95 protein-coding genes, 1 tRNA gene and 3 pseudogenes (1 of these 99 running past the window's edge) are annotated in these 115,343 nt (G+C 46.4%); 40 read left to right on the top strand and 59 right to left on the bottom strand.

Translation table 11 applies throughout. The features are described 5' to 3' along the window. The 5 genes from lepA to rpoE all read right to left on the bottom strand — a co-directional run. Positions 1 to 1,628: the 5' portion of a translation elongation factor 4 gene (gene lepA / locus SHD_RS08890; protein WP_023266798.1), read on the bottom strand. It extends 163 nt beyond the left edge of the window; only the first 1,628 of its 1,791 coding nucleotides appear in the window; the start codon lies at positions 1,626 to 1,628; its stop codon lies beyond the left edge, outside the window. Between the two features lie 167 nt (positions 1,629 to 1,795). After that, a complete protein-coding gene (locus SHD_RS08885; RefSeq protein ID WP_023266797.1) occupies positions 1,796 to 2,269 on the bottom strand; it encodes a SoxR reducing system RseC family protein in 474 nt (157 codons plus the stop codon). Positions 2,270 to 2,280: 11 nt separating this feature from the next. Beyond that, positions 2,281 to 3,213: a MucB/RseB C-terminal domain-containing protein gene (locus tag SHD_RS08880; protein ID WP_039977946.1), complete on the bottom strand. Its 933-nt coding sequence runs from the start codon at positions 3,211 to 3,213 to the stop codon at positions 2,281 to 2,283. A gap of 12 nt (positions 3,214 to 3,225) precedes the next feature. Continuing rightward, positions 3,226 to 3,849, bottom strand: a complete 624-nt coding sequence (locus tag SHD_RS08875) for a sigma-E factor negative regulatory protein (protein WP_023266795.1) — start codon at positions 3,847 to 3,849, stop codon at positions 3,226 to 3,228. Between the two features lie 26 nt (positions 3,850 to 3,875). Further along, positions 3,876 to 4,454, bottom strand: coding sequence for an RNA polymerase sigma factor RpoE (rpoE, locus tag SHD_RS08870; protein WP_011623604.1), 579 nt, complete (start codon positions 4,452 to 4,454; stop codon positions 3,876 to 3,878). A gap of 189 nt (positions 4,455 to 4,643) precedes the next feature. Here rpoE and nadB point away from each other — a divergent pair, with 189 nt between their 5' ends. Continuing rightward, a complete protein-coding gene (gene nadB, locus SHD_RS08865) occupies positions 4,644 to 6,257 on the top strand; it encodes an L-aspartate oxidase (protein ID WP_023266794.1) in 1,614 nt (537 codons plus the stop codon). Positions 6,258 to 6,347: 90 nt separating this feature from the next. On the opposite strand, the gene SHD_RS08860 is transcribed toward nadB, so the two are convergent. The 17 genes and pseudogenes from SHD_RS08860 to rppH all read right to left on the bottom strand — a co-directional run bounded on the left by SHD_RS08860 (position 6,348) and on the right by rppH (position 24,008). Then, a complete protein-coding gene (locus SHD_RS08860; protein ID WP_039977944.1) occupies positions 6,348 to 6,788 on the bottom strand; it encodes a protein YgfX in 441 nt (146 codons plus the stop codon). Next, positions 6,769 to 7,017: an FAD assembly factor SdhE gene (locus tag SHD_RS08855; RefSeq protein ID WP_084294861.1), complete on the bottom strand. Its 249-nt coding sequence runs from the start codon at positions 7,015 to 7,017 to the stop codon at positions 6,769 to 6,771. Before SHD_RS08855 ends, SHD_RS08860 begins: the two co-directional genes overlap by 20 nt. A gap of 82 nt (positions 7,018 to 7,099) precedes the next feature. Further along, positions 7,100 to 8,008, bottom strand: a complete 909-nt coding sequence (gene nhaR, locus SHD_RS08850; RefSeq protein ID WP_023266793.1) for a transcriptional activator NhaR — start codon at positions 8,006 to 8,008, stop codon at positions 7,100 to 7,102. Between the two features lie 95 nt (positions 8,009 to 8,103). After that, positions 8,104 to 8,490, bottom strand: a complete 387-nt coding sequence (locus SHD_RS08845) for a hypothetical protein (RefSeq protein ID WP_023266792.1) — start codon at positions 8,488 to 8,490, stop codon at positions 8,104 to 8,106. A 2-nt stretch (positions 8,491 to 8,492) separates the two neighbouring features. Then, positions 8,493 to 9,661, bottom strand: a pseudogene (gene nhaA / locus SHD_RS08840) (Na+/H+ antiporter NhaA). A gap of 117 nt (positions 9,662 to 9,778) precedes the next feature. Next, positions 9,779 to 10,108: a thymidylate synthase gene (gene thyA / locus SHD_RS08835; protein WP_412084819.1), complete on the bottom strand. Its 330-nt coding sequence runs from the start codon at positions 10,106 to 10,108 to the stop codon at positions 9,779 to 9,781. 212 nt (positions 10,109 to 10,320) lie between these two features. After that, on the bottom strand, positions 10,321 to 11,832 hold the full coding sequence (locus SHD_RS08830; RefSeq protein ID WP_023266789.1) for a hypothetical protein: 1,512 nt from the start codon (positions 11,830 to 11,832) through the stop codon (positions 10,321 to 10,323). A gap of 305 nt (positions 11,833 to 12,137) precedes the next feature. Then, positions 12,138 to 12,989 (bottom strand): thymidylate synthase, encoded by an 852-nt coding sequence (locus SHD_RS08825; protein ID WP_039977939.1) that lies wholly within the window; start codon positions 12,987 to 12,989, stop codon positions 12,138 to 12,140. 66 nt (positions 12,990 to 13,055) lie between these two features. Further along, positions 13,056 to 13,526, bottom strand: a complete 471-nt coding sequence (locus tag SHD_RS21435; protein WP_023266787.1) for a hypothetical protein — start codon at positions 13,524 to 13,526, stop codon at positions 13,056 to 13,058. After that, the gene (locus tag SHD_RS08815; protein ID WP_023266786.1) at positions 13,523 to 15,586 is read right to left on the bottom strand and encodes a hypothetical protein; all 2,064 of its coding nucleotides are present in this window, start codon (positions 15,584 to 15,586) and stop codon (positions 13,523 to 13,525) included. The genes SHD_RS21435 and SHD_RS08815 overlap by 4 nt, the downstream gene beginning before the upstream one ends. Continuing rightward, positions 15,583 to 17,652: a site-specific integrase gene (locus SHD_RS08810; protein ID WP_023266785.1), complete on the bottom strand. Its 2,070-nt coding sequence runs from the start codon at positions 17,650 to 17,652 to the stop codon at positions 15,583 to 15,585. The genes SHD_RS08815 and SHD_RS08810 overlap by 4 nt, the downstream gene beginning before the upstream one ends. Beyond that, a complete protein-coding gene (locus SHD_RS08805; protein ID WP_023266784.1) occupies positions 17,649 to 18,863 on the bottom strand; it encodes a tyrosine-type recombinase/integrase in 1,215 nt (404 codons plus the stop codon). The genes SHD_RS08810 and SHD_RS08805 overlap by 4 nt, the downstream gene beginning before the upstream one ends. A 100-nt stretch (positions 18,864 to 18,963) precedes the next feature. Then, positions 18,964 to 19,515: pseudogene (locus SHD_RS08800) on the bottom strand (thymidylate synthase); the annotation flags it as partial. Continuing rightward, positions 19,515 to 20,321 carry a prolipoprotein diacylglyceryl transferase gene (gene lgt / locus SHD_RS08795; RefSeq protein ID WP_011717885.1) on the bottom strand — a complete coding sequence of 269 codons (807 nt, stop codon included), beginning with the start codon at positions 20,319 to 20,321 and terminating at the stop codon, positions 19,515 to 19,517. The pseudogene SHD_RS08800 and the gene lgt, both read right to left, overlap by 1 nt. 45 nt (positions 20,322 to 20,366) lie before the next feature. Beyond that, positions 20,367 to 21,167, bottom strand: coding sequence for a sulfite exporter TauE/SafE family protein (locus SHD_RS08790; protein WP_023266782.1), 801 nt, complete (start codon positions 21,165 to 21,167; stop codon positions 20,367 to 20,369). Between the two features lie 58 nt (positions 21,168 to 21,225). Continuing rightward, positions 21,226 to 23,460 (bottom strand): phosphoenolpyruvate--protein phosphotransferase, encoded by a 2,235-nt coding sequence (gene ptsP, locus SHD_RS08785; protein WP_023266781.1) that lies wholly within the window; start codon positions 23,458 to 23,460, stop codon positions 21,226 to 21,228. A gap of 23 nt (positions 23,461 to 23,483) precedes the next feature. Beyond that, the gene (gene rppH / locus SHD_RS08780; protein ID WP_039977936.1) at positions 23,484 to 24,008 is read right to left on the bottom strand and encodes an RNA pyrophosphohydrolase; all 525 of its coding nucleotides are present in this window, start codon (positions 24,006 to 24,008) and stop codon (positions 23,484 to 23,486) included. Between the two features lie 690 nt (positions 24,009 to 24,698). Between rppH and mutH the strand changes: the two genes are divergently transcribed. Together mutH and SHD_RS08770 are read left to right on the top strand one after the other, a co-directional pair. Beyond that, on the top strand, positions 24,699 to 25,370 hold the full coding sequence (gene mutH, locus SHD_RS08775) for a DNA mismatch repair endonuclease MutH (protein ID WP_023266779.1): 672 nt from the start codon (positions 24,699 to 24,701) through the stop codon (positions 25,368 to 25,370). A gap of 123 nt (positions 25,371 to 25,493) precedes the next feature. Further along, positions 25,494 to 26,561 (top strand): adenylate/guanylate cyclase domain-containing protein, encoded by a 1,068-nt coding sequence (locus SHD_RS08770; RefSeq protein ID WP_023266778.1) that lies wholly within the window; start codon positions 25,494 to 25,496, stop codon positions 26,559 to 26,561. Positions 26,562 to 26,616: 55 nt separating this feature from the next. Here SHD_RS08770 and oxyR read toward each other — a convergent pair whose 3' ends face one another. From oxyR to SHD_RS08755, 3 genes are all read right to left on the bottom strand, one after another. Beyond that, entirely contained in the window at positions 26,617 to 27,528 is a 912-nt protein-coding gene (gene oxyR / locus SHD_RS08765; RefSeq protein ID WP_023266777.1) for a hydrogen peroxide-inducible genes transcriptional activator OxyR, read from the bottom strand. A gap of 218 nt (positions 27,529 to 27,746) precedes the next feature. Continuing rightward, positions 27,747 to 28,112, bottom strand: a complete 366-nt coding sequence (locus SHD_RS08760; RefSeq protein WP_023266776.1) for an Hpt domain-containing protein — start codon at positions 28,110 to 28,112, stop codon at positions 27,747 to 27,749. A 185-nt stretch (positions 28,113 to 28,297) separates the two neighbouring features. Continuing rightward, on the bottom strand, positions 28,298 to 29,227 hold the full coding sequence (locus tag SHD_RS08755) for a TIGR01212 family radical SAM protein (protein ID WP_023266775.1): 930 nt from the start codon (positions 29,225 to 29,227) through the stop codon (positions 28,298 to 28,300). Between the two features lie 587 nt (positions 29,228 to 29,814). On the opposite strand from SHD_RS08755, the gene gltB reads away from it, so the two are divergent. The 8 genes from gltB to SHD_RS08710 all read left to right on the top strand — a co-directional run bounded on the left by gltB (position 29,815) and on the right by SHD_RS08710 (position 39,769). After that, a complete protein-coding gene (gltB, locus tag SHD_RS08750) occupies positions 29,815 to 34,263 on the top strand; it encodes a glutamate synthase large subunit (RefSeq protein WP_023266774.1) in 4,449 nt (1,482 codons plus the stop codon). Between the two features lie 6 nt (positions 34,264 to 34,269). Continuing rightward, on the top strand, positions 34,270 to 35,676 hold the full coding sequence (locus SHD_RS08745; protein ID WP_023266773.1) for an FAD-dependent oxidoreductase: 1,407 nt from the start codon (positions 34,270 to 34,272) through the stop codon (positions 35,674 to 35,676). A 260-nt stretch (positions 35,677 to 35,936) separates the two neighbouring features. Then, the gene (locus SHD_RS08735) at positions 35,937 to 36,647 is read left to right on the top strand and encodes a 5'-methylthioadenosine/adenosylhomocysteine nucleosidase (RefSeq protein WP_023266772.1); all 711 of its coding nucleotides are present in this window, start codon (positions 35,937 to 35,939) and stop codon (positions 36,645 to 36,647) included. A gap of 31 nt (positions 36,648 to 36,678) precedes the next feature. Beyond that, the gene (locus tag SHD_RS08730; RefSeq protein ID WP_023266771.1) at positions 36,679 to 37,668 is read left to right on the top strand and encodes a cobalamin biosynthesis protein CobD/CbiB; all 990 of its coding nucleotides are present in this window, start codon (positions 36,679 to 36,681) and stop codon (positions 37,666 to 37,668) included. Between the two features lie 56 nt (positions 37,669 to 37,724). Beyond that, a complete protein-coding gene (locus tag SHD_RS08725) occupies positions 37,725 to 38,102 on the top strand; it encodes a DUF2721 domain-containing protein (protein WP_011623626.1) in 378 nt (125 codons plus the stop codon). Continuing rightward, the gene (locus SHD_RS08720) at positions 38,099 to 38,725 is read left to right on the top strand and encodes a trimeric intracellular cation channel family protein (RefSeq protein ID WP_023266770.1); all 627 of its coding nucleotides are present in this window, start codon (positions 38,099 to 38,101) and stop codon (positions 38,723 to 38,725) included. The genes SHD_RS08725 and SHD_RS08720 overlap by 4 nt, the downstream gene beginning before the upstream one ends. Before the next feature lies 1 nt (position 38,726). Next, entirely contained in the window at positions 38,727 to 39,218 is a 492-nt protein-coding gene (locus tag SHD_RS08715) for a nuclear transport factor 2 family protein (protein ID WP_039977932.1), read from the top strand. Positions 39,219 to 39,340: 122 nt separating this feature from the next. Then, a complete protein-coding gene (locus SHD_RS08710) occupies positions 39,341 to 39,769 on the top strand; it encodes a hypothetical protein (protein ID WP_023266768.1) in 429 nt (142 codons plus the stop codon). Positions 39,770 to 39,887: 118 nt separating this feature from the next. Here SHD_RS08710 and tyrS read toward each other — a convergent pair whose 3' ends face one another. Then, positions 39,888 to 41,084: a tyrosine--tRNA ligase gene (gene tyrS / locus SHD_RS08705; protein ID WP_011626902.1), complete on the bottom strand. Its 1,197-nt coding sequence runs from the start codon at positions 41,082 to 41,084 to the stop codon at positions 39,888 to 39,890. Between the two features lie 126 nt (positions 41,085 to 41,210). On the opposite strand from tyrS, the gene SHD_RS08700 reads away from it, so the two are divergent. Continuing rightward, entirely contained in the window at positions 41,211 to 42,611 is a 1,401-nt protein-coding gene (locus SHD_RS08700; protein WP_023266766.1) for a peptidoglycan DD-metalloendopeptidase family protein, read from the top strand. Positions 42,612 to 42,631: 20 nt separating this feature from the next. Further along, on the top strand, positions 42,632 to 43,741 hold the full coding sequence (locus SHD_RS08695) for an anhydro-N-acetylmuramic acid kinase (protein ID WP_023266765.1): 1,110 nt from the start codon (positions 42,632 to 42,634) through the stop codon (positions 43,739 to 43,741). A gap of 9 nt (positions 43,742 to 43,750) precedes the next feature. Here SHD_RS08695 and SHD_RS08690 read toward each other — a convergent pair whose 3' ends face one another. Further along, positions 43,751 to 45,901 (bottom strand): winged helix-turn-helix domain-containing protein, encoded by a 2,151-nt coding sequence (locus SHD_RS08690; protein WP_023266764.1) that lies wholly within the window; start codon positions 45,899 to 45,901, stop codon positions 43,751 to 43,753. A 308-nt stretch (positions 45,902 to 46,209) separates the two neighbouring features. Here SHD_RS08690 and SHD_RS08685 point away from each other — a divergent pair, with 308 nt between their 5' ends. Next, positions 46,210 to 48,615, top strand: coding sequence for a S9 family peptidase (locus SHD_RS08685; protein ID WP_023266763.1), 2,406 nt, complete (start codon positions 46,210 to 46,212; stop codon positions 48,613 to 48,615). A gap of 454 nt (positions 48,616 to 49,069) precedes the next feature. Here the strand turns inward: SHD_RS08685 and SHD_RS08680 are convergent, their stop codons facing one another. Next, a complete protein-coding gene (locus SHD_RS08680; protein WP_039977930.1) occupies positions 49,070 to 52,093 on the bottom strand; it encodes a TonB-dependent receptor domain-containing protein in 3,024 nt (1,007 codons plus the stop codon). Positions 52,094 to 52,773: 680 nt separating this feature from the next. Here SHD_RS08680 and aqpZ point away from each other — a divergent pair. The 3 genes from aqpZ (at position 52,774) to SHD_RS08665 (ending at position 54,480) form a co-directional block, all read left to right on the top strand. Continuing rightward, the gene (aqpZ, locus tag SHD_RS08675) at positions 52,774 to 53,469 is read left to right on the top strand and encodes an aquaporin Z (protein WP_023266760.1); all 696 of its coding nucleotides are present in this window, start codon (positions 52,774 to 52,776) and stop codon (positions 53,467 to 53,469) included. 155 nt (positions 53,470 to 53,624) lie between these two features. Then, complete coding sequence (locus tag SHD_RS08670; RefSeq protein ID WP_011717908.1) at positions 53,625 to 54,005, top strand: DUF2750 domain-containing protein; 381 nt, start codon at positions 53,625 to 53,627, stop codon at positions 54,003 to 54,005. Positions 54,006 to 54,024: 19 nt separating this feature from the next. Then, on the top strand, positions 54,025 to 54,480 hold the full coding sequence (locus SHD_RS08665) for a hypothetical protein (protein ID WP_023266758.1): 456 nt from the start codon (positions 54,025 to 54,027) through the stop codon (positions 54,478 to 54,480). Positions 54,481 to 54,606: 126 nt separating this feature from the next. Here the strand turns inward: SHD_RS08665 and erpA are convergent, their stop codons facing one another. Beyond that, positions 54,607 to 54,957 (bottom strand): iron-sulfur cluster insertion protein ErpA, encoded by a 351-nt coding sequence (gene erpA, locus SHD_RS08660; protein WP_011623639.1) that lies wholly within the window; start codon positions 54,955 to 54,957, stop codon positions 54,607 to 54,609. Next, positions 54,950 to 55,756: a DUF6776 family protein gene (locus SHD_RS08655; protein WP_023266757.1), complete on the bottom strand. Its 807-nt coding sequence runs from the start codon at positions 55,754 to 55,756 to the stop codon at positions 54,950 to 54,952. Before SHD_RS08655 ends, erpA begins: the two co-directional genes overlap by 8 nt. Before the next feature lie 74 nt (positions 55,757 to 55,830). Here SHD_RS08655 and SHD_RS08650 point away from each other — a divergent pair, with 74 nt between their 5' ends. From SHD_RS08650 to nhaD, 4 genes are all read left to right on the top strand, one after another. Then, on the top strand, positions 55,831 to 57,555 hold the full coding sequence (locus SHD_RS08650) for a chloride channel protein (RefSeq protein ID WP_011626912.1): 1,725 nt from the start codon (positions 55,831 to 55,833) through the stop codon (positions 57,553 to 57,555). 191 nt (positions 57,556 to 57,746) lie between these two features. Beyond that, entirely contained in the window at positions 57,747 to 58,766 is a 1,020-nt protein-coding gene (locus SHD_RS08645) for an aspartate carbamoyltransferase (RefSeq protein ID WP_011717911.1), read from the top strand. Between the two features lie 26 nt (positions 58,767 to 58,792). Continuing rightward, complete coding sequence (hemL, locus tag SHD_RS08640; protein ID WP_023266755.1) at positions 58,793 to 60,085, top strand: glutamate-1-semialdehyde 2,1-aminomutase; 1,293 nt, start codon at positions 58,793 to 58,795, stop codon at positions 60,083 to 60,085. 831 nt (positions 60,086 to 60,916) lie between these two features. After that, positions 60,917 to 62,164, top strand: coding sequence for a sodium:proton antiporter NhaD (nhaD, locus tag SHD_RS08630; RefSeq protein WP_039977926.1), 1,248 nt, complete (start codon positions 60,917 to 60,919; stop codon positions 62,162 to 62,164). A 65-nt stretch (positions 62,165 to 62,229) separates the two neighbouring features. Here the strand turns inward: nhaD and SHD_RS08625 are convergent, their stop codons facing one another. Both SHD_RS08625 and SHD_RS08620 read right to left on the bottom strand, forming a co-directional pair. Further along, a complete protein-coding gene (locus tag SHD_RS08625; protein ID WP_023266753.1) occupies positions 62,230 to 63,330 on the bottom strand; it encodes a general secretion pathway protein GspB in 1,101 nt (366 codons plus the stop codon). Further along, positions 63,330 to 65,018 carry an ExeA family protein gene (locus tag SHD_RS08620; protein ID WP_039977924.1) on the bottom strand — a complete coding sequence of 563 codons (1,689 nt, stop codon included), beginning with the start codon at positions 65,016 to 65,018 and terminating at the stop codon, positions 63,330 to 63,332. The genes SHD_RS08625 and SHD_RS08620 overlap by 1 nt, the downstream gene beginning before the upstream one ends. A gap of 174 nt (positions 65,019 to 65,192) precedes the next feature. On the opposite strand from SHD_RS08620, the gene SHD_RS08615 reads away from it, so the two are divergent. Further along, the gene (locus SHD_RS08615) at positions 65,193 to 66,443 is read left to right on the top strand and encodes a multifunctional CCA addition/repair protein (RefSeq protein ID WP_023266751.1); all 1,251 of its coding nucleotides are present in this window, start codon (positions 65,193 to 65,195) and stop codon (positions 66,441 to 66,443) included. 234 nt (positions 66,444 to 66,677) lie between these two features. Continuing rightward, complete coding sequence (locus SHD_RS08610) at positions 66,678 to 66,944, top strand: Lpp/OprI family alanine-zipper lipoprotein (RefSeq protein WP_011623648.1); 267 nt, start codon at positions 66,678 to 66,680, stop codon at positions 66,942 to 66,944. A gap of 623 nt (positions 66,945 to 67,567) precedes the next feature. Here SHD_RS08610 and SHD_RS08605 read toward each other — a convergent pair. The 4 genes from SHD_RS08605 to folB form a co-directional block, all read right to left on the bottom strand. After that, positions 67,568 to 68,407 (bottom strand): putative RNA methyltransferase, encoded by an 840-nt coding sequence (locus SHD_RS08605; RefSeq protein ID WP_023266750.1) that lies wholly within the window; start codon positions 68,405 to 68,407, stop codon positions 67,568 to 67,570. A gap of 85 nt (positions 68,408 to 68,492) precedes the next feature. Then, entirely contained in the window at positions 68,493 to 69,293 is an 801-nt protein-coding gene (locus SHD_RS08600; RefSeq protein WP_011717919.1) for an undecaprenyl-diphosphate phosphatase, read from the bottom strand. A 14-nt stretch (positions 69,294 to 69,307) separates the two neighbouring features. Next, positions 69,308 to 69,811, bottom strand: a complete 504-nt coding sequence (gene folK, locus SHD_RS08595) for a 2-amino-4-hydroxy-6-hydroxymethyldihydropteridine diphosphokinase (RefSeq protein ID WP_039977968.1) — start codon at positions 69,809 to 69,811, stop codon at positions 69,308 to 69,310. A gap of 55 nt (positions 69,812 to 69,866) precedes the next feature. Next, the gene (gene folB / locus SHD_RS08590) at positions 69,867 to 70,217 is read right to left on the bottom strand and encodes a dihydroneopterin aldolase (RefSeq protein ID WP_023266748.1); all 351 of its coding nucleotides are present in this window, start codon (positions 70,215 to 70,217) and stop codon (positions 69,867 to 69,869) included. A 261-nt stretch (positions 70,218 to 70,478) separates the two neighbouring features. On the opposite strand from folB, the gene plsY reads away from it, so the two are divergent. After that, a complete protein-coding gene (gene plsY, locus SHD_RS08585) occupies positions 70,479 to 71,090 on the top strand; it encodes a glycerol-3-phosphate 1-O-acyltransferase PlsY (RefSeq protein WP_011626921.1) in 612 nt (203 codons plus the stop codon). Positions 71,091 to 71,184: 94 nt separating this feature from the next. Here the strand turns inward: plsY and tsaD are convergent, their stop codons facing one another. Next, complete coding sequence (tsaD, locus tag SHD_RS08580; protein WP_023266746.1) at positions 71,185 to 72,201, bottom strand: tRNA (adenosine(37)-N6)-threonylcarbamoyltransferase complex transferase subunit TsaD; 1,017 nt, start codon at positions 72,199 to 72,201, stop codon at positions 71,185 to 71,187. A 214-nt stretch (positions 72,202 to 72,415) separates the two neighbouring features. Between tsaD and rpsU the strand changes: the two genes are divergently transcribed. The 5 genes from rpsU to SHD_RS08555 all read left to right on the top strand — a co-directional run bounded on the left by rpsU (position 72,416) and on the right by SHD_RS08555 (position 77,242). Next, positions 72,416 to 72,631 (top strand): 30S ribosomal protein S21, encoded by a 216-nt coding sequence (rpsU, locus tag SHD_RS08575; RefSeq protein ID WP_023266745.1) that lies wholly within the window; start codon positions 72,416 to 72,418, stop codon positions 72,629 to 72,631. A 6-nt stretch (positions 72,632 to 72,637) separates the two neighbouring features. Continuing rightward, positions 72,638 to 73,081 carry a GatB/YqeY domain-containing protein gene (locus tag SHD_RS08570; protein ID WP_011717923.1) on the top strand — a complete coding sequence of 148 codons (444 nt, stop codon included), beginning with the start codon at positions 72,638 to 72,640 and terminating at the stop codon, positions 73,079 to 73,081. Between the two features lie 83 nt (positions 73,082 to 73,164). Beyond that, positions 73,165 to 74,889: a DNA primase gene (gene dnaG / locus SHD_RS08565; protein WP_023266744.1), complete on the top strand. Its 1,725-nt coding sequence runs from the start codon at positions 73,165 to 73,167 to the stop codon at positions 74,887 to 74,889. A 135-nt stretch (positions 74,890 to 75,024) separates the two neighbouring features. Beyond that, positions 75,025 to 76,875 (top strand): RNA polymerase sigma factor RpoD, encoded by a 1,851-nt coding sequence (gene rpoD, locus SHD_RS08560; protein WP_023266743.1) that lies wholly within the window; start codon positions 75,025 to 75,027, stop codon positions 76,873 to 76,875. 290 nt (positions 76,876 to 77,165) lie between these two features. After that, positions 77,166 to 77,242 (top strand) — tRNA-Ile (locus tag SHD_RS08555). Between the two features lie 337 nt (positions 77,243 to 77,579). Here SHD_RS08555 and SHD_RS08550 read toward each other — a convergent pair. Further along, positions 77,580 to 79,700, bottom strand: coding sequence for a methyl-accepting chemotaxis protein (locus SHD_RS08550; protein ID WP_023266741.1), 2,121 nt, complete (start codon positions 79,698 to 79,700; stop codon positions 77,580 to 77,582). 415 nt (positions 79,701 to 80,115) lie between these two features. Here SHD_RS08550 and SHD_RS08545 point away from each other — a divergent pair, with 415 nt between their 5' ends. Both SHD_RS08545 and SHD_RS08540 read left to right on the top strand, forming a co-directional pair. Beyond that, positions 80,116 to 81,666: a peptide MFS transporter gene (locus SHD_RS08545; RefSeq protein WP_023266740.1), complete on the top strand. Its 1,551-nt coding sequence runs from the start codon at positions 80,116 to 80,118 to the stop codon at positions 81,664 to 81,666. A 364-nt stretch (positions 81,667 to 82,030) separates the two neighbouring features. After that, complete coding sequence (locus SHD_RS08540) at positions 82,031 to 83,080, top strand: LLM class flavin-dependent oxidoreductase (RefSeq protein WP_023266739.1); 1,050 nt, start codon at positions 82,031 to 82,033, stop codon at positions 83,078 to 83,080. Positions 83,081 to 83,132: 52 nt separating this feature from the next. Here SHD_RS08540 and gabT read toward each other — a convergent pair whose 3' ends face one another. The 10 genes from gabT to SHD_RS08490 form a co-directional block, all read right to left on the bottom strand. Next, positions 83,133 to 84,410, bottom strand: a complete 1,278-nt coding sequence (gabT, locus tag SHD_RS08535; protein WP_023266738.1) for a 4-aminobutyrate--2-oxoglutarate transaminase — start codon at positions 84,408 to 84,410, stop codon at positions 83,133 to 83,135. A gap of 101 nt (positions 84,411 to 84,511) precedes the next feature. Beyond that, positions 84,512 to 85,960, bottom strand: coding sequence for an NADP-dependent succinate-semialdehyde dehydrogenase (gene gabD, locus SHD_RS08530; RefSeq protein WP_023266737.1), 1,449 nt, complete (start codon positions 85,958 to 85,960; stop codon positions 84,512 to 84,514). 56 nt (positions 85,961 to 86,016) lie between these two features. Further along, the gene (locus SHD_RS08525; RefSeq protein WP_023266736.1) at positions 86,017 to 87,303 is read right to left on the bottom strand and encodes an NAD(P)/FAD-dependent oxidoreductase; all 1,287 of its coding nucleotides are present in this window, start codon (positions 87,301 to 87,303) and stop codon (positions 86,017 to 86,019) included. Between the two features lie 280 nt (positions 87,304 to 87,583). Beyond that, entirely contained in the window at positions 87,584 to 88,399 is an 816-nt protein-coding gene (locus SHD_RS08520) for an ABC transporter permease subunit (RefSeq protein ID WP_011623664.1), read from the bottom strand. Next, the gene (locus SHD_RS08515) at positions 88,396 to 89,301 is read right to left on the bottom strand and encodes an ABC transporter permease subunit (protein ID WP_023266735.1); all 906 of its coding nucleotides are present in this window, start codon (positions 89,299 to 89,301) and stop codon (positions 88,396 to 88,398) included. The genes SHD_RS08520 and SHD_RS08515 overlap by 4 nt, the downstream gene beginning before the upstream one ends. Beyond that, positions 89,298 to 90,434 (bottom strand): polyamine ABC transporter ATP-binding protein, encoded by a 1,137-nt coding sequence (gene potA / locus SHD_RS08510; protein ID WP_023266734.1) that lies wholly within the window; start codon positions 90,432 to 90,434, stop codon positions 89,298 to 89,300. Before potA ends, SHD_RS08515 begins: the two co-directional genes overlap by 4 nt. Positions 90,435 to 90,595: 161 nt before the next feature. Further along, positions 90,596 to 91,696, bottom strand: coding sequence for a polyamine ABC transporter substrate-binding protein (locus tag SHD_RS08505; protein WP_039977920.1), 1,101 nt, complete (start codon positions 91,694 to 91,696; stop codon positions 90,596 to 90,598). 616 nt (positions 91,697 to 92,312) lie between these two features. Further along, positions 92,313 to 93,668: a glutamine synthetase family protein gene (locus SHD_RS08500; protein WP_023266732.1), complete on the bottom strand. Its 1,356-nt coding sequence runs from the start codon at positions 93,666 to 93,668 to the stop codon at positions 92,313 to 92,315. A gap of 1 nt (position 93,669) precedes the next feature. After that, positions 93,670 to 94,431 (bottom strand): gamma-glutamyl-gamma-aminobutyrate hydrolase family protein, encoded by a 762-nt coding sequence (locus SHD_RS08495; RefSeq protein WP_023266731.1) that lies wholly within the window; start codon positions 94,429 to 94,431, stop codon positions 93,670 to 93,672. A gap of 376 nt (positions 94,432 to 94,807) precedes the next feature. Beyond that, entirely contained in the window at positions 94,808 to 95,356 is a 549-nt protein-coding gene (locus SHD_RS08490) for a cupin domain-containing protein (protein WP_039977919.1), read from the bottom strand. 233 nt (positions 95,357 to 95,589) lie between these two features. Here SHD_RS08490 and SHD_RS08485 point away from each other — a divergent pair, with 233 nt between their 5' ends. Then, entirely contained in the window at positions 95,590 to 96,897 is a 1,308-nt protein-coding gene (locus SHD_RS08485; RefSeq protein WP_023266729.1) for an NAD(P)/FAD-dependent oxidoreductase, read from the top strand. A gap of 44 nt (positions 96,898 to 96,941) precedes the next feature. Here SHD_RS08485 and SHD_RS08480 read toward each other — a convergent pair whose 3' ends face one another. Together SHD_RS08480 and SHD_RS08475 are read right to left on the bottom strand one after the other, a co-directional pair. Further along, positions 96,942 to 97,445: a DUF2937 family protein gene (locus SHD_RS08480; protein WP_023266728.1), complete on the bottom strand. Its 504-nt coding sequence runs from the start codon at positions 97,443 to 97,445 to the stop codon at positions 96,942 to 96,944. Between the two features lie 127 nt (positions 97,446 to 97,572). Continuing rightward, positions 97,573 to 98,430 (bottom strand): sulfurtransferase, encoded by an 858-nt coding sequence (locus tag SHD_RS08475; RefSeq protein ID WP_023266727.1) that lies wholly within the window; start codon positions 98,428 to 98,430, stop codon positions 97,573 to 97,575. 301 nt (positions 98,431 to 98,731) lie between these two features. Between SHD_RS08475 and SHD_RS08470 the strand changes: the two genes are divergently transcribed. Further along, the gene (locus tag SHD_RS08470) at positions 98,732 to 99,553 is read left to right on the top strand and encodes a substrate-binding periplasmic protein (protein ID WP_023266726.1); all 822 of its coding nucleotides are present in this window, start codon (positions 98,732 to 98,734) and stop codon (positions 99,551 to 99,553) included. A gap of 88 nt (positions 99,554 to 99,641) precedes the next feature. Here SHD_RS08470 and SHD_RS08465 read toward each other — a convergent pair whose 3' ends face one another. Beyond that, a complete protein-coding gene (locus SHD_RS08465; RefSeq protein ID WP_039977964.1) occupies positions 99,642 to 100,535 on the bottom strand; it encodes a LysR family transcriptional regulator in 894 nt (297 codons plus the stop codon). A 135-nt stretch (positions 100,536 to 100,670) separates the two neighbouring features. Here SHD_RS08465 and SHD_RS08460 point away from each other — a divergent pair, with 135 nt between their 5' ends. Then, on the top strand, positions 100,671 to 101,927 hold the full coding sequence (locus SHD_RS08460) for an adenylosuccinate synthase (protein ID WP_023266724.1): 1,257 nt from the start codon (positions 100,671 to 100,673) through the stop codon (positions 101,925 to 101,927). 174 nt (positions 101,928 to 102,101) lie between these two features. After that, on the top strand, positions 102,102 to 102,515 hold the full coding sequence (locus tag SHD_RS08455; protein WP_023266723.1) for a thioesterase family protein: 414 nt from the start codon (positions 102,102 to 102,104) through the stop codon (positions 102,513 to 102,515). Positions 102,516 to 102,523: 8 nt separating this feature from the next. Here the strand turns inward: SHD_RS08455 and SHD_RS08450 are convergent, their stop codons facing one another. Both SHD_RS08450 and SHD_RS08445 read right to left on the bottom strand, forming a co-directional pair. Beyond that, entirely contained in the window at positions 102,524 to 104,050 is a 1,527-nt protein-coding gene (locus SHD_RS08450; RefSeq protein WP_023266722.1) for a putative bifunctional diguanylate cyclase/phosphodiesterase, read from the bottom strand. 83 nt (positions 104,051 to 104,133) lie between these two features. Then, positions 104,134 to 104,973 (bottom strand): HDOD domain-containing protein, encoded by an 840-nt coding sequence (locus SHD_RS08445; RefSeq protein WP_039977917.1) that lies wholly within the window; start codon positions 104,971 to 104,973, stop codon positions 104,134 to 104,136. A 384-nt stretch (positions 104,974 to 105,357) separates the two neighbouring features. On the opposite strand from SHD_RS08445, the gene trhP reads away from it, so the two are divergent. Further along, the gene (gene trhP / locus SHD_RS08440; RefSeq protein WP_023266720.1) at positions 105,358 to 106,722 is read left to right on the top strand and encodes a prephenate-dependent tRNA uridine(34) hydroxylase TrhP; all 1,365 of its coding nucleotides are present in this window, start codon (positions 105,358 to 105,360) and stop codon (positions 106,720 to 106,722) included. 3 nt (positions 106,723 to 106,725) lie between these two features. Then, positions 106,726 to 106,977: a YfhL family 4Fe-4S dicluster ferredoxin gene (locus SHD_RS08435; protein ID WP_011621854.1), complete on the top strand. Its 252-nt coding sequence runs from the start codon at positions 106,726 to 106,728 to the stop codon at positions 106,975 to 106,977. A gap of 85 nt (positions 106,978 to 107,062) precedes the next feature. Here the strand turns inward: SHD_RS08435 and ubiT are convergent, their stop codons facing one another. Then, positions 107,063 to 107,599: a ubiquinone anaerobic biosynthesis accessory factor UbiT gene (gene ubiT, locus SHD_RS08430; protein WP_023266719.1), complete on the bottom strand. Its 537-nt coding sequence runs from the start codon at positions 107,597 to 107,599 to the stop codon at positions 107,063 to 107,065. Positions 107,600 to 107,737: 138 nt separating this feature from the next. Between ubiT and ubiU the strand changes: the two genes are divergently transcribed. After that, entirely contained in the window at positions 107,738 to 108,739 is a 1,002-nt protein-coding gene (gene ubiU / locus SHD_RS08425) for a ubiquinone anaerobic biosynthesis protein UbiU (RefSeq protein ID WP_023266718.1), read from the top strand. A gap of 31 nt (positions 108,740 to 108,770) precedes the next feature. Continuing rightward, entirely contained in the window at positions 108,771 to 109,643 is an 873-nt protein-coding gene (locus SHD_RS08420; RefSeq protein WP_039977962.1) for a U32 family peptidase, read from the top strand. A gap of 42 nt (positions 109,644 to 109,685) precedes the next feature. Here SHD_RS08420 and SHD_RS08415 read toward each other — a convergent pair whose 3' ends face one another. Then, on the bottom strand, positions 109,686 to 110,393 hold the full coding sequence (locus SHD_RS08415; RefSeq protein ID WP_023266716.1) for a DUF998 domain-containing protein: 708 nt from the start codon (positions 110,391 to 110,393) through the stop codon (positions 109,686 to 109,688). A gap of 702 nt (positions 110,394 to 111,095) precedes the next feature. Between SHD_RS08415 and SHD_RS08410 the strand changes: the two genes are divergently transcribed. Then, complete coding sequence (locus SHD_RS08410) at positions 111,096 to 112,454, top strand: YjiH family protein (protein WP_023266715.1); 1,359 nt, start codon at positions 111,096 to 111,098, stop codon at positions 112,452 to 112,454. 550 nt (positions 112,455 to 113,004) lie between these two features. Here the strand turns inward: SHD_RS08410 and SHD_RS08405 are convergent. The 4 genes and pseudogenes from SHD_RS08405 to SHD_RS08390 form a co-directional block, all read right to left on the bottom strand. Then, positions 113,005 to 114,063 (bottom strand): LPO_1073/Vpar_1526 family protein, encoded by a 1,059-nt coding sequence (locus SHD_RS08405; RefSeq protein WP_023266714.1) that lies wholly within the window; start codon positions 114,061 to 114,063, stop codon positions 113,005 to 113,007. Then, positions 114,056 to 114,238 carry a hypothetical protein gene (locus tag SHD_RS08400; protein WP_023266713.1) on the bottom strand — a complete coding sequence of 61 codons (183 nt, stop codon included), beginning with the start codon at positions 114,236 to 114,238 and terminating at the stop codon, positions 114,056 to 114,058. The genes SHD_RS08405 and SHD_RS08400 overlap by 8 nt, the downstream gene beginning before the upstream one ends. A gap of 68 nt (positions 114,239 to 114,306) precedes the next feature. Continuing rightward, complete coding sequence (locus tag SHD_RS08395; protein ID WP_023266712.1) at positions 114,307 to 114,618, bottom strand: hypothetical protein; 312 nt, start codon at positions 114,616 to 114,618, stop codon at positions 114,307 to 114,309. 233 nt (positions 114,619 to 114,851) lie between these two features. Then, positions 114,852 to 115,343 (bottom strand): annotated as a pseudogene (locus SHD_RS08390) (transposase); the annotation flags it as partial.

Below are 115,343 nucleotides of genomic sequence, written 5' to 3'. Positions count from 1 at the left end.
TTTACGGTAGAACGGGCAATAATTTGGCTGCCAACAGCGGCTTGAATCGCGATATCAAACATCTGACGTGGGATCAGCTCTTTCATCTTCTCAACCAGCGCCAAACCACGGTGACGAATGTTTGAACGGTGAATAATCATCGCCAATGCGTCTACGCGATCGCCGTTGATTAAGATGTCTAAGCGCACCATGTCAGCAGGATCGAAGCGGATGAAGTTATATTCTAACGATGCATAACCACGGCTGGTTGATTTTAAGCGGTCGAAGAAGTCCATCACCACTTCAGCCATTGGCAGGTGGTAAGTTACGGCCACTTGATTGCCGTGGTAAACCATGTTCACTTGGGTACCGCGTTTTTCGATACACAGGGTAATCACGTTACCTAAGTATTCTTTTGGCACCAGGATGTTAGCTTCAACGATTGGCTCACGCATCTCTTCGATGTTGTTAATCGCCGGCAAGTCTGCAGGGTTATCAACATAGATGGTTTCACCACTGGTCAACAGCACCTCATACACTACGGTAGGCGCCGTCGTGATAAGGTCAAGATCGTATTCACGCTCTAAACGCTCTTGAATGATTTCCATGTGGAGCAAGCCTAAATAGCCAATACGGAAACCAAAACCTAGCGCTGATGAACTTTCAGGTTCGAAGAATAATGACGCATCGTTGAGGCTGAGTTTGTTCAGCGCATCGCGGAAATTTTCATATTCATCGGTAGAAATCGGGAACACACCAGCGTATACCTGAGGCTTCACTTTCTTAAAGCCAGGTAATGGCTTATCTGCTCCATTTTTCGCCAGCGTCAAGGTATCACCCACAGGTGCACCATGAATTTCTTTAATACCCGCGATAACAAAACCTACTTCACCGGTTTTCAACTCGGTTTTATCAGTTTGTTTAGGCGTGAAAATACCTACGCGATCTGCGGTGTGGTTTTGTCCAGTAGACATCACCTTAAACTTATCGCCTTTCTTCAGCACGCCGTTTTTAATACGTACGAGAGAAACAACGCCTAAGTAACTATCAAACCAAGAGTCAATGATCAGCGCTTGTAGCGGCGCCTCTGGGTCGCCTTCTGGCGGTGGAATTTGATCAACGATGACTTCTAATACTTCGTCAATACCCACGCCGGTTTTGGCCGAGCAACGCACAGCGTTCATCGCATCGATACCCACGATGTCTTCAATCTCAGCGGCTACGCGCTCAGGATCGGCTTGGGGTAAGTCGATTTTGTTCAGGATAGGTACCACGTCCAGATTCATATCCAGCGCGGTGTAACAGTTAGCGAGCGTCTGAGCTTCAACGCCTTGACCCGCATCCACCACGAGCAGCGCACCCTCACAGGCGGCTAATGAACGAGATACTTCATAGGAAAAGTCAACGTGGCCAGGGGTATCAATAAAGTTAAGTTGGTAAGTTTCGCCATTTTTGGCTTTGTATTCCAACGTGACGCTCTGGGCCTTAATCGTGATACCGCGCTCACGTTCTAGATCCATAGAATCAAGAACTTGCGCATCCATTTCACGGTCGCTTAACCCGCCACAAACCTGAATAAGACGATCTGATAGCGTCGATTTACCATGGTCGATATGGGCAATAATTGAGAAGTTTCTAATGTGTTTCATTATGCTGCTATGACTAATACTGAAAAATGGATACGGTTCAAAGGTGCGAAATTGTACCTGATTGCGGTTTCAATACCAATCAGATTCACTCATCCTTCTCTTTAAGTAGGGAAATGTGGCTCTCAGCTGGAGTTTATTGCCAGATTAAAATCAATAACAACATGAAATTAAACGGGTAATTTTTCTAAACTGATCTCTGAGCCTAAATAAGCCAAAATGACAGGTTGCGAATCGACTTCGAGTTGTTTTGCCTTGTGCTTTCCAAAGAACCAAGCGGTTATAGCACCTAAGGCAGCAAAAGCTATCGCAATGAGATCCGAATTGATTTCCAACAAACCTGCGAAAAACTGGCCAAATACGGCGCCAGTAAATAATCCGAGCAGCGGCATCAAATAAACTAAGGCCGCCGCTTTCAGGATCACGCTCTCTGGTAAACCGAGTTTTAGCAGTTCACCAACCTCGCAAGTTCGTTCACTTTGAATGGAGAATTGTTGTGTCTTTGCTGAAAAAGCCTGAGCCACCGCCGACGTACCACAAGACTCGCTACTGCTGCAGCTCTTACAGGTACTTTTAAGCTCTACCTCGACGGTCAGCCAACCTTGATTATCGCAGGCGACAACCCGCGCCACTTCTTCCATCATGATAAGGGGCCTTATTCTAACATCAGACTTTTCGCGATACGGGCCAAGGTTTCGGTCGGCACTTTACCCACGGCAACTACTTCGGCATTACCCACTTTTTCAGACACCAAAGACAAACCATTACGAGTGATCAACTCTTCGGGTAATGGCGTCGAGCCAGCCCGTGCAACATAGACAGAAATATTGGCTAAACCGTCTGTTAACGCAATATATTCAACCGCCTCGTGACTGCCAATTAAACGGTGATGATCACGCACTACCACGCTAAATCCTGCTGGTAACCAAGAAAACTGCCAATTTTGCCCATCTTGGCGCTCAGCCTGATCAATAACCGCTGGCCATTCTTGCTTATAAGCTTCCTGCAGAATCGATGGCGGCTCTTTTAACTCAATTAGCTCAATCACCATCAGCTGTTCAAGTAATTGTTTATCTTGAGTCAGCATGTCATATCTAAGAGGCAAATAGGTGTCCATATCAAGCCAAATTTGGAAACCGTAACGGTACTCATCATTTGGTAATAAACGGATCATTTGACCGGGACGTCCCGCAATACGGCTTCGACCACCGAGTACAAACTGATACCCCACTTCTAAATCACTCATCTTTGAAGAGAAAGCCGCAGGCCATACGCCCTGAATATGATTAGAAAGGATACTATAGGCGGGTTGATCGTGTTCGATAAAGGTGACTCGATTGCCCACTCTGACCGCATTTTTTGGTGGGCCATTGAGGTACTCAAGAAACGCAACTTCTTGATTATTCACCTTACCGTGAAGATAAACCAAAGGCCGAATATGATCGGCCTGAAGTTGTATAATCGATGCTTTAAACTCTTTCTCTTTTAAAGCCTGGCTCATTTTCTCAAGCCAGACTTTGGCTGGCATATCTTCCTGCGCCACTGCAGGGAATACCAAGGCTAACAAAGCCAACAGGATTAGACGCAAGCTAACTCCTTACTACTGATTGACAGGAACGGGAATAACCTCGCTATTGTCTTCTACAACGGCACCCGTATTCAATCGTTGTTGCAACATATGGTCCTGAATATACGTATTAATTCGGCGACGTTGCTCGTTCATTTGGTCGTTAGTGTAGCTCTGATTTTGCTGCACTGGACCTGTCTGTAAGCTCACTGGCGACGCACTACCGACCAGAGGACGGGTGATGAGCACAGGCGATGGCGACGCGGCATCATCGGCGGTTTGGTTAAAGTTCTGTACGCCTACGATGGCGAACATAGCCACAGTTGCGGCAATCGCATACTGACCAAACTGCTTGAATAAGGGCATAACACGGCTTTGGCCTGCATTCACAGCCACTTGCTGTGGAGCCACTGTGACTTCAGGCGCGCTCACTTGAGGCGAGACAATGGCAGGCTCAAGTTCGATTGCAGCTGCAATACTGGCGGAAAGGTCTAACGCCATAGTCTGAGGCAATTCGCCCCGCATAGCATCACCTATCACATGATAGTTACGCCATTTATTGTGTGAATGCGTATCGGCAGCAAGTTCTGCCATAGTCTGCAGATCCGTCTCTCCATCGACAGCGGCAGATACCCATTCTTGACCTAATTTATCCATTGTTCACCTGTCTAAATTTAAGGGTGTTACTCTTCCAGTAATGGCTGGAGTTTTTTATCGATTGCTTCACGGGCGCGGAAGATACGAGATCTTACGGTACCCACAGGGCAATCCATGATGATGGCAATATCCTCGTAACTCATCCCATCGAGTTCACGCAGCGAAATCGCCATACGTAATTCTTCAGGCAAGGTTTCTAATGTCTCGAAAACCACTTTTTTGATTTCGTCCGATAACATTAGTCGCTCCGGGGAGGCAAACTCCTTTAGCGCATCACTGCCTTCGTAGTATTCGGCATCCTCTGCATCTACATCATTTGCAGGCGCTCTGCGCCCCTGTGACACGAGGTAATTCTTAGCCGTGTTTACGGCTATACGGTACAACCAGGTATAAAACGCACTTTCTCCGCGAAAGTTTGGCAAAGCTCGATAAGCTTTGATAAACGCTTCCTGTGCCACATCAGTAACGTCGGCTTGGTTACGCACATAGCGTGAAATCAAGCTCACTACTTTACTCTGATATTTAAGCACCAACAGGTTAAAAGCGTTTTTATCTCCCCGTTGTACGCGCTCAACTAATTGTTGATCACTTATTTGTCCACTCATCCGAGCCGACTTCTCCCAAATCTAAAATGCTGATTTCTCAGTCGCTCGAATCATATTCACTTATGTAGACTAGCGTGCTTTGAAAAAGTTCTAAGAATTATACAAAAAAAGTAAGGTTAAAAGGAAAGTACCCATAATCGGTGAGTTGGTTTACCATAGATGGCACTCTCAGTCATAGCATGATACCCGATGAAACAAGTAGTTGAACACCAATCTGACATATTAGTCATAGGTAGCGGTGCCGCAGGTCTGACACTAGCTTTGCATCTTGCTGAAAAAGCAAACGTAATTCTGCTCTCAAAAGGCCCACTCTCGGAAGGGTCAACATACTACGCCCAAGGCGGTATCGCCTCAGTTTTCGATGAAAGTGACACCATCGAATCCCATGTGGCCGATACGTTAGTGGCTGGCGCCGGTTTGTGCGATAAGGAAGTAGTAACTTTTACCGCTGAAAACGCCAAAAGCGCCATGCAATGGTTAATTGAATGTGGTGTGGCATTTGATAAAGAAGAAACTGCTGGCGATAATACAAAAGACGCGCCTTATCATTTGACCCGCGAAGGCGGCCACAGCCATAGACGCATTCTGCATGCCGCCGATGCGACGGGCAAAGAAGTGCAAACCACACTACAAGAGCGCGCCCTCGCCCACCCCAATATTCAAGTTTTAGAACGTTACAACGCCATCGACCTCATCACCACCCGTAAATTAAATCGCCCTGGCAATCGCGTGTTAGGCGCCTATGTGTGGAACCGTAATGCCGAGCAGGTCGAAACCATTAAGGCAAAATTTGTCGCATTAGCAACGGGCGGTAGCTCTAAGGTCTACCAATACACCTCAAACCCCGATGTGGCGAGTGGTGATGGCATTGCCATGGCGTGGCGTGCAGGTTGCCGCGTAGCCAACATGGAATTTAATCAATTCCATCCAACTTGTCTTTACCATGCCGATGCGCGTAACTTCCTACTGACAGAAGCCCTGCGCGGTGAAGGCGCTTATTTACGCCGCCCAGATGGCAGCCGCTTTATGCCTGACTTTGACGAGCGCGCAGAACTCGCGCCCCGCGACATCGTTGCCCGCGCCATCGACTATGAGATGAAACGTCTCGGTGCCGATTGTGTCTACTTAGACATCAGCCATAAAGACAGCGACTTTATCATCAAGCACTTCCCAACGATCTATAGTCGCTGCTTGGAACTGGGTATTGATATCACCAAGGATGCCATTCCTGTGGTGCCTGCCGCCCACTATACCTGTGGTGGTGTAATGACGGACTTGCACGGTCAAACCGACCTCAACGGCCTCTATGCCATCGGCGAAGTCGCCTATACCGGCTTACATGGTGCGAACCGTTTGGCGAGTAACTCACTGCTCGAATGTTTGGTATTTGCCCGCGCTGCGTCGCAGGATATTGAGAGCCAAATGCACAAAATTCCATTACCAGGGCAAATTCCGGCGTGGGACGAGAGTAAAGTTTCCAACTCCGATGAAGAAGTGGTGATTGCCCACAACTGGCACGAACTGCGCCTCTTTATGTGGGACTATGTGGGGATCGTCCGCTCAGATAAACGTTTGGAGCGCGCATTGCGCCGCTGCCTGATGTTACAGCAGGAAATCCAAGAGTATTACAGCAACTTTAGGGTCAGCAATAACCTGCTGGAACTGCGTAACTTAGTGCAAGTGGCGGAGCTGATTATCCGCTGCGCTATGGATCGTAAAGAGAGCCGTGGTCTGCACTATAATATCGACCATCCAGAGAAAGTTGACTCTCCACAACCAACGATTCTGCAACCTGAAAAATAACCGCGTTGCTTAAGGGACACTTTTAACGGGCTAAATCGACTCAGATTTAGCCCGTTTTATTTAGGCTGAAGGAAGCATTTTAGATATAAATTACAAGGACTCGCGTTGGCTCGTCGTCTGAGTTTTAACTTTAAGTAATAGCCGGCATAAATGGCGGTAATCAGTATCGCTAAACATATCGGCCCACAGGGGCAAGAGATACAACTTATCGGCAGACTGATAGTACATTAAGCAGACAAAGGGCGTTACCCAAGTTTTCGGGAGCACATGAAACGCCTCCCCCGTCGAGAGCCAGCCTTCCCCCTTTCCATTAAGCTCAAAACGGCAATGCCAAGTTCTCAGTCGCCATAACTGATAGCCCAAGAATCCGAGGATTAAAACGGCGAACACCAACTTAAGCATAAGCCAAAATACGACGTCCGTTTCAGGCCAGATAAGTAAAGAGGTACTGCAGACACAAACAAAAACGACCAACGAGAGTCGCTGGTCGCGAGAGGCTTTTACGCTAAAACTATGGCGCCGCTCTGCCACGGACTTGCACTACCATGCGGGCAAGCTCTGCATCGGGACAGGCTTCATGACCCATAAACCAGGCAAATAATTCAGGGTCTTCACACTCGAGTAAACGAATAAACAGGGCCTTGTCGTCATCCGACAAATCCTGATAAACATTTTCGACGAAAGGCTGGAACAAGACGTCCAATTCGAGCATTCCGCGGCGACATGCCCAGCGGACCCGTGCAATGTTCATTAACTCCAAGTTACTTCTCCCAAAACAAATTTCGCCCTAGTTTACCAGTTCACTCCGTTGAGTGTCGATGCAAGCCGTGTTGAAACTCGGTTTAACACCGCTGAACTTGGCTGTCTAATCCGGCAAATAAATCACTGAAATCCGTCTCTAATAAACGTTTCACCGCGGGATGTTGGATCATCCGCTCGGCAAACATCACATGGTATTCTTCCTTCACATCTAAGGTTTCACCGAGCAAATGCATGCCGTGGGAAATGACTTCTTGCGGATAGACCGACGGCGTGACGAAGATCCCGCGTTTAAGGTAGCCAAAGGCCTTCATCATCGCCGCATCATCAAACTCACCTAAGATGCTGACCTTAAGATTTTGCTCGTCGAACCAACGGTATAATTGTTGCCCAAGCGATGTTCTACGACCAGGGATCAGCAATTGTCCTTGCTCTAAACAAGCGGGAAAATCGGCACTATAGGTTTCGGCGGAGAAAAAGCTTACGCCACACTCACCCAGTTTTTTCGATAAAATCTCAGGGTATTTCAATGACTCACCCGCACAGTCCGAGAGGATCATATCCAGTTTATGCTCGCGTAAACGAGTCATTAAACTTTCGTGGGTCGCTTCATAACAAGCAAGGTGCATGGAGCCGTCATTCGGCACAACAGAAAGTAGTACGCGACTCGCCAAAGCCTTAGACAAGGCATCGGCAATACCGACTTCAAATAAAAGGGCATCATCTTTTTGATAGTTGAGTAAATCGAGCATCTCATAACTGAGGGAAAACATCTTATCGGCATAGCGAAATACCAGCTCACCGAGTTCTGTCGCCTCTAAATTACGTCCAACACGTTTGAATAGACTGCCATTAAGACGATCTTCGAGGGCACGAATTTGCCCCGTGATGGTTTGGGGCGTCAGACAAAGGGCTTCGGCCGCCTTAGCCACAGAGCCCTTCTTTTTGATCATCCAGAAATAATAAAGATGGTTGTAATTAAGATGCAGCATCGCCAGTGAGCTTCCTCTAATGGATACCGCAGCCTCAAGGGCTGCGGCATGTCGGATCGCAGTGACTCAGCTTAACAAATGATGAGTCGATCGCGCTATTTTAAACGCTGACAATCCAATAAGTTAACAACTATTCCCTGCAGCTGTTCTAAATCGGCTGCCGTCCCAGTGCTAACCGCTTCCGTTACGCCGGAGACTAAACTGTCTCTATCCGGAATACGGTTGGCGCAATACATGCGATTCGCCTCTTGGAAACGTTTACCACCGCGGTACTTAAGCGCCCTAGACTCATAGCCATTGGTTTCAAGCCGCGCGCCTAATGCCTCAGATTTAAACATTAACGCGCCATCGACTATGCCCTCAAGGTAGCTTTGACAGGTTTGTGATGCGACATCCTTGTTACAGGCATCAATCTGCGAAGCCATTGCACTTGAAGAAAGTGTTAACAGTGCTGCCATTCCTACTAATTTCATATTTATCATAGTTATACTCCTTTTTTAGGTAACACTTTTGATAACCAGAAATACCCGATCAAGGCCGCCAGAATTGAGCCTATCAAGGTGCCAAGGCGTGCTAAGTCGCCGTACATAGGGTCTGCTTGCTCAAATGCCAGTGAAGCAATAAACATCGACATCGTAAAACCAATACCACACATTGCCGCGACAGGTGCAATCTGCTTCCAACCGATCCCATCCGGTAATTTCGCCAACTTCAGTTTGACGGCCACATAACTAAACAACATCACACCAATCGGCTTGCCTAGCATGAGCCCCAATGCAATCCCAACGGGTACTGGGGAAATTAGGGTATCTAGACTCATATTACCTATGGCCACCCCCGCATTGGCAAAGGCAAAGACAGGCAGGATAAGGAAAGTGCTCCAAGGGTGCAGGCTATGCTCTAAATGCTCAGAGGGTGAACTACCATCCTTTGCCCGCAGTGGGATACAGAAGGCAATAATCACCCCAGCCAAAGTAGCGTGGACGCCTGACTTCAATACCGCGACCCACAGGACGAGTCCCAACACGCCATAGGGTGCTAATGCGGTCACGCCTTTACGGTTTAAGGCAACTAAACCGACAATCGCAATACTGGCAATAATTAAGCTAATGGTTGAGAGATCGCTGCTGTAGAAGAGCGCAATAATCACAATCACGCCTAAGTCATCAATGATGGCAAGCGCCAACAGGAAGACCTTCAATGCCACTGGCACGCGGCTACCCAACAAAGCCATGATGCCGAGTGCAAACGCAATATCGGTGGCCGCAGGAATAGCCCAGCCCGCTTGGGTCACAGGATCGCCGTAGTTAAATAGCAGATAGATGCCAGCCGGCACTAACATACCACCAATCGCGGCGAAGGTTGGCAGTGAAGCCTGGGCCACACTGGATAAGGCGCCTTCTAACAGTTCACGCTTCACCTCTAAGCCAATCAGTAAGAAAAACAATGCCATCAGGCCATCGTTAATCCACAGTAACAGTGGCTTATGCAGATCGAGCGCGCCGACACGCACTTGTACTTCAGTACCGAGAAAACCTTGATAGAGCCCGCTAGAGGAGAATTGGCCATCAGCATGGCTAAGACAACTGCAACCAATAACAGGATGCCGCCAGCCGATTCCTGGCTCAGAAAATTTCTAATTGCTTTTTCCATCTTGCACTCCAAAAAATCATAATTGACTGAGTGTAGACGAAGAAAAAAAACAAGTATAATCGATAGTTTCGACAAAACACCTCGGTAATTCCGAGGTGTTAGTCGATTAATTCGCCATTAGACGGCGACAGGGGCTTTGATATGCGGGTGTGGATCGTAGTGAGTTAGCTCGAAATCTTCGAATTGATAATCGAAAATAGAAGCAGGTTTCCGCAGGATAGTCATGGTGGGTAACGGTCTTGGCTCGCGGCTTAACTGCAACGTCGTTTGTTCCATATGGTTGGAGTACAAGTGGGTATCGCCGCCCGTCCACACAAAGTCACCTAAAGCTAAATCACATTGCTGTGCCACCATCATGGTCAGCAGCGCATAACTGGCGATGTTGAAAGGTAAGCCTAAGAAATTTATCAGACAGAATTTTTGCACAACCAGACATTTATCAAGCATTTGAAAGCAATGGTTACGTACTGTGCATAAAAAATGCACACACCATATTGTTAAATAAGCAGTTAAACTATCTATAGCACCGACCATTTTTCGACTAACCAAAAATGCCACTTCGTAACGTTCCAAGCAAGTTAAAATGCCACTCTGCGGCTTTAGTTAAACTCTGGTTTCCTTGGAGATATTTGTGCAGATTTGCATTGTTTAAACTTCGACTACAGGATATCTTCAATCTTTCTAATATTCTTGTATAATGGACTTAAGTCATTCACTTCAAACTTCAATCTACGTCTACGAAAAACAAGTCCTGTTGGGCGAAGGCGTTTATCAAACCAGTAGTAAATATCTTTTGAACGCTGTACAGATGAACGTTCATCATTGGGTAAATCCAAAAGAGCACTAAACCAACAATTTTCAGCTATAGAAGATGTAGTTATATCATTGTGCTTACAGATAAAGTATAAGTAAACCAAAGCCTTCCATACATATTCACAAGTATTCCAATGAGGTTGAAATACAGAATATCTACCTGATATTATTGGTGAAGGTACACCAATTTTATGACACAACTTATTTATGCGTTGCTGATCACTTATATTCTTAAATGCTTCAATATAGCTGTTATTGTTACTTATAATAGAGTTTAACTCTCGCCGCGCCCTTCTCTTTAATTCAATTGTCCACTTCTCTATTGATTTTGCTTCACAAAAAAACATATAATCATTAAAATCATCTTTTAATATTTCAGAAATAACATAAGGGCGTTTAATATCAAGAGTATAAAAATCGGCCTTTTTACCGATTATAAATACAATATCAAACCAACTTTTTTTATTAATTTGAATCTTAGCTACTAAATAATCATCATGCTTAATTGGGTATTGAATCTCGGATATGTCTGTTATTTTAAATTCTTGACAAATTGGATAAGAAATACTTTTTCCAGTAATATCAATACCACGTTCTACATGACGCAAATCGGTTAATTTCAATTTACTAAGTATGCCGTTAAGATCTTGCTCTCTAAACCATTTAATAAAGTCGCTATAAGACCTTGAGTTACATTGATTCACAATACTATCAAGCTCATTTTTTGTCGCTGATATCAAACTTTTTTGTTTAGTATTATTTAGCCATCGTCTAGGTGCATTTACGAGAACCTGTGAGACTAATTCCTCTCTAGAAATATCCAGTCGCAAATCACTTAGGTCTAGCTCGACCGCCATCAACCCTTGGGTTTTAAAACTTTTAATTGATTTATCATCTTTCTTATGAGTTCGATAAATTTCCACAGCATACTGTTCATTATTATCAACATCGATACAAAGGACATCTGTGATTAAATCACCTAAACGAACCTCTTGCTGCGCTTTGTAATTACTTAGGTACTTTTTCCCATAATTCCACTCCAAAGAATGAATTTCATCTAGGTCACAAAGAGATTCCACGACTCCTTTCATTTCTGGTAGATAAAATCTATCACCATTATTTGCAGCATCTTCTATGATCTTCTTAGCTAGTACATGAATAATACTTTCACCAACACAATTACAATCAACTTGATGAGAAAAGTGTGCTGTTACTTTCTGTACTTTATTTTTAGCACATAACGCACCTCCACATTGGATACAATAACACAAACAGTCATTTCCATTAGGAACCTCAGATACATGCTTGAACTGTCCAACAGAGTTAATACCCCATGCAAACTTAACACTATCAACCATGATAACCTCTGAATTAAAAGTTTCCCACACGAATTTTACTGATAACGTTAGGATTGGACTTGAAGTATTTATATACTCCATTACTTATTGATAAGCCAGAGTATAATCCTCCAGCAAATATTATTGACCAACCTTTAAATTGTGTAGAGAATGGATTCTGCCTTTGATGCCTTAATATTACTAAACAGTCCTCAATAGACCATTTTAAAAGCTCAAAGCCAGTCATGCTCTCTACCCAACTTCGAAAGTTCATGACATTTATCCCTGATTTCTGCTGTTCGTTGAGCATGACAATTTCTATATGTTTAAACTGAGAAAGGATATTGAATAGGATCGTGATGTTGATAGCCTGTAACTTCAAAATCTTCTATTGTCACCCATGTCTCCAAATCTTCAAGAGTTTTAATATTTGGATTGATATGAAGTTGTGCAGACTCAAAAGGTTCTCTTTTTAACTGTACATCACGCATTAATTCTAGCTGGTCTTCATATATGTGTGCATTAACAATTTTATGGTATGCTTTACCGCATTTTAAATTGGAGATCTGTGCCATCAATTTTAGCAGCGTGAATACTTGTATAGCGTTGAAATTCCCCCCGAGTGGAACGTCCTGACTGCGTTGATAACTATTTAAATAAAGTGTTCCATCTAGAATCGAAAATTGATGCTGGAACATGCAAGGGCGCAAGCAACCTAAATGAAATGCAGCAGGATGATAGAAAGTTAAGATTTCTCCACGATTATCAATTCCTTGGGAAAGGTCATCTACAATTTGACGCAATAAATCAACACTTCCACCATCTGGCTTTGGAAAATTTCGGCCAACTTTACCATAAACGAACCCCATATCATCCTCACCTTTACGGTGAGGATTGTTTAACCATGATTCATTTTCGTTTGCATTGGCATTCCAAGTGTTACAACCAATGGCACGAAAATCAGCAGCATTATCGTAGCCACGTAAATAACCAAGCAGTTCAGCAATAGCTGCTTTCCAGTAACTTTTTCTTGTTGTCACCAATGGAAATTCATTTTTATCAACATTATAAGTTAAGTCAGCATTAATTACAGTAAGGCATCTCTTTCCTGTACGTTCATTTTCTACCCACACGCCTTCATCAATAATTCGCTGGGCTAAATCTAGATATTGTTTCAATTTAATTTCTCCTTTTAAACTTACCCACATTATATCATATTAATGTTAAAGTTAATATGATATAACTTAATTCTCTTCTAAAAGCTTTATTTTTAACTGTAAATCTTTAATAATAATTTTCGACTTATTATATTCAGCCTCATAATACTCTCTTGAACTGGATATTCTGTCCAATTTAATAAACAATTGAGCATTTTGCTTTTCCAAATCTTTTGCCAGATTAAACCAATAAGTCAACTCATTCTTCGCATTATCCAAAACATCTTCCAAAGATGCTACTTTTGATCTATCTTTTGTAACTTCTAAAACAATATTCTTATTCCGCTCAGACTTAATTTTATCCAATTGTTCAATCGGCCATTTCCGATTTCTCAAGCTGTTTCTATGCATCCCTGATAATTCAGACAAAAACTTAACAGTGGGTTTTAAAGTGTAATCATCTCGAATTCTCTGTAATGCCTGATGTATAGCAACAGTATTTTTGTCATGTCGCTCTTGGTTAACTGAATCAAAGTATTTGCTTTTGTCATCTTTCATATCGTCAGATTTTCCCCTAAAAGTTGAAGTACAGCTTCCGCTTCGATCATTGCTTCACGAATTTGGTCATGATTATCTTCGTAATCTGGGTTTGAAAGATTAGTTTTGTTCGTTAGATATACTTCACGCCATTTAGCTGCATGAGCCTTTGTAACAATGGCATTACTGCACCGTACAGGGTTACACCTAAGAGTCCCAATACAAGGCAAATTGCTATCAAAGTCCTCACGCTCACCGCCATAGCAAAATCCAGTACCTACGTTGACAATGCCTATCCCCTGCTCAAGCATGGCGTCATAAACATCTTCCTTTGTGTAACCTTCCGCTGAATACCCTTCAAACACCCTTTGTAGCTTCTTCTTATGTTCTTTTCCTTGAATTCCAGCGTAATTACCATCAGGATTCATCAATGAAACTATGCTTTCTCGCTCTGCCCTTTTTCTCAGAGATTTATTTTGATTCCCGCGCTCCCCTTTCATCAGCATATCGCCAATATCACCATATCCTAATGTGACATCGCTTGTTTTTGAAACTGACGTATATCTTTCTATACCGTCAACTAAGTGTTTTAATTGATGAGAAATAACGGCTAGACCAACATCAGCTTTAAATAATTGGTAGGCCAATGTGTGTCTGGTCATATATTGATTAAATGAAAATCCTGCAAGCTCTTCCTCGGTAAATAATTTGGATATAAAGCTATTCATTTGATTCCTAAAACCAGAAGACATACTTTGAGGCTCTTCCCCGTATGCAACAGTGTCAACGTTAGAATTTAAATAAAAATTATTTCTTATATTAGATATATATGAAGCAGCTCTAATTGCATCTACAACAATTGGAATTGCAACCCAAGCATCATCGAATAGAGCATGTTCCGCTAATTCTTGCTTTCTAACTTCGCTGAATATTACATTAAGACCATTTTCATAAGATAAGCAAACCGAATCTGTTACCACGATTTCAGACAATTCAGAAGGTCGCATACCCGTATATTGCGCCACGATATATGAACAACAATATGAAACTTCATTGATATATTTTCTTATTTCCTCAAGTGTTATAAAAGGATAATTATCATAGAACAACTCCACTAAGCGTTGTCCGCCATATAGATTATCATAATCCTTATAACAAAAAACAGGTAAGTTTTGGGTTCTTAATATAACCTCTTCAGATGGAAATCCTTTTTTAAGTAATCGTATTGCCTTATATACTTCTAAAATTTCTCTTGTCAGCTTTAACTGACTGTACCTCTTGAGCATGAACTTATGGGAATAAAGATCATCAGATTCCTCACCAATTAACTCTAAAAACTCTACGATCATTCTGCTTGAATGAAATGAAAGTCTTTCAAATATAAAATCAGGTAGAACTTGTTTTTTGCTATCTTCATCATTCTTTTTATTGACTAAGTTCCACTTTAATTCTACAAAGTTTGCGTTTATAGAATCAGAAAGTATATTGTTTCTGACGAAAATAGAAGATATATCTCTTAAGAATAATGATAATGAATTATCATATATCTCATTATGACTTAATGCAGCAGATTTAAAGTCATCATGAGAAATCTCAGATAGGCTTCTAACTTCAGACATAATATAATCATGTCCAAATTTTTCAATTATTAATCTAAAAGTATGATCAATAAAAGAAAGCCCTTTCTTAGCGTGTGTAAAAACAGTATTTACTTTTAACTTATTAGATTTAGCTCTAATCAAGCTAGGTGTATTAACCAGAGTATAAATAATACATTTTAATTCAAATAGTACATACTTAGGTATGTTTGGATATTTTTCAAAATCAATAATTAGCTTAGAGCCTTCAATCAATCTTGCTACTTTACCTTTTAGGTCTTGATTGAAACACCATTTTTGATCTGAGAATATTGATGTTGAGGATATATGTAAGGAGTTTATAGAGTTAAAAACTGTTAGGGCATCATTTTTGTGTTCTCTATTATCTGTTGTATTTAGTTCTCCTTTCATAACAAAAAGCATCAACACATTTTTCATCATTGAAACTTTCGATATATACTGGATATTCTGGAAGTCTGTCATAGTGTAATCCCTAAACTATCTGACACATCGATATAAATACTCTTAGACTTAGCTCTTTCTAATTCTTCACTAGAAAACTCAGACTTTCCTGAATCAAGAATCGAGCTTAGAATTGAAAGATTTTCATTTACCACACTATAGTAAGGACTGTTTGCAATATTATTTTGGACGAGCATACTTTCAAAATCTCTTTGCATAGCAAATAGTTCAGGCAGATGAGATTTCGTAATAATTAGATTGCTACATGATAAGCATTTATTGAATTGCCCACATGGTGTTCCTTCTTTATAAGTCTCAGTTCTTACATTCGAAGGAGGATTTAAAATATTCCTACAACCTCCAAGCGCAGTTCGAAATATTACTTCATTTTCTTGTGCATTATTTAATTCACTATCGTCACTCACTGCTACCAGATGTTCATTAGTGATAGTTTTCTCGTGAATGGATTTAAGTGCTTTGTTTAGCTCTTTCCTTGCAGTAACGTTAAAATCAAGTTTATCTAAATAATGCATTGTAACATTAACTGAAGCATGACCCAGTAGCAATTGAATCTCTCTAATTGACGCTCCATGCTCTAATAGTTCTGATACAACTGTTGCTCTTAATTGTGTTATATAAAAATCAAGGTTGCAATTTTTAAGATAAATTTTCTTAAATACTCTGAAAGCCGCTCTAGAGCGTTTTCCATTAAATTGCAAAATTGAATCTGAAATATTCCTTCCATCTGATTCATAAATAAATAGCTTATTGCCAATCGTAGATTTAGAGTTAAACCGTATATCTTCAGTTAACTTTATTACATTTGAGAATACATCTCTTACTGTTTGTTTTTGCTTTGTAGACAACCATTGTAATTTAGCTTTAAAAATATCAAGATGAAGTTCTTTTGCACCTGTAGAGCGCTCTTTCCAGTACCTCAAACATGGTTTATTTGTCAGTCTATGACATTCCTCAAAATCATCAACTTCCAGCTCTAAAGCAACTTCTTTGTTGATAGCTGTAACTCTCATTAATTTTAAGAAGTATGGAAATATTCGAGCAGAGCCAGAAGCAGACTCACTCTCAGATATCGCTTTATCTATAGCTTCATCAAGAACATCTCTAAATTCTCTTGGTAAAGGCTTATATGAATCCGTTGTTCTTTTATCTGAACCTAAACTTGGGGCGGTGTGAATACTCCCAATCCCCAATCCGTCTATGTTTTTCAGCTTTTGTAACGTTAACCTTACAGAGCTTAAAATCGTATTTTTTGATGTATAATCTGTTTCATAAAGAAAGTTTCTAAAATGCAAAAGAGTAAACTCATTTAAACAATCCTTTAGGTTAACGTGCTTGTCAAATCCTTCATTTTTTAAAAAGAGTATAAAGAATTTGCAAGCTTGTCGATAGTTTGCTTTACTCGAAGAAGTGTTTACATCACGACATTTCCAACTGAATGCTTGTTCAATCTGAATGAATGGGTTTTCGTCTGTAGGTGAAACTAAATCACTTACGCTATTGATTTGAATATCACCTAGTTCAAACCATTCTGTTTTTGCTTTGTTAGCTCTACTATGAAAATCTTTATCTCTATTATTTTCTCGTTCTTTAACACTTATATATAGAGCTGAAAACAACCCCAAATTATCTAATTCTACATTGAATTGCTCCAATGTCTTTTTTACAATCTCATATTGTTTAACTTTTTTCACAGCTAAAAACTTGTACAGAGATGCCTGCAAATTTAGTTTATTTCCAAATATTGGTAAATTCATCTTGTCATTAATATTTAATGAATTCCACCAAACTAACATCTGTCTTCTAATTTCAGCGCCACCATCTGTAATTCCATAGAGTGCAACACCTTCCTCCAACAGCATATCGTTGATAGGATTTATAATATTTACTTTTCTTTCTTTCTTGTGTTCAAAGATTGCACCATTAGGAAGTCCAAAACGTTTGGCAAATGCAGTTTTACTTACTCGTCCTTTATTTAATTGAAGTTCCCATAGCTTGTTCGGATATTGCCTCAAGTATTCTACATACTCTAACATTTCAATTTCAATGGAATCATAATCTGCTTTCATTTCTTATCTCCCAATTTAATTTTCAACTGGGTTTTATCAGTAAGAGATTTCATTAACTCGCTCCTTGTCGATATAGTTCCATCTTCTAAAGAAATATACTCGTCTAAAGCTTCGAAAGGAATTTGGCTATAACGTTCTGTAGTTTTAATATGGTTGTGACCTAACCATTTTTGAAGCATGACAAGCCGATCTAAATAGCTATTTCCCATATCTTCTGAACGAAGTACAGAGTATGCAAAACCGTGTCTCAATTTATGTGCGCTTTTGCCAATTCCAGACGATAATGCAAGTCGCTCAATCATTTTACCAAGTGAAACTTCTGTCCATTGATCGCCATTTGAGTTTAGGAAAGCAGGTTTTTCATTCGTAAACTTTCTAGCTTTTGCCTTATACAAGGGGGATGAGTGATACTTTCTTATACGCTCTAATGTTGATTTTGAAACTAGCGTATATCGCTCTTTATATTCACGAGTACGACTTTTTGAACCTTTAACAAATACTGGTGCATACTCCTTCGGAACCCTGATTATTGAGCCATCTACAAAAACTTCTTTACGTGTGCTTTCATAAGCTTCATCAATTTCGTGTTTAGAGACTCTGCCTACTTCAGATACACGCAATCCAGAATCATACATAAACTGAATGATTAGCCTTTCTCTCTCGTAATTAGATGATTCAATCAGTCTGTTCACTTCTTCAAGGTTGTACGCAATGATTTGCTTAGAGTGGGCAGCAGGAGACATTAAACCATCTTCGTAAGGATTATCTATGCGATAAGCTTCAAATGTACCCCGCTCAATACATAGAAAATCATTGAAAAACGACATCAATGTTGCGTCACGGTTTCGAATAGTCTTTCCTGACAATCCAACTTCATCTCGTAGATGGTTTAGGTAAGCTTGTATGTCAGTTTTAGTAACGTGCAATACAGCTTCATCAAGCTTGTCATGAGCGTATTGTGGAAGAGATTTGATGTAAGTAATGAAGTTTATGAGGTTAGTTGAATAGGTCTTAACAGTTGGCTTTGAATGCGTTCCATTTTTGAGATTGTAAGACAAAAAATCAGAAATTATAGGGAAAAGCCGAAATTGTTCGTCAAGAACGACTGAACCAGTAGCCTCGACAATCCTTGTCAACGGCTTCCGCAGGTCTTCGTTTAGCAAAGACTTACTTAAATCAATGGTTTGTTGTTTGATTGTCGCTCTGTACATTTTGCAGCCTCCAAGGATTCGGAATCCATAGTAGTGCAGAATGTGCAATTGTCAAATGTATGAAAAATATCCGAGAGGAATTGCTATCTTGATCTTAATGTAGTGCGTACTGTGCAGTTTCTTCTGTGTCTGATAAAAAGAACACATCACAGCTGCGCTGGTACAGCTGACAGGATAATTTGCCATCGGCAACATAGAATTGGAAAAAGGCATGGCAAGGTGCCAGCGCCATTTTATCCAGTTCACCCACGTTCCATGCCGACACAATTAAACGACGTGAATCGGGTTGAGATTTGATTTGTGCGATCACCTGAGCGATTTGATCAATAGCATCGCCACTTTGGGTCGGCCAGCTGCGCCACTGCGCGCCATAAACTGGGCCTAAATCGCCGTTTTCATCGGCCCATTCGTCCCAAATACTGACTTTATTATCACGCAGATAAGCAATATTGGTGTCGCCCTTTAGGAACCACAATAGCTCATGAATAATCGAGCGCATATGGCACTTTTTGGTGGTCACTAAGGGGAAGCCCTTACTCAAATCAAAACGCATTTGATAACCAAACACCGAGCGAGTGCCGGTGCCGGTGCGGTCTGATTTATCCACACCTTCGGCTAAGATGTGCTTCATCAAGTCTAAATACTGTTGCATTACTGCTTACCCTCTGGACGAAGAATTAAATATAAACCGAAGAGGATCATCGGCACAGAGAGGATCTGCCCCATCGTCATAAAGCCCCAGTAGAGGCCTAACTGCGCATCGGGTTGTCTTACGGTTTCAACTATCACACGGAAAATCCCGTATCCGAGTAAGAACATGCCAGATACTGCGCCGACTTTCTTCGTTCGTTTACTAAACCAATAGAGGAGCAGGAATAATGCCACCCCTTCAAGGGCGAATTGATAGAGTTGAGATGGGTGACGAGGTTCTGGTCCACCACTTGGGAACACCATGGCCCAAGGGACATCGGTGACACGGCCCCACAACTCACCATTGATAAAGTTACCTATACGACCCGCCCCTAAGCCAATGGGCACCACGGGCGCCACCATATCTGCGACCGCAAAGAAGGTACGCTTTTGCTTCCAGGCGATATAAATCATGGCGGTAATCACCCCCATGAGACCACCGTGGAAAGACATGCCACCTTCTGAAATCTTAAACAAATACATTGGGCTAGCGAGGAAGTAATCGAAATGATAGAAGAGCACGTAGCCGATACGGCCACCTAAAATCACCCCTAAAAAGCCGTAAAACAGCAGATCGGAAACCTGTTCCCTCGACCATAAACCATTGGAGCGGTCCGCCTGACGATTGAGTAACCACATGGCGGCGACAAAACCAACTAAGTAAGTAAATCCATACCAACGCAGGGCGGGTTCAAAGGTTTGTCCAAAAATATCAAAGGGACCAAACTTCACGATCACGGGATCGATATTGGGAAAATTCAATGCCATAACTTATCCATCAACAGCCTCAAACCGAGGGCTAAACACTAAACATCAGCTCAGAATTAATTTGAGACCGACACACAGAAGTAAAAGTGCAAATATTTTTTTAAGGACTGAGGTAGGCCAAGTGCTTGCCGCCTTAACGCCTACTGGAGCCATTAAAATTGAGGTTATTATTAAGCCAAACAGCGCAGGTAAATAGATATACCCTAAGGTACCTTCAGGGAGATCCGGCGCGTTAAAGCCCGCGATTATATACCCTAAGCTGCCCGACAAGGAGATTAATAATCCGGTCGCAGCTGAAAATCCCACCGCTAGGCGCATCTGTAAACCAAAATAGGTTAAAAAAGGCACTAACAAGACGCCGCCGCCAATCCCCATTAATCCTGCAATCGCAGCAACAATCACAGCCACCACAAACAAAATCATCGAGTTTGGCAGTTCTCGGTTCGATTCAGTTTTAAAGGGATATGCCATTTGAATCGCCATTAACATCACAAATATCGCAAACCCTTGTCTGAGGGTCGCCGCAGGGATTTGTTCGGCAATAAAGCCTGACATTAAGGCGCCGAGAATAATCCCCGGAAACATGGTTCGAAACAATCCCCAGGGCACATTACCGCGTTTATGGTGCGCTCTGGCAGAAGAAATCGAGGTTAAAATAATCGCCGCAAGAGATGTGGCAATCGCAATATGGGGTAACTGAGCCGAAGTGATGCCAACCGAAGGTAAGATATAAAGCAGTGCGGGCACGACAATTAAGCCACCACCAATGCCCAATAACCCCGCCATAAAACCGACAAACGCGCCTAAAGCCAAGCAAATAAAGAACACCGACAGCAAACTATCCACACGGGTACCTACAGCGTGATTAAGTGAAGCCTTAGCTTAAAGCAAAAGGCGCGATTAGTTAATTAAGAATTGTGGCTAATCCCTGCTGCGTTAAATATTCTTTAACCAACTCACGCACTTGGAAACCGTTCGACAGACTTAAGGCCTGCGATAAGAGCTGCGTCAAATCGGCGCGGGACACTCGGCGAAGCAGGTAATTAATCCGCGCTAAGCTGCCTTGGTTCATACTCAATTGATCGTATCCCATCGCCACCAGCAGAATAGCCCCCATGGGCTCGCCAGCTAATTCACCGCAAATACTGATATCGAGTTGATGATAATCGCAATCGAGCCGAGCCTGGTGCAGTGCCCGAAGAATGCCAGGATGATAACTATCAAACAAGGAACTTACCCGTGGATTGTTCCGATCAACCGCGAGTAAATATTGGGTCAAATCGTTACTACCGACCGACACAAAATCGACGCGTTTTGCCACTTCATCTAACTGATATAAGAGCGCTGGAACTTCGAGCATAATGCCAATGCGCGGCATTTCAATCAGATTGTTTACATCGTTTTTAAGTTCAACATAGGCCTGCTCTAGATAGGCTAAAGCTTGGTCAATTTCATCTAAGTTACTGACCATAGGCAGTAAAACACTGAGCTGCTTACCCTCTGCGCCCGCTTGTAACATTGCTCTTAACTGCACGAGGAATAGCTCCGGATGATCCAATGATAAACGGATACCACGCCAGCCTAAGAAGGGGTTATCTTCTTTGATCGGGAAATAAGGCAGCGGCTTATCACCCCCCACATCTAAGGTACGCATCACCACAGGGCGTCCCGATGCCGCCGATAACACCTGCTGATAGACTTTTACCTGCTCGGACTCACTCGGAAAACGCTGCTGCAACATAAAAGGAATTTCAGTGCGATACAGCCCGATACCATCGGCACCTTCGGCAATTTCAGAGGCGACACCGCTCAGTAACCCAGCGTTAAGGCACAAACGAATACGCACACCATCCAGCATAACCGAGGGCAGGGCTAACTCCTGCGCATATTGGCGTTGCAATGCCTTTTGCGCCGAAATCAAACTGCGGTATTCGCTAACAATTGCAGGCGATGGCGACACCATTAATTGCCCACGGCTGGCATTGACCACTAACAGCTTCTGGTCAATATCGGCCGACAACAACTGCTCGACGCCAGTAATCGCAGGAACGCCCAGTGCGCGCGCTAAAATGGCCGCATGGGAGTTAACGCCCCCCAGTTCAGTGACAATCCCGGCTAATTTTTGTCGAGGGAATTCGGCGAGCATGGTGGCATCCGCTTCCCGGGTCACTAGAATCACCGGCTTATCGGGTTCAAGCTCTAAACGCTCGGGTTCGATTAACTGCCTTAATACCTTTTGCCCAAGGTCACGAATATCACTCGCCCGCTCCTTGAGGTACGGATCTTCCATCGCTAAAAACTGTTGAATATAACGCAGCGAAACCCGGCTGACCGCCGATTCGGCTTCCCAGCCCTGCTGCACCTCACGGGCATATTCGCCACCTAGGCTGGCATCATCAAGCAGCAGCTGCAAAGCGTTGAATATTGAGGCAACTTCCTCATCCTGCTCACGGTCGAAACGTTGGGATAAGGCACCAATAGCCTCTTTACAACGTCCCATCGCCGCCACTAAGCGGTTGGATTCGAGGGCAATATCCTCACAGCGTACATCGGGCTGCTCTAGGGAGATCTCGCCACCGAGTACCAAAGCGTGGGCAATAGCGATACCGCTGGATGCAGAGGTGCCTTGAAATAAAATCTGTTGATGCAGCGAGCTGACCTGTGCCTTTTGCTTTAACCCTCGAATCGCCATAGCGAGCTGCGCGGCCAAGGTCATTAAAAAGGCTTCTTCGCCTTCGCTAAATTGTCGCGCGCTGGCCTGCTGTACCACAATTACGCCGACGACGGCTTTTTGGTAAATTATGGGCACAGCTAAAAAGGCACGGTATTCTTCTTCAGCGACTTCGGGGAAGAGTTTAAAGCGTGGGTGCAAACGGGCATCGGCAAGATTTACTGCTTCTTCACGTTCGGCGGCCAAGCCAACCAAACCTTGAGTTAGCGGCATACGTACACGGCCAACGGCAGACTTTTCAAGTCCATCGGTTGCGGATAAAACGAGTTCTTGCTGCTCTAGGATATAGACTGAGCAACATTGAGTTTCCATCGCCGCCTTGGTCGATGAAACTAGGACTTCTAATGCGGTCTCTAAGCTGTGGGCGGATGCCACAGCTTGTGTAATATCCCTTAGCGTATTTAACACTGTTTTCAATCCTCTTTTGAAAATCAGCCCGTTGCCTTTTGTCTTACCCGCTTCCTTGGAATTTCCTGGGTCTGGAATGACAATGCCGTTACCGCAAACTCTTTCATGACCTTACGGTAAACATCACGCTTAAATGAGACAACCTGCCTCACGGGATACCAATAACTTACCCAACGCCAATCGTCAAACTCTGGGTGGCCTGAAGAACTTAAATTAATCGCACTATCTTGGCTTTTGAGTTGTAACAGAAACCACTTTTGCTTTTGACCAATACACACAGGCTTACTGTCCTGCCTCACTAAGCGTTTGGGCAAGCGATACCTCAACCAAGAACGGGTCGAAGTTAATATAGTGACGTTCTCGGGTCTTAAGCCAACTTCCTCATACAATTCACGGTACATCGCCTCTTCGGCCGACTCACCATCATCTACACCGCCCTGAGGAAATTGCCATGAATGTTGTCCGAATCGTCTGGCCCACATCACTTGACCGTATCTGTTACAAATTATTATGCCCACATTTGCGCGAAAGCCGTCGCTATCAATCACATGGACTCCAAATAAGGATAACTTTTAATAAACTGATTGTTTCACAAAGCCAGTCTCTCAGCAAACCTCTATTTACAGCTATTTTTTGGATAAATTCCCCCTACTTATTCTTTTATCAACAATCCAAGTGCTTTTTACTTGGGGATATCCACATTTTCTGTGGATATCTCTGTTTGAAACCCGAGTAAACTGGGTATATCGTTTAAAAAGTAGCAAGTATCCCTCTCCCTCCAATTAACCTAAAAACAAATTAAAAATAAAAATATCATATAGTTGAAATTATTTTTATTTAAGGAAAACTATCAAAAACCACAAAAGATTACTTTTTAACCAAAAATAAAATCTGTCATTCCCTCTTAGTAACACTAAAATGTTATACACAGAGCACCCCCTAAATTACCCACATTACCGTGGAAAAATGCCACATTTCACCATTGACTCACGATTTTTAATCGGTTAAAGCCCACAGAATTGCAAGTTATCCATAATATCTGTGGATAAATATGTGAGAAACGCAAGGGAAAGCCGAGAGTAACTTTGGACACTTTAAGGTTAATTTGGCCAAAATCCATTAACCAACTTAAAAATCAATAACTTAAACTAAACCATCTCTGAATAAATTTATCCATTTTTAACTGCCCAATTTTTAACCTTATTTGCTAAGCACCTATTTTCCAGTAAAATTCGCCTATGAAACCGATAATCCCCCCTCAAAATTTGAGCGAACTGCTCGAGCGCGCCAATATGATGGCCGGCACCTCTTTGGCTCAAATTGCTGCTCACCGTGGGATTGCTGTGCCTAAGGATCTGAAGCGAGATAAGGGTTGGGTCGGACAACTCATTGAAATGGAGTTGGGTGCGACTGCTGGTTCAAAACCCGAGCAGGATTTTCTCCACCTCGGTGTTGAGCTAAAAACCATTCCCATCGATAGCAAAGGCAAGCCACTAGAAACAACCTATGTGTGTGTGGCGCCGCTAACTAATATCGAAGGCTTAACCTGGCAAGACAGCTTAGTGTGTCACAAGTTGCAGCGTGTACTCTGGGTACCCGTTGAGGGTGAGCGGCATATTCCTGTGGGAGATCGTAGAGTGGGCACCCCCATATTGTGGGAACCCGATCTCCAAGAACAAAGATTACTGCAGCAGGATTGGGAGGAGATAATGGAACTTATCGCCTTAGGTAAAGTGGAAAAACTCACCGCAAGGCATGGCGAAGTGTTGCAACTGCGCCCTAAAGCCGCCAACAGTAAGGCGTTAACTCAAAGTATTACCGAAGACGGCAGCTTAAAAATGACCAATCCACGGGGTTTCTATTTAAAGACCGCTTTTACCGCCATGCTATTAAATAAGGTATTTGGTTAAATTTTCGTAGCTATATAACGTTGGATTGATCCAGATCACAAATATCACTGGCACTCTAGTGATGATTTTCTATAAACTACGGCATCCTGAATTATACCGTCGTATTCGGATACAAAACCCGTTGTGAGAGCACGTAGACAAGCGAAAAAACTTCTTTTTGCGATATTAGCTTGGGCGATAGCCATGGCTGCATTCGTGTTTTTCCGATATGCACAGTCGCCAGAGTTACCACAATGGGCTGTTGGTTCGGCCGATCTCGCGACGCTTGCAGTCTACATGGGCATCATCTTTGGCAGCTTACATTGGATGTCTAACCTAATCACAGACTTTAGCGCCATTAATCGCCTCCCTTATATTTTTTCAGTCATTTTTAAAGGCTTATTTCTATTGCTTGGCGCAACAACCTTAGCCTATATGACACAGTTCCTGAATATGTGGGCCATTGAAAACCATATGTCAACCCTAAGACAAATGCTCACGGCGCATATTCTCTATAGTCCTTCCTTCCAAGCACTTATCGTCTATTTAGTCGTCGTGCGCGTCAGCTTAGCCTTTGTCGAACAAATGGCACTCTTGGTTGGGCCACGTATTTTGCTCAACATTGGTTTAGGTAAGTACCATAAACCGCGATACGAACAACGTTTATTCCTTTATTTAGACATGGTTGCCTCGACAACCCACGCTGAGTCCCTCGGAGATTACCGTTTTAGCCGTCTGATTCAAGACAGCTTTAGCCTGCTATCCGATACTGTGACCAATAATGAAGCCGAAATTTACCGTTATATGGGCGATGCCGTATTGATCCACTGGCCGTTAGAAGAAGGCGTGGTGCACGACCGCTGCATGAATATCTATTTTGAATTTAGCCAGCAGTTAAATTGGCAGCGACGTTACTTTGAAGAGCACTATGGGTTTGTTCCTAAATTTAAGGCGGCGGCGCACTGTGGACAAGTGGTTGCTGCAGTTGTTGGAGTGCAAAAACAAGAAATTAGCTTCTTTAGTGATGTGCTAAATACCTTAGCCAGACTTCAAGACCAGTGTAATCCTTTGGGGCAACGCATGCTGATCTCTGGTGCGCTGGCGGGTAGGCTCGACAATCCCAATAGCGAATACCGCTTAACCAATTTGGGTCCAGTCAAACTAAAGGGGAAACAACACTCGATTGAAGTGTTTGGTGTTTCCCCTCGTTAAACTCTCTGTTTTAACCTGCTGAACTCTTTATTTTCACTCGTAAAAATTACAACGATTATTCCATTTCTTTGCTTAAGAGCTTTTGGATAAGCAAACCTAAGGTACGGAAGGTCAAAATCCGACTGGTTGTTTGTCGCCAAACTAAGCCAATATCGCGATAGGGCGCTTCACCGGGCGGTGTCATCACCACAAGGTCGGTATCATTTAAAATGCCCGCATCGATCGCCATTTGCGGTAAAAAGGTAGTCCCCAATTTACTATTCACCATTTGCACTAAAGTGTGCAGACTCGTCGCGGCAAAGGGATTCACTTTCGCGCTATCACCCAACTGACAAGCCGTAATCGCATGCCCTGTAATGCAGTGTTCACTTTGCAGCAGGAAGATACTCTCATCGGGCAGTGTCTGATAGTCGATAGGTTGATGAATACCACCCACTAAGTCTTTATGGATCACCATCTTAAAGGGGTCTATTCCCACTTTCATGCTGTGGTAACCACTGGTATCCACGGGTAAGGCGAGAATGAGTAAGTCCAACTCCCCTTTACCTAAGGCATCGAGCAAACGCTCTGTGGTATCTTCTTTGAGCAATAGACTCATCGCCGGATAGGCTTGCTGGCATTGTTTGACTACGCTGCTTAATAAAAACGGCGCAATAGTTGGAATACAGCCTAAGCGAATATCCCCCGTCATGGGTTCGCCCTGATTTTTCACCAATTCGACTAAGTCATCCACGTCAGTGAGAATTTTTCGAGAACGTTGCACCACTTCTTCGCCGATTGCGGTGAACATAAAGGATTTGTGATCACGTTCAATTAACTGGTGACCAAGTTGCTCTTCAAGATTCTGGATCCCACTCGACAGCGTAGATTGGCTAACAAAACACACCTTAGCGGCGCGGTTAAAATTCTGCTCCTGATGAAGATTCACCAAGTAGTATAGATTTTTGAGGCTAGGTAAATTTTTCATTTAATCGATTGCCACTAAGGTTATGAATTAATAAATTTAATCAACTCTAGCATAAGTTATCAACAAAAACGCGGCTAAATTGCTCAATTATGTGAGCAAAATCGATTTTCAATCAAAGGAAAACGTAAGAGAGCGCTTACAGAGAACAAACGGAGGGGATAAAGACTGGAACTGAGGTTATCGAGGTGCAACCTGAAGCTGCACCTCCATCGTACATACTAGGCTTTCGCCTGTAGGAATTGCTTTAATTGTTGGAGATCGGCACTTGCAAATTCAACAATTTGCGCAACCCAAGTCCCATGTTCAGCTTCCCAGCTCGCTTCTTCGCCATGTTGGAGTAACTGGGCAATTTGCTGAATACGTTTTAAACCAACGGAACCTGCAGCACCTTTAAACTTATGGGCTTCAGAGCATAAAGTATCCTTATCAGCAGCTTCGTTAGCCTTGACTAGATTTCCTACGTACTCAGGCATTAATTGCTCAAATAATACCACGCTTTTTAGCAGAGTTCCGGCACCAATCGCACTGCAATACTGTTCTAACGTATTGAGATCTAGGATTGTTTCTAATTCAACTGTGGCCATCTAGGCCTCCCTTAAGTAGTCCAATGCTTAAAACAAGTTTATGACATGATACCCACTAAAATTGTCAGTGCAACTTATAGCAGCATTTGTGGTCAAAAGAAGTTTTATTTAACAAAAAATCAACTGTATCAAACACTCTCAGCGATAAATCGATAGCAAATGAATCCCTTCATGCTATATGGCTATTATGGTCGCGCTAATGCAGCCCCTTGTCCACCCTTACGCTTAAGATCTTCAACTATCGCCACTAAACCATTCCAACGATAACCGCACCATTCTGGCGCGAGCAGTATTGGTTTTTTCGCATAGGCGGTCACCCGATGAAAAATCACTTCTTTAGGCGTATGGCGAACTAGCTCGCCGACACAAGCGGCATACTCTTCGAGACTGAGCAATGGCAAGCGTCCTGCGCGCCAAGCCTTCGCCATCGTACTGCCCTCGACGACATGTAATGGATGTAGCTTTAAGCCATCGACGCCCTGCGCCAGCACTGCTTGCAGTGTCGCCATATAATCGAGGTGAGTTTCACCGGGTAAGCCTAAGATAAGGTGAGTACAGACTTTTAGGCCTCGGCTTCTGGCCCGTGCAACCGTATCGCAATAGCAGGCAAAATCGTGCCCGCGGTTAATCTTATGCAAAGTCTTATCGTTGGCGGTTTGTAGCCCAAGCTCCAACCAGACATCGACGCCCTTTTGCTGGTAGCTGGCTAATAAATCGAGAACCTTGTCTGGCACACAGTCGGGACGCGTACCGACACACAAACCTACAATCTCACTGTCTTTGACCGCTTCATCGTATTTGGCCATTAACACTTGATACTCATCATAGGTGCTCGTATAGGCCTGAAAATACGCAATAAACTTGTCTGCATTCAGCTTAGGTTTCGCCTCTTTATATCGGGCTTTACCTTGTTCGAGCTGCTCACTGATGCTAAGCGTTTCCGCCTGTTGATAACTAAAAGACGCCACATTACAAAAGGTGCAACCGCCACGTCCCAGAGTGCCATCGCGGTTAGGGCAAGTGAATTTGGCATCGATAGTCAGCTTGCGTAAGCGCTCGCCGTATTTAGCCTTACACACGGCACCGAATGTGTTTACGTATGCATCGAGCCCCATTAGCTCGCCCGCCAAATTTCATGTCGTTTCATTAAAATTAACCAAGATAAAATCACAAAAAAGAAGGAGTAAAGACGTGTGTTTAGATGAAAAAACTCATGATAAACAAAGCAAGCATGGTTTTCTTGGTGGTAAATCAAACTCCCGTTAGATTCACAGCGTCAAAGCTCAAAACCTTAGTCATTGCTCACAGTGTCTTTACACTCCGTGATTCCACTCACAGGCAAACAGAATAACAATTCACTTATTTTATATTTTTATACAACCACTGTATTTGCAATAAAAATCACTATTTCTAAATCAAAAACAATCGCCCTCAATGTTACATTTTAGTAACCCCATCGTTTTTCATTTTTTAAAATTCTTTTTATTCATAATGTTATACAGCACTTTAATCAGTTGACGTTAACGTCAAGTAATTATGTTTTGTGTATGAAACATGAATGAATACCCATATTTTATGCAAATTTTTGGTTTGACCTTTGGTTAATCTCAGGATAATTTGGGTGGTTCGGGTGCATATCTATAGAAAGTCTTTACATTTCTCCCCGAGTAGTAATTTCGTTGAGGTCAAGGGAGGTTTTTGTATGAGCTTATATCATCCCAGTTTTGAGCGGGACAATTGTGGTTTTGGCTTGATAGCACAAATGGATGGCGAAGCCAGCCATCGTATCGTGCGCACCGCCATCCATGGCCTCGATCGCATGAAACACCGTGGCGGTATCGCCTCTGACGGTCGAACTGGGGACGGCTGTGGTTTATTAATGCAGCTACCATTGCAATTTTTTGAAGCCGTTGCCGCGGAAAATGACTGGCACCTGAGCCGCAAATTCGCCGTGGGCATGTTGTTTTTAAGCCAAGATGAAGAACTGGCCGACCAAGCCAAGTTTATTCTCGAACGCGAACTTGAGCGTGAAACCTTAAGTATTGCTGGTTGGCGTAAAGTCCCCGTCAATCCAGAGGTATTGGGTGAGATTGGTAAATCGAGCCTGCCGCAAATCTATCAAGTACTGATCAACGCCCCGATTGGCTGGCGTGAGAAAGATCTTGAGCGTCGCCTCTACATGGCCCGCCGCCGATTAGAGCAACAAATTACTGACGATAAAGACTTTTATGTCGCGAGTCTTTCAGGCCAAGTCATAGTCTACAAGGGCTTGATGATGCCTGCCGACTTGCCCGCATTCTATCCCGACCTTGCCGATATCCGTTTGAAGAGCTCTATTTGTTTATTCCATCAACGCTTTTCAACCAATACTTCACCTAAATGGCCACTCGCTCAGCCCTTTAGATATCTTGCCCATAACGGCGAGATCAACACTATTACTGGTAACCGCCAATGGGCCCGTGCCCGTGCCTACAAGTTTAATTCACCACTACTGCCCGACTTACAACAGGCGGCACCCTTTGTGAATGAAACAGGCTCCGACTCATCCTCTCTCGATAATATGCTCGAGATGTTGCTCTCAGGCGGTATGGACTTATACCGCGCGATGCGTTTGCTTATTCCGCCAGCATGGCAAAGTAACCCAGAGATGGATGATGAGCTAAAAGCCTTCTATGACTTTAACTCCATGCATATGGAACCTTGGGATGGTCCAGCGGGTATCGTCATGACCAACGGTCGCCACGCCGCTTGCGCGGTCGATCGTAACGGTTTGCGACCATCTCGTTATGTGATCACTAAAGATCGTATCTTAACCCTCGCCTCCGAAGTGGGCATTTGGGACTACGCCGCCGATGAAGTGATTGAAAAAGGCCGTGTCGGCCCGGGTGAGCTGTTAGTGCTAGATACTCTCAATGGCCGTCTGTATCAGTCATTCGAAATTGATAACGACCTAAAGCGTCGTCACCCCTATAAAGAGTGGATGGCCAAAAACAGCCGTACTCTGATCCCTGCCGAGCAGTTGGCAACGGAGCAACATGGCGCTAGCGAATTAAGCCCAGAGCAACTGCTGCAATACCAAAAGCAATTTGGCTACACCCGTGAAGAGCTTGAACAAGTGATTTGGGTGCTGGCAAAACAAGGCGAAGAAGCGACAGGCTCCATGGGCGACGATACGCCAATGGCCGTATTGTCGAAAAAATCACGCTCGCTCTATGACTATTTCCGACAGAAATTCGCTCAAGTCACTAACCCGCCTATCGATCCGCTGCGTGAAAAGCACGTGATGTCTCTGGCGACCTGCATCGGCCGCGAGCAAAACCTCTTCAATGAAACCACTGGTCATGCCTATCGGGTGATGTTTAACTCACCGATATTATTATTCAGTGATTTCAATCAATTACTCGGATTAGATAGTACTTACTATCGCGCCAATATCGTCGACTTAAACTACGATCCGAAGGAAGGCTTAGAACACGCTATCCGCCGCATCACCTCGGAAGCCGAACGTTTAGCGCGCAGTGGCACTACACTGCTGATTTTATCAGACCGTGCGATTGATAAATCGGCGCAGGTCATTCCAGCGGCCATGGCGGTTGGCGCAGTACAACAAATGCTGGTGAGTAAGAGCCTGCGCTGCGATACCAACATCATTGTCGAGACCGCATCGGCACGGGATCCGCACCACTTTGCAGTGCTACTCGGCTTTGGTGCCACGGCGATTTATCCGTATTTAGTGTATGAATCAATCTCAGATCTGGCGAAACGCCATCAACTGACCGACACCACGGCGCTGATGCTGAACTTCCGCTACGGCATCGAAAAGGGCCTACGTAAGATCATGTCCAAGATGGGGATCAGCACCGTTGGCTCCTACCGTTGTAGCCAACAGTTTGAGGCCATTGGTATTGCCAGCGATGTGATTGAACTCTGCTTTAAAGGCGTGGTAAGCCGCATCGAAGGCGCCAGTTTTGAGGATATCGCTCAAGATCAAGCGTTGCTGCATAAGGCCGCTTACCGCGCCCATGTGCCACTACCACAAGGCGGTTTACTCAAATACGTGGATGGCGGTGAGTACCACTGCTTCAACCCAGATGTGGTCAACACGCTGCAGGCATCCTTAATCGACAAGAATTTTGCGACCTACAAGAAGTTCGCCGAATTAGTCGATAACCGCCCAGTCGCCACCCTAAGGGATTTGATTGGCATTAAGGCTGACCAAGCTGCGATTGAACTGGATAAAGTTGAAGCAGCCAGCCACTTATTCCCGCGCTTTGACAGTGCGGCCATGAGTATCGGCGCCCTAAGCCCCGAGGCCCATGAGGCATTAGCCATTGCCATGAACCGTTTAGGTGGCCGCTCTAACTCAGGTGAAGGTGGTGAGGATGCGCGTCGCTTTAACACCGAGCGTAACTCGGCGATTAAGCAAATTGCCTCGGCACGTTTTGGCGTAACCGCCCATTACCTAGTCAACGCCGATGTGTTGCAGATTAAAGTTGCCCAGGGCGCAAAACCCGGTGAAGGCGGACAACTGCCAGGCCATAAGGTGAGTGTAGAAATTGCAGGGCTGCGCCACGCGCGCCCAGGTGTAACCTTGATTTCACCACCGCCACACCATGATATTTACTCTATCGAAGACTTAGCCCAGCTGATTTTCGATTTAAAACAAATCAATACCAAGGCACTGATCTCTGTGAAATTAGTGTCTGAGCCAGGTGTCGGCACGATCGCCACAGGTGTAGCAAAAGCCTACGCCGATATGATCACTATTTCTGGCTACGATGGTGGCACAGGCGCGAGCCCTATCACCTCGGTGAAATACGCTGGCAGTCCATGGGAGCTCGGCCTTGCTGAAGTACATCAATCTCTGGTGGAAAATGGCCTGCGTCATAAGATCCGCTTGCAGGTCGATGGCGGCCTAAAAACCGGAACCGATGTTATCAAGGCGGCCTTACTCGGCGCCGAGAGCTTTGGCTTCGGGACTGTACCTATGATTGCCTTAGGTTGTAAGTACCTGCGTATTTGCCACCTAAACAACTGCGCAACCGGTGTCGCAACTCAGGACAAAAAACTGCGCGATAACCACTACCACGGCTTACCAGAGCGAGTAATGACTTACTTTGAGTTTGTCGCCGAGGAAGTGCGCGAGTGGATGGCAGCGCTAGGGGTCAGCAAGTTCGAAGACTTAGTGGGCCGCAGTGAGTGGCTACACACCTTAGAAGGCCAGACCGATAAACAACGTGGACTCGATTTAGCGCCAATTCTGTATCAGCCTAAGGTCAGAGCCAGTACGGCTCGTACGTGGCAGGAAACCAATCCACCAGCGGATTTAGGTTTGCTCAACCAACATTTGCTCAACGAGTGCCAGAGTGCGGTCGATAAGGGCGAGTGTTTCGATGCAGCTTACAGTATCAACAACACCGACCGCTCTGTGGGCGCACGCCTATCGGGCTATATCGCCAGCACCCTTGGCGTTAAAGGCACTAAGGCACCGATTAAACTTAGCTTTAATGGTAGTGCAGGCCAAAGCTTTGGGGTATGGAACAGCCCAGGCCTTGAACTTAAGCTCTGCGGTGATGCCAACGACTACGTCGGTAAGGGCATGTCGGGCGGCAAAATTGTGATTTATCCACCGCTGGGTAGCCCATTCCAGAGCGAGCGCAGCGCGATTGTCGGTAACACTTGTCTATATGGCGCGACGGGTGGACGCTTCTTCGCCGCGGGTCAAGCAGGTGAACGCTTTGCGGTACGTAACTCGGGCGCCATTGCCGTAGTCGAAGGTTTAGGCGATAACGGCTGCGAATACATGACCAGCGGTATCGTAGTCGTGCTCGGCAAAACTGGGGTCAACTTCGGTGCGGGGATGACGGGCGGTTTTGCTTATGTTTTCGACCAATTTGGCCGCTTTAACCGCCGCGTGAATAACGAGCTTGTCGATACCCAAAAACTCGAGTCACCTATCCATCAACAGCATTTGAAAGGCTTAATTGAAGAGCATGTGGCCGAGACTGGCAGTGAGCACGCGAAGATGATCTTAAGCGACTTTGCCAACTGGTTAGATTGCTTTGTTTTAGTGAAACCGAAAAATATCGCCGTTGCAGATCTGCTCAAATTAGAGCAATCGAGCCCGGAACTAGCAGTTAAAGCGGGGTAATAGCAGATGAGTAACGATTTTCAATTTATTGAAGTGGGTCGTAAAGACCCAACTAAACACCCTGCAGCAAAGCGTTCAACTCAGTTTATTGAGATTTATCAGCCCTTTGCTCAAGCTCAGGTGACTGAACAGGCGGACCGTTGCCTCGATTGCGGTAACCCTTATTGTGAGTGGAAATGTCCGCTGCACAACTATATTCCCAATTGGCTGAAACTGGCGCAACAGGGCCGAATTATGGAAGCAGCGGATTTAGTCCATGAGACCAATACCCTGCCCGAGATCTGCGGCCGCGTCTGCCCACAGGACAGACTCTGTGAAGGCGCTTGTACCCTAAACGCCGACTTTGGCGCCGTGACTATCGGTAATGTGGAGAAATACATTACCGATACCGCCATAGCCCAAGGCTGGCGTCCGGATATGAGTAAAGTCACGCCACGCAAGGAAAAGGTCGCGATTGTGGGCGCAGGCCCTGCTGGTTTAGGCTGTGCCGATATTCTTGCCCGTAATGGGGTTAAGGCTGTGGTGTTTGATAAATATCCCCAGATTGGTGGCCTGCTGACCTACGGTATTCCCGCCTTTAAACTGGATAAAGCCGTGATGGCAACTCGCCGCACAGTGTTAGAAGGTATGGGAATCGAGTTCAAACTGGGCGTAACTGTCGGTAAGGACGTCGCCTTTAACCAACTGCTTGAGGAATACGATGCCGTCTTCCTCGGCATGGGCACCTACACCGCCATGAAAGCGGGCCTTGAGGGCGAAGATGCCCAAGGCGTGTACCAAGCCCTGCCCTACTTGATTGGCAATACCCATCATCTGATGGGCAGCAGTAATCCAGACACCCCATACCTCAACCTTGCCGGTAAGCGCGTGGTGGTCTTAGGTGGCGGTGATACGGCTATGGACTGTGTTCGCACCGCCGTGCGCCAAGGGGCCAGCAGTGTGATTTGTGCCTATCGCCGTGACGAAGCCAACATGCCGGGTTCACGCCGCGAGGTGCAAAACGCCCGTGAAGAGGGCGTGAACTTCCTGTTTAACCGTCAACCCGTGGCGATTAAAACCCAGGATGGCAAAGTAGTGGGCGTGGAATGCGTTGAAACCCAAATGGGTAAAGCCGATGCCAGCGGCCGTCAACGTGCCGAAGCGATTGAAGGCAGCGAGCAGTTACTCGACGCCGATGCGGTAATTATCGCCTTCGGTTTCCAACCTAGCCCTGCGCCTTGGTTTGCCGATTACGGCATTGAACTCGACCAATGGGGCCGAGTAAAAGCCAGCAAACAGGCCGATAACCCATTCCAGACCACCAATCCAAAGGTATTTGCTGGCGGCGATATGGTCCGAGGTTCGGATCTGGTTGTGACCGCAATTGCCGAAGGACGTGATGCCGCGCAAGGTATTCTTAACTACTTAGATTAATTGTTTTTTGTTGTACCGCTGTAGTTGTACCGCTGTACCTGTGAGTCTCGGACCCGTACCCACGGGTCCACCGTTTGCTTGTGAATTTTGGCGCACCTTAGGGTGCGCATTTTTTTGCCCGCCCTGCGTTTTATCCTATCCCAATCAAGCAATCGCAATCCCACAATAACGCCAAAGCATAACTGTGGTATATTAGCCGCCATTCTGTTATCCCACGCTTTAGTGGCATCACACATTCAGTAGAATCAAAAGGGTCTCCCATGAAAATTGGTATTATTGGCGCAATGGAGCCAGAAGTTGCCCATCTTATTGCGGCTATGACAAACGCCTCTTCGCAAACGATTGCAGGCATTGAATTTATCGCTGGCACCTTAGCGGGCAAAGACGTAGTGGTAACACGCTCTGGTATTGGCAAAGTCGCCGCCAGTATTGCCACCACACTGCTGATTGAAAAATACGCCCCCGATGCGGTAATTAACACAGGTTCTGCGGGCGGTTTTGTCGATTCACTGTCAATTGGCGATATCGTGATTTCATCTGAAGTGCGCCACCATGATGTGGATGTCACTGCATTTGGTTACGAAATTGGCCAAATGGCGCAGCAACCCGCGGCGTTTATTCCTGCGCCATACTTAGTCGAAGCCGCCAATAAGGCGATCGCACAATTAGGTGAAGTGAAAGCGATTGAAGGCTTAATCTGTACTGGCGATAGCTTTATTTGCGATCCAGTTCGCACCAAGATCATGTTGGAACACTTCCCAACCATGGCGGCCTGCGAGATGGAAGGCGCGGCAATTGCCCAAGTATGTCACCAGTTTGGTGTACCATTCGTGGTGATCCGCTCGCTCTCTGACAATGCCAACAACGACTCACCAGTCGACTTCGATTCTTACATTGTGAAGGCAGGTTACCATTCAGCACTAATGGTGATGTTGCTGCTTGAGCAATTAGATCCAAACTCAGTAAAGTAATTGGTTAAAGCATGATTGCGGAAAGTACCTGATGCACAGTTCTTTTTATCAACAACTTGTCGAAATTGATGGCGCTTTGTTTGAGGGCTTCTTGGTACTTTTCTTTGCTTTATTGCTGGCGCGTTTAGCGCCATTGCCAAGGGAAATGCAGCCACTAATTTGGTTTAGTCACTTAGCCAAACAGCTCGCCGCTAAAGTCAACCGCCCTGGGCGCGCGCCTAGTCAACAGGCAACTGCGGGCTTTTTAGCCATGTTGCTATTGGTGTTCCCTTTTTGGGCAATTATTACGTTTTTACTTGAACTTGCCGCCTTCCCTTGGTTCTTTGAATTTTTAGTCCTGTATCTGTGTTTAAGCGACGCAGGCTTTAGCCAAGTCGCCGATGAAATTGCTAAGGCATTGAAGCGCGAGGATAATGCCAGCGCAAAAAAGCTATTACAGCCGTGGGTTGTCCGTGACACGGATAATCTGTCGGAAGTCGGCTTAACCAAGGCTACGATAGAAAAGCTCGCTACCGCGCCGATTTATGGCACAGCCTCGACTATCTTCTTCTTTGCGATCGCAGGCGCCCCTATGGTGCTGGCAGTCAGAATGATTAAACAGCTCGAACTCAGTTGGCCGCCCATTCAACCTAAGTACCAACACTTTTGCAGTTCGGTGCACCTAATCTCCACAGCTCTGCTGGCGATCCCCGCCTGGTTATGGAGCCTATCAATTGCGATTCAGGGCGGCCCTAAAGCCTTGGTATTATTGTTTCGCACCTCTAAAAATCATCCAGCCCTGCGGGGTTATGTGATGAGCGTGTCCTTAGTGGCGAATATTTTACGGATTGAATTGGGTGGGCCGCAGAAGTTTTCGGGGCAACGCATTGATGTGGCAAAGATAGTCTATGGCCCACAGCCGCGCCATGAGATAATAGCTCCTGCGGTAAAACTCACCTCACGGGCCTGTGCTATCTGGTTTAGCTTTATAACCTTACTTCCGATCATTTGGGCGGGTTTACGCTGGCTACAAACCCTGTGATATGATGCCTTTAATCTTAACATTAGGTTAAAGGCTGACTTATCTTGTTCGAAAACATGCATGTTTCATTAACAACTCCCGCTTTGCTATTTCCGGCAATCTCACTGTTATTACTTGCCTATACCAACCGCTTCTTTGCGCTGGCGGCACTGATACGTCAGCTCAGTAACGGCGATAAACCCGTGCATAAGGATCAGATTAAAAACTTAAGCCAACGGATCCGAATTATTCGCCGCATGCAGGAGGCAGGCGTATCCAGCTTTGCCCTGTGCGTACTCTGTATGATTTTTATCTATATCGGTTTTAATAAAACAGGCTCGGTGATCTTCGGTGCCAGCTTGTTACTGCTACTCTATTCACTGATTTTATCTGTGATAGAAATTCGTATCTCCGTGGACGCGCTGAACATCCACATCAAAGAGATGAGTAAATGAGCCACTGGATTTACTTCTTCGATTTATGTGGTACGGCGGTATTTGCCCTTTCCGGCGCCTTAGCCGCAGGGCGTCACCGTATGGATCCCTTTGGCGTTATCGTGCTCGCGTCGGTAACAGCTGTGGGTGGTGGCAGTATTCGCGATGCGCTGATAGGCGCCACGCCGGTGTTTTGGATCCGCGACCCAAACTACATCATAGTGATACTCACCACAGTATTGGCTTGTTTGCTATTAGTACGCCGTCCCCGCAAGATGCCGCAATATACGCTACCGGTCGCCGACGCCTTAGGTTTGGCCCTGTTCACTGTGATTGGTGCTGAAAAAGCCCTCAATATGGGACTCAGCGGCATGATTGCCGTCGTGATGGGCTTGATCACAGGCGTAGGAGGAGGCATTATTCGAGACTTACTGTGCAGACAAATCCCTATGGTGTTACGCACAGAAATCTATGCCACGGCTTCAATTATTGGTGGCATAGGTTATACCGTAAGCTTAGCCTTCGGTATGGGCGAAAAAACGGCGCTATTTTTAGCTATGACTAGCGCTTTAATTATTCGTCTATGCGCCATCAAATGGCATTTGTCGTTACCCGCCTTTGATCTCAAAACCAAGAGGGAATAGTTTGCGAATATTGTGTCTTTTAGTCTGTCTTATTTGGGGTCCGGCCTTGTTTCCTGCGTCTGTGCACGCCAACTCAGGGGAAATGCCAGCAGAACAGCAGTTAGCCGTAAAATACATGAACGCGCTAACAGAGCACGACTATCAGACACTCAGCAAATTCTATAACCGTGATACCGTCTTCTTCGATAAAACCGCCAATCGTAAATACACCGGGGGGCGGTTTATTATCGACTTCTTTGAGCGCGCTCACGAAGGTGTGCTCGAATATGATTTCAATATCGAGCATATGTATAACGCTGGCTCCCTCGTGGTGATGATTGGTAACTATCACTTTAAGGGACCCGGCGAGCAGTTTGGTAAACCCGGAAAAATTATTGATGTCGCCATTCCTGGAGTCACCAGCCTTAAGCTCGATATGCGTAATCACAGGGTCACAGAGCATGTGGATTTGATTGATTACCAGACTATGTCAGACCAATTAGCGATGCAGTAGTCACAAAATTTAGCTTTTATTGAAACTTGAGCCCTCAAAACGAGTCGAAACCTGCAATGAGTCAATACGACTGAGGTGCGGCATCCTTTGCCCACGGGTCGTTTCGTTTCAATGAGGTTTGTATGAAGTTGTTTGGACTGATTGCCCTACTCGCCCTGAATGGCCTAATGCTCGCGCCCTACACACAGGCGCAGCAGCCGATTATTGTATCCTACGCGGTGCAACCCGTAAGCCATTTCAACCAGCAACTGCGGGCCGCCCAGGAGCAACATCAAGCCTGGAGCGAAGATCCCACCGCCATCAGCAGCCAATATGCGGGTAAAAAGTTTACCCTTGTCCGCACTCAGCCAACCAAAAATGGCGTGTTTACCTATCAAGTGAGCGAGTTGTCGCAGCAGCACCCACAAATGCTGTTAATTCTGTCGCTTAAGAAAAGTGCCCAACGCTGGCAAGTGGATTCCGCTCAGTTGGCGTGGAAGTGTCGCGATAGCCAACATTTCGGTACCGACAGATGCAATATCGGCGAGCATGAGGCCAGCACAGCACCTTAAACGATTGCCTAGATAAAATGCAGATATAAGAAGAGCGCCCTTAGGCGCTCTTTTACTTGCTTGGTAAGTGCTTATTAACCCTTATAAGCACTCACAAGCGGCACTAACATAGTTCGAATTAAACCAGAGTCACTTTAGCGAACTTACGCTTACCGACTTGGAATACGGCAACCGTGCCAGCGCTTAAGGTCATGCGGCTATCGTCAACCTTCTCACCGTCCATCTTCACCGCGCCTTGCTTAATCATACGCATCGCATCGGAAGTCGAACCCACTAAGTCAGCATCTTTAAGTAAGTTAGCAATCGCTAAGCCTTCACCCGCCGCTAATTCAACCTCAGGGATATCGTCTGGGATAGCGCCTTTTTGGAAACGGTCGATAAAGGCTTGATGGGCACTCTCGGCCGCCGCTTGGTCGTGGAAACGCGCGATGATTTCCTTCGCGAGGGCAATCTTGGTATCACGAGGGTTAGCACCGTTGGCAATATCTTGTTTGAACTGTTCAATCTCAGCCAAAGGACGGAATGACAGCAACTCAAAGTAGCGCCACATTAATTCGTCAGAAATCGACATGATCTTGCCAAACATTTCATTGGCGGGCTCACTCACACCAATGTAGTTGTGCGCCGATTTAGACATTTTCTTCACGCCGTCTAAACCTTCAAGCAGTGGCATCATAATCACGGCTTGTGGCTTTTGGCCTTCGGCTTTTTGTAACTCACGGCCCATTAACAGGTTGAACTTTTGGTCGGTTCCGCCTAATTCAACGTCAGCCTTCAGGGCAACTGAGTCATAACCCTGTAAAAGTGGATACATAAATTCGTGGATAGCGATCGACTGACCCGAAGCATAGCGCTTCTTAAAGTCGTCACGTTCCATCATACGGGCAACGGTTTGCTGCGAGGCTAAACGGATCATCCCCGCTGCGCCTAATGGCTCTAACCAGCTCGAATTGAACTCGATACGGGTTTTTGCAGGATCCAAAATTTTATAGACCTGCTCTTTGTAGGTCTCAGCGTTGGCTAATACTTGCTCACGGGTGAGTGGTGGACGCGTGCTGTTTTTACCACTTGGATCACCCACCATACCGGTAAAGTCACCAATTAAGAAAATGACTTCATGACCTAACTCTTGGAATAATCTTAATTTATTTAAAATTACTGTGTGTCCAAGATGGATATCCGGTGCGGTAGGATCAGCGCCTAACTTGATACGAAGTGGACGTCCTTCTTTGAGTTTTTCCAGCAGATCCGATTCGAGTAGGATCTCATCGGTACCACGTCTAATTTCTGCTAATACTTGGTCTAAATCAGCCATCTCGGCGGGGACTCCTAAGGCCATGATCATAAAATGAGGAGACTTATGTTACTTGTTAGCCACCACAATTGAAAGTGTGTAAACTAATGGATTATTCAGGCCTTAGGTAATCGGTATCGGCGTCACATGGGAAAGGTTATAACGTTATTTAAATTGTTGCCTAAAAAGCATCAAATTCTCCTCAGCATTCTTTCTGTTATCACTACGATAACCTTGCTTTTTCCCTCTGAAGAAGCCCAAGCTTCAAGACAAACTCAAGGTGTTGCAAACCAAGCCCAAGTTAATACCCGTTACGATGTTCCCTTAGCCTTTCGCTCCCCAGAGCGTCCTGAAGGGGTTGAGGGCCAATCGCAAGATGCATCCACCAACACCACGCCATTATCTTCGGCCGATGCCTTAGCCGCAGGCAATGTGCCCGCCAGCGAAACCTTAGAGAGCGCCCATCACCAAGATGTTGAACATTTTAATGTGAAAAATGGCGATACCTTAGCCGCAGTTTTTGAGCGCGCGGGACTCACCAGCAAAGATGTGTACGAAATTACCCAGCTGCCACTCGCCAAACAGAATCTGTTAAAAATCATCCCCGGCGAAGAAATTGTGATATCGAAAGATGCCAAGGGTGATTTAACCGAAGTACGCTACCGTGTCGATGCGGTATCGACTTTAGTGATCACTAAGGATCAGGATAAGTATTCCGAGAAAATCTCCGAAAAAGACATTGAAATCCGCACTCAATTCACCAGCGCGAAAATCAAGAGTAACTTCTGGAATGCCGCTGTTGATGCGGGTTTAAACGCGAACCAAATTATGCAGCTATCGACCGTGTTTGGCTGGGATATCGACTTTGCCTTGGATTTACGTGAAGGCGATAGCTTCGCCATTATCTATGAGCAGGAATATGCCGAAGGCGAGTTTTTACGTAACGGCAATATCCTCGCCGCCGAGTTTATCAACCAAGATGAGCGCTACACCGCGATTCGCTATACCGACGGCAACTATTACTCCGAAAACGGCACCAGCATGCGTAAGGCCTTCCTGCGCTCACCAGTCGACTTTAAATATGTCAGCTCAAACTTCAACCCCAAACGCCTACACCCTGTCACAGGGCAAGTTAAGGCTCACCGCGGCGTTGACTATGTTGCCGCCATTGGTACCCCCATTAAGGCGGCGGGTAATGGCCGAGTTATCGAATCCGGCTACAATCAATTTAATGGTAACTATGTGTTCATTAAGCACAACGATACCTACACGACTAAATATTTGCATTTGACCAAACGCAACGTCAGTAAAGGGGCCAGCGTTAAGCAGGGGCAAATTATCGGCACCTTAGGTAAGACAGGACGCGTCACAGGCGCTCACCTACACTATGAATTTATCGTCAATGGCGTGCACCGTAATCCAAGAACGGTTGATTTACCTAAGGCCGAATCGATTGCCCGTAAAGAAAAGCCACAATTCGATGCGCTCAGCAAACAGTTGATGGCTAGCATTTCACAGAACAAGCAAACCCAATTGGCGATGCAATAACGACGGACGGATCCCCTCAAATGAACAAGGCTTATTATATTGGACTGATGTCTGGCACTAGCATGGACGGCGTCGATGCGGTATTAGTCGACTTTGCGGGCGAGCAGCCGCAGCTTATCGCAACGCATACCGAGGCGATCCCCAGCCATTTGCTTAAGGGATTGCAGCGTTTATGCCTGCCCGGCAATGATGAGATCAACCGCCTTGGCCGCCTTGACCGCAGTGTGGGTAAATTATTTGCTCTTGCGGTCAACAACTTGCTTACCAAAGCCCAAATAGCCAAAGAAGAGATCATTGCCATTGGTAGCCATGGCCAAACCGTGCGCCACATGCCAAACCTTGAGGTGGGTTTTACCCTGCAAATTGGCGATCCCAACACCATAGCAACCGAGACGGGCATCGATGTGATTGCCGATTTTCGTCGTAAAGACATTGCCTTAGGTGGCCAAGGTGCGCCCTTAGTACCCGCCTTCCACCAGCAAACCTTTGCCCAAGTCGGTAAAAAGCGCGTGATCCTCAATATTGGCGGCATTGCCAATATCACCTATCTGACGGGAAATCGTGAAGAGGTCTTAGGCTTTGATACTGGGCCTGGCAATACGCTGATTGATGCCTGGATCCAGCAAGTGAAAAATGAACCCTACGACAAAGACGGTGAATGGGCCGCTTCGGGCAAAACCGACCAACAGCTGCTGGCGCAGTTGCTGTCGCACCCTTATTTCTCCCTCGCCTATCCCAAGAGTACGGGGCGCGAGTTGTTTAATCAGGCCTGGTTAGAGCAGCAATTATCACAGTTTAATCAATTGGATGAAGAAGATATCCAATCGACGTTACTCGATTTAACCTGCCACAGCATCGCCCGCGATATCCTTAAACTCGCCCCTGTGGGAGAGTTATTTGTCTGCGGTGGCGGCGCCTTTAATAGCGAGTTAATGCAGCGCTTAGCGGCGCTACTGCCGGATTATCACATCGATACCACCTCTGCACTGGGCGTCGACCCTAAATGGGCCGAAGGCATCGCCTTTGCGTGGCTCGCAATGCGCCACCATTTAGGTTTGCCCGCCAACCTGCCAGCGGTGACGGGCGCCTCCCGCGAAGCCGTATTAGGCGGACGCTTTAGCGCTAAGTAAAGCTCAAACCTACTGAAGTAGTTTGTGTTTAAGTAAGATGATGTCCCGCTGCGGAAAACCATCGAGCGTCATCACTAAGCGGTTTGACTCCGGAATATAGGTCATGGAGCCAAACCCGCTTAGGCTCGAGCGGGGCACCCTAAGGAGTGGCGTGACCTGCTGACTGCTCGCCTCCCAGTAATTCAATCGCTGCTCATTACCATTACTGGATTTGAAATACACCCCGTCCGCCGTAAGCACCCAGTTATTGCCCGCGCGGAATACTTTGCTGGAGATTAATTCTTCAACTTGCTCAGGCTGAGTCAGATCAAGCTGCCATAGTCCATTTCCCCCATAGCGACTAAACACCAATTCAGTTGCCGACTTGGCAAAACCCACCGCCATACTCAGAGGGCTTATCACCTTGGGCGCACTGTTATCTAAATAAAACTCGGTGATACCGTCGCTGGTCGATGCCAATACGGCTGTACCCTGCCAATTCCAGCTGGGTCGACCATGACTATGGTAACTCGAAGCTAAGGCGGTAATGTTCTTATTGGTTAAATCTAAAATAAAAATGCGATTGCCTTCATTACGATCATCGGGGGCGATAAAAGCAATTTTAGAACCGTCGGGTGACCAACGCGGATAAGCAACACGCGACTTAAGCTGAGTGTGTTGCTCAAGTTTTTGCCCCTTGATATCCGAGGTCCAAATCTCGTTATAGCCAGTATCGCTAGAGACGAACACGATTCGCCCCGCCTCAGGGGAATAATCGGGATTACGGTGACTCACGCCCGAATATAACAGTGGAAACAAACTGCCCGGCACTTTATCCCCGAGGGAAAAATACGCCATTTGGAACTGCCGGCGATACTGGTGATAAACCAACTCGCCCTCATCGGATACGCTACTGGGATAACTCATACCCTCCACATCAAGCGGCCGAATCTGAGTAGTTTCAATATCGATAGTAAAACCATTGCGACTACCAGAGTCTTCCGTAGCAAACACTAACGCCTGGCTGTTGGGCGTCCAACTTAAGCCGCGAATATCTTCTAGTCCTTGGGTTAAGCGTGTTTCATTGGCATTGGCTAAGTCGCGAATAAAAATATCCTCAGAGATATTACTAAAGCGCCTCGCTATCGCAAGCCATTTACCATCGGGGCTAAAGGCTAAATCTCTATCTTCATAATTACACTGGCTTTCGCAGGATAATCTTTCAGACTTAGCGTCTGCTTTTGCCAAAGGTAAGCGGTAAATACCACCCACTTTATCCGTCTCATGAGAGGAGATATAAGCAAGATATTGACCATCGGGGGAAATATCTATCGCCGCCATATCAGTGCTACAGGGCGCTAGGGCTAGCATCTCATTGGTTGCTAAAGTCAATTGGGTAATGGTGCACTTTCCCGTCGCATGGCTGCGGGAGGCAAAAAACAACTTGGTATCATCTAAGCTCCACACAGCACGCAACTCAGATGAGGAGGAAGGGGTTAACTGATGGGCGGGCACATCTTCACGTTTAAAATCTTTAAGATACAGACTAGATGTCACCCCAGGACGACTCGCCCCATACACAAGCCAACGCCTATCGTGGGATAACCTTGGATAACGCTCCGAACCCGGATCTCGAGTCAGCACCGTCATTTGGGTATCCGTCATCCGCCGTTTATCTTGATATAAATGCATACCTATAAATAAACAACCGACAACAGCCACAGCACCCAGCACCATCGCCGTTAAGCGCAAACGCTGATTGGCATGTTGCAATTTAGTCTCAGTGGTCTGCAGTAAATCTTCTTCGGTATCGTCGAGTTGATCGTAGATAGGCTGTAACAACAGACGATAGCCTGCCTTACGCACTGTCTCAATCACACCTCCCTCAACATCTAGAGGCGATAATTGCTGCCGTAAATGCCAAATCGCGTTGGTGAGCGCCTTAGTGCCAACATAGGCATTGCCTTCCCACACTTGAGTTATCAACTCATCGCGGGTAACCACATTAGGATAACGCAGGGCGAGATAGCTAAGTACTTCAATAAACTTAGGTTGAAGCGACACTTTAGCCGATTCATTTGAGGATGATTCATCCCCCTGCGTTTGAAATAAAATTGAGTTATCGGAAGGGTCAATATGGCAACTCCCCAAGCTGAAACCCAACTTACTCTTATCCTTCATTTTTCTCACACCTTCGCTATTCGTCTTTTTATGGTTACGGGAATGAGTACATCATCAGGCTAGATACTACCTAAGACTGAGCCTAGTTAGCAAACGAATGAGTTCAACTAACTATTTAAAATTCAAAAGATTAGTAAGTAACAAATCTAAAATAGAGATTTAAACAATATAGAAACGAGCCAAGATAGATTGCGATACGGCAACAGATTACTTACAACTGATTGACCAATAACAACATAAGAGTCAAAGCCTTACTCCTGCGGTCAACTCATCTCAGCAGGGGTAGTTTCTTTGCAAGGAACCCAAGTATGCTTCGCTTAACCTTAATTGGCATCTGGACTATGCTATGCCTGATTTTTATCCCCAACACCTTCGCGCAGGACTACCAGAAACCTTCCCCCGCACTGCAACAAACCATTGCGCATAACGCGGATCTCACGACTCGACTCTCAAATGATCATCAGTGGCTGGCGTTACTCAGCCCCATTGCAGCACCGAGTATTACCACACTAGCCCAGCCTGAGCAGAAGTTGGCAGGATTACGTATCGCTGCCGAGCAATATTTACCGAGTCGTATCACCCAACGCTACCAACAACTCAGGCTGATTAATATTCAGAACAATCGGCAGCGGCTGATAAGCTTGCCCAGTGGCCACGATATCACCGAAGTGCAATTTTCCCCCGACAGTCGCTATTTGTCCTATGTCAGCCTAACGCCTGTGGGCGGTTACTTATATGTATACAACATCGCTCAAGACCGCCACAAGCGCCTGTCAGACAACCGATTAAATGGCACGATTAGCCTTGATTATCAATGGGCTAATAATAGTAGTCTGCTTGCTCGCTTTGTCATTGCCCCCAATACCAACGCAAGCATTGCTCCTACCGTTTACGCACCGAAAACCAAGGAAACCTCCGGCAAACAAAGCCCGCAACGCACCTATCAAGACTTGTTGAAAACCAGCGCTGACAAACAACGCTTTAGCCAACTGACGACCAGTCAACTGGCTCTTGTGGATTTAGATGGCAAGCTGACAAATATCGCCGCGCCGGGCATCTTTGAGGATTTTTCGCTGTCGCCTGATGGTCAATATATCTTAACCCATCAGCTCACCACGCCCTTCTCAACCCAAGTAAAGTATTATGATTTTCCAACTTTAATAGAGGTTTATAATCTCAAGGGGCAAAGGATTGCTCAGTTACATCACAGCCAAAGTGGTGAATCCAAACCTCAAGGAAAAGACTCTGCTTTACCCGGCCCTCGCATGTTCCATTGGGTTCAAGGGCAAGGCGCAACCTTAGCCTTTACCGAGGCTTTAGATCAGGGCGATAGCCAGCAAGAGGCGCCGCTACGGGATAGCCTATGGCAACTCGATGCGCCCTTTACCCAAAAGGCCAAACTCATCGCCAAAACCCCTTGGCGGATCATCGATATCGACTGGGCGGAAAATAACATCGCCTTAGTGAGCCAGCGCAATAGCAAAGCACAGTTACTGCGACTGAGTCGCCTAGACACCCACCTTGGGGAAACTTCGTTGTATACCTTGAACGAGCGTAATCTGCGCGATAAATATCAAGAGCTTGGAACATTCCCCAGAGAATATACCCAAGGCAAAGGGCAAGTGATCCGCGTGCAGGCACAAACCGCAGGGGTTATGCACTACGGCCAGGGGGCATCGCCTCAAGGCGATAAGCCATTCTTAAAACACACCTCACTCGCTACAGGAGAATCCTCACTGTTATGGCAATCTGCAGCCAACCAATTAGAGTCGGTGCGCTACGTGCTCAATATTGAGCCCTTACAACTGATTATCAACCGTGAAAGCCCGACTGAAGCACCGAGTCTTGTCTTAATCGATGGCGCCAAAGAACATGTGCTCTACCAACAGGCCGATGAATTGAGTGCGTATCGGGGAATGCAGAAGCAGCTGATCACCTACAAAAGAGCCGATGGCGTGCCCCTCTCAGGCACCCTCTACTTACCCGCTAATTACACCAAGGAGCAAGGTACCTTACCCGTATTGATGTGGGCTTATCCGCGGGAATTTAACGATCCCGATGTCGCGGGCCAAATCAGCTTTAGCGCTAATCAATATCCCAGCATCAGCCCAAGGGGCCCAATTCCTTTAGTCGCCGAAGGCTTTGCCGTGTTTGATAAAGTCTCTATGCCCATCATCGCTCAAGGGGATAAAGAGCCCAATGACAGCTTTCGTGAACAACTCATTGCCAACGCCCAGGCGGCTGTCGATACCTTGGTCGATTTAGGCATTGCCGATCGTAAACAAATCGCCGTGGGTGGACACTCCTACGGGGCCTTTATGGTGGCAAACTTGCTTGCCCATACGGATTTGTTCTATGCAGGTATTGCCCGTAGCGGAGCCTATAATCGCAGTCTAACGCCTTTTGGGTTTCAAAATGAGGAGCGTTACTACTGGCAAGCCAATGATATTTATCAGCAAATGTCACCATTTAATTATGCTGATAACATCAAATCGCCCTTGCTATTAGTTCATGGTGAGATGGATCAAAACTCAGGCACTTTCCCGCTGCAATCTGAGCGACTATTTGATGCCATTCAAGGCCTTGGCGGTAAAGCAAGATTAGTTATCCTGCCCTTTGAAGGACACGGTTATGCGGCTAAGGAATCCCTAGAACACTTGCTCTGGGAACAAAGCCGGTTCTTAAAGGCAAATCTGCCGTCCACGAACCTGTAAAAATCAGCGCTTAGCATTCCACAAGAACACACCATCAGATGATTGGCGGCATAATAAGTCGCCAATCGCTTAACAAGTTACTGCTATCACTGAGCCCTATACACTCTGTTCAATTTAAGAAAGTATCCCCCTCTAACTTATTACGCCGAAGCTTTGCCTTTTTACTATTCCCAGTTAGCTACTCACTTCAAGTCAGCACTTATTCAAGCTCTGGCTGAAATTCAAGCTCTGGCAGAAAGAGTTAACGTTAAGCTTCTCTACAGAGGAAGTATCAAAGGTCTGTGCCAGCCTATCCCATTGAAGGCTTTGGTGCTTGTGCCGAACCTATTACGACGAACCTATTGCGACTAACCTATTGATGTGAATATCTTGCGGTTATTGGCAATAAAAAACCGCATGCAGGGAGCCACATGCGGTTGAGCAAACTTAAGTGATTAGTATCAGTTCAACGATATTAGAACTTAAGCTCTGCACCTAGGTAGGCATAGCGACCAACACCACCGCCATAGGCGCTGCTGTAGTTACCATTACCCGTTTCGACTAAATCACCAGTATCGGCTACCCAAGGGCCCTGATTGTCGAAAATATTACGCACACCGCCGTATAAACGTAATTCAGCCTGACTCACGTCCATAGTGTAAGACACCGACAAATCGTGGGTGATATACGAACTATAGAATAGGAATGCGGGCGTTTCTGGATTAGCCACCGCACTGGCATCACCCGCATCGAGTTTGGCTTGGTTTTCGGCCTTCAGCACGTTCCACTCTTCAACTCTATCGTGGCTATCGACCATGGCGCTCTTATACTTCGCGCTCCAACGCACACGCCAATCATCGTTACTCCAGCTTAATGAAATTGCACCTCGGTCTTCAAAAATTCCACTGGCAAGTTCACCCACATAATCCTCCTTCACTAAGCCATCAGCGCCGTAGTAACTTGAGCTGTATTCCAACACATGGGTCCAGTTAGTTTTTAAGCTGAGTTCACCGTATCCGTCTAATTGCCACTCGTAGGCCATGGCGAAATCGATACCACGAGTGACTATGTCATTTAAGTTCAATTCCTGCTGAATAACCTGGGTGATTTGGCCCTCAGTATCACGAGTGATATCCTGACAGTACTCATTATCAGCTCCATAAGGGTTACTCGAGTTATAACATTCGGCCAGAATATCCTCGTTACTTAATGAACCAATCGCATCGGCAACTTTGATATCGTAGTAATCAACCGCCAGATTGAAACCTTCAAGGAAGGCTGGCGCCATGGTAAAGCCTAAGGTATAGGTATCTGCGGTTTCTTCGGTCAGGTTTTCATTACCCGCGTTAGGAGAATACTTTGAACCACTTACCGCTTTGAAAATGCCAGTGCTAGCAATGGCCGCTGCAATCCCAGGATCGAGACGGCAACTATCATGCCCAGCGCCTGTTGAGGTTGCCGTTACACCATTACAAATATCGCGAATACTGTCGTAATCACCACGGGGGGGAGAAATAAGCTCTGTGATATTTGGCGCACGTTGTGAACGAGAGTAGTTTGCACGCAGTGCATAGTTGGCGATAGGCTCCCAAAGTAGACCTGCGCGATAACTCGACATTAAGTCGATGTTTTTCTGGCTGTAATCCGCAAGACGTAATGACACATCAAGGTCAAGTTTATTGGCAAAACTCACATCTCTTAATAACGGAAGACTCGCCTCACCAAAGGCTTCCCAGACAGTGACATCACCTTTGAAGGGAGGAACATCGTTAAAAGTAATCGCATCACCACGCATCGCCTTATCGGTATCCACAGCTTGGGTATCTCGGCGATACTCCATCCCAAATGCCGATTGCACACCACCCGCAGGTAATTCAAATAATTCTCCTGAGATAAATCCTAGGGCATTAAATTGCGTGATATCCGTGTTGATATAGGGATTTGCGCGAATATAGTCAGCTCCTTCCTTGCTGATGGAGCCTTCACCAAAGATATTGACGGGCACACAGCCCTCGGCTCTAGCGGCTTCGCTGGCACATTGAATCGTGACACCATCGGCGGCATATACGGCATTCAAGGCATTTCTTAAACGACGAATGCTGATCTCATTGCTGCGACGTTGACGCTGTTCAAACTTACCGTAACCCAGTGAGGCATCCCAAGTCCAAGTTTCAAACAAATCCCCCTGTAATCCCGCCCAAGTACGTAACGTGGTACGCTCGTTGTCACTTTCAACTGGCCCCACTTCTTCGAAGCGACGGTCCCAAGTAATGCTCTTGCCTGCTGTTGCAGCAATTTCAGCGGGTATATAAGGGTTATTGGCTAAAATACTGCCCGCATCAATCATCCCAGGTAATCCAGTGATGGGATCGATATACAGCTCAGCGTCGTTATAGTCTTGGCCTTCAGCATCGGTACGACGAAACGCAGTATTACGGCTAAATTGAACTTGTGCATTCGCACGAACACTTTCACTAAGGTCATAATTTATTTTGACCGCAGCGGCTAAGGTATCCTCGGGAACCTTTAATAAGCCTGTGGTATAACCGTTATAACCATCGCGCTCTTCTTTAAAGTCAGTTTTAAGCTCAGAGCCATCGTACCACCAAGAGTTCGATTTAAAACGGCCACCGACAATATCGTTGCTGCGCTCACGCCAATCTTCTGGAGTAATATCCCGCATACACTGATAACCATCGGCGGTATTCATGGTATTACACATTTGCTTTTCGTCGTAGGCAAAACTTGACTCATACAGGGCTCTTTCCCTGTCGGTTGCAAATAACCCATGCTGCTTATCGTAAGTCGCACTGGCAAAGATATAACCTTTATCGCTATTAAAATCAGTGCCATAACCTACATCGACTGTGGTTTCTCGGCCACCACCTTCGGTGGTTTCGCCGCCACGGGCGTTAATCTCAAACCCAGTCTTATTCTGCTGAGTGATAATATTGACCACACCTGCAATAGCATCCGAACCATACACAGCCGACGCCCCGCCGGTAATGATTTCGACCTTATCGACCATAGCGGCAGGAATCGTGCTTAAGCTGACATAGTTACCACTATAACTATTAGAAACAACACGACGACCATCGATAAGGGTTAAGGTACGATCCGTGCCTAAGTTACGTAGGTCAATGGTTGATAGGCCGGTATTTTGCACACTCGATTGGCTATTGGTGCTGCTAACCCCTTCGGCCAAGGCAGGAATTTGATCAACTAAAATATCCGCCAATGAACCAATACCGCTATCGGCGATATCCTTGGCATCTAACCCCTGTAATGGAGTACTAAGGGAAAAGCTGTCGCGCTTAATCCGCGAGCCCGTGACAGTGACTTTTTCAATGCTTTCTTGCTTATCCGCTACCTCGACTTCAACCCGATTAGCGCTCTCATTCACCGCATTCACTTCAATTGGATCGGCAGCCCAAGCTACCGAAGGAGCAATACCAAACATCGAAGCTTGGATTGCCAAGGTCAATAATTTCTTCTTCATCCTTCCCACCTTCACTTTTACAGCGCAAGCCATTCTTGTTGTTATTTAAAGCTGTTACTTCGTCTCGCTAACAGTGTTTTCTAATCCATCAAGTTCTTTGAACATGAGGCCGCAACACCACAAAAACACAATTAACATTTCAGCAACCAAGACCTTGTACTTTGCCAAGTGAAGAGCGGCAATCATCTGTCCCTCGTTTCTTTCCCCGTTTTATATCTATTAAATATCTATTCATTTATTTTCAATACATTACAGATGGACAAAGAGAATAAATCGACTATTGAATATGCAAAAAAATCTTCGTTGGGTGGTAAGAGAACCACTGTTCTTTTACCGAACAGAGACAAGATAAGGCATAACAAAACAACAGAGACTATGCCTAAAAATGCTTTAAATGGCGCCAATGACACTCGCTCAAAAATGCACAATATAAAAACCCATCTATGCTTGATCACAGTTGTGTCATCTAAACTCGCTAAAGTGATTGTTAACTAAGCAGTAAATACACAACTGACTCACTGTGAAGGCCAACTCGTGCCTGCACATTCTGGGCGCACAAACATACCAATTAAGGGAGTGGTTATTTATCTAGCTCAACTTAACCAGCAAGATAAACAAGGGTTTATGCAAAAAGCGTGAAGCGTTTGTCCGCATAAATCGTCTGAATAGGAAATCAATCAATGAATATGTCACAAAAAATGGCGGCAGAATTTTTGGGCACTCTGTGGCTCGTTCTCGGCGGCTGCGGCAGCGCAGTGCTGGCGGCAGCCTTTCCGGAAGTTGGGATAGGCTTACTCGGGGTGGCCTTAGCCTTTGGTTTAACAGTTCTGACGATGGCGTTTGCCATTGGTCATATTTCAGGTTGCCACTTAAACCCAGCGGTATCCTTTGGACTCTGGGCTGGCGGACGTTTTCCAGCCTCGGAACTGCTACCTTATATCATTGCCCAAGTGGCGGGTGGTATTGTCGGCGCGGGTGTATTGTACGCAATCGCCTCAGGGCAAGAAGGTTTTAGTCTTGCGGCGGGCTTTGCTTCTAACGGCTTTGGCGAACATTCCCCCGGCGGTTACAGCATGATGTCGGTGTTGATCTGTGAAATCGTGATGACCTTGTTCTTCTTATTGGTGATTTTAGGGGCGACCGATGAGCGCGCACCTAAAGGCTTTGCGCCGATTGCAATTGGTCTATGTTTAACCCTTATTCACTTGATCAGTATTCCCGTATCAAACACCTCAGTGAATCCTGCCCGCAGTACTGGCCCTGCGCTCTTTGTCGGCGATTGGGCCGTATCACAACTGTGGATTTTCTGGGTTGCTCCTATCGTAGGCGCTATTCTCGCTGGTGTGATTTACCGTTATTTCAACGCAGCTGAGTAATTCCCCGCTAGCAACAGCGCCTTCGCGGCGCTGTTGTGCTTTTTCAAACCCCGCTCTAATGTTACCATCTTGCCAACTGGTGAGTTTTGCTGTGCTGACGCTATACATGAGTGGCACAACAGGCTTCGCCCTATTCACGCATAAGAGATATTTTCATGAGCAAGACTGTTAAAACTTTTGCAGAAGCCGCTGGCATGACTCCAGAAGGTCGTTACGATTACCTCGTTGAACAAGTTAAACAACACAAAGTGTTATGGACGCTACAGGACCAAGATGGTTGCGTCATGCTGACCACAGAAGATGAAGATTGCATCCCTATGTGGCCAACCGAAGAAGCGGCCGAGTCATGGGCAGTCGATGACTGGAGTGACTGCCAAACTTTAGCGATTCCCTATGATGAGTGGCATGAAAGATGGGTTCCGGGCATGGAAGAAGACGACTTGTTCGTTGCCGTCTTCCCAGTACAGGATGACTTAGGTGTGGTCATTCCACCCTATGAATTAGATCAACGTTTAGTCACTAAACAAAGCCACTAATCCATAAGGGCAAACCACAATGTCGCTGAACGAGCAAGAATCCTCTTTGGCAACTCAGGCTACGCAGCCCTTGGCTAAAGCCCGTTTACCTAAACGCTTAATTGCTTTGCTGCTGCTCTATGTCGCAGCATCGGTAAGCGGCTTAATTGCTAAACAAGGGGTACTCTTCTGCCTGTTAACCCTATTGATGGTGCTCGGGATTATCGGTCGCCAAAAGGCTGGGTTGATTATGTTAAGGGGTTACACCTTAGTGCAATTGGCGCTAGTCAGCATGTTACCAGTGATCCTTTATGATCCTGATAACCTAGTCGCAGGGCCAACCACAGTGCACCTTGGCAAGTGGCAAGAAAAGCTACCCGATTACGTGATTTTTATCGTGTTGATTGTCTTATCTTTATTGCAGGTGTGGGTGGCATTCGATAAGAAAGTGAAAGCTTGGTTTAAACCTAAGCTTAATCTGAATATTATGAATTAACTCCAAAGCAAGGCGCTTACGCCTTGCTTTACCAATACTTGCAACACAGGAAAGACCAACAAAAAAGCCGTCATTTCGACGGCTTTTTTATCTTCTATATCAGTTCACTACATGCGTAGAACAAACTTACACAGAGAAACTTGCGCCACAACCACAAGTCGTTGTCGCATTCGGGTTCTTCACAAAGAAACGCGAACCTTCGAGGCCAGAAGTATAATCCACTTCACCGCCAACGAGGTATTGTAAGCTCATGGGATCGACGACCAATTGGACGCCTTGCTTCTCAACGGTGAAGTCGCCTTCGTTGACCTTTTCATCAAAGGTAAAGCCGTACTGAAATCCAGAACAACCACCACCCGTCACGTACACACGTAGTTTAAGTGCAGGATTTTGCTCTTCTTCCAACAAGCCTTTTACCTTAGCGGCTGCCGCATCGGTAAATTTGATAGGCATTGCTGCGTCAGCTTGATCAGTCATTACTACCTCTTACATCAGTTTTCTGGGGCAAATTATCCGTTACCTGACTGTTTTGTTCAAGTATTACCCGCGGTTCTTTTTCACCCTGTAAAAGCTCAGGGACACTATAGACATGTTCTGTCTGTGAATTTTTGGTCCAGCGGCTCGAAGGCACCACCACTTTGACTTTGACCTGCACTAGGTTAAATCCCGCAGGCACACTCACTTTGGTATCTATGACCTGAAAATAGCGAAAATCAAATTCGAGCTTAGAACCCGTGAGTTTGTTCACACTTAGCTCAACGGATTTTCCGTCTTGCACCCCAATGAGGGTGATTTCGGTACGACCTTGAATCGCCTGCTTACGTTTTTGCAGCTGAGTTAAAATCAACTTGAAATTATACTCATCTGCCAAGGCGCCCGGCGTCATTTCTAAGCCGTGAATGGCCACCCCTTCGGCATTGTCATCCGGCGACATAATACTGCGATAAAAGGCTAATTCGTGCTCTAGCTCTTTTTGTTTCTTCATCTGCTGTGCAAACATATCTTGCATTTGCGCATTGGCTTCGCGCTCGACAGATAATTCTAAATTGCGTGTTGCAAGTTCCTGGGTTTGCGCCTCAAGTTCGGCGGTAACACGTTGCAGCTTACCGCCGCCAATATGCTTTACGACGGGCTCGTCACTGTTGAGCACAATAAAGCTCACCCAAGCCCCTAATAGAAATGCCACTAAGACTAACGACAATAAATACTTGGTCGATGGACGATACTTTAAATCCATGACTTGCAGCCGATCTAGCCAACGATGATAATTTGGCATTAGGTAACAGCCCCTTATATAAAATACAATCAACTCAAGAACGAGTTCGATACAATACAACTCAGGCCAATGCAGTGCAATTAACGATAAATAAAGCCGCGATTCAAGACGCCATCAGCACAGCTAAAAAGTACTTAACTAATGAGCTGCGCGATCATTTATCCCAAGCCAAGATCAGTGCGCAGTTGTGCTTACTGGCCTTGCTATTCGCCATCTTCGCCTCCTGCGTGATCCTATTGTTTCGACTCTTGCTCCTGTGGGCGAACCATTACACCCAAATCGAGACGCTGGATTTTACGGGTAACATCGCCGACTGGCGAGCCCTGTTGCCACTTTTTGGTGCCTTGTTGATCTGGATTGTCGCCAAACTCGGCTCCAAACGTTACAAGCGTATGGGGATTGCCTATGTATTACATAGAGTTAAATTGCACTATGGCAAAATTCCGCTGCAATCTGCCGCAGGGCAATTTTTTCAAGCCCTGTTTGCCTTAGGCACCAATTTCTCGGTAGGACGCGAAGGGCCTGCCATTCACCTTGGCGCCGTAAGTGCCAGCGTTTTGGCCGAAAAATTTAATCTTCCCGACAATAGTGTGCGGATAATGTGCGCGAGCGGCATTGCCGCTGGGATTGCCGCCACCTTTAACGCACCGCTCGCGGCAGTGATATTTGTACTCGAAGTGATAGTGCGCGAGTACAAGGTGCATTACTTCTTCCCGATTATGCTGTCCGCGATTTGTGGCGCAGTTTCCAGCCAGTTGGTTTTTGGTAATGTGCACGAGTTTGACCGTATTCAAGTAATCCATATTCCATTGGATCACTATCCCATTTTAGCCTTGGGCGGCATTGCACTGGGCTGCGCCGCCGCCTTCTTCAACTACGCGCTCCTTAAAGTCACCGCCACAGGGCAAAACTGGCCACTGATTTATCGGCTATTACTGGCGGGCAGTATCACTACACTGATTGGCTTAATCTTGCCCCAAGCCCTCGGCACTGGGGATTTGGCCATCAGTGAAGCCATTAGCGAGCACCCTAGTTTATTACTACTCATCGCCCTGCTTGCGGCCAAGATTATCGCCACCATAGCGGCAATCGGACTTGGGATCCCGGGCGGCTTGATTGGTCCGCTCTACGGCATTGGCGCCTTGATCGGTGCCATCTTAGCTTTAGTTAGCGCCATTCTATTCCCTTCGATTGCGCCTTATGTTGGCCTCTATACGGTTATCGGCATGACAGCGATGATGGGGGTTTGCCTCAGTGCGCCGCTCGCCGCCCTAGTGGCGCTACTTGAGATGACCAACGATGCCAGTATCATTCTGCCGGCAATGTTTGTGACCATTCCCGCCTTCTTGATTGCCTATCAAGGGTTTAAAACCAACTCTATTTTCTTCAAGCAGTTAGAGATTATGGGCTTAGGCTATAAAGTCGCCCCGGTAAATCTAGCGCTACAGAAAAAAGGCGTGCGCGCCCTGATGGATAAGCGTTTTGTTATCGTCAACAACAACGACGAGCTGCTGCTCGAAGTGTTAAAACGCGCCGAAGGTCGCCCAGTGTTAGTGCGTAACGCCGATGGGGTGATTGAAATGCTCAGCCTCGAGATGCAATCCTACGATGACAACATCACCCTCTCGCGCCATCCGATGCAGGGCTTGAGTGACACTAAAACCCTCGATGAGGTGTATAACTTGTTGTCGCCCAAGCGCAGCGGTGAGGTATTTATCTACCAAGACACCCCAGACAATGTGGTGGGAGTAGTCAGTTGGTCGAACCTACAACAGGAAATTCGCTCCGGCCAAGTCTAAGCCCTGTAAAGATGAGCTTAGATTCACAAAATCCTGTATTAGCTGCTTAAAAAATCTATACGAGGGCGCGGCGACTATTTCGCTGCCCCTGTGCATCTGTTACAATCGCGCCTCAGCCACCCTACATATACATCAGGGCACAAAGCGCGACATTGCACTTTAACGCCCCCTAGCAATTGGAAAACAGGCTGATGAACCAGTTCGAAGGATCCCATATCCTCTCCGTAAACCAGTTAGATCTTGATTCAATCCAAACTATTTTTAATGTTGCCCATCGTATGATGCCCTATGCACTTCGTGAGAAGCGCACTAAGGTGCTCGAAGGCGCCATTTTAGGTAACCTGTTTTTCGAGCCTAGTACCCGTACCCGCGTGAGTTTTGGCTGTGCCTTTAACTTACTCGGCGGCCATGTGCGTGAAACCACTGGCATGGCCTCTTCGTCCTTATCTAAGGGCGAGTCACTGTACGATACCGCACGTGTACTCTCAACCTATTCCGATGTGATTGCGATGCGCCACCCCGACTCTTATTCGGTGAAAGAGTTTGCTGAAGGTAGCCGCGTGCCAGTAATCAACGGTGGTGATGGTTCGAACGAGCACCCGACTCAAGCCCTGCTCGATTTATTCACCATTCAAAAAGAGTTAGGCCATGCTGGCCGCGGTATCGATGGCATGCATATCGCTATGGTCGGCGACTTAAAATTTGGTCGTACAGTTCATTCTCTGTCGCGCCTGCTGTGCATGTATAAGAACATCAGCTTCACACTGATTTCGCCAACTGAATTAGCAATGCCTGACTATGTGATCTCCGACATTGAAAATGCTGGCCATAGCATCAAAATAACAGACCAGCTTGAAGGCCACTTAGATAAAGCCGACATTCTTTATCTGACCCGCATTCAAGAAGAGCGCTTCCCATCCCAGGAAGAAGCGAACAAATACCGCGGTAAATTCCGTTTGAACCGCAGTATTTATACCCAACATTGCAAATCTAACACTGTGATCATGCACCCGCTGCCACGGGATTCGCGTGCGCAAGCTAATGAGTTAGATAATGATTTGAACAGCCATCCTAATCTCGCTATCTTCAGACAGGCGGACAATGGACTGCTAATTCGTATGGCACTGTTTGCATTGACACTCGGGGTTGACTCGCAACTCGAAAAATATGAGTGTCCCGTTAATTGGTATTCACGTAAAGCCGATCGCTAATCGGCTACTTACTTTAAGGACTTAACATGACCCGTTCCGAAGCGCTATTTGAACAGGCTAAAAAAACCATCCCCGGCGGTGTTAACTCTCCGGTTCGTGCATTTAACGGTGTAGGTGGTTCGCCGCTGTTTATTGAAAAAGCTGATGGCGCTTATATTTACGATGCCGATGGCAAAGCTTATATCGACTATGTTGGCTCTTGGGGCCCGATGATTTTAGGCCACAACCATCCGAAGATCCGTGAAGCCGTATTAGCTGCGGTGCACAATGGTCTGTCTTTTGGTGCACCAACCGAGCTGGAAGTGCAAATGGCTGAGAAAGTCATCGCCATGGTGCCTTCTATCGAACAAGTACGCATGGTAAGCTCAGGCACTGAAGCCACCATGAGTGCAATTCGTTTAGCGCGTGGTTTTACCAATCGCGACAAGATCTTAAAGTTTGAAGGCTGCTACCACGGTCACGCGGACTGCCTATTAGTTAAAGCTGGTTCTGGTGCTTTGACCTTAGGCCAACCAAGCTCTCCAGGTATTCCTGAAGATTTCGCCAAGCACACCTTAACCGCTGTGTATAACGATCTTGATTCTGTTCGTAGCCTGTTCGAACAATATCCGACCGAAATCTCTTGTATCATCATCGAGCCTGTCGCTGGCAACATGAACTGTATCCCACCTATCCCAGGCTTCCTCGAAGGTCTGCGTAGCCTGTGTGATGAGTTTGGTGCGCTGCTCATTATCGACGAAGTGATGACAGGTTTCCGTGTATCAAGAAGCGGTGCTCAAGGCCACTATGGCGTAACTCCTGACTTAACCACACTGGGTAAAGTCATCGGCGGCGGCATGCCTGTGGGTGCATTTGGTGGCCGTAAAGAAGTGATGCAGTTTATCGCACCAACCGGCCCTGTGTACCAAGCAGGTACCCTGTCAGGTAACCCCATTGCGATGTCAGCGGGTCTAGCGCAAATGGAAGCCCTGTGTGAAGAAGGTCTGTACGAAGCGCTAAGCGCGAAAACCAAACGTATTGCCGAAGGCTTTAAAGCGGCGGCCGATAAACACGGTATTCCAATGGCCATCAACTATGTCGGTGGCATGTTCGGTTTCTTCTTCACCGAGCAAGAGCAGATCACGCGCTTCGACCAAGTGACTAAGTGCAATATTGAACACTTCCGTACTTTCTATCACGGCATGCTAGATGAAGGCGTTTACCTAGCGCCGAGTGCCTATGAAGCAGGCTTCCTGTCGATGGCCCATGGCGAAGAAGAACTGCGCCTCACGCTTGAAGCGGCGGACCGTGTATTAGGTCGTATGAAAGCGGCAATGTAAGCGAGAGCTTAAAACACTAAGGGACGCATTAGCGTCCCTTTTTATTGCTTAGCTTTTATACCAATCGTATTAAATGCCGTATGGGGAAACATAGCCCCCGTTAATAGCTATCAGACTTTTTTGAGCCTAAAGCAGACTTAAATATAATCGCTGCGACTAAAGCCTGTAGAGTTAACGTAAGGTGATCAATAACTAAGCTAGGATTATGGAATACTCCCAAAGCAAGTAATTGTTTCCCGCTGTAGATCAGCCAAACTAAAGAGCCTAATAGTAAGAGACTCCGGAGTACAAAGTTCATTTTGCATCATCCTCAAAATACAACATCCAGTGTCTAAAACATTTCAGAGACACAAGATACCGCCCACTTTATGCTCAGTCAATCTTTTGACTACGTCATATTTGTGACATGGCTAGAGATTCCCGTACACAGCTCCGTAATCAGCACGAAATCCAATCCTTTACTTGATTGACTGCATTTTCGTTCAAGATTTGCTTCATAAAGAAAAATTAATTGCGGGATCGGCAAAATAACTGCTTAGACTTTAATCGTAGATCTTACTTTACAGTCCTTTGGCAATCTCAAGCAAACAAGATAATTAACTAGCAATCAAAATAAAAACAGCGGTTAACGCTAAAATCAAACCAATTTCACTGAGAGCAATATCACAAAATGACGCAAAACCGAGTTACAGCTAACAGTTGCGTTATTCGCCCCATTATGTTCTGATCCGCACGCGTTAACACGGCAAGCTTAATTTAGCCTTGATAATGCCACTCAATAGCTCGCCTTTGGCTTGCCACGACATTAAAACAGCAGTTGGAATTGCAGTTATGTTATATACCTTTCTGATCATACTGGCGGTGCTCGCATTGCTCAGTATTATTTTCGAAGAAGTCACCCATCTTAATAAAGCAAAAACCACCTTATTCTTTGGCTGTATTTCCTGGGTAGCACTTTTTATGGCAGCCGGAGATGCTAACCACGAAAAACTCGTTGCCCATCAACTCAATGAAAACTTGCTAGAAATTGCCACCCTGTGGCTGTTTTTGATGTCGACAATGACCTTTGTGGCCTATCTTAACGCCAAAGGTATGATCCAAATCATGGTGCAGAAGCTGTTTCCGCAGAAGGTTTCTGTACGCTTGTTAATGATCCAAGTGGCCTTATTCGCGCTTATCCTGTCGGCTTTCTGTGATAACGTCACTGCGACCTTAGTGTCTTTAGGCTTGTTAACGACCTTTAAGCTCGAAAAACAAATGCGCCGCAGAATGGCGGTGTTGATTATTTTCGCCGTCAACTCTGGCGGTGTGGCTCTGATCACCGGTGACGTTACCACTCTGATGATCTTCTTAGGCGGCCACGTACACATCTCCGAACTGTTGATGCTTTTTATCCCATCTGCCGTGAGTGTAGTTTTACTAGCGACGCTGTTTTCGCTGAAGGCTGAAGGCGTGGTTTCCACCACTCCAATTAAGCACAGCTATCAAACCGTGGATCTGCTAATTGCCTTAGTGTTCTTCTGCACAATTCTGATGACCATGCTGCTGAACATTCTCTTCGGTATTCCACCGGTACTAACCTTCTTAACTGGCCTGTCGATTATGTTCCTTATCGGCCACACCACCCGCAGCGACAAAGAAGAAATCAAGATCCTCGAATATATTCGCCAAGTCGAGTACGATACCCTGTTGTTCTTCCTGGGGATTTTACTGCTGGTGGGTATGCTTAAAGAAATCGGCACCTTAGATATGCTGACCGAAGCTTACAGCCTGTTTAATCCAAACATCTCTAACTTCGTTACAGGTATGGGTTCAGCCCTGATCGATAACGTGCCATTGACGGCTGCGCTGCTTAAAGCAGAACCTGTACTCAACACCCCAGAATGGTTAGGCTTAACCTACAGTGTGGGCGTAGGTGGTTCGTTGTTAGTGATTGGTTCGGCTGCGGGTATCGTCGCCATGAGCAAAGTAAAAGAGCTGACTTTCGTAAGCTACCTGAAATATGTGCCAGCCTTGTTCCTATGCTACACCGTGGGTTACGCCCTGACCTTATTCCTAGCTTACAACTTCTTCGCTTAAGCTTTTATCTTAAGCCATAAACGAAAGGCGCCCATCGGCGCCTTTTATATTGGTAACTGAGCAAGTTAAATCGCAGGTACTCTAAACTGTGTACCTTGGATTTCGAGCACCACATCCCGTGGGCGAATCGCAATAATCTTTAATTTGCCTCCAATCTTATCGCCTTCCTGTAACTCTGCGCCATCGACATTCAACCAACGCTGACTCGCATCCGTCGAATAAACGTGGGCAACAATATTAAATTCAGGAACTTGAAGCTGTAACCCCGCGGGCAGTTGCCCATATTTAGGAATATCGTCGTTTTCGACCTTAGGAATAGGATCAAGCTTGGGCTCAGTTACTGGCGTCTTAGCTGCTTTAACATATTCCACATCCTTGAGCGCATCCTGAAAATTCGCGACTAACTCATCCTCTTTGCGGCTCTGCGCCGTCTCTAAGCCCACATCGGCCGCTGCTGCATTGACTTGCTCACGCAGTGCCTCGAGTGTCGCTAAGCCCTGACGATTTGCATTAGCGCCCAGCATAATAGGCTCTGACTCGCTCGTATCCTGTGGCGCAACGTTTTCGACTGAGGATTGCTGCGTTCGGGTCGTTTCATCTAAGGCGGCAGAGGTTGCCAGATAGTCGTCATAGCTCGGGTCCGCACTCGCAGAAGCGGATGCCGTAGCAGCCTGAGTCGAACTCATGTTCGAGTTCAGATAAGGCTGCACGTTTGCAGGCGCTTCATTTAATACCTGCTCCCTTGGCAGTGCCACTTTGCCCGCTAATCGAAATCCCGACGATTCTGCTGAGGTTTGCCCTGATCCACTAGTTTGCAACGCAGCCTTAGTAACGGCACCTGATGAGGCGCGAACACCTTCGACAGATGGCTGCGCAATAGAGGCTGTCTGTGGCGAGTTTTCAGCATTTGTATCAGCCATGCTTGGATTGATACTGCTAGGCGCCACATTTACTATCGGCATCGCGTTTTGCTGCTGCCAATTCGCCACGCCCCACGCCACGCCCACACCCAGCGCCACAGCAACGGCGAGTAAGGATAACTTGGCCACGGGGAATGCAGGTTTACGCGCCGTAGGATAACTTGCCCTTGGTGTTAATACCGCATCCGGTAAGGGCGAGGTTTGTTGCTGCTTATTACGGGTTACCGCATCGAGTAAAATGGACATTAACTCTGCGCTCCCTTATCGGTGAGGCGCGGTCCCTGATCGCTTAAATACAAATTCAGTCTCACTAAGGTTTGATTACCTGCAATACCGTCGGCCTTTAAACCATGTTGGCTTTGGAAGGCTTTCAGATCGTTCTCTAATTTCAGATCGAATTGAGACACACGGCGCGAAGGTCGGTTAGCGACATGGGCAAGGGCGTTTTCAAGCCATTGTAATTGCCCAGGGCTCGATTTCTGGCTGATTTCCAGCATAGGTAAATTAGGCGCCTGCCAGAGAATTTCAAAGGTGCCGCTAAAGTGTTGATTGAACCAAGCCCTATCGACCCAAAGCTGCTGCTCGCCCAACTGCATCAATAGCTGATCACCATCGACAGCTATCACGGCGCCATAAAAATCTTGTTGATTATCATCTACTAAATACACAACCGCGGGGTAATTGAGCCTTGTGAGCGACATCCAATTGCCCTGCTGTTGATAGCAGGAAAGTCCTTGTTCAAGGGCAGACTGACATGCGGTAAGACCTTTGAAAGGGACTTTTCCCCACACATTAAAGAGGCTTGCAAAGGCGGTATCGATACTGCGGCTTTGTTTGATGGCCTCCTGCAACACCCGCACACTCGGATCCGGCGCGGCAAGGGTTTGCGGCTCGCTAGCCACTGACGCACTAGGCATCGAAGCCAGTGTTTGCTCAGGCTGAATACTCTTCTTTTGAATCGATGCTTGAGTCACTGCCTGAGTCGCTTGACTCGCTTGTGTCACAGATGAGTTGACCACATTGGCAACCGCAGGGCTTTCGGTAAATAACCAATAAGACACACCGAAAGCCACAACCAATGCCGCCGCGATAGCGCTCGGCCACAAGAGTTTATTTGGCTGTGGTTCTTCTTCGCCGAGCACCTCGGCCGCCGCTTGTCTTACCATATGGTGATCGATTGGCACCTTAGATTGTGCATAACCCGCCATCAAAGCACGTTCACACAGCAAGTTAATTAACCGCGGAATGCCGCCACTGTATTTGTGCAGCACTTTAATGGCTTTACGGGTAAATAGCGGTTCAAAACGACCCGCCACCTGTAAACGGTGCAACACATAGAGTGCGATTTCATCTTCATTAAGAGGCAATAGATGATAACGAGCGGTAATACGCTGGGCTAACTGTCTAAGCTCTTGCCGTTTAAGCAACAATTGCAACTCAGGCTGACCAATTAAGATCACCTGCAGCAGTTTTTTAGTATCGGTCTCAAGATTGGTGAGCAGCCTTAACTGCTCTAATACTTCGGGGCGCAGATGCTGCGCCTCATCGATGATGAGTACCGTATTACGGCCTTTCTCATGATTGGCCAGTAAGAAACGACTCAGATGGTCAGTGAGCTGTTTAAGGGTTGGGTTTTCACCATAGCTAATCTTCAATTCATCACAGAGTGTGGCGAGTAATTCCAACTCCGTCAGCGAAGGATTTAAGATAAACGCCGTATCGGTATGATCGGGTAATTGCCCAAGCAAACAACGAGATACTGTCGTCTTCCCCGTGCCGACCTCCCCCGTCAACAACACAAAGCCCCCAGTTTCTCCCAGTCCATAGGTCAAATGGGCTAAGGCCTCTCTGTGCCTGTCACTCAAAAATAAATAATGGGGATTGGGTGCAATCGAAAAAGGGTTATCACTGAGTCCATAAAAGGCCTTGTACATACCACCAATCATCCTAAGCTAAAAATAACGCCCCACGTTAAAACGTCCCAGGGATATTGTCAAAACATCCGCAACATGGATGTGACATCCCAATAAATATCTGCATCCAAATTCGCCTCGCCATCGCCTCATCATGTTAAGCTAGCTTTATGACACACTAGCTAAAATATTCCTGTGAAAATTTATTTAGTGGGCGGCGCTGTACGAGACAGCCTGCTCAATCTCCCAATAAAAGATAAAGATTTTATGGTTGTCGGTGCCACTCCTGAGCAAATGCAGCAGTTAGGCTATCGCCAGGTGGGTAAAGACTTCCCCGTCTTTTTACACCCTAAAACCCAACAAGAATATGCCTTAGCGCGAACGGAGCGCAAAGTCGGCCTCGGCTATGGCGGCTTTAGCTGTTATGCCAGTCCGGACGTCACCCTAGAGCAAGACCTGCTGAGACGCGATTTAACCATTAATGCCATCGCCCAAGATGAGGCGGGTAACTTGTACGATCCCTACCATGGCATCGCAGATATCAACGCGCGTCAGCTGCGACATGTGTCGGCCGCCTTTGCTGAAGATCCGCTGCGAGTATTAAGGGTGGCCCGCTTTGCCGCACGTTTTCATGACTTAGGTTTCGAGATTGCCGCTGAAACCATGGCGTTAATGCGGCACATGAGCCAAACCGAGGAATTAACAGCGCTGACGCCTGAGCGCGTCTGGCAAGAAGTCGATAAGAGTCTTGGCGGCCCTCACCCAGAAGTCTTTTTCGAAGTACTACGCCAATGTGGCGCCTTGAATATTCTGTTCCCTGAGATTGAGGCGCTTTTTGGTGTGCCACAACCGGAAAAATGGCATCCAGAAATAGACACGGGGTTACATACTATGTTGGTGTTAGCCCAAGCCAGCTCTCTGACAGAGGAAAAAGCCGTGCGCTTTGCTGCCTTAGTGCATGATTTGGGTAAAGCATTAAGCCCTAAAGAGCATTGGCCTAAACACCATGGTCATGGACAGAAGGGCTTACCCGTCATAAAAAGTCTGTGTGAACGCTTGCGGATCCCCAACGAATATCGCGATCTGGCGCTCTTAGTGAGCGATCAGCATCAGAATGTGCACCAAGCTTTTGAGTTGAGGGCCGAGACCATCATCAAGCTCTTCGATAAAGCCGATTTTTGGCGTAAACCAGAACGGCTGGAGCAACTACTATTAGCCTGCATCGCCGATATGCGTGGCCGAACCGGATTCGAGCATCATGCCTATCCACAAGGCGATTATCTTTCTGCTTGTTTTTTAGCCGCCAATACGGTCGATGTAAAGGCTATTATTGCGGCAGGTTTTCAAGGTGCACAGATAAAACAGGCGCTCAATTCGAAGCGGATAGAGGTCGTTGAGCAACTGAAACTCAACTGGCAGCAATCCGAAGCCAAACAAACGCCATAAAATTGTAATATTTTTGTAAACGCGACCACACTTTCTGGTAAATACAGTGCCATTTTTCGATGAAAAAGGCCGATATAACCGTGAAAAAACGCTTTTAAAAAAAATTTATATGTCTATAGTGGTTAAACGCATTAATATTCGTAGCAAATTAAAATAGCTATGTCATAATTAGGCAGTTTCGATTCCAAAGTGACGAAACATTCAAATCCAACCTATTTTAAGGGATTTTTTACAATGAACAAAAAAGTACTGATGATTGCTGGTTTAGCAATGACTGCCCTACTAGGTGGTTGTGCAAACACTACTGCTCTGGAAGAAAGCGTTGCAACTCTGGGCAACAAAGTTGATCAATTGTCAGCTGATGTTAGCTCTCTGAAATCAGAGCAAAGCAAACTGTCTGCAGACGTTAAAGATGCTAAAGCAGCAGCTATGGACGCACAAGCAGAAGCTAAACGCGCTAACGACCGTCTAGACAACGTTGCTTCTCGTTACAAGAAGTAATGATAGGTAATTAACCTACAATTCAGTAGGTTAAGATAAAAGGCTTGAGAGAGATGAAAGCGAATAGCACATCCATCCAAGCCTTTTTTTATGGCCTATGTTTAACGTTTGACAAATTACGCCCTTTAGAAACAGACTAACGTTATCGCTCGGCATGCCAATTTCTGCTATTTCTGGATTTCCCCTCGATATAAAACTTTCATCACAACAGGTCGAGATTAACTTTTAGCGCAAGAAAAGGACGCGATAGTTTTATAATGTTTTTTAAATTTTATCTCTGCAATAAAACCGCTCATTTAGTTGTTTAATCCTTTCCCAAATTTTCGCTGAAAACTTTATTTTTTATAAAATCTTTTAACTCGCATTTTAAAGAAAGTGCAATAACCTAAAATCAAGGCTATTTAGGCGACTAAGGCAACAAATAAGTTATATCTGTAACCAAATGAAGAACAATAAAGATAAAGTTTGAGGCGGGTAGTTTCGCATTTACATTAAAACAACATAAAAAGCTCGATTAGTATCATATACTTGCAAAACTACAACTATTTAAGCATCAAAAAACACTTCCCCTAAGTCAATGAATAGACTAAAAAACATCCTATTATGTTTGATATTTTGGCCCGTTAAGACTCAATAAAAGTCTTTTGCGCTAAGACCAATACAAAATCAATTTCCAGCACATCGAAGGATTTCATCCGAATAAGGTGTTTGACTTGTTCAGAGGCTCGCCACGCATAGGGAGTCATATCCAGCAAGACAAGCGCTTGTTCACCCGTAACGGACAAACTAAATTGCAATCGCTGCTGCTCTTTGACAATTAATCCTGAAGGCAAATTAATTTGGGGAGTTTTTTCAGTCAGTTCCGGATAAATACACTCCCTGATTTGCCACAAATGCCGCGCCCCCGGGATTACCTGTAACATCAAGCCCTGATCTTTCAGTACCCGAACGCATTCCTTCCCCTTCAACGGCTTATCGACCACAGTGATAAGGTCAATGCAATTGTCAGCAAAAGGCAGCACTTTTGAGGTGCTTAAGCACAGTGTTGCAGGGGTTTGCGCTTTGGCCGCAGCAAAAATAGTATTTTCTGCGTCCGCTACGCCACTGTACTGGACGTTTAGCTCGTTTGTGAGATTAGATAGCGCAGAAGCTAAAGCACGCAAATAGAAGCCGTCAGCGCACTCGTAGTCCAATAGACAATCATCCGCTTTCAAATGGGGAGCGATCATCGCCGCCATTTTTTCAACTAAAGGTGAAAAAATCCCCGACTCAAGCAAGAAGCGCTTTGCGCGCACTTGCTGACGGGAGTCGCCAGTCGGCTTCTGTCGTGCTGGTTTAGTGAAAATCCAATAACCCGCTTCGCTTTTATCAAAATGATGCTTATTCGCACAGTAAAAACCTTGGGATGCCTGATGTTGCATCAGTGCCAAACCACAGGTAGGACATTGAAATTGAAGGCCCATAACTTACTCCGTTAACGAAAATCCGCACCTAAAAACACAAAAATCGGGTACTAGACCCGATTTTTTTAGCCATGGCGCCCCTGCATTATAGGAAGATAAATCCACATAACACAGCACCGAGGATGAGGCGGTAAATCACAAATGGCGTCATACCCATACGGCTGATGATTTTTAAGAAATAGTGAATACACAGATAAGCGGCCACAAATGAAATCACTGTGCCGAGTGTTAGTGCTTGATAATCAATTGGAAGCGGGCTTTCAGCCAAATCTTTACCCACTAGAATAGCCGCGCCCAAGCTGACAGGCACAGACATTAAGAACGAGAAACGCGCAGCGGCATCACGGCTAAGACCTAACATCAGCGCGGCAGTCATCGTCGCGCCCGAGCGTGAAGTACCAGGAATTAACGCTAGCGCCTGAGCAAAACCAATTAATAGCGCCTTGCGCCAACCCGTTTGATAAACCGTTAAGTCACGGCGTGACATCTTATCCGCCCACCAAAGCAGTAAACCAAAGACCACAGTCGTCACGGCGATCACGCCAGCGCTGCGCAGATGGGTTTCGATAAAATCTTTGGCCATAAAGCCAAAAAACACTGCGGGTAAAGTGGCAAGAATGATCCACCAGGCTAACTTACTGTCATCGGAATGCTGACCTTTTACCATGCTGGCAATCCAAGCCTTAAACATGGCCCAGAGTTCATTGCGAAAATAAATCACCACGGCGAATAATGAGCCCGTGTTCACGGCAACATCGAAGGATAAGCCTTGGTCTTCCCAGCCTAAAAGCTGTGCGGGTAGGATAAGGTGCGCCGAACTTGAAATGGGGAGGAACTCTGTTAATCCTTGGATTAACGCTAAAATAATTACCTGAAACGTATCCATTACAATCCTATCAATTAAAAAGTGAGCCCATGAGGCCATTCAAAGGCTACCGGCCACAGCTTCTGCGACGCCTTATCATATTCATCCCACATTACGGCATAGGTTTTCTGCTGCAATGGGTGAACCAAATTAGGGGCGATTTCCGCTAAAGGCCAAAGCACAAAAGCATTAGTGACAATTTCGGCGCGGGGCAGGACGACTGGTGTCTGACAAACGACATCATCGTAAAGCAATAGGTCAATATCTAAGGTTCTTGGACTAAACTTTTTGGCCCCCACCAACCGGCCGTGATTTTGCTCGATTTGCTTAAACTGCGCAACTACCTCAGCAATATTCAGGCTCGTTTGTGCACAGGCCACCATGTTTAAAAAGTTAGTGCCATCAAACCCTACGGCTTCACTCTCATACATGGAGGAAAGTTGCAGTGCACCAAAGTGCTCTCGTAATGACTGCAAACCCGCCTTTAGATAGCGAGAAGGTTCTATATTACTGCCTAAACTAATGTATATACGTGCCATACCCATGTCCGAACCGTCTGCCTAACTAAGCTAAAACCCAAATCTACAGTAACGATTAGCGTGAGCGTTCAATCTCAACCCCAACGGCAGCGGCCGAAGGCACGGCGCCGGGTTTCATCACCACGACTTTCACCCAATTGACCTTAAACTCGTTGAGCACACATTCGGCCACTCGCTCGGCAACGGTTTCGATTAACTCGATGGGCTTTTCGGTGACGAGCTGAGTCAGACGGTTTGAAACCGTCTCATAGCAAAGCGCGTATTGATAGTCGTCGCTTGCCGCGGCGGCTTTATTGTCCCAAGCCATGTCGAGATCCAAAAACAGGCTCTGCTGGATTTTCTTTTCCCATTCATAGACGCCAATCACAGTATCAATACGTAATTGTCGAATAAGCACTTTATCCATACTAATTCCTACTAACTCATGCCGATGAGGTCTGATAAGCTAAACGCGATAGTGTCTGTATAATCCGCCGTTCGATGGAACGACTAATTTACTTTCTACTCGGACCAATCCGAAGTAGGATAACGCCCAAATGGATTTGTTCGTTCAGAAACTATCGCAACTTGATAAGTCGCGTTATCGCTATCGCTTATGACTGAATGCTTGCCAAGAGGCTGTTTAATTGTGGCGCGATAATACCTTAAGACGTGTAAGGAAACCAATGTGAGTCAATTAACACTGACACTTTTGATGATTGTGGCCGCCTATTTAGCCGGTTCTGTCTCAAGTGCTGTGCTAGTGTGTAGGATGAGAGGCCTACCCGACCCCAGATCGCAAGGCTCAGGCAACCCCGGAGCCACCAATGTGCTGCGCATTGGCGGCGCAAGCTCGGCTGCCATGGTGTTATTTTTCGATATGCTTAAGGGCGCCTTACCCACTTATCTTGCCTATTTAATGGGAATTGACGCCATTTCCCTCGGTTTGATCGCAATCGCCGCCTGTCTTGGCCATATCTATCCGATATTTTTTGGTTTTAAAGGTGGCAAAGGCGTGGCGACCGCTTTTGGTGCTATGGCACCGATTGGTGATGACTTAGCCATCTGCTTGATGGCTTCTTGGGTTGTCTTAGTCCTGATCAGCCGCTACTCTTCCCTCGCAGCTATTATTACCGCCCTGCTGGCACCCCTTTATACTTGGTGGCTGGATGACAGATTTACGATCCCCGTCGCTATGCTCTCAACCTTGATTATCATCCGTCATAAAGAAAATATTCAGCGGCTGCTGAAAGGTGAGGAGTCTAAGGTGTCACGTAAAAAGCGTCCTAAAGCACCTTAGTCACGCAACGTCATAGTGACTAATCCAAGAAAACAATAAAAAAACAGCGCATCATGCGCTGTTTTTTTATTTTGCTGACTTAGCCTGCGATAACTCATGCAACAGGCGGTAAAGTATCGAGCGGCCATCTGGGTTGCCCTTTGACCGCTAAGTCTTCCTGTTGCCCCGCCTTTAAACGCTGCAGGCCAGCGAAGGCGATCATGGCGCCATTGTCAGTACAAAACTCACCACGAGGATAATAAACTCGGCCACCGATAGAGGTCATCATCTCGGCCAAGGTTTCACGTAAGCGCGTGTTGGCACTCACGCCACCCGCGATCACTAAACGGTTATAGCCGGTTTGTTTTAACGCGCGGCGACATTTAATCGCGAGCGTATCGACGACCGCTTCTTCAAAGGCGCGGGCGATGTTCGCGCGGGTTTGCTCATCATCGGGCTCGGCGGCAATGGTATTGGCGGTAAAGGTTTTCAGGCCTGAGAAACTAAAATCGAGTCCGGGTCTGTCGGCCATTGGCCGCGGAAATTGATAACCTGCTGGCTCACCTTTGGCGGCCAGTTTTGCCAGCCGTGGGCCGCCAGGATAATCAAGCCCCATTAACTTAGCCGTTTTATCAAAGGCTTCACCGGCGGCGTCATCCACCGACTCACCTAAGACTTCATAAAGGCCGATACCATCGACCTTTACTAACATGGAGTGGCCGCCAGACACTAACAATGCCACAAAGGGAAATTCAGGCGCATCGTCTTCCAGCATTGGCGCCAGCAGATGCCCTTCCATATGGTGCACACCTATGGCAGGTTTGTTCCAAGCAAAGGCAAGTGAGCGACCAACACAGGCGCCCACTAATAAAGCACCGATAAGGCCTGGGCCTTTGGTGTAGGCAATCCCATCTAAATCGGCAATCTCGGTATTGGCATTTTTCAGCGCTTGGCGGATCAGCGGGACAATTTTGCGCACATGGTCGCGGGAAGCCAGTTCAGGCACAACCCCACCATAATCCGCATGCAACTTAACCTGACTATATAAAGCATGGGAGAGCAATCCCAGCTTATCGTCATAGACGGCAATACCTGTCTCGTCACAAGATGTCTCAATACCTAGAACCCGCATGGTGCCTCATATCCAAATTACCAAAGGGTGCTAATTCTACCTGTATGATGGCAATTACTCCAGTCGCCGATCATCATATTCCCGTGGCAAAACCCGCCACAAAGGATTAGGGCTTTACAAGCCTAGTTGTCTCGGTATAAAATTCCGCACCATTTTAAATACACTTGGTTCAAGCAATTGAACCACACAACCTACACCTAAGGGGTGATGGCGTATGCCAATTATTAAAGTACGTGAAAACGAACCATTCGACGTAGCTCTGCGTCGTTTCAAGCGCTCTTGTGAAAAAGCTGGTATTTTAGATGACGTGCGTGCTCGTGAATTCTACGAGAAGCCAACTACTGCACGTAAGCGCGCTAAAGCAGCTGCAGTTAAACGTTTAGCTAAAAAGCTTTCTCGCGAAAACGCACGTCGCGTACGTTTATACTAATCTCTTATGAGCCTAATTGATCAGCTAAAAGACCATATGAAACAGGCCATGATCGCCAAAGAGAAGGCGAGATTGAGCACTATTCGTATGGCACTTGCAGCCATCAAACAGATTGAAGTGGATACCCGCGAAACTCTGAATGATGAGCAGGTTATAGCTGTCTTAACCAAAATGGTGAAACAACGTCGCGATTCGATTGCTCAATATGAAGCAGCGGGTCGTAGCGAGTTGGCCGCAGCAGAAGCAGAAGAGATTCAAGTTATTGAAACTTTCCTGCCTACTCCCCTCTCTGAGGCGGAAATTGCTGCGTTTATCGATGCCGCTATTGCTGAAATAGGCGCATCCTCCATGGCGGATATGGGCAAAGTAATGGGAGCATTAAAACCTAAAGTTCAAGGACGTGCAGACATGGGCGCTATCGGCGCTATGATCCGTGCAAAATTGCAATAATTAGCGTTTCAATGTATGAACAAGCCGTGCCTATGCGCGGCTTGTTTGTTTAAATTCGCGCAAGGCGAGATTTTAAGCACTCAATGGCAATACCTCGTGATTTTATCAATGAGCTAATCGCTCGCACCGACATTGTCGAGCTTATCGACCGTAAGGTGCCCTTGAAAAAGGCGGGTAAAAACTACTCGGCCTGTTGTCCTTTTCATAGCGAAAAATCACCTTCGTTTACCGTTAGCCGCGATAAACAGTTTTATCATTGTTTTGGCTGCGGTGCCCACGGCAATGCCATCGATTTTGTGATGGAGTATGACAGACTCGACTTTGTCGATGCCATAGAAGAACTTGCCGGACAACTGGGCTTAGAAGTCCCAAGGGAACAAGGCACGGGAAAACGCCAAGACGATGGCTTAAGCCGTGATCTATACCAATTAATGGAAGAAGCGAGCCGCTTTTTTCAAACTCAGTTAAGACAACACCAAGACAAGCAAAAAGTCATCGACTACCTCGCCTATCGCGGATTATCCGATGATATTGTTGAGCATTTTGGGATTGGTTTTGCGCCCGACGGTTGGGATGGCTTATTAAGCCGCTACCGACACAGTCAAGATGCACAGGATAAACTCCTGACCGCAGGCATGCTGATCAGCAATGACAGCGGTAAAAGATACGACAGATTCCGTGACCGCCTGATGTTCCCTATTCGCGACCGCCGTGGTCGTGTGATTGGATTTGGTGGCAGAGTATTGGGAGATGGCACTCCCAAGTACTTGAATTCGCCAGAAACGCCCATATTTCATAAGGGCAATGAGCTCTACGGCCTATACGAGCTAAAGCAACGTCATCGCGATCCCGATAAGGTACTGATTGTCGAAGGCTATATGGATGTGGTCGCCCTCGCCCAATATGGCGTGGATTACGCGGTCGCCTCCCTTGGCACCTCGACGACGGCTGAACAATTCCAATTGTTGCTGCGTAGTGCCAAGGAAGTGATTTGTTGTTATGACGGCGATAGAGCCGGTAATGAGGCCGCCTGGCGCGCCTTAGAAACCGCTTTGCCCCTACTCAAACCAGGGGACAAAGTGCGTTTTATGTTTTTACCCCAATCTGAAGATCCGGATTCAATGGTTCGTAAGATTGGTAAAGACGCCTTCGAGCAAATGATGGAAAGTGCCATCACCCTGCCCGAATTTTTGTTTGATACATTAGCGACAAAATTTGGTACCGATAAAGGTAACTTAGCCAAACAAGCCTTTGGCCTAATTGAAAAAATTCAAGATACTGTGCTGCAAAACCTACTGCTTGAGAACTTAGCTCACAAGTTAGGCATGAACAGCTCAGACGATATGAAGAAAAAACTGGGTTTTAGTGTCAAACAAACTAAGCCCACAGCATCAACGGGACTCAAAGGACGCGGTACGCCATTGCGACTTGCCATCGCCTTGTTAGTACAGCATCCCGAGCTGGGCGTGGGATTATCCCCACAACCGGCATTAAACCATCTGCAAATGCCAGGCATCGACTTGCTGCCTTTGCTGTTGGAATTAACACGAGAGCATAGGTTAAACAGCGCACAACTACTTGAGCAATTCAGAGACAGCCCCCACAGCGGGACGCTGCATAAATTAGCCCAATGGGACCATCAAGTGGCGGATGAAAACCTGCTCGAGAAGTTTAAACAGACCCTGGTTTGGTTGAACAATCAATATATTGAGCAACGATATCAGGAATTGAGTCTAAAACAGACCCATACTAAGGAAGAGAAGATCCAGCTGCAGAAGCTGATCTCGGTCATGAAAGGACTAAACTGAGGCAAAAATGTCCTCAATCAGTATCCCAGTGACTAGCACAGGTAAGTGCACATGGCTATAATTGACGATTTGCGCGGCACTTAGCACAAGCTAACTGTCCGTCGTTGTAACAGTTTCCCAACTTGGATGATATCTATGGATCATACTCCGCAGTCGCAACTCAAGCTGTTGCTTGCCAAAGGTAAAGAGCAAGGTTACTTAACCTATGCAGAAGTGAACGATCACTTACCTGCAGACATGGTCGATTCTGACCAGATCGAAGATATTATCCAGATGATAAATGACATGGGTATTCGGGTGTTCGAAGAAGCACCAGATGCCGATGACATGATGATGTCGGAAGACAACACAGACGAAGATGCAGCGGAAGAAGCCGCAGCCGCCCTTGCTACTGTAGAAAGTGAGCTAGGCCGCACCACAGACCCAGTGCGTATGTACATGCGCGAAATGGGTACCGTTGAACTGCTCACCCGTGAAGGCGAAATCGTTATCGCCAAACGCATCGAAGAAGGCATCAACACAGTTCAAAGCTCTGTCGCCGAATACCCACAAGCGATCGCCATGATCCTTGAGCAGTACGACCAATACGAAGCCGACGAACTGCGCCTGTCTGATATTATCTCTGGATTTGTTAACCCGGACGAAGAAGACCTAGGTCCAACCGCGACCCATATCGGTTCTGAATTATCGGAAGAAGATCTCGATGATGAAGATGACGATGAAGACGACGAAGATGAAGACGGTGATGGCGAAGGCGATGACGATGGCAACAAGGGTCCCGATCCTGAAGAAGCGCGTGAACGCTTTAGCCAATTAAGAACCGCCTACGAAAATGCGCTAAAAATCATCGATGCTAAAGGTCGTGAACATCCTGAGTCGATTCAAGCTCTGTTTGAAATCGGCGAGATTTTCAAAGAGTTCCGCCTCGTACCTAAGCAATTCGACCGCTTAGTTAAGGGCATGCGCTCTATGATGGACCGCGTGCGCGTTCAAGAGCGTCTACTGATGAAGCTCTGTGTCGAGCAGGCTAAAATGCCGAAGAAGAACTTTGTTAAATTCTTCACCGGTAACGAAACCAATCTCGATTGGTTCGACGCAGAAAAGAACTCAAACAAGCCTTATGCCGAAGGCTTAAGAATGGTTGAAGAAGACGTTCAGCGTTGCCGTAGCAAGCTGGCCGCCATCGAAGAAGAAACCGGCTTAGTCATTGCCGCCATTAAAGACATCAACCGTCGTATGTCAATCGGTGAAGCCAAGGCTCGCCGTGCGAAGAAAGAAATGGTTGAGGCAAACTTACGTCTGGTAATTTCTATCGCGAAGAAATACACCAACCGTGGTCTGCAATTCTTGGATCTTATCCAAGAAGGTAACATCGGTCTGATGAAGGCTGTAGATAAGTTCGAATACCGTCGTGGTTACAAGTTCTCGACCTATGCGACTTGGTGGATCCGTCAGGCAATCACCCGCTCAATCGCGGACCAAGCCCGTACGATCCGTATTCCAGTACATATGATCGAAACCATCAACAAGCTGAACCGTATCTCTCGCCAAATGCTGCAGGAAATGGGTCGTGAGCCCTCACCTGAAGAACTGGCAGAGCGTATGATGATGCCGGAAGATAAGATCCGTAAGGTACTGAAAATCGCTAAAGAACCTATCTCCATGGAAACCCCAATCGGTGACGATGAAGATTCGCATTTAGGTGATTTTATCGAGGATACCACCCTCGAATTACCACTGGACAGCGCCACCAGCGAAAGCCTGAAGAGCGCCACCCATGAGGTATTAGCAGGCTTAACGGCCCGTGAAGCGAAAGTACTGCGTATGCGTTTTGGTATCGATATGAATACCGACCACACGCTGGAAGAAGTGGGCAAACAATTTGACGTAACCCGTGAGCGTATCCGTCAAATCGAGGCGAAAGCCCTGCGTAAACTGCGCCATCCTTCACGTTCGGAAATCTTAAAGTCCTTCTTAGACGAATAGTCAACCGAAGCATCGATTCTAAGCCCCGCCTCGCGGGGCTTTTTATTGCCCCCATTAACATTTCCTAAAATATCCCCTGAATAACTATTGCCAAGCTCTCTTTCAAAATCAAATGGTTAAAAATTTCTTTCCCATTCAGACGATATGAAGCCCAGAAGAAAAAACCACAGTTGATTAACAGATAACCACTTGAATCAATTCGGTGAATTTCATCAAAAAACACGGGTGACAAGCGCAAACAAGCTTAGTATACTGCCACTCGCTTTAGGTAATGACGATTGCCTTTAGTCGGCCCCTTAGCTCAGTTGGTTAGAGCACACGACTCATAATCGTTAGGTCCACGGTTCAAGTCCGTGAGGGGCCACCAAATTCCGATAAGGCGTAGCAGGTTAATCACCGCTACGCCTTTTTCATTTAACGGAATTCACTATGTCGATTGATGGTCTTCGATACTGTCGATGGATAGGCAATCCCCCCAGCAGACATTAATACGCCAGCTTATTCCCACAATTTTGCTGTATAACCCAAAAAATCTAGCTAGCTTGCCCTTCATCTATACCGCAACGGAATTCTTTGTAATTAACATAGTGAGTTAATGACTATAGGGTTAAAGAGATTGATTTAGTGGAATGAAATTGACATTAAAATAGGCGCCGACATTTAATCGGCGCCTATTACATTCTTTAACAATCGACTGTTGGTTATTAGGTTTTTAGCTTACCTAATTGCTGATGTTGTTGCTTAACAAGGTCTGCAAGAACAGCGCTACTTTGCTGTGCTTCACCAGCAAGACGTGCAAGTTCAGATGCTGAGTCGGAAATACCCGTAATATTCCGATTAACTTCTTCTGTCACGGCACTTTGTTCCTCTGCCGCAGCGGCGATATGGGTCACTTGCGCCGAGATCTCTTCAATTTGACTCACCATAGAGTTAAGTGATGTCAGTGCTTGTTCCGTTTGTGATACCGCCATTTGTGCACGTTCAGCACCTTTATCAATAATGCCTGAGGCGCTGTGTACTTCTTTTTGGAGCGCATCAATTAACACGCTAATATCATCCGTTGAACTTTGGGTTTTAGAGGCGAGTGCCCTCACCTCATCCGCTACCACGGCAAACCCCCGACCTTGCTCACCGGCACGAGCAGCCTCAATCGCAGCGTTTAGGGCAAGTAAGTTTGTTTGCGCGGCAATCGAGCTAATCACCTCGAGAATACGGCTGATATTCGTGCTACTTTCAGCCACTTTGCTCACCGCCACTTTCGCTTGCATTGACTCCTGCGACATGGTGGTCACATAGTCCATCGCTTTCGTTAGACTCTCTTCACTCAAGCGAATATTACGCGACATGGCTTCGGTTTCTGATGCCGTTTGCTCAGAAGCTTTTGCCACTTCCAACGCTGTTGCACTCATCTCATTAACGGCAGTGACTACACTTTCAATTTCGCCGTACTGACGATGGACGCTGTCGCGGGTTAATTCCGCAATTTGCGCAGAAGAGAGACTTTCTTCCTGCGTTTGACCAGCAAGCGCTTTCAACTCTGAGATTAAATCTTTTAGTTTATGGATAAAGGAGTTAAAGCCTTTACCTAACGCAATAAGCTCAGCATGTGCGTCCACTTCTATGGATTGAGTTAAGTCGCCATCAGCACTTGCTAAATTCTCAACGCGTCCTTGGATCACTTTAAGCGGAGCGATTACACTGCGGATCACAATGCTAATGGTTACAACGGCAAGTATCGAAACCGCTAATCCTACAATCAACAAGATGCTGCCAAGGGATGTTGCCATTTCATCCATTTTGTCATTCAGCTCAATAGAGCTCTTAAGCGCCATGGATTTAGGCACTTGTATTGCTAACGACCACTCGGCTTTAGCTAAGGGAATATTGATGGGATAGGCTACGATAATTTCATTATCGTTCTCCATGTAACCGCCATTTTTGTGTAATCCGATTATCTGTGAGGCGAGCTTAGGATCAATAGATTCTGCCAACGGGCGGGCTTTTTTACTGTAATGACTCGCAGCAACCACTAAACCTCGAGTGCTCAGCAAGGTGACTTTTGCTTGACCGTCGTAAAGGCTTTTCGACAGTTTATCAATTAACACTTGGAATACTGGCAAGTTGAGATCCACCCCAACTACACCAATAAATTGTTTATGCTTTAGTACAGGAACCGTCAACGATGTCATTAACGCTGTGTTGCCGGGAGTAATTTCGTAGAGATAGGGTTCCATCAAGCAGGGTTTAAGCGTTTCCTTGGCACACAGGTACCACTCAGCATCTCGGATACCAAATTCATTGAGTGTTGTTAAATATTTTTCAGCAGAATCATCAACTTGGTTATGCTCAACCGTGCCGTCATCGTTGCGAGTGTAGTACACTTCCAATGCCCCCGAGGAAGCAACGCTGTGGCTCACATTCACGTTTAAAAATTCGCTATCTAAGCCATCGTAACCGTTAGCGTCAAACTGAGCATACATTGATGAAACTTGCGTGTTTTTCTTTAATACCGCCGCCACCGCCAGCTCCAAACGGTCACGTTTGAGTGGTAATTCTTCAGCGGTGCTTTCAAGTATGCCGGCAAAAGAATATGGGATTCGATAGGCTTCATTGATAAATCCCGCCACCATTTCACCATACTCACCTGCCCGCGCTTCAAGCTTATCGTGGGTCTCGGTTTGTAATGTTTCCTGCACCTGATGGGAAAGTTCAGCATTTTGCTCCGAAAGGGTCCACCATAGGCTGATGGAAAGAATCGCGACAATGGATAGAAATAAGGCGGAAGTGATCCACAACAACTTAGTACTGATGGACAAATGCTTCATCGAGTAAACTCCAAATAGAAGGTCAAGAGCCTAATAATTTTGATCTAGTTCATTTTTATTTTTGCTGACTAATTTAAAAAATAGCACTCTGCGTCGGGATTACCAGTCTTTAAGATAGTGAATTGTTAACTATAAGTAAAACTTTTCACTGACAGATTCAGGCCAATTGCGACCTTTATCCCAATAGGCGGTAATTTGATATTTATCCCAAATCGCTGAACGCAAACATGACCAAACTCACAAACCGTAAGGATTAGCGAGCCGCACTTTTTTTACAAAAATTAATTCCAGATTAAAAACACCCATTTCATTTGTAACAAAGTCTATTCTTTGGCGTTGTGGCATTGGTTTGAACGGACTATCACCTTATACTCTTGTCCCTAAACACAAAACAACAATAACGGAAGCAAGCTTTATGACTCTTGGTACCAATCAGGTAAGCAAGACACATTCGTTTATGACAGTGTCACTTATCGAATTGTGGGAACGTTTTGGTTATTACGGCATGCAGGCGCTGATCGTGTACTTTATGGTGCAGCGTCTTGGCTTTGATGACTCCCGTGCAAACTTAGTTTGGAGTGCCTGTGCGGCGCTGATTTACGTGTCGCCGGCCATCGGCGGTTGGGTTGGGGATAAAATTCTCGGCACCAAACGCACTATGCTGCTCGGAGCAGGGATTTTGTCGGTAGGTTATGCATTGATGACAGTGCCGACCGAAAACACTTGGTTTATGTTCTCCGCCCTTGGGGTAATTGTGGTCGGTAACGGCCTATTTAAACCCAATGCTGGTAACTTAGTCCGTAAGATTTACGAAGGTGACGATTCTAAAATCGACAGCGCCTTTACCATTTACTACATGGCGGTAAACGTAGGTTCAACCTTCTCTATGCTGTTAACGCCTTGGATTAAGGACTATGTTAACGCGCAATACGGTAACGAATTTGGCTGGCATGCCGCCTTTGCCGTGTGCTGTGTGGGCTTAATCGTCGGCTTAGGTAACTATGCCCTGATGCACAAGAGTCTCGCCAATTATGGTTCTGAGCCAGATACTCGCCCAGTCAACAAGAAGAATCTTGCTATCGTGTTGGTATTAGCGGCGCTTTCCGTTGTTGCTTCAGCCATTATTCTTGAATATGAAGATGTAGCCCGAGTATTCGTGTATGCCGCGGGTGTGGCGGTATTAGGGATTTTCTTCCACTTAATTCGTACCAGTGAGCCAAGTGAGCGTGCCGGCCTTATCGCAGCGCTAATCCTCACTGTGCAAACCGTTTTCTTCTTTATCTTCTATCAACAAATGTCGACCTCACTGGCCCTGTTTGCGCTGCGTAATGTCGATTGGGATTTCCAAGTCTTTGGTACCCATTTGTGGACTTGGTCCCCTGCACAGTTCCAAGCACTGAACCCCATCTGGATCATGGTGTTAAGCCCAGTTCTGGCTTGGAGTTATTCATGGGCTGGCCGCAATAATAAGGACTTTTCGATTGCCGCAAAGTTCGCCTTAGGTTTTGCGGTTGTCGCGATTGGCTTCTTTATCTACGGTTTTGCAGGCCAATTTGCCGTTGAAGGTAAAACCTCTTCTTGGGTGATGATTTGGGGTTACGCCTCTTACTCACTCGGCGAACTGCTGGTGAGTGGTCTTGGTTTAGCCATGATCGCCCGCTATGTCCCCGCTCGCATGGGCGGCTTTATGATGGGCGCGTATTTCGTGGCATCGGGTATTTCCCAGTACTTGGGCGGCGTTGTAGCTAACTTTGCTAGCGTGCCACAGGACTTAGTCGACCCACTGCAAACGCTGCCCGTTTATACCAATCTATTCAATAAATTAGGTATTGCGGCCGTGGTCTGTACTTTTATCGCCTTAGCCGTATTACCTCTGATGCGCCGTTTGACCGAAAGTCATCACGCCCATAACAACATTGAAGATAACGCGGCGGCCTCACTACGTGATGTGAAAGCCGAGCAATAATCCTCCCACTCACATACATGTGAGCGCTAAAAACTGCCGACAAGCCGCGCTTGCGGCAGTTTTTTTATACCTTTAGGTTACAGCTCAGCACCAAACAATCTGAACTTTCTGTGGTGATTTTTCATGCATCGGCTTGGGATAAGGCTTTCGCCCTGTTTGCAAAACTAAGATGTTCGGTTCCAATTTTAGGGTGGTGTTAAGTTCAAGCATTAAGCTTGTTTATCATTGATACGACACCATATCCTAGGGTAAGACTCCATCAGCACTGACTGAGCAATCGCTTTAGCGTCCACCACATTCATCCGAGGGAGACAGGATAAAGCAGCTGCCACAGAGCTGACTCACGCAAAGAGGCGCTTAATTTATGGCTACATCATCGACTTCGACATCTGCCGCCCCATCGCAGGCTGTGACTAAATCTCCCCTAGCGGATACTCCCTTTTCACTCTTAGAGCTCGCCCCTGTACGCCAAGGCGCGAGCATCGGAGACACGCTGCGCGCCAGCCTACAATACGCTAAGGTGGCCGATGAGTTAGGTTTTAACCGATTCTGGTTTGCCGAGCACCACAATATGCCCGGTATCGCCAGCGCCGCGACATCGGTATTAATTGGCTATATTGCCGAGAATACTAAACGCATTCGCGTCGGCGCGGGTGGGATTATGCTGCCCAATCATGCGCCCTTAGTGGTTGCCGAGCAGTTTGGTACGCTCGAGAGTCTTTATCCGGGGCGTATCGATTTAGGGCTTGGCCGCGCCCCTGGGAGCGATCAAATCACCAGCCGCGCCCTTAACCGCGATATGAGTCGCGCGGAGCAATTTCCCGCCGAGGTGAGCGAGTTACAAACCTTACTCGGCGACTACAATGGCCATCATCCCGTAAGAGCGATTCCCGGCGAAGGCACCCATGTGCCGATTTGGCTACTTGGCTCTAGCCTCTTTAGCGCCCAGCTTGCAGCCCAGCGCGGCTTACCCTATGTCTTTGCAGGGCATTTTGCGCCAAGGTTCCTCTATGATGCGATAGAGATTTACCGCCGCGACTTTAAGCCATCTAAGGTGTTGGATAAGCCCTATGTCATGCTTGGCCTGCCACTTATCGCCGCCGAGACAGACGCCGAAGCCGAATACTTAAGCACCACCTCCAAGCAACGGGTGCTTGCGCTGATCCGTGGTGAACCGCTTTGGTTAAAACCGCCCGTGGACAGCATGGATGGCCTGTGGAGCGAGCAGGAAAAAACCTATGTCGATAACTTCTTAGGCTTATCCGTCACAGGTGGCCCCACCACCATTAAGCACCGCTTAGAGATGATAGTGAAGGAGCTAGGTGTCGATGAATTTATCTTTACTAACGATTTGTATGATCAGCAAAAACGCGAACGTGCACTGCAAATCCTAATGGAAATTAAAGGCACTTAAGCGTTAAACCACGCCATAAAAAATCCCGCCTAAGCGGGATTTTTTATCTCTGTTAACCTTTTAACACGGCATCGAAACTGGCCTTAAGAATGCCCAGCCCCGCAGCAAGCTGCTCGTCTGGTACTGTCAATGGCACCAATATACGCAGCACGTTACCGTAGGTGCCGCAGGAGAGGAGGATCAAACCTCGGTTTCTTGCCTCAGCTAAAATTTGGGCACAGTACTGAGGCGCGGGTTTGCCCTCTTCCATCAATTCAATAGCGATCATCGCCCCTAGACCACGCACATCAGCAATTTGTGGATGTTCAACCTGCATAGTATTTAGCGCCGACTTAATCCGCTCGCCAATTGCATTGGCACGTTCAAGCAGCTTTTCCTCTTCAAACACTTCGAGTACGGCGAGCGCCGCCGCACAGGCCAGCGGATTACCACCGTAGGTGCCGCCAAGGCCACCGGGACCGATGGCATCCATGACTTCCGCTTTACCCGTAATACCCGATAGTGGGAAGCCACCAGCAATAGATTTCGCAAAGGTGGTGATATCGGCGCTCACGCCCATTTGCTCCATCGCGAAGAAGGTTCCAGTGCGACCCGCACCCGTTTGCACTTCATCGGCGATCAGCATAATGCCTTCACGGTCGCAAAGCGCACGTAAACGTTGCATAAAGGCTGGCGATGCGGCATAGAATCCGCCCTCACCCTGCACAGGCTCGAGGATGATGGCCGCGATATCGCTCGGCTCGGCATCATTTTTAAAGATGCGTTCGATAGAGGCCATCGCATCATCATCGGATACGCCGTGCAGCGCACAGGGAAACTCGGCGCGGAACACATTGGCCGACATTAATCCCATGCCTTTACTGTAAGGCGCGACCTTTCCCGTTAATGCGAGCGCCGCCATAGTGCGACCATGGTAACCCGAGGTAAAGGCAATCACACCCGCCCGCTTAGTGTATGCACGAGCAACTTTAACCGCGTTTTCAACGGCTTCTGAGCCGCTGGTGAATAAGGCCGTTTTCTTAGCAAAATCACCCGGCACTAACTGATTCAGTTTTTCACAGACTTGAATATAACTTTCATAGCCAAGCACCATAAAACAGGTGTGGGAGAAGTCCTCAAGCTGCGCCGCAACGGCTGCCTTAACCTTAGGATGTAAATGCCCAGTGTTAAGCACTGCAATACCACCCGCAAAGTCAATAAACTCTCGACCTTCAACATCCCACACGGTCGCGTTTTCGGCGCGAGCGGTAAAAACAGGATGAATTTGACCAACACCGCCTGCGACGGCGGCTTGGCGACGTGCCATCAATGAATCATTGGTTGTGCTCATTTAGTATTCCTTGCTCGCATGCCTAACTTGGCTATACAAAATGTCGATAACAATGCCTATGCCCAAAGGGCTACCACTGGCGGTCTATTCCAAACTGATGCTTAAACAGACATACAGATATATTTGATTTCTAAATATTCTTCGATGCCGTACTTAGAGCCTTCACGGCCGAGCCCTGAGGATTTCATTCCGCCAAACGGCGCGACTTCGGTGGAAATCAACCCAGTGTTGACGCCCACCATGCCGTATTCCAATGCCTCGGCCACTTTCCATACGAGTGAAATATCACGGCCATAAAAATAAGCCGCTAAGCCAAACTCGGTATCATTGGCTTGTTTAATCACATCGTCCACATCGGTAAACTTAAACAGCGGCGCCAGTGGGCCAAAGGTTTCTTCACGGGCGACACGCATACTGCTATCAACATGTGTCAGTACCGTGGGTTCGAAGAAGTTGCCACCTAAGCTATGGGGCTTACCGCCCGCAACCACAGTCGCCCCTTTACTGAGCGCATCCTCGAGATGGCTCTGGACTTTTTCGACCGCCGCGCGATTGATAAGCGGTCCAGTAGTTACGCCCTCACCAATGCCCTCACCCACCTTTAATTTACCCACGGCAATACTGAGCTTGCGGGCAAATTCGTCATAGACGCCCGCCTGAACATAAATGCGGTTAGCGCAGACACAGGTTTGCCCCGCATTGCGATACTTAGCGATCATGGCGCCTTCGACCGCCGCATCAATATTGGCATCGTCGAATACGATAAATGGCGCGTTACCGCCTAATTCTAAAGATAATTTCTTCAGTGTCGGCGCGCATTGTTCCATCAACTTAATGCCCACTTGGGTCGAGCCGGTGAAAGACAACTTACGCACGACTGGATTGCTACACATCTCATTACCAATGCCGATGGCATCGCCAGTGATCACGCTGAATACCCCAGCGGGGATCCCAGCGCGCTCGGCAAGCACGGCCAAGGCTAATGCGGTAAAAGGCGTTTGCGGGGCAGGTTTCACCACCATAGTACAACCGGCAGCCAGTGCTGGCGCGGCTTTACGAGTGATCATCGCCGCAGGGAAGTTCCAGGGAGTAATGGCCGCAGTCACGCCCACGGGCTGCTTGATCACCATGATACGTTTATCGCCCTGATGCCCAGGAATCGTATCGCCATAGACGCGTTTTGCTTCTTCGGCGAACCATTCGATAAAGGAGGCGGCGTAGGTGACTTCACCCTTAGCTTCGGCAAGGGGTTTGCCCTGCTCAGTGGTCATCATTAACGCTAAGTCATCACTGTTTTCATTGAGTAATTCAAACCAGCGACGCAGCTTGGCACCACGCTCTTTTGCAGTAAGTGCTCGCCATGCGGGCAATGCCTCTTCGGCTGCCGCAATCGCCGCTTGAGTTTCGGCTTGCCCCATCACAGGGACACTGGCGATCACCGCGCCCGTCGCAGGATTGGCGATAGCGACGGTTTCTTTTGACTGTGCATCGCACCACTTACCATTGATATAACATTGCTGACGCAGCAGACTCGGGTCTTTTAACAACACAGGAAATTCCTCTCGCTGCGAGGTAATGCCTTACCTCGTATAAAAAATTAAATAAATTAGATACCTAATTTATCTCTTAGACTGTAATACCATGCCCCCAGCGCACTAAAAGGCACACGTAAGGCGTGACCGCCAGGGAAGGGATAATGGGGCAGCGCCGCAAAAGCATCGAAACGCGTAGCCTGACCATTGAGCATTTCGGCGATTAACTTGCCTGCCAAGTGGGTATAAGTGACGCCATGGCCACTACAACCCTGTGAATAATAGATATTTTTACCAATACGGCCGACCTGTGGTAAACGCGATAAGGTCAATAAAAAGTTACCCGTCCAGGCGTAATCAACCTTAACCCCTTTTAACTGCGGGAAGGTTTTGAGCATATTCGGGATAATCAGAGATTCGATATCCGCGGGATCGCGGGCACCATACACTACACCACCGCCGTAGATCAGGCGCTTATCGCCAGACAGCCTAAAATAATCGAGCAGATAGTTACAATCTTCGACGCAGTAGTCTTGAGGTAACAGGCTTGCTGCCAGCTCTTCGTCTAAGGGTTCAGTGGTGATCACTTGGGTACCGCAGGGCATAGACTTGGCTTGCAATTCAGGCATGAGTTTACCGAGGTAAGCGTTACCCGCCACCACCACAAACTTAGCTTTTACGCTGCCCTTAGCGGTGTGTACCACAGGGCTATCGCCTTCGTCGACCTGCAAAACCGCTGAGTCTTCAAAAATTTTTCCACCGAGGGATTCTACCGCGCGGGCTTCACCCAAGGCTAAATTCAGCGGGTGAATATGGCCGCCGCTCTTATCCAACATACCGCCGACATAGCGCTCAGTATTTACCACAGAACGAATGCTGTTTGCATCGAGCAGCTCAAGTTTGCCCACGTGACCATGGCTTTCCCATAACTGCTTTTGATGGCGTAAATGACCCATTTGCTTTTCGTTCATCGCCGCAAATACGCCGCCATCCTTTAGATCGCAGTCAATATTGTACTTAGCGATACGTTCACGGATGATGCGTCCGCCCTCGAAGGCCATTTGACCGAAAAGCTTGGCTTGTTCTTTGCCGACGGTTTTTTCAATGGTATCAATGTCACGGCTATAGCTGTTGACGATCTGTCCGCCATTACGCCCCGATGCTCCCCAGCCAATCCGCGCCGCTTCGAGCACCACCACACTAAAGCCAGATTCGAGTAAATGCAGTGCGGCAGAAAGGCCTGTGTATCCAGCGCCAATCACACAAACATCGGCTTCAATCGATTCCTGTAAACGCGCGCGCTCAACCTTATCGTTGGCAGATGCCGCATAATATGATCCAGTGTGAGGTATGGCAGACATGATGTTCCCTTGATTTTTATGTTCATTATTTTAAACAACTATCACATCCTACACCTTCATATCGGGAAACACTAGCCATAAAAGCACAATAATTTACACAATGTTTGATATTTCAAACAAAATATCCTTCATGCCTTAAACAGATTTGAAATTGAATGTGGAGGTACAAATAAGAAGACTTGGAGGGCAGAGAGAAGGATGGCCTTGGCAATCAGGCCATCCTTTTGTCGCTAAGCACTTTTGACTAGGTGCTTACCACTAATAACTGCATCCTAGCGTATTAGTTCAGCGGCATACGCTCACGTTTTTCGGCGCGTCTTGCCATGTACCAAGACAGGAAGGCGATTAACGACACACATAGAATGATAAGTGTTGCCAAGGCGTTGATCTTAGGCGATACACCCAAGCGCACCGAGGAGAACACCACCATAGGTAAGGTAGTTGCACCTGGGCCTGAGGCAAAGCTTGCGATCACTAAGTCATCGAGTGACAGACTAAAGGATAACAACCAACCCGCCACTAATGCCGGTGAAATCATGGGCACAGTGATCAGGAAGAAGGTCTTAAGCGGCGTTGCGCCTAAATCCATTGCCGCCTCTTCGATTGACATGTCTAACTCACGCAATCTTGACGACACTACCACAGCCACATAGGCCGCGCAGAAGGTCGAGTGGGCAATCCAAACTGTCACCATGCCACGCTCTTTCGGCCAACCTAAGAGATCCGCCATATGCACAAACAGCAGCAGCAAGGACAGCCCCGTGATCACCTCTGGCATAACCAAAGGCGCAGTGATCATGTTCGACAAAGTGAGCTTGGCCCAGGAGCGCTTAAACCGCGTCATCACAAAGGCGGCCATAGTGCCGATAATCACCGCCATGGTTGAGCTGTAAAAGGCAATCCGAAGGCTGGTCCAAACCGCATCGAGAATCTGCTGATCGGCAAATAACTCGCCGTACCATTTAGGTGAAAACCCGCCCCACACAGTTACTAACTTAGATTCGTTAAACGAATAAATTACTAGGATCAGCATAGGCGCGTACAAGAAGAACAAGCCGAACCACAGCATCACCGAAGAAAAACTCAGCTTTTTCATAGGTCTTTCTCCAAACTACGTGCCTGATAGCGATGGAATAAGGTAATAGGAATAATCAAGAGTGCCAGCATCACAATCGCCAGTGATGAGGCCACTGGCCAGTCACGGTTATTGAAGAATTCCTGCCACAGTACTTTACCTATCATCAGAGAATCTGGGCCGCCAAGCAGCTCAGGGATCACAAACTCCCCTACCGCCGGAATAAATACCAACATAGAACCTGCAATCACTCCGCTCTTCGATAATGGGAAAGTGATTTTCCAGAAGGTATTTAAACGGCTCGACCCTAAGTCAGATGCGGCCTCAATCAAGCTCATATCTAACTTCACTAAGGTCGCGTACAGCGGCAAAATCATAAAGGGCAAATAGGCATAGATAATCCCGATATAGACGGCGATATTGGTGTTAAGGATTTGCAATGGTTCAGAAATGATTCCTAACCACATCAATGTGTTATTGATAATCCCCGTATTGCTCAAGATCCCCATCCAGGCATAAACGCGGATTAAGAACGAGGTCCAAGAAGGTAGCATCACCAATAGCAGCAGCACGGTTTGCAACCTTGCTGGCGCACGGGCAATGGCATAGGCCATGGGATAACCAATGATCAAACAGCCAATGGTCGAAATGAGCGCCATTTTTAATGAGCTGAGATACGCGGTGTAATACAGCGAATCATCTAGCAACATCAAATAGTTACCTAAATGCAGGAAGATGTTTAATACATCATCCGCATATTGGAAGGTCGCCTCATAGGGTGGAATCGAAATCGCCGCCGTCGAAAAACTGATCTTAAGAACAATGGCAAAGGGCAAGGCGAAGAACAACAACAACCAAGCGTAGGGGAAGCTAATCGTCCAGAAACGTCCCTTAAGCCATTTTAGTTTTGACTTTATCTTCATGATCTTAACACCACGCCACTGGTGTCCTCCCAGCTGATGAACACTTCATCATCCCATGTCGCATGGTCGGCACGGCGTTCACGGTTGGTCATACTGCATTGCACTATTTGGCCGTTTTCGAGGCGAATGTAATACACAGAAATGCCACCTAAGTAGGCGATGTCATGCACTATGCCCTTGGCCCAGTTGTACTCGCCCTCAGGTTGCTCACGGCTGATAATGGTTTTTTCGGGACGTACCGCTAACCACACATGCTTTTCTTCAGCACTGGTCGTTACCCCGTAACCCACATAGAAAGACTGAGCTAAATCATTGGGTTTAATGATAAGGTGGTCGACTTCGTCCACTTCAATCTCGCCGCCAAAGAGATTCACTGAACCGATAAATTCGGCAATCATGCGGCTGTTGGGACTCTCGTAAATGTCCATAGGTGAGCCGGTTTGGGCAATCCAACCGTCACTCATAATCGAAATTCGGCCCGCCATGGTCATAGCTTCTTCCTGATCATGGGTCACCATTACACAGGTCACGCCAACACGCTCAAGAATTTCAACTACTTCTAACTGCATTTGAGTGCGCAGCTTTTTATCTAGCGCGCCCATCGGCTCATCGAGCAGTAATAATTTAGGACGTTTCGCGAGGGAGCGAGCTAACGCCACCCGTTGGCGCTGCCCACCGGAAAGCTGATGTGGTTTACGTTTACCATATTGCTCCATATGCACCAGCTTGAGCATTTCTTGCACCCTTTGCTCAATTTCCGCTTTAGGCAATTTATCTTGCTTTAAACCGAAGGCGATATTTTGTGCGACCGTCATATGGGGGAAGAGCGCATAGGATTGGAACATCATATTGATAGGACGTTCGTAGGGAGGAAGATCGGTAATATCTTCGCCATCCAGATAAATCCTACCGGTAGTGGGTCTTTCAAATCCTGCGAGCATACGTAGCAAGGTTGATTTACCCGAGCCAGAGCCCCCAAGCAAAGCAAAAATCTCACCCTTATTAATAGTCAATGATACGTCGTCAACCGCGCGTACATCGTCGAATAATTTACTGACCCGCTCAATCTTAAGCAGGACTTTTTCTTGCGTCTTTGTAGTGGGTTTATTGGTGACGCCCAGAGTGCTTGCCATAGTACTTCTCCACCCGAGTGTTGAGACAGGAGTGCCTTCAAAACTTAGGATTTACACAATGAATTAATGAATAGAGGTTAAATCTGTCGGCTTATTTTTAACGGCGTATAGCCAGTTGTTTGTACTATCAAATGGGGCAAGCAAAGCTTGCCCCACCTCGATTATTGGCCAGACTTCACTTTGGTCCAGACGCGGGTTAATACGCGTTGGATTTTCAATGGACGGATTTCGCCAATATACAATTTATCTAGCACTTCTTTTGGTGGATAAATCGCAGGGTCATTGCGAATCGCTTCATCAACTAAAGGCTGTGCTGGGTCGTTAGGGTTAGCATAAGCCACATAGTTAGAGATAGGCGCAATCACTTCAGGGCGAAGTAAGTAGTTGATAAGTTTGTGAGCATTTTCCACGTTAGCCGCATCCGCAGGGATAGCTAACATATCGAACCACAGGTTCGCGCCCTCTTTCGGGATGGAGTAACCAATCTTGTTACCGTTACCCGCTTCATCGGCACGGGCCGCAGCTTGGAATACGTCACCAGAGAAACCATATGCCACACAGATATCGCCGTTCGCAAGATCAGAGATATAGCGTGATGAGTGGAAATAAGTCACGTAAGGACGGATTTTTTCGAGTAATTCACCGGCTTTTTCATAGTCTTCGGCTTTCGTGCTGTTAGGGTTAAGACCTAAGTAGATCATCGCCTGTGGCACCATATCATCTGCCGAATCCAGCATAGCAAAGCCACACTTAGAGATTTTTTCAGCATATTTTGGGTTAAAGATCAGCTCCATAGAATCAAACGGTGCATCTTCACCTACTGCGGCTTTCACTTTATCGATGTTATAACCGATACCATTGGTCCCCCATAGATAAGGCACGGCATATTGGTTACCCGGATCAGCCTTCTCTAACTGTTTCATTAGATCAGCGTTGAGGTTTTTAAAGTTAGTGAGTTTAGAGCGATCAAGCGGCTTAAATGCGCCAGCCTTAATTTGTTTAGCAAGGAAATGGTTAGATGGAACCACGATGTCGTAACCGCTGCGGCCAGACAGTAACTTGGCTTCCAGCACTTCGTTACTATCAAACACATCGTAAATCACCCGAATGCCCGTTTCTTTCTTGAAGTTTTCTAAGGTATCTTCCGCGATATAATCAGACCAGTTATATACGCGCACTACTTCTTCAGCTTGGGCTGCAACGCTTGCGAGGGCGCCCGCGGTTACTAAAGCCAAAGTCGTCATCTTATTAAATAGCTTCATGCTTTCTCCTTTCTCGGGTAGCAGAATTGCCTTTAACAATTCTGAAATTGTGTCACCGACCATCTGCTCGGTTATTGTTGTTATTCTCGACCAATGCTACACCTTAAAAACCGCATCGGCAGTCTCTACAGCACCATAATGCCTTCATCTCTAGGTGGCTGCAATTGAGGGGAGTATCAGATTTCATGCCAAATTTGCCGATTTCTACACTTGCATTAACAAGCATAAAAATAGACTAGATATTTGTACGCCCTACATCTTGCAACATTAAGACAAATGCCTCAAGCCCCTAGAAAAACCGCTGAAACCATCTCAGTAAAACTCTTTTTAACCTTAACTTACAGTGTGTTATAAAATGCTTATTTTAAGCAATTTGATGCATTCGCTCATTACCAACAAAATCATCACAGTCTTTGATTCCTTGAATGGAATGTTAAGGAGCAATGACTTTGTAATAAAGTCCACACCAAGATTAAAACCTAAAATAACTCTGCACCAAAGTTAAGCAAACTAACCAAGATGGTGCAGAGAATTTTTAGTGATTGTTCAAATAGTCACGCTATCTGGACTTAAAATCCGTTAATCGCCTGACAGATTTGAACAAAAACAGTGCAAATTACACACTGAGTAACAGGAACTCCCGCTCCCACGAACTCACAACACGGCGGAAATTTTCAAGCTCGGCCTGCTTAACCGCCACAAAGCCGGTGGTGAAGGCTTCACCTAAATATTCCTTACAGGCATCACTCTCTTCCATCGCAGCCAATGCCTCTTCTAAGGTTAATGGCAGGCAATGTGGATTGTTGCTACGGCTTTCGTTCGATTTACCCTGCACTGGCGTCGAAGGCTTTAACCCTTCAACCATGCCGATGTAGCCACAGAGTAAGCTCGCTGCGATAGCTAAATAGCAGTTAGCATCCGCTCCCGGAATACGGTTTTCGATGCGGCGATTTTGCGGTGAAGACTCAGGAATACGCAGACCGCAGGTTCTGTTCTCAACCCCCCATTCCAAGTTAACTGGCGCAGAAGTGCCAGGTAAGAAACGACGGAACGAGTTGGCGTTTGGCGCCATCAAGGGCAGGAGTTCAGGAATAAACTTTTGTAAGCCTGCAATGTAACTTAAGAATAACGAGCTTTGGGTACCATCTTCATTAGTAAAGATATTTTTACCCGTCTCTTTATTAATGACGCTTTGATGAATGTGCATAGCACTGCCTGGCTCATCAGTTACAGGTTTTGCCATAAAGGTAGCACACACATCATGCTTTAATGCCGCCTCACGCAGGGTTCGTTTAAATACAAATACCTGATCTGCAAGTGATAACGGGTTACCGTGGCTAAAGTTAATCTCCATTTGCGCTGGGCCGTCTTCGTGGATCAGCGTATCGATATCTAAACCTTGCAGCTCGCACCAGTCATACATGTCTTCAAAAAGCGGATCGTATTCGTTGGCTGCATCAATCGAGAAAGACTGACGCCCCGCTTCTGGCCTGCCTGAACGACCAATAGGTGGCTTAAGGGGTAAATCGTGGTCATCGCTACGGCTGGTCAGATAAAACTCCATCTCAGGCGCAATCACAGGCTCCCAGCCTTTTTGCTCGTATAACGAAAGCACTTTCTTCAACACATTACGCGGCGATAATTCAATCGGATTACCCATTCTGTCGTAGCAATCGTGGATCACTTGCGCCGTCGCTTCAATGGTCCAAGGCAGCATAAACACCGCATTTTCATCGGGGACACAGACAAAATCGATATCCGCATCGTCGAGCAAACTGTAATAAATATCATCGTCGACAAAGTCACCGGTCACGGTTTGCAGCAACACGCTTTCGGGTAAGCGCATGCCTTTTTCGTCGAGGAACTTATCCACTGGGGCAATTTTTCCGCGGGCGATACCTGTCATATCGCTGATAACACATTCGACTTCTGTGATTTTTCGTTCTTTTAAAAAAGCGATTAGCTTATTCATTTTATTTCACTCGAGTTGTAGCCCTACGACGGCACGCATCACCAAAAGCATTGAATATAGAAAGGAAAAATGGATTTTCACTTACCTTCCATTCAGGATGCCATTGCACACCGAGAGCGAATTCATTTGCGTCTATAACGGAGAAGGCCTCCACTAGACCGTCTGGAGCATAAGCTTCTGGCCGCAACCCAATCCCAAGGCGCTCCACGCCCTGAGTATGTACAGAGTTTACCTCTGCCGAGTTACGGCCCCAGGCCTCGTAAATGACCCCCCCAGGCTCCACAGTGATACTGTGGGATGGCCCATATTGCACCTCTAATGAGGCCTCTTTATCTTCTCTGTGTTCAATAAAACCACCCACTTCGTGTAACTTCTGGTGCAAACTGCCACCAAAAGCCACGTTCATCTCTTGAAAGCCACGACAAATCCCAAGCACAGGCACACCCGCCGCAATCGCTGCACGGATAAGCGGTAAGGTGGTCGCATCGCGTTTGGGATCATGATGAGTACCGGCTTCACTCGGTTTACCCGCATACAGATGGGGTTCAACATTCGAAGGCGAGCCAGTAAAAAGAATGCCATCAAGACGGGCCAGAATCGCCGCTATAGGTTGTTCAGCACCTAATGAGGGGATCACTAAGGGCCAGCCCTTAGCACCATTCACGACACCTAAGAGGTATTTTTCGCCAACGATATTAAAGGGATGCGCTCCCAATTGTTGATTACACGCAATAACACCAATAAGGGGCAACTCGACAGACATAACTCACCTTCACCTTGAATGACTGCATAATGAACATGTTAAGTTTTAATGTTCATTTTTTCACACAGTACACCGAATTTTAACCTCAAGCAAGAGGTTAAACACTTGTTAATGAGGCTTTAGGCTTAAGAAGTAATTTTGAGAGTTAATACAGGATATTAGGAGGGATAGAGCAGTTTTAACGGGATAGGCCCACGATAAACCCAATCGATTGAACAAAAATAAGACAAGACTTAAGTCAGATAACCCAACTCAATTTGAATAAAATTATTTACACTTTGGGCAATATATTGCAATCCAAAGCCGGCTTTGAATGAGATCAATGTTGAGAAAATTCAGAGATAGCGCCCCCTAATCTAGGGCAGCGCTGTACTGATTAGAAGTTTGCAGGAGTTGTTGCACTGACCAGTCGACAGGGTTCATCGAAAGGGTTACGAAATCTATGGGGTAACTCACTGTTAAAGTAGTAACTATCACCCGCTTCTAAGATATATACCTCATCACCAACGGTCAGTTCGAATTTGCCTTCGATCACCATGGCCGCCTCTTCACCTTCGTGTTTCAGCATTTCCTCGCCCGTGTCCGAACCCGGCGGATAGGTTTCACTCATCACCGACATGGCACGATTGGGAAAGTCGCGGCCAATTAACTTAAATTCTAAAGGCCCAGTACCTATATCGAGGAGTTCATCGGAGCGGTAAACTACTTTTTGCTCGCTCTCAATCGAGGCTTCAATTGAGAAAAAATCCACTAAAGACATAGGGATACCCGACAATACTTTTTTCAAAGAACTGACGGATGGGCTAACACTGTTTTTTTCGATCATTGAAATCGTACTGTTAGTCACACCAGCACGCTTAGCCAGCTCACGCTGGGATAAGCCTTTCATTTTTCGAACAGTTCTGAGACTGGCTCCAATATCCAAATTTCACATCTCCCCAAAGGATCGGTCATCCCGATAGATGAAGAACAGGTTGTTCAGGATAAACACCATCCTAAACACATTTTAGCCCCAAAGCGTGAGTTTACACGCTTCCGTTGTATTCTATCTAAAAAATGTGTTAAATAAAACGAACACTTTTTAGCAGTATCATAAAAGTGTGATGAGTATACTGAGACAAGCCCAATTTACAATAAAAACAATTTTTTGGAGCCCTAATGGCCACGAAATCCCCTGTTCATAGTGAACAATATCCCCAGTCTTATTATCTTGATACTGCTAAAGAAATTTTTGCTCACCCTCAACTGGAAGGTAAGATAAGTGCCGATGTCTGTATTGTGGGCGGCGGCTTTAGCGGTATCAACACGGCGATTGAGCTAAGACAGCGAGGCTTAAGTGTGGTGTTGCTTGAGGCAAAACGTATTGGCTGGGGCGCTTCAGGGCGCAATGGCGGAGAGCTGATCCGCGGTATAGGCCATGACCCCGCGCAATTTATCAACGAAATAGGGCAAGAAGGCGTTAGCGCAATCCAGCAAATGGGCTTTGAAGCCGTGGAGATAGTTAGAAATCGGATACAGACCCATCATATCGATTGCGACTTACAGATGGGCTATTGCGATCTTGCGGTAAAGCCTCGGCATATGCTTGAACTTCAAGAAGAATTTGACAGTCTTAAGCGTCTTGGATATCAGCATGAAATAAAACTGCTTACCCAATCCCAACTCAGTGAAGTTATCGGCTCTGAATTTTATCAGGGCGCCCTAGTGGATATGGGCAGTGGCCATTTACATCCACTTAACTTAGCCTTGGGCGAGGCCCGTGTAGCCCGTGACTTGGGCGCTCAATTATTTGAATACAGCGCCGCAGAGAAGATTATTCCTGGCGATAAACCACGAGTATTAACGGCGAAGGGCGAAGTGACTTGCCAATATCTTGTACTCGCAGGTAACGCCTACATTGGCCATAAGTTGAATAGCTACATCGGCGGTAAGGTGCTTCCTGCAGGGAGTTATCTGCTTGCAACCGAGCCACTGACAGAAGCGCAATGCCAAAGCATTATCCCGCAAAACATGGCCTTTGCAGATATGAGAATCGCCTTAGATTACTTCCACTTATCGGCGGATAGACGTTTACTCTTCGGCGGACTTTGTACTTATTCAGGCAAAGATCCAAAGGATATTGAGGCAGCGCTCAGACCGAACCTTGAGAAGGTATTCCCACAGTTAAAAGGCGTACGCATCGATTACGAATGGGGCGGCATGATAGGCATTGGCGCCAACCGTATGCCCCAAATCGGTCGCCTCCCCGATGCGAGCAATATTTTTTACGCCCAAGCCTACGCAGGACATGGCGTAAATGCCACCCATATGGCTGCCAAACTGCTTGCCGAAGCTATTTGTCAGCAGGCGGGATATTTTGATGTGTTCGCCAAAATCAAGCATATGACCTTCCCCGGCGGCCCCACATTCCGCTCACCAATGCTGGCGGCGGGTATGCTGTACCACAGGTTTAAGGATTTATTCTAAGGTTTGTCCTGTCGTTGGATAAGCGAGCACAATATCCAACGACACTAAAGGGTACTACTTGCGTTACGCCGCCTTGCCCACAGAATAAAGGGCAGCGAGCCAAGATAATGGACTACTAAGGCCACCAACACGCCAAAGCCAATCCCGCTGGTGGTTAACGGAATGCCAGGCTTAAAGTTAACTATGGTTTGCTGTAAATATTCAAAACGAGCAGGATTGAACATGTAGGCGGTTTTCTCGAAGAGATTCCCCTGCGCAAAGGTCTGCATTCCTTGCTGCAGTGCTTGATACAAGGCTAGCGTCTGGCGCTTTTGCTCGGCATCCGCCCTGACGCTAGGCTCCTCGTTTTGTAAATGGCGGGCAATCATGGTTTCCACATCGCCGTAGTGATATTCCTTCGCCGTGGCCTCATAGCCCTCAACTTGCCATTGAGTCGAAGTATAGAGGCCTGCCAAAAATTGCTGATAATGGTCGGCTAATTGGGGAAGTTGCAGCGCCATCACTAAGATAAAGCCGAAAATCAGCTTATCGAACAACCGGGTTATCATGGCAAACTCCTTGATAAGTCAAAGGATATATCACTGCCAATGGAGTGCTGCTAGGGCGTGTTGACGTTTCAGGGTTATTTTTGCAGCACGTCATAGTTATCTTGCTCAGCACTCCAGCTATCAGCGCTTATTGCGCTATGGGTAAATCGATTCGACTGCCCCAGTCCGCCCATGAGCCATCGTAGAGTGCAGCATCGGCATGGCCAGAAGCGATCGAAGCTAAGATTAAGATACAAGCAGTAATCCCCGAACCACAGCTGAAAATCCTTAACGGTTTATCACCAGCAAGCCCTTGAAATAGGGCTTGTAATTCGGCCGAGCTTTTGATTTTGAAGCCATCGAGCACCTCTGTAAAAGGTAAATTAACCGAATGGGGAATATGCCCACTACGCACACCGGGGCGCGGCTCACTCACTTGGCCTAAAAAGCGGGCGGCGCCGCGGGCATCGATAATCGCGCTGTCGCTATCATCGAGCTTGGCCAACACGGCCTCAGCATCCATCACCTTGGAAGGCTGATATTCCAGTACAGCAGTGAGTTCTTCACTATCGCTTGCACCATAATCTATCCCTTCTTCCTGATAGCGGGATGAGGTGACCCTGTCTTCAGCCATCCATTGGGGTAAGCCACCGTCGAGCACATACACACGATGAAATCCCATCACCTTGAATATCCACCAAGCGCGCGGAGAAGAATAAATCCCTTGATTATCATAGATAACCACCACGCTTTGCGGGTCTATTCCGAGCTTGGCAATGCCTTCTACAAACTGTTCAAACCTTGGTAAGGCGTGGATTTGAGAAGAGGTTTTATCGCAAAAATCCGTTTCGACATCAAAGCGCCTCGAGCGCGGAATGCACACAGGTTCGGAATAGAGGATTGGCTCTTTGCCCAACACCACGGCCATGCTGGCATCGAGTAACACGAGATCTGGCGAGGTGAGGTGCTCTTCGAGCCATTGAGTGCTCACGAGAGGATATTCCATTGGCTGTCCTTAAAGATTGCTATAGCTAATAATCTACCCAAATTTGGCTGAGCCCATCTTGCACTAAATACGACCAAAAGGTTAAGCAGAATAGACAAATAAAACTATTACTGTCCTAAAAACGATTTTCCCACTGGTGGAAGTGGCTATATCTAAGGCGTATTGAGGTTTACTTGGCGAGTATCAAGTTTACTTAGTGCTATATCACACACTACAGCACTCTAAACATAAAATAATTAGCCTCATTATAAAGACTTATGTTATAAATCCCCCATTAGGAATAGGCTAATATGGAAATAAAATGTGTGCTTATAGTGGAGCAATCGGTAAAATCCAGCAGCAATTCAATACACCGCTGGCATTATTACTTAGCACTTCATTATTCTGCTTACTCACTATCAGCCATTCTGCTATCGCCAATGAAAGCCTCAATTTTCCAAAACCTAACCAGCCAAAGATTATCACCTTAGCCGCAGAAGACAGTTGGCCCCCATTTGCAAACCAGCTTGGGCAAGGGATTTCACATCGACTCATCGAAGCAGCCTTTAAGCAATCTCAAATCGAGGTCAACAGTTTAGTCGTACCCTATAGTCGCGCATTGATGATGGCCGAAAAAGGTGCTGTAGATGGAGTATTTAATGTCACCCGAGAAGCGAGTACAGAGCAACGTTTCGTCTTTGGGGAGATGCCATTATTTGTCGCTAAAGCGTCTTTCTATCAACGAAAGCAACGCTCTTTACTTGCTGAAAACAAATGGAAAATACCCAAGGGTAGTATTATAGGTGTGATAAAAAGCTATGAGTATGGTGACGAGTTTCCTGAATTGGTTAAACAACGCCAATTAAATATTGTTACCGTCGCCACTCAGCAACAGTTAATTAACCTGTTGTTAATCGGCAGAATTGATGCCGCCGTCATGTTCGACTTAGTCGCCCAAGAAAATCTACAAAAAATGGGCGTGAATGATGAAGTCATCCCCGCATTTGATAACCATACCAGTAATATTTACTTAGCTTTCTCTAAAGAAAATCCTAAAGCAATCTTATTGGCTAAAGCACTTGATCAAGGTTTGTCTGCGCTTAAAGCCAACGGCCAATATCAGCTACTGCTCAGCGCAAAATAATCCCCACATTAACAATCAAAACTTAGTTCGCGCATTATACCAATCACATTAAATATCTAATCAGTTCAGATATTTAATACAATTGGTATTACATACCCTGGGTACGGATAATTTCTTGGTTCACCCAATGCAATAACTGCTTTATCGCTTTCGATAAAATCTGATTCTGCCGCACGATATAGCCTAAACTGGTGCTCGGGAATTGCGGCAGAGGCGTGACTTTACTCTTTAAATGCTTCTTAGTGTAAATCGAAAACTCAGGCACAATCGCCACCCCAAAACCCGCCTCGGCCCAGTCGATTTGTGCATCCACACTGCCGACTTCCATGATCCTATACCTTGGCAGATTTAATGAGGGCAATGCGGGATCCAGCAGTTCGCGGGTGCGAGTATCATGCCCGAGCAGAATTAACGTCGGCCGCTCCGCCAGTGGCATATCGTCACTTTCTTTACTCTGTTGCCACAGCTCTAAATTATCCCCAAGGGCACACCACTTGATTTGCTGCAACTCGGTAAAATGCAGCGGCTGACTCTCCTTTTGCGCAATCACAAAGCCTAAATCCGCCTCGGCATTAGTGACCAGTTCCGAGGCTTGAAACGACGTCGTATTAAGCAGGGAAAAATCAATCCCAGGAAATTCCGCTTTAAATAACTGAAATGGCTGAATAAGCAGCAAACGCGAAATAATATCGCTGGCCGCAATAGTTAGCGTGCCTTGGCTTAGATCGTTGATGGCATTCAGATCCGCCTGACACACTTGCAGTTCCATCAAGGTCTTCTGGCTACTCTCAAGCAAACGAAACCCCGCCTGAGTTAACCTAAACGGATTGCGCTCAATCAACTTAACTCGAGTGTTCTGCTCCAATTGCTTGATATGCAAGCTGACATTGGGCTGAGTCATATGCAGCGCAGCCGCCGCCTTACCGAAGTGCTTACACTCGGCCAAGGTTACGAAGGTCTTTAACCAATGAAGTTCGAGCATCACATTCATCTCCATCCATCAATTCAGCTCATACTATGATATATGATTTCCTTATCACGACGATAACTATAATTAATTTCTCTTATTCATTAAGCAGGTCTAGCATAACCGCTTAATTCCTGTGGAGATGATGTTATGCCGTCTATCGTAGTTGTGGGTGCAAATTGGGGTGATGAAGGCAAAGGCCGCATCGTAGATTATTTAGCCGCAGATGCTGCAGCGAGTGTCCGCTTCCAAGGCGGTAACAACGCAGGCCATACGGTCGTGAACGACTTTGGCACCTTTAAATTACACCAATTACCTAGCGGTATTTTCAATCCAAACTGCGTTGCAGTACTTGGCCCTGGCATGGTAATCAGCCCTGAAAAACTCAGTGTTGAAATCGCCGAAGTCGAAGCGGCTGGCATTGAAGTTAAGTTATGTATTTCTGACCGCGCAACCCTTTGCTTACCAATCCACGCGCTGGAAGATACCTTAGAAGAACAACGTTTAGGCGATCTGGCCTACGGTTCAACTCGTCAAGGTATCGCCCCTGCCTATGGCGATCGCGTGATGAAAAAAGGCATTCTGGTTGGCTGGCTAAAGCAACCGGAAGTGCTGAAAGAACGCATTCAATTTATGCTCGACTGGAAGCTGCCACAGTTAAAAGCACTGTACCCAAGCTGTGACTTCAACCAAACAGCAGAAGAAATGACTCAGTGGTTATTAGAGGTGACCGCGCCATGGCGTCCATTTATTTGCAACGTCACCGAGCCATTAAAAGCCTTACAAAAACAAGATGCTAACTTGTTATTTGAAGCGCAATTAGGCGCGGGTCGTGACTTGATTTATGGTGAGTATCCTTACACGACCTCTTCTAACGTTACAGCGGCTTTCGCAGGTCTAGGTAGTGGTTTACCGGCTCTGCGCCCAGAGCGCGTGATTGCCGTAGCTAAAGCCTTCAGCTCATCCGTTGGTACTGGCACCTTAGTCACGGCGATGGAAGAGCAGGATGATTTCCGTAAAAACGCTAACGAGTTTGGCGCAACCACGGGTCGTCCACGTGATATGGGTTACTTCGATGCTGTTGCTACTCGCAATGGTGTTGAGCTGCAAGCCGCAACTGAAATCGCCCTAACCAAGATTGACTGTCTGACAGGCATGAAAGATCTCAAGATTTGTGTTGCCTACGACGGTGAGCACACTGAGAATCCGATTTGGCCACAAACGGCTGCATTAAGCCCAGTGTACGAACAAATGGAAAGTTGGAGCGAAGACATTACTGGCTGTCGCACCTTTGAAAGCCTGCCAAAGGCTGCACAACACTATGTTGAACGCATCGAAGCCCTGATGGGCGTACGCGTGAGCATGGTGTCAGTGGGACCTGAGCGCGATCAAATGATCATTCGCTAACCCATCGGTTACCCTACAAAAAAGCCATATCCGTTTCGGCGGATATGGCTTTTTACTTTGCGTAATTAATGGCATTTCAATCAAACCGCTGGATTTCGCCAATATATTGGGTTTTGTTCAAACCGATAAACCGCTAGACTGCGCTCAACCAACATACTTGATATCGAAAACGCTATGCCGCAATTTAGCCCGACTTATTCTTTTCCTGTGCAAATTTACTACGAAGATACGGATTTTTCTGGCGTGGTGTATCACCCAAATTTTTTAAAGTACTTCGAGCGCGCCCGTGAGCACGTGATTGGCGCCGAGCGCTTACGCGACCTCTGGCAACAGCAGCAATTGGGGTTTGCGGTGTATCGCAGCGATATGTTGTGCCACGAAGGCGTAGAGTTTGCCGATATCATCGATATTCGCACTAAGTTCTACTTTGAGAGTAAGTACCGCACCGTCTGGCATCAGGAAATTTGGCGCCCGAATGGTAAAAAACCGGCGGTCACCGCCACCATTGAAATGGTCTGTATGAATCAGGCACGACAACTTGCGCCCATGCCAGCAGAGTTAATCGCCCAATTAAGCCTAGGGATGTGAAGCTAAGTCTAGGAATGTGAACCATTAGCGCGAAGCACTGCTTGCTTCGGACCGAATCTGTTCCAATGCATTTCAAGCTCTACGGCTCTCATCGGTTTGGCGAAACATAGCCCTTGAATACGGTCGACACCCATTTTGATTAAAAGGCTTAGAATATCTTGAGTTTCAACACCTTCGACTGTCACCTCGTACCCTAACTTTTTGGCGATATTGATACTAGCCTCAAGGATGTATTCAGAGGGTTGATTCGGCTCAAGATCGGCTAAAAACGCTTTATCAATCTTCACTTCATTGGCGGGTAAGTGCTTAAGATAAGCAAGGGATGAATGACCTGTGCCAAAATCATCAATCGCCAGTTTTATTCCTAGCTGACGAATTTGCGCTAAGGTATCGACGGTCTTATTTAAATCTGCCATCAGGGTGCTTTCAGTGATTTCAATCATTAAGCATTCTGGTGGTAATTTATAATGCTCGAGACGGGCGGCAATATCCTGCGGTAAGGTGTCACTATCCAGATCCCGAGTTGACAAGTTTAATGCAACACAAACATACATTCCGGCAGCACGCCATTTAACTTGCTGCTGCAACACCTGCTCTAACGCCCAATGGCTAACTAAATCTATCATTCCCGCACATTCAGCAAGCGGTATAAATTCACCCGGTGAGATCAAGCCTAATTCTTCATGCTCCCAACGGATCAGCGCCTCGACTTGGGTACAGACTCCGGTTTGCACGTCCAACTTAGGTTGATACACCATATATAGAAGATTGCGCTGCAAGCTACTGGGAAGACTGTCGATAATTTTAAGCTCTCGCAATTGGCGGATATCGTCATTCTCACTGTAACAGGCAATCGCAATTCGGGTTGTTCTTGCTTTTTTCAATGCCAAGTCGAGTCTTCTAAGCATATTGCTCACATCAGTATGATGCTTAGCTAACTGCACACAACCAATCTGCAAACGCACACTTACTGGCGTATCATTAATTTTAAATGGCACCTGCAAACGACCACGTAAGTGCAGCAATTGCTCCTGCGACAAACTTTGCTCGTAGTAGAGAAAAAACTCATCGCCGTTTAGACGCGCAATCAATTTAGGCTTTAAGCTCAAGCTGGTTAATCTATCCGCAAATTGTTTAAGCAGAATATCCCCAAACACAAAGCCAAATAGATCATTTACATACCGAAAACGATAGATATCTATCAGTACCAAGGTTCCTTGGGTAATCGGCATTAACGAAGCAAGCGCGCGCTTAAGCCCAACACGATTATTTAAACCTGTGAGTTTATCCTTACCCATGCCCGCTGGTAGTGCAGCAAGCATCTCATTTAAGGAATGGTACAGCGGCGCAAACTCCTGCGGCACAATTGGAATATTAAGGGGGCGACGATCGCTTTTTTGCTGTTCGAGCTGAGGGCATAATTGCGCCAAAAATTGCCTTTGTTGACGCAAGGTTTTATATCTCGTCTGTAAAAGGTACAGCACCGCTATCAAAACGATAATAAGTACTATACCTATACCCCCTAAAACAACCATATTCAGGCCTCTATTTACCGCGTAAGCTTACTCGCTATCCCACTTATCACTCAGCAAGGATTGGCTTCCCTTTGGCCCAACGACTACTGGTAACTTTCTTTAATTGAATGGAATTTATCCATAAATTCATCACTAGCTAAATCATTTGCCGAAACGGGTAATCCCCGACTTGCAAAGACCTCTAACCTTTGTTCAAGTTCGGCGCCTGCACGTAATTCTCCGGTATAAAATGCCGCGGCACGAATGAAATCTAAGTAGGTCACATGGTCAGGCAGATAAGGTAAATCAGCCCAGCGCTCAACCACTTCCATCACCTCAGGGGCAAAATCCCAACTCTTTAATACCGCACGTCCAAGCGGACCTTGCATTTTACGAACTAAAGAGCGCAATTGTTCAATACTGGTAAACAACTCAGGATGGGCTTCCGCCTCAGTCAATACTGGCAAGGCTCCAATATTATGCACAAGACCCGCAAGCGTGAGTGTATCTAAATTGAGTAAGCCTGGGTGACGCTTATTGTAAATCTGTAACATAGCGCAAGCGGCAGCAGTCACATCGATAGAAGTGCGCCATACTTCATCCATCACTTCCCACACCATTTCATTGGTGGAAATAAACAGCTGCTCCATGGCAACAGAGGTAGCAATACTTTTAATTTGAATCAAGCCAATACGGGATACCGCATTATTAATGCTTTCGGCGGGGATCCCTCGGCTATATAACGCACTATTAGCGACTTTGATGATACGTGCCGAGATAGCGGCATCTTGGCCAATCACATCGGCAACTTGCTTTAGGCTCGCATCGGAGCGGCTCACCACTTCCTGCACTCGCATGGCCACTTCAGGCAAGGTCGGCAATACTAACGCATCATCTTTTAATTTTTTAAGTAATCCGACTAACAGTAGATGTTCAGTAGACATCTTATCTCCCATCAATCTGCAAACATAAATCTATCGTCATTGGAGTATACCAGTTGGCTATCATTTGATGGGTAGAAAAAAGCGACAGAGGTTAATTATTTGTATGACTCTGTTATCAATTTCATCCAAATCCCCCTTAACTTTGCCGTTAGCGTTTAAGTTATAGTCGATTGAAAAACCTAAAAATGAGCAAAGTTAGATACCATTAATCCCTCATCAACTTCAATGCAAAAGCCAACGCCATCATAAGGCTTCTAGGTATATTCGTAAAATGCGAACTATACCTAATCTTAGGCGAGGTGATTTGCATAACCCTACTTTGATTGTGTAAAATGCCGCCCCCGCGCACTGCGCCTCCATCTACCAACCAATTCGAGAGTCATTATGTTCAAACCTGAGTTGTTATCTCCCGCTGGGACGCTGAAAAACATGCGTTACGCTTTTGCCTATGGTGCAGATGCCGTGTATGCCGGCCAGCCGAGATATAGCCTAAGGGTTCGTAATAATGACTTTAAAATGGAAAACCTAGCCACAGGTATCGAAGAAGCCCATGCGCTGGGTAAAAAGCTTTATGTGGTGAGTAACATTGCTCCCCACAACGCTAAGCTCAAAACCTATATCAAAGATATGGAGCCCGTGGTGGCGATGAAGCCCGATGCGCTGATCATGTCAGACCCAGGCCTTATCATGATGGTGCGTGAGGCCTTCCCTGAGCAGGTAGTACATTTATCGGTGCAAGCCAACGCCATTAACTGGGCATCAGTCAAATTCTGGCAGACCCAAGGCATTAAACGGGTGATTTTATCCCGTGAATTGTCCTTGGATGAAATCGAAGAAATCCGTCAGCGTTGCCCAGATATCGAGTTAGAAGTGTTTGTCCACGGCGCCCTGTGTATGGCCTACTCGGGTCGCTGTTTGCTGTCGGGTTACATTAATAAGCGCGATCCAAACCAAGGTACTTGCACTAACGCCTGCCGCTGGAAATACGATGTGCACGAAGCGCAGCAAACTGACTCGGGCGATATCATTGCCACTCCCAATGCAGTGCAAATCGAGACGCCAACCTTAGGCGCAGGTCCTGCGACCGACCAAATCTTCCTACTGCAAGAAGCCAATCGCCCCGGCGAATATATGCCAGCGTTTGAAGATGAGCATGGCACTTATATCATGAACTCTAAGGACCTGCGCGCAATTCAACACGTTGAGCGTTTGGCCAAAATGGGCATCGACTCGCTGAAGATCGAAGGCCGTACTAAGTCGTTCTACTATGTGGCCCGTACCGCACAGCTATACCGTCAGGCCATCGACGATGCCGCCTCAGGCAAGAGCTTTGACCGCAGCTTGATGAACCAGCTCGAAGGCTTAGCGCACCGCGGCTATACCGAAGGTTTCTTACGTCGCCACGTACATGATGAATATCAAAACTACGACTATGGCTACTCGGTCAGCGATACCCAACAATTTGTGGGTGAATTAACCGGTAAACGCAATCTGGCAGGCCTTGCCGAAATCGAAGTGAAGAACAAATTCTCTGTTGGCGATAGTGTTGAATTAATGACGCCACAGGGCAATATCAGCCTCACCATCGAACAACTCGAGAACCGCAAAGCCGAATCGGTTGAAGCGGGATTAGGTTCGGGCCATACCGTTTACTTGCCCGTGCCGAAAGAGGTTGATCTGAACCACGGCATTTTACTGCGTAACCTGCCCCAAGGTCAGGATACCCGCAACCCACACGAAGCAGGCTAAGGCATGGCATTACTGATCGACGACAGCTGCATCAATTGCGACATGTGTGAACCTGAATGCCCGAATCAGGCCATCACCATGGGGGAAGAAATCTATGAAATCGACCCAGACCGCTGCACTGAATGCGTAGGCCACTATGATAAGCCGACCTGCGTCTCCGTCTGTCCGATTGATTGTATTGACCCCGACCCTAACCGCGTCGAGTCCCACGACGAGCTGTTGGTCAAATTTGCCATACTCACGCAAAAAATTTGAGTGGGCGCTAGCCTTCCAAGCTAAACAAAAAGCCCCGCAATATCAGCGGGGCTTTGTTTATCACTTGATTACAGCCAAGATAGCATTAACTCAAACTTGGGGATTTAGCCAAAATCACCGTTGGTTTTGCCTCAAGCTGCAAACGCACAATGGCATCGGCCAGCTTTTCAACGCTTAAGCGAATGGGTGTCGGCAGGCTGGCAAATTCGATACTGAGCAGCAGGTTTTTCACTTCAAGCCCTAGCTCGGTATCGCCTTCGATGCTCAGTTTGCGTTGGAAAAACAGCGTATCAGGATCTTCTTTTGCCGCTGCGACCAATAACAGCTCGGCGGAATTGGCACTGAAGCTGACCTGGGCATCGGTCAGCTCACGCACCTGCCAGCGGCCATCGAAACTCACTTCAAAATACAGATTTAAATCTTCAACCCGAATCGCAACCCACTTGCCCGCCAAGAAATCTAACTCGCCGTCTTCGGCCTGTGGCGCTAGCAGCTGCGTTAGGAGTTGGCTTAGCACCTTGGCCTTGAGGCTAAAGGGCACTTTGGAGAGTGGTAAGCGGATAAGCTTTGGGGTGAGTTCAAGCAGTTGTTTTGCAAGGTTTGCTGAAAAAACAGCGGACATAATCAGTTACCTAAGGATAAAAAACACTATATCTCCCAGTTTACCGAGATTTTATGATCTTAAACCTGTTTTAAATCAATTCACCGCCAATCAATCTTCCCTACACTCTGCCCCTGTTATTTTATCGGGAGCACCATTATGGAGTTGTTGTGTCCAGCAGGAAACCTGGCCTCGCTAAAGTCGGCGCTGCAGGCCGGAGCCGATGCTGTCTACCTTGGGTTAAAGGATGATACCAATGCACGTTCGTTCGCGGGCTTAAACTTCACCCCCGCAAAATTACAGGAAGCCGCCACGCTCACCCATCAGCGGGGCAAGAAAATCTTCCTCACCTTGAATACTTTTCCTAAGCCGAATGAGGAACACCGCTGGTATCAAGCCATCGACTTAGCGGCCAACATTGGCGTCGATGCCTTAATCGTCGCCGATCTGTCACTGCTCGACTATGCCCATAGGCAATATCCGCATATTCCGCTGCATTTATCGGTACAGGCGAGCGCCACCAACTTGGGCGCACTGAGCTTTTATAAAGAGGCGTTTAATATCGCGCGGGTGGTGTTACCCAGAGTGCTGTCTATGAAACAAGTGCGCGATTTAGCTAAGGTCAGCCCAGTCGATTTAGAGGTCTTTGCCTTTGGTAGTCTGTGCATCATGGCCGAAGGCCGCTGCCACTTATCCTCCTATGTCACCGGCCAATCGCCAAACACTGGCGGCTCTTGCTCTCCGGCAAAACACGTGCGCTGGCAGGAACAGGGGCAAGACAGATTGACCCGCCTCAACGAGGTCTTAATTGATAAGTCAGGGCTTGATGAGCAAATGGGTTACCCAGTGGTCTGTAAAGGCCGTTATCTCACCCAAGACGATGATAAGCCGCAATATCTGCTCGAGTCTCCCACCAGCTTAAATACCCTTAGCTTGCTGCCTGAGCTTGCAAAGGCGGGCATAGTGTCACTTAAGATTGAGGGGCGGCAGCGCAGCCCTGCCTATGTAGAGCAAGTGACTAAAGTTTGGCGTCAAGCGATTGATACTTATCTTAATCATCCAGATAAATTCCAGACGCAGGCCCATTGGGAGCAAGCCCTCGCGAAAGTCTCCGAAGGCCAAATTACCACCTTAGGCGCCTACGAGCGTGACTGGCAATAGCCCTAGCAATAACCACAAAGAAGAAACGATTATGAAAATTTCCCTCGGCCCACTGCTCTATTGCTGGGAAAAACAGCAGGTCATCGACTTTTACCAGCAGGTGGCCAACAGTCAGATCCCGTTAGTTTATCTGGGTGAAGCCGTTTGTAGCCGTCGACGCGAACTCAAGTTTGGCGACTATCTCGAACTAGCTAAAATGCTTAAATCTGCGGGTAAAGAGGTGGTGCTGTCAACGCTCGCCCTTATCGAAGCGCCCTCTGAATACACTGAGCTTAAACGCCAGGTCGACAATGGCGAATTTAGCATTGAGGCCAACGACATGGCGGCCGTGTATCTCGCTAAGGAGCACAAGCTGCCCTTTGTCTGCGGCGCCAGCATCAATAACTACAACCGCGCCAGTTTAGATATTTTGCAGCGCTTTGGTATGCAGCGCTTTGTGATGCCAGTTGAACTGTCGAAGACTTGGCTAAGCCAAGTGATAGAAAACAAGCCTGCATTAGAAGTCGAAGTGCTTGGCCATGGCTATTTGCCACTCGCCCACTCTGCACGCTGCTTTACCGCTAGGCATCAACACTTGTCGAAGGACAGCTGCGAAACCGTTTGCCGCCAATACAGCAAGGGCTTACTGGCACAGACGCAGGAGGCGCAACCTTTGCTCAGGTTAAACGGCATCCAAACCCAGTCGGCCAGCTGTGTCGATTTACGCAGCGAAATCAATGAAATGATAAAGATGGGCGTCGATGTGTTTCGGGTTTCGCCCAGCAGCTTAGCCAGTATCACTAAGGCCGATGCGCTGGTCGAGGCGTTAACTAGCGAGGCAACGGATGCTCAGTTTCCTCTTAGCGATGAGCACTGTAACGGTTACTGGTTTGGCGAGGCGGGACTGAAATCCTTAGGCTACTGAAATCCTTAAGCTGATGGCATGATGGGCTATCAGCTTAATCACTCACTCGGGAGCTGGCTCCTGAGCGAGTGATTGTGGGGTGAGCAGTAGCGCCGCCGTCCAACTTAATAAACTCCCAAGCGCAATCCACTCTAACAATGCAGGCCACCATAAATCGGGCCTTGGCAATTGCAGCACCATTTCTTGATAAAAGGGCCTGTCACCTTCCGTAAGGCCTAACTCCAGCTGCGGTGCATAAAGAAATGTCAGCATGCTAATGAGGACGATCAAGGCTAACAAGACAGTCCAGCGTCGGATACTCAAGCCGCAGAATCCAGCCCAGAGCAAATAGCAGATAGCACTTAAACTACCAAAGTAAAAAAACCACTTTAGGGCGAGGATATGCAGATGATACACATTGACCGGAAATAACCCCGCGCAAGCTAAGGCTAAATAGGTTAAGGCCAAACAGGTGAAAAACAAATATCCTAAAAAGCTATTCACGCTCTGCAAAGAAGATAAGCAATAAAAAACAATACTTAAGCTACCAAAAAATAGACCACCATTAAGAATAACCGCAAAAGAAGAATGTCCGTAAGTGCCCAACTCACTTAGGGTGTGGTTTAAAAAATTGAAAGATTTTGATTCAGAATAATCAAAGCCCAACACCGCTACACTAATCCCCAGCACTAAACCAAAAATACCAAGAAACCCAAATTTAGTCGCGAGTGCAGAACTCCTAACTGCCAGATTCATTTTTGTAACTGTCATGGAAAATTTAGCTAAACAAAAGTAGTACTAACTTACATGGAATTAAAAAGAATTAAAGCGGGCTGCATCCTCTTTAGCGTAAAATTTTATTTCTCCACTCTAAACGATTTTTTAGTCATTACTGATGGAATACTTGGCTTAGTCATTTTTCAACTCACCATATGCAAATATCGATTCAAAAATGCATAAAAACGCACAAATTACTCAAACAGTGCCTTTTGGGGCTCGGCTTTAACCTCTCCTTAACAGCGAATGTTAACTGGCTCACAACAAGCAGGTACTGATGAGGTCTTTTAACCAACAATGGCTAAAAAAGCGTCTTAAAGATCATAAGGCAAGATTTAAAGAGAAAGTTTTACACAAATAAGCGTAAGGATGCTAACAACATCAAGAATAACACAACTCGATAAACCCATCGCAACAAGCCATCGTAATACACTGATTTTAAATTAAAAAGCAACAATAACACATCATCATATCAAAAGGTAAACCACAGACACCCCCTCAAATAACTATGCTATTTTGCTGCTTATCTCAAACAAATTTCCGAATCGTTTTACATAGCGCCGCTAAGCGAGTAATCTTCCCCCTTCTCGATTTTGAGTTGAATGAAAATGCACCTAACATCCGCCTAGCATGCGGCTTTGAGGGGCAATTTGTTCAAGTTTATTTGTGCGACTCGTACTTTTAAGGTGTACACCATTGGCTACTGAACATAAAAACCGCAACATTAAGACGATACTCACCTTTATCGTCCCTTCGCTGATCGGTCTGCTGCTGTTTATGACCCCTATCAGCTACAACGATGCGATTACTATTCCCATCGCAATCATCTCTAAAGCACTGCAAAGCGTGTTAAGCGATGTATTAACCTTAATCGTGACTGTGATTGTTGTCGCCATGGCCTTGGCCTCTGTGTTGACTAAGTTACTCAAACCTAAGTTTGTGCTGAACAATCACTTCCTCAATGGTTTACTCAACATCAGCCCGCTCTGGCTTGCAACGCGTGTCGTCGGCGCCGTCTTTATCGTGCTGACCTACTTTGGCATTGGCCCCGAAGCCATCAACTCTTCAAGCACTGGCGCCTTAGTACTAAACGACCTATTACCCGTACTCTTCTCGGTGTTTATCTTCGCCGGTATGTTACTGCCACTGCTGTTAAACTTCGGTCTATTAGAGCTATTTGGCACCCTGCTGACCAAGGTAATGCGCCCCGTGTTTAACCTGCCAGGTCGCAGCGCCATCGACTGTATGGCCTCTTGGTTAGGTGATGGTAGCGTTGGGATTTTGCTGACCAGCAAGCAATACGAAGCGCGTTTTTACACCCAAAGGGAAGCAGCGGTTATCGGTACTACCTTCTCGGCGGTGTCAATTACCTTCAGCTTAGTGGTGATCTCTCAGGTGAAGTTGGAGCAAATGTTTGTGCCCTTCTACCTAACCGTATGTTTAGCGGGTTTTGCGGCGGCCGTGATTGTGCCTAAGCTGCCACCACTGTCGTGGAAAAAAGATAACTATATCGACGATACGCCACGTCAACCCGACGATGAGATGATCCCCGCAGGACACGGCGCACTCTCTTGGGGCTTTGATAAAGCACTCGAGAAAGCTGCCAGTGCTGGTGGTGTGAAAGCCGTTTTAAATGAAGGCGTTAAAAACGTTATCGACATGGTATTTGGCATTATCCCAGTGGTAATGGCCATTGGTACCACGGCGCTGATCATCGCCGAGCATACGCCTATCTTCAATTACTTAGGTATGCCGTTTATTCCATTACTGGAACTGCTGCATATCCCAGAAGCGACCGAAGCCTCTAAAACCATAGTTGTGGGCTTTGCCGATATGTTTATCCCATCGATTTTAGCTAGCTCTATCGAATCGGATATGACACGCTTTGTGATTGCCGCGTTATCAGTAACCCAGCTAATTTACATGAGTGAAGTGGGCGCGCTGCTGATTGGCAGTAAGATCCCAGTGAATTTTGTTGAGCTATTTGTCGTCTTTGTACTACGTACCTTAGTGACTCTTCCAGTGATTGCCGGCGTGGCTCACCTGCTGTTCTAAGCGCAACATCATCTTAAATATCAAGGGGAGTCAGATTAACTGACTCCCCTTTTTTGTATCACTTATAAATGCATTCATTAACGAACTCATACACAAATAGGCAGTTTTGGTTACTTCGTTGAGTGTGGGTTAGTCGCACAAACTCCACTCGCCACCATATAACTCAGTTTTACAGGAAGTCATTTAGATTTTCTGGATACTACTGCTGAAGGATAAAGCTTGGCCGTTTAATTCTTTAAGTGCTGGCTTATGATGAGCCATGGCATTCTCTCACCGACACGCAGCAAGTCCATCCGTGGATGCTCGACCGCCCCGTCCGTGGGGCGGACGGTTGTCTCGCTAATCACCATGGTTCACCCGTTTAACATCGGTATAGCCTGTTTGTTTTAAAGCTGATATGTAACTCGTTTTGGGACAAAAGCATGTTAGGACGTCGGGTGCATCAGGTGAATTTCGGATAAAAATTTATATGGCGATAACGCCGCCATAACCGGCGCAGCTTTGCTGAGTCCGGCGCCGAAGGCGCGTAGTTGATGGCTTTGTTATGCATCTACTTGATCCAAATTGATAGGTCTAGTTTTATGCCTGTCTTTCTTCGGAAATTAGCCTGAGCGATTGCAATGCCCACTGTTGTAAGGCCTAGCTTGGATAATCCAGACTTACCCCAAAGCTTAAACAGCGGTTCTATTTCAGGTGATACTTTAACAAGATAGTCTTTAATTTCCTGAGGATTCATCAGGGTGGAATTGAATAGGTTTACGAATTTCTGTTTTACATCTGCCGGAATATTTTGACTCTCAGATATTTGGTCGATTACACCAACGTTTATCGCATTTACTTGAAGCAAACTTGAATCATGTAGGCAATTAGTAATCAGCTGTGGATAGCTGTCAGGAGTTGCAATGTCATTTTCTAGGCGCTCGCGATCAAAGCCTTTAGAAAATAGTCCACCATAGGCTTCTTGATATATTTTCTCGATGGGCTTTAACCCTCCCATATGCATAAGAGAGCCACAGCCAACGTACTCTAGATGCTCATAGCATGAGCTCTCGCTACTGAGATTAGCTATGAATGGAACCAAATGCGTTTTAATGTAATTTGGAATAGCAGGGAGATTTGTCAAAGATCCGTTGGATGTTCGAGTTATGAGGAAGTTTATTGTCAGAGCATCCATTTGTTCCGCTGTCAGTTTTGCTGCAACTTCAAGCGCTTCATCTAATACAATTTGATGGATATTTCTCATAGGTGTGGCTGCTCGTTCAACCAAAATATCAACAAGCAACCCTTCTAAGTCCTTGTCACCAGTCTTTGCATACTGTTTTTGAGCCTCGTATAACGCAGCTTGCATAGATGGCTCATTCATTGACTCTATTGCAGACTCGTTTTCTTGTTGTAACTTTTGAAGAAAATCATCTGTTAGCTCTTCAGCTCTTTTTCTTGCCACTTGCGCAGCATCTTGCGACAGCTGTAGGAAATTAGCTTTATACACATCAAGAGCAATCTCTTTGGCGTCTGAGTAGGTAATGCCTTGATTGATGGTAATTGATTGCGCCTGAAGATTTGTAGAGTCATCTCCTGACTCTTGTTTTTGAACCTTATCCTTAATCATTTTTAGTACCGATGTTAATGTCGCCCGCAGCTTGATAGTTTTTAGAGTTCTTTCCAGATTTCTGGGTCTGACTGGTTGTGCTTTTTCCTTTAAAGATAAAAGCACCTATCAAGCTGAGAACAAACACGCCGATACCACTAAACACCCATTCTTTGTTATCTATTATCCACTGCATTTAGCTCTCCTTATGCATAACGCCAAGCTAAGCGGCGCAGCTTGCTGCGTCCTTGCTTGAGCGCCTTGTTATGCATTGTTGGCCACCACTTTTGGCAAGTTGCTTCTGATTTGGTCAATAAATGGCTCCATGCGCCTATAAGCTCTTTTTGATAAGTCCAGTTGATACTCAAGGCTCTTCCTGATTTCTGCATGAATATGTATTGCATTCCTAGCTTCATAAAATTCGATTATTTCATCTTTGAGCCACTCTTCGATTAACCCGAGCTTTTCAGCGCACTCGGCCTTTTTGTCGAATCTAACTTTTGTAGTATCTGTTCTGCCTATTCCCTCATATGTTGGAATTATATCTTTCCCATCATGCTCTAAAGCAGCCTGCAATAATAAATCTAGCCACCCATTTTAAATCAACAACATAATGCACTTTCGGTTTGCCTACAACTTGTGTAAGCTAAAATGACTTGAGTGGGAGTAATCAACAATCGCGGGGAGAGCATCTAAGGCAATAAATTGCGCTAATTCCTTTAAAAATCGGGTATTTCAGACGAGATAAGTCATCCCTTAGTGCTTGGGATGTATTCTGGATGGGGCTTTTGAAATGATGTCAGCCGTTGTCAGTTGCTGTAAAAGTGCTGGCAGCTTGCCGCAAAGTGCCGTCGTCGCTTTTCGAGATGTTCGCAGTAATCGGTCAGTTCTTGCAATGTGCCTACAGGGCCATGAAATAACTTGCCAAATTCGGTTGTCAGTTTGAGCCAATTGTCATGGGGAATATTTAATCTGTTCAGTATCTTGGCGCTATTTTCACTGATGTATCCACGTTTATCATTGCGAATGATTCGGCCGGTATCATCCACCAATTGAAGGTAATCTATTAATGAAAACGCAATGCCATTGGGTTGGTTGTCGCACTCGCTACCGATAAAAGGTAGGAGATTGCTTGGCTGCTCACCTTTTAATGCGGCCCGAATACGTAGTTGGATACTGGTATGGTCGGATTGTTCTGGCGTATCAGCGAGTTGCGCTCGAATCGGATTTAAATCAACGTAAGTCATACAGGCTAATACCGCGGCTTCATCGAGTAGGGCTTGCGATTTGAATCGCCCCTC

It is taken from the genome of Shewanella decolorationis S12 (genome assembly GCF_000485795.1).
GTDB classification, from domain to species: domain Bacteria; phylum Pseudomonadota; class Gammaproteobacteria; order Enterobacterales; family Shewanellaceae; genus Shewanella; species Shewanella decolorationis.
The sequence above is the reverse complement of the archived record's forward strand: the minus strand, read 5'-3'. Positions and strand labels throughout refer to the sequence as shown.

Bases quoted from the DNA above. Each gene is read 5' to 3' on its own strand.
- SHD_RS08885 (WP_023266797.1), bottom strand. From the start codon at position 2,269: ATGATGGAAGAAGTGGCGCGGGTTGTCGCCTGCGATAATCAAGGTTGG.
- SHD_RS08875 (WP_023266795.1), bottom strand. From the start codon at position 3,849: ATGGATAAATTAGGTCAAGAATGGGTATCTGCCGCTGTCGATGGAGAG.
- rpoE (WP_011623604.1), bottom strand. From the start codon at position 4,454: ATGAGTGGACAAATAAGTGATCAACAATTAGTTGAGCGCGTACAACGG.
- nadB (WP_023266794.1), top strand. From the start codon at position 4,644: ATGAAACAAGTAGTTGAACACCAATCTGACATATTAGTCATAGGTAGC.
- nhaR (WP_023266793.1), bottom strand. From the start codon at position 8,008: ATGCTGCATCTTAATTACAACCATCTTTATTATTTCTGGATGATCAAA.
- SHD_RS08845 (WP_023266792.1), bottom strand. From the start codon at position 8,490: ATGATAAATATGAAATTAGTAGGAATGGCAGCACTGTTAACACTTTCT.
- thyA (WP_412084819.1), bottom strand. From the start codon at position 10,108: ATGCTTGATAAATGTCTGGTTGTGCAAAAATTCTGTCTGATAAATTTC.
- SHD_RS08830 (WP_023266789.1), bottom strand. From the start codon at position 11,832: ATGGTTGATAGTGTTAAGTTTGCATGGGGTATTAACTCTGTTGGACAG.
- SHD_RS21435 (WP_023266787.1), bottom strand. From the start codon at position 13,526: ATGAAAGATGACAAAAGCAAATACTTTGATTCAGTTAACCAAGAGCGA.
- SHD_RS08815 (WP_023266786.1), bottom strand. From the start codon at position 15,586: ATGACAGACTTCCAGAATATCCAGTATATATCGAAAGTTTCAATGATG.
- SHD_RS08810 (WP_023266785.1), bottom strand. From the start codon at position 17,652: ATGAAAGCAGATTATGATTCCATTGAAATTGAAATGTTAGAGTATGTA.
- SHD_RS08805 (WP_023266784.1), bottom strand. From the start codon at position 18,863: ATGTACAGAGCGACAATCAAACAACAAACCATTGATTTAAGTAAGTCT.
- lgt (WP_011717885.1), bottom strand. From the start codon at position 20,321: ATGGCATTGAATTTTCCCAATATCGATCCCGTGATCGTGAAGTTTGGT.
- mutH (WP_023266779.1), top strand. From the start codon at position 24,699: ATGAAACCGATAATCCCCCCTCAAAATTTGAGCGAACTGCTCGAGCGC.
- oxyR (WP_023266777.1), bottom strand. From the start codon at position 27,528: ATGAAAAATTTACCTAGCCTCAAAAATCTATACTACTTGGTGAATCTT.
- SHD_RS08760 (WP_023266776.1), bottom strand. From the start codon at position 28,112: ATGGCCACAGTTGAATTAGAAACAATCCTAGATCTCAATACGTTAGAA.
- SHD_RS08755 (WP_023266775.1), bottom strand. From the start codon at position 29,227: ATGGGGCTCGATGCATACGTAAACACATTCGGTGCCGTGTGTAAGGCT.
- gltB (WP_023266774.1), top strand. From the start codon at position 29,815: ATGAGCTTATATCATCCCAGTTTTGAGCGGGACAATTGTGGTTTTGGC.
- SHD_RS08745 (WP_023266773.1), top strand. From the start codon at position 34,270: ATGAGTAACGATTTTCAATTTATTGAAGTGGGTCGTAAAGACCCAACT.
- SHD_RS08735 (WP_023266772.1), top strand. From the start codon at position 35,937: ATGAAAATTGGTATTATTGGCGCAATGGAGCCAGAAGTTGCCCATCTT.
- SHD_RS08730 (WP_023266771.1), top strand. From the start codon at position 36,679: ATGCACAGTTCTTTTTATCAACAACTTGTCGAAATTGATGGCGCTTTG.
- SHD_RS08725 (WP_011623626.1), top strand. From the start codon at position 37,725: ATGCATGTTTCATTAACAACTCCCGCTTTGCTATTTCCGGCAATCTCA.
- SHD_RS08720 (WP_023266770.1), top strand. From the start codon at position 38,099: ATGAGCCACTGGATTTACTTCTTCGATTTATGTGGTACGGCGGTATTT.
- SHD_RS08710 (WP_023266768.1), top strand. From the start codon at position 39,341: ATGAAGTTGTTTGGACTGATTGCCCTACTCGCCCTGAATGGCCTAATG.
- tyrS (WP_011626902.1), bottom strand. From the start codon at position 41,084: ATGGCTGATTTAGACCAAGTATTAGCAGAAATTAGACGTGGTACCGAT.
- SHD_RS08700 (WP_023266766.1), top strand. From the start codon at position 41,211: ATGGGAAAGGTTATAACGTTATTTAAATTGTTGCCTAAAAAGCATCAA.
- SHD_RS08695 (WP_023266765.1), top strand. From the start codon at position 42,632: ATGAACAAGGCTTATTATATTGGACTGATGTCTGGCACTAGCATGGAC.
- SHD_RS08690 (WP_023266764.1), bottom strand. From the start codon at position 45,901: ATGAAGGATAAGAGTAAGTTGGGTTTCAGCTTGGGGAGTTGCCATATT.
- SHD_RS08685 (WP_023266763.1), top strand. From the start codon at position 46,210: ATGCTTCGCTTAACCTTAATTGGCATCTGGACTATGCTATGCCTGATT.
- SHD_RS08680 (WP_039977930.1), bottom strand. From the start codon at position 52,093: ATGAAGAAGAAATTATTGACCTTGGCAATCCAAGCTTCGATGTTTGGT.
- aqpZ (WP_023266760.1), top strand. From the start codon at position 52,774: ATGAATATGTCACAAAAAATGGCGGCAGAATTTTTGGGCACTCTGTGG.
- SHD_RS08670 (WP_011717908.1), top strand. From the start codon at position 53,625: ATGAGCAAGACTGTTAAAACTTTTGCAGAAGCCGCTGGCATGACTCCA.
- SHD_RS08665 (WP_023266758.1), top strand. From the start codon at position 54,025: ATGTCGCTGAACGAGCAAGAATCCTCTTTGGCAACTCAGGCTACGCAG.
- erpA (WP_011623639.1), bottom strand. From the start codon at position 54,957: ATGACTGATCAAGCTGACGCAGCAATGCCTATCAAATTTACCGATGCG.
- SHD_RS08655 (WP_023266757.1), bottom strand. From the start codon at position 55,756: ATGCCAAATTATCATCGTTGGCTAGATCGGCTGCAAGTCATGGATTTA.
- SHD_RS08645 (WP_011717911.1), top strand. From the start codon at position 57,747: ATGAACCAGTTCGAAGGATCCCATATCCTCTCCGTAAACCAGTTAGAT.
- hemL (WP_023266755.1), top strand. From the start codon at position 58,793: ATGACCCGTTCCGAAGCGCTATTTGAACAGGCTAAAAAAACCATCCCC.
- nhaD (WP_039977926.1), top strand. From the start codon at position 60,917: ATGTTATATACCTTTCTGATCATACTGGCGGTGCTCGCATTGCTCAGT.
- SHD_RS08625 (WP_023266753.1), bottom strand. From the start codon at position 63,330: ATGTCCATTTTACTCGATGCGGTAACCCGTAATAAGCAGCAACAAACC.
- SHD_RS08620 (WP_039977924.1), bottom strand. From the start codon at position 65,018: ATGTACAAGGCCTTTTATGGACTCAGTGATAACCCTTTTTCGATTGCA.
- SHD_RS08610 (WP_011623648.1), top strand. From the start codon at position 66,678: ATGAACAAAAAAGTACTGATGATTGCTGGTTTAGCAATGACTGCCCTA.
- SHD_RS08605 (WP_023266750.1), bottom strand. From the start codon at position 68,407: ATGGGCCTTCAATTTCAATGTCCTACCTGTGGTTTGGCACTGATGCAA.
- SHD_RS08600 (WP_011717919.1), bottom strand. From the start codon at position 69,293: ATGGATACGTTTCAGGTAATTATTTTAGCGTTAATCCAAGGATTAACA.
- folK (WP_039977968.1), bottom strand. From the start codon at position 69,811: ATGGCACGTATATACATTAGTTTAGGCAGTAATATAGAACCTTCTCGC.
- folB (WP_023266748.1), bottom strand. From the start codon at position 70,217: ATGGATAAAGTGCTTATTCGACAATTACGTATTGATACTGTGATTGGC.
- tsaD (WP_023266746.1), bottom strand. From the start codon at position 72,201: ATGCGGGTTCTAGGTATTGAGACATCTTGTGACGAGACAGGTATTGCC.
- rpsU (WP_023266745.1), top strand. From the start codon at position 72,416: ATGCCAATTATTAAAGTACGTGAAAACGAACCATTCGACGTAGCTCTG.
- SHD_RS08570 (WP_011717923.1), top strand. From the start codon at position 72,638: ATGAGCCTAATTGATCAGCTAAAAGACCATATGAAACAGGCCATGATC.
- dnaG (WP_023266744.1), top strand. From the start codon at position 73,165: ATGGCAATACCTCGTGATTTTATCAATGAGCTAATCGCTCGCACCGAC.
- rpoD (WP_023266743.1), top strand. From the start codon at position 75,025: ATGGATCATACTCCGCAGTCGCAACTCAAGCTGTTGCTTGCCAAAGGT.
- SHD_RS08550 (WP_023266741.1), bottom strand. From the start codon at position 79,700: ATGAAGCATTTGTCCATCAGTACTAAGTTGTTGTGGATCACTTCCGCC.
- SHD_RS08545 (WP_023266740.1), top strand. From the start codon at position 80,116: ATGACTCTTGGTACCAATCAGGTAAGCAAGACACATTCGTTTATGACA.
- SHD_RS08540 (WP_023266739.1), top strand. From the start codon at position 82,031: ATGGCTACATCATCGACTTCGACATCTGCCGCCCCATCGCAGGCTGTG.
- gabT (WP_023266738.1), bottom strand. From the start codon at position 84,410: ATGAGCACAACCAATGATTCATTGATGGCACGTCGCCAAGCCGCCGTC.
- SHD_RS08525 (WP_023266736.1), bottom strand. From the start codon at position 87,303: ATGTCTGCCATACCTCACACTGGATCATATTATGCGGCATCTGCCAAC.
- SHD_RS08520 (WP_011623664.1), bottom strand. From the start codon at position 88,399: ATGAAAAAGCTGAGTTTTTCTTCGGTGATGCTGTGGTTCGGCTTGTTC.
- SHD_RS08515 (WP_023266735.1), bottom strand. From the start codon at position 89,301: ATGAAGATAAAGTCAAAACTAAAATGGCTTAAGGGACGTTTCTGGACG.
- potA (WP_023266734.1), bottom strand. From the start codon at position 90,434: ATGGCAAGCACTCTGGGCGTCACCAATAAACCCACTACAAAGACGCAA.
- SHD_RS08505 (WP_039977920.1), bottom strand. From the start codon at position 91,696: ATGAAGCTATTTAATAAGATGACGACTTTGGCTTTAGTAACCGCGGGC.
- SHD_RS08500 (WP_023266732.1), bottom strand. From the start codon at position 93,668: ATGAATAAGCTAATCGCTTTTTTAAAAGAACGAAAAATCACAGAAGTC.
- SHD_RS08495 (WP_023266731.1), bottom strand. From the start codon at position 94,431: ATGTCTGTCGAGTTGCCCCTTATTGGTGTTATTGCGTGTAATCAACAA.
- SHD_RS08485 (WP_023266729.1), top strand. From the start codon at position 95,590: ATGGCCACGAAATCCCCTGTTCATAGTGAACAATATCCCCAGTCTTAT.
- SHD_RS08480 (WP_023266728.1), bottom strand. From the start codon at position 97,445: ATGATAACCCGGTTGTTCGATAAGCTGATTTTCGGCTTTATCTTAGTG.
- SHD_RS08475 (WP_023266727.1), bottom strand. From the start codon at position 98,430: ATGGAATATCCTCTCGTGAGCACTCAATGGCTCGAAGAGCACCTCACC.
- SHD_RS08470 (WP_023266726.1), top strand. From the start codon at position 98,732: ATGTGTGCTTATAGTGGAGCAATCGGTAAAATCCAGCAGCAATTCAAT.
- SHD_RS08465 (WP_039977964.1), bottom strand. From the start codon at position 100,535: ATGCTCGAACTTCATTGGTTAAAGACCTTCGTAACCTTGGCCGAGTGT.
- SHD_RS08460 (WP_023266724.1), top strand. From the start codon at position 100,671: ATGCCGTCTATCGTAGTTGTGGGTGCAAATTGGGGTGATGAAGGCAAA.
- SHD_RS08455 (WP_023266723.1), top strand. From the start codon at position 102,102: ATGCCGCAATTTAGCCCGACTTATTCTTTTCCTGTGCAAATTTACTAC.
- SHD_RS08450 (WP_023266722.1), bottom strand. From the start codon at position 104,050: ATGGTTGTTTTAGGGGGTATAGGTATAGTACTTATTATCGTTTTGATA.
- SHD_RS08445 (WP_039977917.1), bottom strand. From the start codon at position 104,973: ATGTCTACTGAACATCTACTGTTAGTCGGATTACTTAAAAAATTAAAA.
- trhP (WP_023266720.1), top strand. From the start codon at position 105,358: ATGTTCAAACCTGAGTTGTTATCTCCCGCTGGGACGCTGAAAAACATG.
- SHD_RS08435 (WP_011621854.1), top strand. From the start codon at position 106,726: ATGGCATTACTGATCGACGACAGCTGCATCAATTGCGACATGTGTGAA.
- ubiT (WP_023266719.1), bottom strand. From the start codon at position 107,599: ATGTCCGCTGTTTTTTCAGCAAACCTTGCAAAACAACTGCTTGAACTC.
- ubiU (WP_023266718.1), top strand. From the start codon at position 107,738: ATGGAGTTGTTGTGTCCAGCAGGAAACCTGGCCTCGCTAAAGTCGGCG.
- SHD_RS08420 (WP_039977962.1), top strand. From the start codon at position 108,771: ATGAAAATTTCCCTCGGCCCACTGCTCTATTGCTGGGAAAAACAGCAG.
- SHD_RS08415 (WP_023266716.1), bottom strand. From the start codon at position 110,393: ATGACAGTTACAAAAATGAATCTGGCAGTTAGGAGTTCTGCACTCGCG.
- SHD_RS08405 (WP_023266714.1), bottom strand. From the start codon at position 114,063: ATGATTAAGGATAAGGTTCAAAAACAAGAGTCAGGAGATGACTCTACA.
- SHD_RS08400 (WP_023266713.1), bottom strand. From the start codon at position 114,238: ATGCAGTGGATAATAGATAACAAAGAATGGGTGTTTAGTGGTATCGGC.